113 protein-coding genes (1 of these 113 cut by a window edge) are annotated in these 110,370 nt (G+C 72.1%); 55 read left to right on the top strand and 58 right to left on the bottom strand.

The genetic code is table 11. The features are described from left to right. On the bottom strand, positions 1-10 hold the beginning of the coding sequence (locus AB0J69_RS06850) for a BTAD domain-containing putative transcriptional regulator (RefSeq protein ID WP_364113679.1). It extends 2,909 nt beyond the left edge of the window; 10 of the gene's 2,919 nt are visible here — the first part of the coding sequence; the start codon lies at positions 8-10; the stop codon falls past the left edge of the window. A 468-nt stretch (positions 11-478) separates the two neighbouring features. On the opposite strand from AB0J69_RS06850, the gene AB0J69_RS06845 reads away from it, so the two are divergent. The 4 genes from AB0J69_RS06845 (at position 479) to AB0J69_RS06830 (ending at position 5,017) form a co-directional block, all read left to right on the top strand. Then, entirely contained in the window at positions 479-1,762 is a 1,284-nt protein-coding gene (locus AB0J69_RS06845; protein WP_364113677.1) for a helix-turn-helix transcriptional regulator, read from the top strand. 61 nt (positions 1,763-1,823) lie between these two features. Beyond that, the gene (locus tag AB0J69_RS06840; protein WP_364113675.1) at positions 1,824-2,444 is read left to right on the top strand and encodes a copper resistance CopC family protein; all 621 of its coding nucleotides are present in this window, start codon (positions 1,824-1,826) and stop codon (positions 2,442-2,444) included. Continuing rightward, positions 2,441-4,417: a cytochrome c oxidase assembly protein gene (locus AB0J69_RS06835; RefSeq protein WP_364113673.1), complete on the top strand. Its 1,977-nt coding sequence runs from the start codon at positions 2,441-2,443 to the stop codon at positions 4,415-4,417. The genes AB0J69_RS06840 and AB0J69_RS06835 overlap by 4 nt, the downstream gene beginning before the upstream one ends. Before the next feature lie 210 nt (positions 4,418-4,627). Next, positions 4,628-5,017: an ATP-binding protein gene (locus tag AB0J69_RS06830; protein WP_364113671.1), complete on the top strand. Its 390-nt coding sequence runs from the start codon at positions 4,628-4,630 to the stop codon at positions 5,015-5,017. Positions 5,018-5,126: 109 nt separating this feature from the next. On the opposite strand, the gene map is transcribed toward AB0J69_RS06830, so the two are convergent. Continuing rightward, positions 5,127-5,975, bottom strand: coding sequence for a type I methionyl aminopeptidase (gene map / locus AB0J69_RS06825; RefSeq protein WP_364113669.1), 849 nt, complete (start codon positions 5,973-5,975; stop codon positions 5,127-5,129). 32 nt (positions 5,976-6,007) lie between these two features. On the opposite strand from map, the gene AB0J69_RS06820 reads away from it, so the two are divergent. After that, the gene (locus AB0J69_RS06820) at positions 6,008-6,184 is read left to right on the top strand and encodes a hypothetical protein (protein WP_364113667.1); all 177 of its coding nucleotides are present in this window, start codon (positions 6,008-6,010) and stop codon (positions 6,182-6,184) included. Positions 6,185-6,255: 71 nt separating this feature from the next. Here AB0J69_RS06820 and AB0J69_RS06815 read toward each other — a convergent pair whose 3' ends face one another. Both AB0J69_RS06815 and AB0J69_RS06810 read right to left on the bottom strand, forming a co-directional pair. Further along, positions 6,256-6,903, bottom strand: coding sequence for a cyclase family protein (locus AB0J69_RS06815; RefSeq protein ID WP_364113665.1), 648 nt, complete (start codon positions 6,901-6,903; stop codon positions 6,256-6,258). Next, the gene (locus tag AB0J69_RS06810; protein WP_364113663.1) at positions 6,900-7,154 is read right to left on the bottom strand and encodes a hypothetical protein; all 255 of its coding nucleotides are present in this window, start codon (positions 7,152-7,154) and stop codon (positions 6,900-6,902) included. The genes AB0J69_RS06815 and AB0J69_RS06810 overlap by 4 nt, the downstream gene beginning before the upstream one ends. 72 nt (positions 7,155-7,226) lie before the next feature. On the opposite strand from AB0J69_RS06810, the gene AB0J69_RS06805 reads away from it, so the two are divergent. Next, positions 7,227-8,174, top strand: a complete 948-nt coding sequence (locus tag AB0J69_RS06805; protein ID WP_364113661.1) for a LysR family transcriptional regulator — start codon at positions 7,227-7,229, stop codon at positions 8,172-8,174. Positions 8,175-8,193: 19 nt separating this feature from the next. Here the strand turns inward: AB0J69_RS06805 and AB0J69_RS06800 are convergent, their stop codons facing one another. Further along, positions 8,194-8,772 (bottom strand): hypothetical protein, encoded by a 579-nt coding sequence (locus tag AB0J69_RS06800; protein ID WP_364113659.1) that lies wholly within the window; start codon positions 8,770-8,772, stop codon positions 8,194-8,196. 169 nt (positions 8,773-8,941) lie between these two features. Between AB0J69_RS06800 and AB0J69_RS06795 the strand changes: the two genes are divergently transcribed. Continuing rightward, the gene (locus AB0J69_RS06795) at positions 8,942-10,084 is read left to right on the top strand and encodes a lipase family protein (RefSeq protein ID WP_364113657.1); all 1,143 of its coding nucleotides are present in this window, start codon (positions 8,942-8,944) and stop codon (positions 10,082-10,084) included. A gap of 51 nt (positions 10,085-10,135) precedes the next feature. After that, a complete protein-coding gene (gene npdG / locus AB0J69_RS06790) occupies positions 10,136-10,795 on the top strand; it encodes an NADPH-dependent F420 reductase (protein ID WP_364113871.1) in 660 nt (219 codons plus the stop codon). Positions 10,796-10,885: 90 nt separating this feature from the next. Here npdG and AB0J69_RS06785 read toward each other — a convergent pair whose 3' ends face one another. Continuing rightward, a complete protein-coding gene (locus AB0J69_RS06785; protein ID WP_364113655.1) occupies positions 10,886-11,572 on the bottom strand; it encodes an alpha/beta hydrolase in 687 nt (228 codons plus the stop codon). A 13-nt stretch (positions 11,573-11,585) separates the two neighbouring features. Continuing rightward, positions 11,586-13,007, bottom strand: a complete 1,422-nt coding sequence (locus tag AB0J69_RS06780; RefSeq protein ID WP_364113653.1) for a PLP-dependent aminotransferase family protein — start codon at positions 13,005-13,007, stop codon at positions 11,586-11,588. Positions 13,008-13,067: 60 nt separating this feature from the next. Here AB0J69_RS06780 and AB0J69_RS06775 point away from each other — a divergent pair, with 60 nt between their 5' ends. Both AB0J69_RS06775 and AB0J69_RS06770 read left to right on the top strand, forming a co-directional pair. Further along, the gene (locus AB0J69_RS06775) at positions 13,068-14,261 is read left to right on the top strand and encodes an aminotransferase class I/II-fold pyridoxal phosphate-dependent enzyme (RefSeq protein ID WP_364113651.1); all 1,194 of its coding nucleotides are present in this window, start codon (positions 13,068-13,070) and stop codon (positions 14,259-14,261) included. A gap of 24 nt (positions 14,262-14,285) precedes the next feature. Next, the gene (locus AB0J69_RS06770; RefSeq protein ID WP_364113649.1) at positions 14,286-15,224 is read left to right on the top strand and encodes a serine/threonine dehydratase; all 939 of its coding nucleotides are present in this window, start codon (positions 14,286-14,288) and stop codon (positions 15,222-15,224) included. Between the two features lie 20 nt (positions 15,225-15,244). Here AB0J69_RS06770 and panB read toward each other — a convergent pair whose 3' ends face one another. Beyond that, positions 15,245-16,075: a 3-methyl-2-oxobutanoate hydroxymethyltransferase gene (panB, locus tag AB0J69_RS06765; RefSeq protein ID WP_364113647.1), complete on the bottom strand. Its 831-nt coding sequence runs from the start codon at positions 16,073-16,075 to the stop codon at positions 15,245-15,247. 151 nt (positions 16,076-16,226) lie between these two features. Here panB and AB0J69_RS06760 point away from each other — a divergent pair, with 151 nt between their 5' ends. From AB0J69_RS06760 to AB0J69_RS06735, 6 genes are all read left to right on the top strand, one after another. Further along, positions 16,227-17,492, top strand: coding sequence for an MFS transporter (locus AB0J69_RS06760; RefSeq protein WP_364113645.1), 1,266 nt, complete (start codon positions 16,227-16,229; stop codon positions 17,490-17,492). Between the two features lie 425 nt (positions 17,493-17,917). Then, complete coding sequence (locus AB0J69_RS06755; RefSeq protein WP_364113643.1) at positions 17,918-19,471, top strand: MFS transporter; 1,554 nt, start codon at positions 17,918-17,920, stop codon at positions 19,469-19,471. A gap of 7 nt (positions 19,472-19,478) precedes the next feature. Continuing rightward, positions 19,479-20,084 carry a TetR/AcrR family transcriptional regulator gene (locus AB0J69_RS06750; RefSeq protein WP_364113641.1) on the top strand — a complete coding sequence of 202 codons (606 nt, stop codon included), beginning with the start codon at positions 19,479-19,481 and terminating at the stop codon, positions 20,082-20,084. A 181-nt stretch (positions 20,085-20,265) separates the two neighbouring features. Further along, complete coding sequence (locus AB0J69_RS06745; protein ID WP_364113639.1) at positions 20,266-22,371, top strand: right-handed parallel beta-helix repeat-containing protein; 2,106 nt, start codon at positions 20,266-20,268, stop codon at positions 22,369-22,371. Continuing rightward, a complete protein-coding gene (locus tag AB0J69_RS06740; protein WP_364113637.1) occupies positions 22,368-22,748 on the top strand; it encodes a hypothetical protein in 381 nt (126 codons plus the stop codon). Before AB0J69_RS06745 ends, AB0J69_RS06740 begins: the two co-directional genes overlap by 4 nt. Beyond that, positions 22,745-24,028 (top strand): hypothetical protein, encoded by a 1,284-nt coding sequence (locus AB0J69_RS06735; RefSeq protein WP_364113635.1) that lies wholly within the window; start codon positions 22,745-22,747, stop codon positions 24,026-24,028. Before AB0J69_RS06740 ends, AB0J69_RS06735 begins: the two co-directional genes overlap by 4 nt. Positions 24,029-24,035: 7 nt before the next feature. Here AB0J69_RS06735 and AB0J69_RS06730 read toward each other — a convergent pair whose 3' ends face one another. Beyond that, positions 24,036-24,818, bottom strand: coding sequence for an ABC transporter permease (locus AB0J69_RS06730; RefSeq protein WP_364113633.1), 783 nt, complete (start codon positions 24,816-24,818; stop codon positions 24,036-24,038). After that, on the bottom strand, positions 24,815-25,765 hold the full coding sequence (locus AB0J69_RS06725) for an ATP-binding cassette domain-containing protein (protein WP_364113631.1): 951 nt from the start codon (positions 25,763-25,765) through the stop codon (positions 24,815-24,817). The genes AB0J69_RS06730 and AB0J69_RS06725 overlap by 4 nt, the downstream gene beginning before the upstream one ends. 53 nt (positions 25,766-25,818) lie before the next feature. Here AB0J69_RS06725 and AB0J69_RS06720 point away from each other — a divergent pair, with 53 nt between their 5' ends. After that, on the top strand, positions 25,819-26,586 hold the full coding sequence (locus AB0J69_RS06720; RefSeq protein WP_364113629.1) for a TetR/AcrR family transcriptional regulator: 768 nt from the start codon (positions 25,819-25,821) through the stop codon (positions 26,584-26,586). Here the strand turns inward: AB0J69_RS06720 and AB0J69_RS06715 are convergent. Then, positions 26,560-27,708, bottom strand: a complete 1,149-nt coding sequence (locus AB0J69_RS06715; protein ID WP_364113627.1) for a hypothetical protein — start codon at positions 27,706-27,708, stop codon at positions 26,560-26,562. The genes AB0J69_RS06720 and AB0J69_RS06715 overlap by 27 nt on opposite strands. A 76-nt stretch (positions 27,709-27,784) precedes the next feature. On the opposite strand from AB0J69_RS06715, the gene AB0J69_RS06710 reads away from it, so the two are divergent. Continuing rightward, entirely contained in the window at positions 27,785-28,456 is a 672-nt protein-coding gene (locus AB0J69_RS06710; RefSeq protein WP_364113625.1) for a TetR/AcrR family transcriptional regulator, read from the top strand. Between the two features lie 116 nt (positions 28,457-28,572). Here AB0J69_RS06710 and AB0J69_RS06705 read toward each other — a convergent pair whose 3' ends face one another. Beyond that, complete coding sequence (locus AB0J69_RS06705) at positions 28,573-29,523, bottom strand: protein phosphatase 2C domain-containing protein (protein WP_364113623.1); 951 nt, start codon at positions 29,521-29,523, stop codon at positions 28,573-28,575. A 356-nt stretch (positions 29,524-29,879) separates the two neighbouring features. Between AB0J69_RS06705 and AB0J69_RS06700 the strand changes: the two genes are divergently transcribed. Continuing rightward, positions 29,880-30,926, top strand: coding sequence for a sigma-70 family RNA polymerase sigma factor (locus tag AB0J69_RS06700; protein ID WP_364113621.1), 1,047 nt, complete (start codon positions 29,880-29,882; stop codon positions 30,924-30,926). A gap of 36 nt (positions 30,927-30,962) precedes the next feature. Next, positions 30,963-31,769: a nuclear transport factor 2 family protein gene (locus AB0J69_RS06695; RefSeq protein ID WP_364113619.1), complete on the top strand. Its 807-nt coding sequence runs from the start codon at positions 30,963-30,965 to the stop codon at positions 31,767-31,769. 234 nt (positions 31,770-32,003) lie between these two features. On the opposite strand, the gene AB0J69_RS06690 is transcribed toward AB0J69_RS06695, so the two are convergent. Then, positions 32,004-32,366, bottom strand: coding sequence for a MerR family transcriptional regulator (locus AB0J69_RS06690; protein ID WP_364113617.1), 363 nt, complete (start codon positions 32,364-32,366; stop codon positions 32,004-32,006). A 61-nt stretch (positions 32,367-32,427) separates the two neighbouring features. On the opposite strand from AB0J69_RS06690, the gene AB0J69_RS06685 reads away from it, so the two are divergent. Then, positions 32,428-33,081 (top strand): SDR family NAD(P)-dependent oxidoreductase, encoded by a 654-nt coding sequence (locus tag AB0J69_RS06685; protein ID WP_364113615.1) that lies wholly within the window; start codon positions 32,428-32,430, stop codon positions 33,079-33,081. A 189-nt stretch (positions 33,082-33,270) separates the two neighbouring features. On the opposite strand, the gene AB0J69_RS06680 is transcribed toward AB0J69_RS06685, so the two are convergent. The 5 genes from AB0J69_RS06680 to AB0J69_RS06660 form a co-directional block, all read right to left on the bottom strand. Then, complete coding sequence (locus AB0J69_RS06680) at positions 33,271-33,984, bottom strand: GNAT family N-acetyltransferase (protein ID WP_364113613.1); 714 nt, start codon at positions 33,982-33,984, stop codon at positions 33,271-33,273. 325 nt (positions 33,985-34,309) lie between these two features. Next, the gene (locus AB0J69_RS06675; RefSeq protein ID WP_364113611.1) at positions 34,310-35,392 is read right to left on the bottom strand and encodes a DNA alkylation repair protein; all 1,083 of its coding nucleotides are present in this window, start codon (positions 35,390-35,392) and stop codon (positions 34,310-34,312) included. 261 nt (positions 35,393-35,653) lie between these two features. After that, positions 35,654-36,169, bottom strand: a complete 516-nt coding sequence (locus AB0J69_RS06670) for an SRPBCC family protein (RefSeq protein ID WP_364113609.1) — start codon at positions 36,167-36,169, stop codon at positions 35,654-35,656. Continuing rightward, the gene (locus tag AB0J69_RS06665) at positions 36,166-36,525 is read right to left on the bottom strand and encodes a metalloregulator ArsR/SmtB family transcription factor (RefSeq protein ID WP_364113607.1); all 360 of its coding nucleotides are present in this window, start codon (positions 36,523-36,525) and stop codon (positions 36,166-36,168) included. The genes AB0J69_RS06670 and AB0J69_RS06665 overlap by 4 nt, the downstream gene beginning before the upstream one ends. Before the next feature lie 14 nt (positions 36,526-36,539). Continuing rightward, a complete protein-coding gene (locus AB0J69_RS06660; RefSeq protein ID WP_364113605.1) occupies positions 36,540-37,463 on the bottom strand; it encodes a LysR family transcriptional regulator in 924 nt (307 codons plus the stop codon). A 90-nt stretch (positions 37,464-37,553) separates the two neighbouring features. On the opposite strand from AB0J69_RS06660, the gene AB0J69_RS06655 reads away from it, so the two are divergent. Further along, positions 37,554-37,904 (top strand): DoxX family protein, encoded by a 351-nt coding sequence (locus tag AB0J69_RS06655; RefSeq protein WP_364113603.1) that lies wholly within the window; start codon positions 37,554-37,556, stop codon positions 37,902-37,904. Between the two features lie 33 nt (positions 37,905-37,937). Here AB0J69_RS06655 and AB0J69_RS06650 read toward each other — a convergent pair whose 3' ends face one another. From AB0J69_RS06650 to AB0J69_RS06630, 5 genes are all read right to left on the bottom strand, one after another. Further along, positions 37,938-39,713, bottom strand: a complete 1,776-nt coding sequence (locus AB0J69_RS06650; protein WP_364113601.1) for an NAD+ synthase — start codon at positions 39,711-39,713, stop codon at positions 37,938-37,940. Between the two features lie 52 nt (positions 39,714-39,765). Further along, a complete protein-coding gene (locus tag AB0J69_RS06645) occupies positions 39,766-41,202 on the bottom strand; it encodes a BTAD domain-containing putative transcriptional regulator (protein ID WP_364113599.1) in 1,437 nt (478 codons plus the stop codon). 50 nt (positions 41,203-41,252) lie between these two features. Further along, positions 41,253-41,996 (bottom strand): sensor histidine kinase, encoded by a 744-nt coding sequence (locus tag AB0J69_RS06640; RefSeq protein WP_364113597.1) that lies wholly within the window; start codon positions 41,994-41,996, stop codon positions 41,253-41,255. Next, positions 41,912-43,102 (bottom strand): hypothetical protein, encoded by a 1,191-nt coding sequence (locus tag AB0J69_RS06635; RefSeq protein ID WP_364113595.1) that lies wholly within the window; start codon positions 43,100-43,102, stop codon positions 41,912-41,914. The genes AB0J69_RS06640 and AB0J69_RS06635 overlap by 85 nt, the downstream gene beginning before the upstream one ends. An 83-nt stretch (positions 43,103-43,185) precedes the next feature. Further along, entirely contained in the window at positions 43,186-44,427 is a 1,242-nt protein-coding gene (locus tag AB0J69_RS06630; protein ID WP_364113593.1) for an MFS transporter, read from the bottom strand. A 58-nt stretch (positions 44,428-44,485) separates the two neighbouring features. On the opposite strand from AB0J69_RS06630, the gene AB0J69_RS06625 reads away from it, so the two are divergent. Beyond that, positions 44,486-45,451, top strand: a complete 966-nt coding sequence (locus tag AB0J69_RS06625) for a DUF5937 family protein (RefSeq protein WP_364113591.1) — start codon at positions 44,486-44,488, stop codon at positions 45,449-45,451. A gap of 38 nt (positions 45,452-45,489) precedes the next feature. Here the strand turns inward: AB0J69_RS06625 and AB0J69_RS06620 are convergent, their stop codons facing one another. Both AB0J69_RS06620 and AB0J69_RS06615 read right to left on the bottom strand, forming a co-directional pair. After that, on the bottom strand, positions 45,490-46,488 hold the full coding sequence (locus AB0J69_RS06620; RefSeq protein ID WP_364113589.1) for a terpene synthase family protein: 999 nt from the start codon (positions 46,486-46,488) through the stop codon (positions 45,490-45,492). Positions 46,489-46,592: 104 nt separating this feature from the next. Then, positions 46,593-47,138 carry a hypothetical protein gene (locus AB0J69_RS06615; protein WP_364113587.1) on the bottom strand — a complete coding sequence of 182 codons (546 nt, stop codon included), beginning with the start codon at positions 47,136-47,138 and terminating at the stop codon, positions 46,593-46,595. A gap of 154 nt (positions 47,139-47,292) precedes the next feature. Between AB0J69_RS06615 and AB0J69_RS06610 the strand changes: the two genes are divergently transcribed. Further along, a complete protein-coding gene (locus AB0J69_RS06610; protein WP_364113585.1) occupies positions 47,293-48,654 on the top strand; it encodes a glutamine synthetase family protein in 1,362 nt (453 codons plus the stop codon). A gap of 50 nt (positions 48,655-48,704) precedes the next feature. On the opposite strand, the gene AB0J69_RS06605 is transcribed toward AB0J69_RS06610, so the two are convergent. From AB0J69_RS06605 to AB0J69_RS06595, 3 genes are all read right to left on the bottom strand, one after another. Continuing rightward, positions 48,705-49,049 carry a YciI family protein gene (locus tag AB0J69_RS06605; protein WP_364113583.1) on the bottom strand — a complete coding sequence of 115 codons (345 nt, stop codon included), beginning with the start codon at positions 49,047-49,049 and terminating at the stop codon, positions 48,705-48,707. Between the two features lie 22 nt (positions 49,050-49,071). Further along, entirely contained in the window at positions 49,072-49,671 is a 600-nt protein-coding gene (locus tag AB0J69_RS06600; protein WP_364113581.1) for an AAA family ATPase, read from the bottom strand. 148 nt (positions 49,672-49,819) lie between these two features. Next, a complete protein-coding gene (locus tag AB0J69_RS06595; protein ID WP_364113579.1) occupies positions 49,820-50,575 on the bottom strand; it encodes an ion channel in 756 nt (251 codons plus the stop codon). Between the two features lie 381 nt (positions 50,576-50,956). Here AB0J69_RS06595 and AB0J69_RS06590 point away from each other — a divergent pair, with 381 nt between their 5' ends. Then, on the top strand, positions 50,957-51,670 hold the full coding sequence (locus AB0J69_RS06590) for a hypothetical protein (protein WP_364113577.1): 714 nt from the start codon (positions 50,957-50,959) through the stop codon (positions 51,668-51,670). Positions 51,671-51,729: 59 nt separating this feature from the next. On the opposite strand, the gene AB0J69_RS06585 is transcribed toward AB0J69_RS06590, so the two are convergent. After that, positions 51,730-52,590: an alpha/beta hydrolase gene (locus AB0J69_RS06585; protein ID WP_364113575.1), complete on the bottom strand. Its 861-nt coding sequence runs from the start codon at positions 52,588-52,590 to the stop codon at positions 51,730-51,732. A 54-nt stretch (positions 52,591-52,644) separates the two neighbouring features. Here AB0J69_RS06585 and AB0J69_RS06580 point away from each other — a divergent pair, with 54 nt between their 5' ends. Next, positions 52,645-53,331, top strand: a complete 687-nt coding sequence (locus AB0J69_RS06580) for a type 1 glutamine amidotransferase (RefSeq protein ID WP_364113573.1) — start codon at positions 52,645-52,647, stop codon at positions 53,329-53,331. On the opposite strand, the gene AB0J69_RS06575 is transcribed toward AB0J69_RS06580, so the two are convergent. Further along, complete coding sequence (locus tag AB0J69_RS06575) at positions 53,306-53,563, bottom strand: hypothetical protein (protein WP_364113879.1); 258 nt, start codon at positions 53,561-53,563, stop codon at positions 53,306-53,308. The two genes, AB0J69_RS06580 and AB0J69_RS06575, sit on opposite strands and share 26 nt — an antisense overlap. Positions 53,564-54,001: 438 nt before the next feature. Here AB0J69_RS06575 and AB0J69_RS06570 point away from each other — a divergent pair, with 438 nt between their 5' ends. Both AB0J69_RS06570 and AB0J69_RS06565 read left to right on the top strand, forming a co-directional pair. Next, on the top strand, positions 54,002-56,923 hold the full coding sequence (locus tag AB0J69_RS06570) for a bifunctional [glutamine synthetase] adenylyltransferase/[glutamine synthetase]-adenylyl-L-tyrosine phosphorylase (protein WP_364113571.1): 2,922 nt from the start codon (positions 54,002-54,004) through the stop codon (positions 56,921-56,923). A gap of 99 nt (positions 56,924-57,022) precedes the next feature. Further along, positions 57,023-58,057, top strand: a complete 1,035-nt coding sequence (locus tag AB0J69_RS06565; protein ID WP_364113569.1) for a hypothetical protein — start codon at positions 57,023-57,025, stop codon at positions 58,055-58,057. 24 nt (positions 58,058-58,081) lie between these two features. Here AB0J69_RS06565 and AB0J69_RS06560 read toward each other — a convergent pair whose 3' ends face one another. Then, positions 58,082-58,636 carry a helix-turn-helix domain-containing protein gene (locus AB0J69_RS06560; RefSeq protein WP_364113567.1) on the bottom strand — a complete coding sequence of 185 codons (555 nt, stop codon included), beginning with the start codon at positions 58,634-58,636 and terminating at the stop codon, positions 58,082-58,084. Between the two features lie 84 nt (positions 58,637-58,720). Here AB0J69_RS06560 and AB0J69_RS06555 point away from each other — a divergent pair, with 84 nt between their 5' ends. Both AB0J69_RS06555 and AB0J69_RS06550 read left to right on the top strand, forming a co-directional pair. Continuing rightward, on the top strand, positions 58,721-59,161 hold the full coding sequence (locus AB0J69_RS06555) for a nuclear transport factor 2 family protein (RefSeq protein ID WP_364113565.1): 441 nt from the start codon (positions 58,721-58,723) through the stop codon (positions 59,159-59,161). Beyond that, positions 59,161-59,688 carry a GNAT family N-acetyltransferase gene (locus tag AB0J69_RS06550; protein WP_364113563.1) on the top strand — a complete coding sequence of 176 codons (528 nt, stop codon included), beginning with the start codon at positions 59,161-59,163 and terminating at the stop codon, positions 59,686-59,688. The genes AB0J69_RS06555 and AB0J69_RS06550 overlap by 1 nt, the downstream gene beginning before the upstream one ends. Positions 59,689-59,746: 58 nt before the next feature. Here the strand turns inward: AB0J69_RS06550 and AB0J69_RS06545 are convergent, their stop codons facing one another. Both AB0J69_RS06545 and AB0J69_RS06540 read right to left on the bottom strand, forming a co-directional pair. After that, entirely contained in the window at positions 59,747-60,640 is an 894-nt protein-coding gene (locus tag AB0J69_RS06545; protein ID WP_364113561.1) for a LysR family transcriptional regulator, read from the bottom strand. A gap of 51 nt (positions 60,641-60,691) precedes the next feature. Continuing rightward, positions 60,692-61,060: an Mth938-like domain-containing protein gene (locus tag AB0J69_RS06540; protein ID WP_364113559.1), complete on the bottom strand. Its 369-nt coding sequence runs from the start codon at positions 61,058-61,060 to the stop codon at positions 60,692-60,694. A 109-nt stretch (positions 61,061-61,169) separates the two neighbouring features. On the opposite strand from AB0J69_RS06540, the gene AB0J69_RS06535 reads away from it, so the two are divergent. Together AB0J69_RS06535 and AB0J69_RS06530 are read left to right on the top strand one after the other, a co-directional pair. Then, positions 61,170-62,471: an MFS transporter gene (locus AB0J69_RS06535; RefSeq protein WP_364113557.1), complete on the top strand. Its 1,302-nt coding sequence runs from the start codon at positions 61,170-61,172 to the stop codon at positions 62,469-62,471. A gap of 5 nt (positions 62,472-62,476) precedes the next feature. Further along, positions 62,477-63,178 (top strand): phenylalanine--tRNA ligase beta subunit-related protein, encoded by a 702-nt coding sequence (locus AB0J69_RS06530; protein ID WP_364113555.1) that lies wholly within the window; start codon positions 62,477-62,479, stop codon positions 63,176-63,178. Between the two features lie 82 nt (positions 63,179-63,260). Here the strand turns inward: AB0J69_RS06530 and glnA are convergent, their stop codons facing one another. Further along, positions 63,261-64,685 carry a type I glutamate--ammonia ligase gene (gene glnA / locus AB0J69_RS06525; protein WP_364113553.1) on the bottom strand — a complete coding sequence of 475 codons (1,425 nt, stop codon included), beginning with the start codon at positions 64,683-64,685 and terminating at the stop codon, positions 63,261-63,263. A gap of 126 nt (positions 64,686-64,811) precedes the next feature. Beyond that, the gene (locus tag AB0J69_RS06520; RefSeq protein ID WP_364113551.1) at positions 64,812-65,915 is read right to left on the bottom strand and encodes a hypothetical protein; all 1,104 of its coding nucleotides are present in this window, start codon (positions 65,913-65,915) and stop codon (positions 64,812-64,814) included. Positions 65,916-65,992: 77 nt separating this feature from the next. Here AB0J69_RS06520 and AB0J69_RS06515 point away from each other — a divergent pair, with 77 nt between their 5' ends. From AB0J69_RS06515 to AB0J69_RS06505, 3 genes are all read left to right on the top strand, one after another. Then, the gene (locus AB0J69_RS06515; protein ID WP_364113549.1) at positions 65,993-66,454 is read left to right on the top strand and encodes an RDD family protein; all 462 of its coding nucleotides are present in this window, start codon (positions 65,993-65,995) and stop codon (positions 66,452-66,454) included. Positions 66,455-66,516: 62 nt separating this feature from the next. After that, positions 66,517-67,137, top strand: a complete 621-nt coding sequence (locus AB0J69_RS06510; protein WP_364113547.1) for a TetR/AcrR family transcriptional regulator — start codon at positions 66,517-66,519, stop codon at positions 67,135-67,137. Beyond that, positions 67,134-68,072: a hypothetical protein gene (locus AB0J69_RS06505; protein WP_364113545.1), complete on the top strand. Its 939-nt coding sequence runs from the start codon at positions 67,134-67,136 to the stop codon at positions 68,070-68,072. Before AB0J69_RS06510 ends, AB0J69_RS06505 begins: the two co-directional genes overlap by 4 nt. On the opposite strand, the gene AB0J69_RS06500 is transcribed toward AB0J69_RS06505, so the two are convergent. From AB0J69_RS06500 to AB0J69_RS06435, 14 genes are all read right to left on the bottom strand, one after another. Continuing rightward, complete coding sequence (locus tag AB0J69_RS06500) at positions 68,053-68,817, bottom strand: class I SAM-dependent methyltransferase (RefSeq protein ID WP_364113543.1); 765 nt, start codon at positions 68,815-68,817, stop codon at positions 68,053-68,055. The two genes, AB0J69_RS06505 and AB0J69_RS06500, sit on opposite strands and share 20 nt — an antisense overlap. Beyond that, positions 68,817-69,497 carry a DUF4191 domain-containing protein gene (locus tag AB0J69_RS06495; protein ID WP_364113541.1) on the bottom strand — a complete coding sequence of 227 codons (681 nt, stop codon included), beginning with the start codon at positions 69,495-69,497 and terminating at the stop codon, positions 68,817-68,819. The genes AB0J69_RS06500 and AB0J69_RS06495 overlap by 1 nt, the downstream gene beginning before the upstream one ends. Positions 69,498-69,564: 67 nt before the next feature. Further along, positions 69,565-71,889: a glycoside hydrolase family 3 C-terminal domain-containing protein gene (locus AB0J69_RS06490; protein ID WP_364113539.1), complete on the bottom strand. Its 2,325-nt coding sequence runs from the start codon at positions 71,887-71,889 to the stop codon at positions 69,565-69,567. 65 nt (positions 71,890-71,954) lie between these two features. Next, complete coding sequence (locus AB0J69_RS06485) at positions 71,955-72,758, bottom strand: alpha/beta hydrolase (RefSeq protein ID WP_364113537.1); 804 nt, start codon at positions 72,756-72,758, stop codon at positions 71,955-71,957. Then, a complete protein-coding gene (locus AB0J69_RS06480) occupies positions 72,755-73,144 on the bottom strand; it encodes a VOC family protein (protein WP_364113535.1) in 390 nt (129 codons plus the stop codon). Before AB0J69_RS06480 ends, AB0J69_RS06485 begins: the two co-directional genes overlap by 4 nt. A gap of 104 nt (positions 73,145-73,248) precedes the next feature. Then, the gene (locus AB0J69_RS06475) at positions 73,249-74,205 is read right to left on the bottom strand and encodes a helix-turn-helix domain-containing protein (protein ID WP_364113533.1); all 957 of its coding nucleotides are present in this window, start codon (positions 74,203-74,205) and stop codon (positions 73,249-73,251) included. Positions 74,206-74,349: 144 nt separating this feature from the next. Continuing rightward, complete coding sequence (gene lipA / locus AB0J69_RS06470) at positions 74,350-75,279, bottom strand: lipoyl synthase (protein ID WP_364113531.1); 930 nt, start codon at positions 75,277-75,279, stop codon at positions 74,350-74,352. A 42-nt stretch (positions 75,280-75,321) separates the two neighbouring features. Further along, positions 75,322-76,305: a M48 family metallopeptidase gene (locus AB0J69_RS06465; protein WP_364113529.1), complete on the bottom strand. Its 984-nt coding sequence runs from the start codon at positions 76,303-76,305 to the stop codon at positions 75,322-75,324. Positions 76,306-76,387: 82 nt separating this feature from the next. Further along, a complete protein-coding gene (gene lipB / locus AB0J69_RS06460) occupies positions 76,388-77,083 on the bottom strand; it encodes a lipoyl(octanoyl) transferase LipB (RefSeq protein ID WP_364113527.1) in 696 nt (231 codons plus the stop codon). A 37-nt stretch (positions 77,084-77,120) separates the two neighbouring features. Further along, a complete protein-coding gene (locus AB0J69_RS06455; RefSeq protein WP_364113525.1) occupies positions 77,121-77,858 on the bottom strand; it encodes a peptidase E in 738 nt (245 codons plus the stop codon). A gap of 38 nt (positions 77,859-77,896) precedes the next feature. Further along, a complete protein-coding gene (locus AB0J69_RS06450) occupies positions 77,897-78,790 on the bottom strand; it encodes a TIGR01777 family oxidoreductase (protein WP_364113523.1) in 894 nt (297 codons plus the stop codon). A gap of 87 nt (positions 78,791-78,877) precedes the next feature. Further along, complete coding sequence (gene sucB, locus AB0J69_RS06445; protein ID WP_364113521.1) at positions 78,878-80,341, bottom strand: 2-oxoglutarate dehydrogenase, E2 component, dihydrolipoamide succinyltransferase; 1,464 nt, start codon at positions 80,339-80,341, stop codon at positions 78,878-78,880. Positions 80,342-80,379: 38 nt separating this feature from the next. Beyond that, positions 80,380-81,744: a dihydrolipoyl dehydrogenase gene (gene lpdA, locus AB0J69_RS06440; protein WP_364113519.1), complete on the bottom strand. Its 1,365-nt coding sequence runs from the start codon at positions 81,742-81,744 to the stop codon at positions 80,380-80,382. Positions 81,745-81,795: 51 nt separating this feature from the next. Continuing rightward, positions 81,796-83,256, bottom strand: a complete 1,461-nt coding sequence (locus tag AB0J69_RS06435; protein WP_364113517.1) for a leucyl aminopeptidase — start codon at positions 83,254-83,256, stop codon at positions 81,796-81,798. A gap of 105 nt (positions 83,257-83,361) precedes the next feature. Between AB0J69_RS06435 and AB0J69_RS06430 the strand changes: the two genes are divergently transcribed. Genes AB0J69_RS06430 through AB0J69_RS06420 form a run of 3 tightly spaced genes read left to right on the top strand, consistent with a single transcriptional unit; the run spans position 83,362 to position 85,582 of the window. Further along, positions 83,362-83,709 (top strand): GntR family transcriptional regulator, encoded by a 348-nt coding sequence (locus AB0J69_RS06430; RefSeq protein ID WP_364113515.1) that lies wholly within the window; start codon positions 83,362-83,364, stop codon positions 83,707-83,709. After that, positions 83,706-84,674 (top strand): hypothetical protein, encoded by a 969-nt coding sequence (locus AB0J69_RS06425; protein WP_364113513.1) that lies wholly within the window; start codon positions 83,706-83,708, stop codon positions 84,672-84,674. The genes AB0J69_RS06430 and AB0J69_RS06425 overlap by 4 nt, the downstream gene beginning before the upstream one ends. After that, positions 84,671-85,582, top strand: coding sequence for a CPBP family intramembrane glutamic endopeptidase (locus AB0J69_RS06420; protein WP_364113511.1), 912 nt, complete (start codon positions 84,671-84,673; stop codon positions 85,580-85,582). Before AB0J69_RS06425 ends, AB0J69_RS06420 begins: the two co-directional genes overlap by 4 nt. Before the next feature lie 46 nt (positions 85,583-85,628). On the opposite strand, the gene AB0J69_RS06415 is transcribed toward AB0J69_RS06420, so the two are convergent. Then, positions 85,629-86,567, bottom strand: coding sequence for an adenosylcobinamide-GDP ribazoletransferase (locus tag AB0J69_RS06415; RefSeq protein ID WP_364113509.1), 939 nt, complete (start codon positions 86,565-86,567; stop codon positions 85,629-85,631). 34 nt (positions 86,568-86,601) lie between these two features. On the opposite strand from AB0J69_RS06415, the gene AB0J69_RS06410 reads away from it, so the two are divergent. Further along, positions 86,602-87,402, top strand: a complete 801-nt coding sequence (locus tag AB0J69_RS06410) for an ATP-binding cassette domain-containing protein (RefSeq protein ID WP_364113507.1) — start codon at positions 86,602-86,604, stop codon at positions 87,400-87,402. Positions 87,403-87,475: 73 nt separating this feature from the next. Here the strand turns inward: AB0J69_RS06410 and AB0J69_RS06405 are convergent, their stop codons facing one another. Together AB0J69_RS06405 and AB0J69_RS06400 are read right to left on the bottom strand one after the other, a co-directional pair. Next, positions 87,476-88,582 (bottom strand): bifunctional adenosylcobinamide kinase/adenosylcobinamide-phosphate guanylyltransferase, encoded by a 1,107-nt coding sequence (locus AB0J69_RS06405; protein ID WP_364113505.1) that lies wholly within the window; start codon positions 88,580-88,582, stop codon positions 87,476-87,478. 561 nt (positions 88,583-89,143) lie between these two features. Further along, positions 89,144-89,842, bottom strand: coding sequence for an SCO2322 family protein (locus AB0J69_RS06400; protein ID WP_364113503.1), 699 nt, complete (start codon positions 89,840-89,842; stop codon positions 89,144-89,146). Between the two features lie 82 nt (positions 89,843-89,924). Here AB0J69_RS06400 and AB0J69_RS06395 point away from each other — a divergent pair, with 82 nt between their 5' ends. Continuing rightward, positions 89,925-90,131 (top strand): hypothetical protein, encoded by a 207-nt coding sequence (locus AB0J69_RS06395; RefSeq protein ID WP_138693754.1) that lies wholly within the window; start codon positions 89,925-89,927, stop codon positions 90,129-90,131. Positions 90,132-90,197: 66 nt separating this feature from the next. On the opposite strand, the gene AB0J69_RS06390 is transcribed toward AB0J69_RS06395, so the two are convergent. Next, the gene (locus AB0J69_RS06390; protein ID WP_364113501.1) at positions 90,198-91,196 is read right to left on the bottom strand and encodes an aldo/keto reductase family protein; all 999 of its coding nucleotides are present in this window, start codon (positions 91,194-91,196) and stop codon (positions 90,198-90,200) included. A 57-nt stretch (positions 91,197-91,253) separates the two neighbouring features. Between AB0J69_RS06390 and AB0J69_RS06385 the strand changes: the two genes are divergently transcribed. Beyond that, positions 91,254-92,228, top strand: coding sequence for an SMI1/KNR4 family protein (locus AB0J69_RS06385; RefSeq protein WP_364113499.1), 975 nt, complete (start codon positions 91,254-91,256; stop codon positions 92,226-92,228). Positions 92,229-92,259: 31 nt separating this feature from the next. On the opposite strand, the gene AB0J69_RS06380 is transcribed toward AB0J69_RS06385, so the two are convergent. Continuing rightward, positions 92,260-92,844 carry a DUF3043 domain-containing protein gene (locus tag AB0J69_RS06380; protein WP_364113497.1) on the bottom strand — a complete coding sequence of 195 codons (585 nt, stop codon included), beginning with the start codon at positions 92,842-92,844 and terminating at the stop codon, positions 92,260-92,262. 153 nt (positions 92,845-92,997) lie between these two features. Here AB0J69_RS06380 and AB0J69_RS06375 point away from each other — a divergent pair, with 153 nt between their 5' ends. From AB0J69_RS06375 to AB0J69_RS06340, 8 genes are all read left to right on the top strand, one after another. Continuing rightward, on the top strand, positions 92,998-93,816 hold the full coding sequence (locus tag AB0J69_RS06375) for a PspA/IM30 family protein (protein WP_364113495.1): 819 nt from the start codon (positions 92,998-93,000) through the stop codon (positions 93,814-93,816). Beyond that, positions 93,813-94,091, top strand: a complete 279-nt coding sequence (locus AB0J69_RS06370) for a hypothetical protein (RefSeq protein WP_132519798.1) — start codon at positions 93,813-93,815, stop codon at positions 94,089-94,091. Before AB0J69_RS06375 ends, AB0J69_RS06370 begins: the two co-directional genes overlap by 4 nt. A 4-nt stretch (positions 94,092-94,095) precedes the next feature. Beyond that, positions 94,096-94,995, top strand: coding sequence for a zinc metalloprotease HtpX (gene htpX / locus AB0J69_RS06365; RefSeq protein ID WP_364113493.1), 900 nt, complete (start codon positions 94,096-94,098; stop codon positions 94,993-94,995). Positions 94,996-94,997: 2 nt separating this feature from the next. Beyond that, on the top strand, positions 94,998-95,555 hold the full coding sequence (locus AB0J69_RS06360; RefSeq protein ID WP_364113491.1) for a hypothetical protein: 558 nt from the start codon (positions 94,998-95,000) through the stop codon (positions 95,553-95,555). A 47-nt stretch (positions 95,556-95,602) separates the two neighbouring features. Continuing rightward, the gene (locus AB0J69_RS06355; RefSeq protein ID WP_364113489.1) at positions 95,603-97,066 is read left to right on the top strand and encodes an alpha/beta fold hydrolase; all 1,464 of its coding nucleotides are present in this window, start codon (positions 95,603-95,605) and stop codon (positions 97,064-97,066) included. A gap of 64 nt (positions 97,067-97,130) precedes the next feature. Continuing rightward, positions 97,131-99,119: a serine/threonine-protein kinase gene (locus tag AB0J69_RS06350; RefSeq protein ID WP_364113487.1), complete on the top strand. Its 1,989-nt coding sequence runs from the start codon at positions 97,131-97,133 to the stop codon at positions 99,117-99,119. Between the two features lie 61 nt (positions 99,120-99,180). Further along, positions 99,181-99,783 (top strand): SIMPL domain-containing protein, encoded by a 603-nt coding sequence (locus AB0J69_RS06345; RefSeq protein WP_364113485.1) that lies wholly within the window; start codon positions 99,181-99,183, stop codon positions 99,781-99,783. A 396-nt stretch (positions 99,784-100,179) separates the two neighbouring features. After that, on the top strand, positions 100,180-101,043 hold the full coding sequence (locus AB0J69_RS06340) for an alpha/beta hydrolase (RefSeq protein ID WP_364113483.1): 864 nt from the start codon (positions 100,180-100,182) through the stop codon (positions 101,041-101,043). A 69-nt stretch (positions 101,044-101,112) separates the two neighbouring features. On the opposite strand, the gene nadA is transcribed toward AB0J69_RS06340, so the two are convergent. Further along, complete coding sequence (nadA, locus tag AB0J69_RS06335; protein WP_364113481.1) at positions 101,113-102,270, bottom strand: quinolinate synthase NadA; 1,158 nt, start codon at positions 102,268-102,270, stop codon at positions 101,113-101,115. A 169-nt stretch (positions 102,271-102,439) separates the two neighbouring features. On the opposite strand from nadA, the gene erpA reads away from it, so the two are divergent. Next, entirely contained in the window at positions 102,440-102,793 is a 354-nt protein-coding gene (erpA, locus tag AB0J69_RS06330; RefSeq protein WP_090930529.1) for an iron-sulfur cluster insertion protein ErpA, read from the top strand. A 107-nt stretch (positions 102,794-102,900) separates the two neighbouring features. Then, a complete protein-coding gene (locus AB0J69_RS06325; protein ID WP_364113479.1) occupies positions 102,901-103,887 on the top strand; it encodes a carbohydrate kinase family protein in 987 nt (328 codons plus the stop codon). Positions 103,888-103,959: 72 nt separating this feature from the next. On the opposite strand, the gene AB0J69_RS06320 is transcribed toward AB0J69_RS06325, so the two are convergent. From AB0J69_RS06320 to AB0J69_RS06310, 3 genes are all read right to left on the bottom strand, one after another. After that, positions 103,960-104,394, bottom strand: a complete 435-nt coding sequence (locus tag AB0J69_RS06320; RefSeq protein WP_364113477.1) for a CBS domain-containing protein — start codon at positions 104,392-104,394, stop codon at positions 103,960-103,962. An 85-nt stretch (positions 104,395-104,479) separates the two neighbouring features. Beyond that, positions 104,480-104,725: a sulfurtransferase TusA family protein gene (locus AB0J69_RS06315; RefSeq protein WP_043638353.1), complete on the bottom strand. Its 246-nt coding sequence runs from the start codon at positions 104,723-104,725 to the stop codon at positions 104,480-104,482. Beyond that, positions 104,722-105,864, bottom strand: a complete 1,143-nt coding sequence (locus tag AB0J69_RS06310) for an aminotransferase class V-fold PLP-dependent enzyme (protein WP_364113475.1) — start codon at positions 105,862-105,864, stop codon at positions 104,722-104,724. Before AB0J69_RS06310 ends, AB0J69_RS06315 begins: the two co-directional genes overlap by 4 nt. 322 nt (positions 105,865-106,186) lie before the next feature. Between AB0J69_RS06310 and AB0J69_RS06305 the strand changes: the two genes are divergently transcribed. The 4 genes from AB0J69_RS06305 to AB0J69_RS06290 all read left to right on the top strand — a co-directional run bounded on the left by AB0J69_RS06305 (position 106,187) and on the right by AB0J69_RS06290 (position 110,274). Further along, positions 106,187-106,849 (top strand): cytochrome c oxidase subunit II, encoded by a 663-nt coding sequence (locus AB0J69_RS06305; protein WP_364113473.1) that lies wholly within the window; start codon positions 106,187-106,189, stop codon positions 106,847-106,849. Continuing rightward, positions 106,846-108,510 carry a cytochrome c oxidase subunit I gene (gene ctaD / locus AB0J69_RS06300; protein WP_364113471.1) on the top strand — a complete coding sequence of 555 codons (1,665 nt, stop codon included), beginning with the start codon at positions 106,846-106,848 and terminating at the stop codon, positions 108,508-108,510. The genes AB0J69_RS06305 and ctaD overlap by 4 nt, the downstream gene beginning before the upstream one ends. Next, positions 108,510-108,923 (top strand): cytochrome c oxidase subunit 4, encoded by a 414-nt coding sequence (locus AB0J69_RS06295; protein WP_364113469.1) that lies wholly within the window; start codon positions 108,510-108,512, stop codon positions 108,921-108,923. The genes ctaD and AB0J69_RS06295 overlap by 1 nt, the downstream gene beginning before the upstream one ends. Before the next feature lie 142 nt (positions 108,924-109,065). Next, positions 109,066-110,274, top strand: a complete 1,209-nt coding sequence (locus AB0J69_RS06290; RefSeq protein WP_364113467.1) for an Ig-like domain-containing protein — start codon at positions 109,066-109,068, stop codon at positions 110,272-110,274. Positions 110,275-110,370 lie beyond the last annotated feature (96 nt).

The following is a 110,370-nucleotide window of genomic DNA, read 5'->3' as shown; positions in this document are numbered from 1 at the left end:
CCTCGCTCACGCCGCCCTCCGCTGCCGGTCCGAACCCGTTGTCAAGCAGGCAGCGTAATCGCTCTCCAGCGGTCGTCCAGGCAACGATGTGATGTAGATCGAATGTAGAGCCCCCGCGTTAGACTGGCGGCAGCGTGGGGACGGGGAGCAGACTTTTCGGGGGAAGAGGGGATGCATCGCGGTGCGGTGCCGGTCTCCGGTATGGGAGGCCCGGCCTGCCGGGGCACGGTGCGGTGTCGGCCGACGGCAGGCGGACGCATCCCCTCACCCGGACCTCATGTCAGCAGCAGGTGCTGTCGTCCATGCTCGCTTGGAGGGAAGACGTAGCGGCGCTTGCGGCCGTAGCATTACCTCCAACGGTCACCGCAACCGCTAGCGCGGCGACTAGAGCGGACAGGGCAAGACGCATTCGCATGGGGTTCTTCTCCCTCGCCTGTGTGGGGTTGCTCGGACATTATTTTCTCAGGGAGCGACGACTGTGACCACATCTGACCTGGTCGGACTCCGTATTAAGACGGTTCGGCGACAACGCGGCCTGTCACAGGCGCAGCTGGCGCACCCCGAGTTGTCGGACAGTTACGTCTCGTTGATCGAGAGTGGCAAGCGTACCCCGACCCCTGCGGTTCTGGAGCTGCTGGCCCAGAAACTGGACTGCTCGCTGTCCTATCTGATCAACGGCGTGACCGCCGAGCAGATGGAGGACATAGAGCTGGCCCTCGGCTATGCGCGGCTGGCGCTCGAGAACGGCGAGGTCCAGGAGGCCCGCACCCGCTTCGCCGAGCTGCTGGCGAACAACAACCTGACAGGGCTCACCGGCCTTCGTCAAGAAACCGAGTTCGGGCTGGCCCTGGCCACCGAGGCCTGCGGCGAGCTCGACGAGGCGATCTCCATCCTGCTCAGGCTGCGCGAGGAGGACCAGTCGCCCGAGCGTCGCATCGAGATCGCCATGGTGCTCTGCCGCTGCTACAAGGAGAGCGAGCGGATGACCGAGGCCGTCGAGGTGGGCGAGCAGATGCTGGCCGGCAACACCCGCCAGCCCTGGACCGACCAGCTCGTCGAGCTGGCCGCCACCCTCCTGGCGGCCTACGTGCTGCGCGGCGACCTGCTCCGGGCCCGCCAGTTCGCGGCCGAGCTGCTCAACGCGGCCGACGCGCTCGGCACCCCGCGCTCGATCGTGGCGGCCAACTGGAACGCCTCGACCGTCGCCTACGCCACCGGCCACAACGAGGAGGCGCTCTCCTTCGCCGAGCGCGCCATGGCGGTCCAGGTGGAGACCGGCCAGCCGCGCAGCATCGCGAGGCTGCGGATCACGCTCCTGCAGCGCCGGCTCAGGGCCCGCCCGGCCGAGGTGGAGTCCGTACGCGACGGGCTGCGCGCGGCGGTCGTCGAGCACGAGCAGACCTCGACCAGCCGGACCGACCGGGCCCGCAGCCACGTCGAGCTGGCCTTCGCCGAATACATGACCGGCAACTACGACAAGGCCGTCGAGCACGCCGTGACCGGCAGGAGCCTGGTGCCCGAGTTCGGTCACGTGCTCGGCGCCGAGGCCAACCTGCTGCTGGGCCGGATCTACGGCGCCGTCGGCCGCGAGGGCGAGGCGTCCGGGCACGTGGCGTCGGTGCGCGACTGGCTCACGCCGCTGCCGCACTCCCGCCGTCCCGCCGCCATGTGGTACGCCACAGCCGAGACCATGGAGCAGCTCGGCGACTCCGACGGGGCCGTGGAGGCCTACCAGCGGGCACTGGCCTGCGCCGGGCTGTAGGGCACCGGTTCGCGGAGCGAAGTCCGGACCGGGCGGCGGCGTCGGTAGCCTTGGGGATGCCATGAAGAGAACCCCACTCGCGGCCCTCACCGCGATTCTCGCCGCCGCCCTGCTCGTGTTCGGCTCCGCCGCGCCCGCGCTGGCCCACGACGCGCTCAAGAGCAGCTCCCCGGCCAAGGGCGCCAAGGTCAAGTCGCTGGAGGAGGTCAGGCTCGAGTTCACCGCCAAGGTGCGCATGCCGTTCGTCATCGTGCGCGGTGACGGTGACGCCGAGCACCAGCGCGGCAAGCCCGAGCTGGACGGCGCGGTGGTGACACAGGCCGTCGACGGGCCGCTGCCCGACGGGAAATACACGATCGCCTACCGGGTCGTGTCCTCCGACGGGCACCCGATCGAGGGGGAGATCCCGTTCCGGGTGGAGGGGGCGGAGCCACCGTCCCCCAGCCCCAGCGCCTCTGCCGCCGCTCCTGAGGCGCAGAGCAGCGCTCCGGCCGCCGAGACGGTCCCGAGCGCGAGCCCGCCGTCCCCCGCCGGGAGCCCGGCGGAAACTTCCGCCGCGGCGGCCGAGCAGGCCTCCGCCGCCCAGGACGTCTCCTTCCCGGTCTGGCTGATCATCGTGATCGGCGCCCTCGTCGGCATCGGCATCGGCTTCCTGCTCAGCGGCCGGAGAAAGAAGCCATGAGCCGGACGGCGCGCCTCGCGCTCGCGGCCACGGCGGCCGCGATCGTCGCCCTGGTCATCGGCATGATCGCCGGAGGCAGGGCGTTCCCCAGGATCATTCCCGGGCTGCCCGACTCCGGCGCGGTCGTCAGGTGGGGCCTGCCGCTGTCCAAGCTGCTCATGGACGCGGCCGGCGTGGTCACCGTCGGCCTGCTGCTGATGGCCGCCGCGCTGCTGCCCAATGACAAGGGCGTGCTCGGCAGGAGCGCGCTCGACTACGTCAAGGCCGCCTCGTGGGCGGCGCTGGTGTGGGCCGGGTCGGCGTTCCTCGCCATCGTGTTCGGCGCCGCCGAGTCCATCGGCAGGACCGTGCCCCAGATCCTCGAGCGCACCATCCTGACCAGCTACGCCACCCAGACCACGCAGGGCGTCGCGCTGACGCTCGTGGTGCTGTTCGGGGTGGCGATCGCGCTGTTCTCGCGCGGCGCCATCACCGCCGGGGCCGCCGCCGGGCTGCTGGTGTTCGCGCTGGTGACGCTGCTGCCCGCGCCGCTCACCGGGCACACCTCCTCCTCGCCCAACCACGACCTGGCCACCTCGTCGGTGTCGCTCCACCTGCTCGCGCTCGCCCTGTGGGTGGGCGGGCTCGGCGTCCTGGCGCTGCACGCGCTGCGCAAGCAGCCGCAGCTCGACGTGGCCGCGGCGCGGTTCTCCCGGATGGCGCTGTGGTGCTACGCCGGGGTGGGGCTGTCCGGCGTGTTCAGCCTGGTGGCCCGGCTGGGCGCGGTCTCCGACCTGTGGACCTCCGAATACGGCCTGCTCGCCGTGGTCAAGATCGTGGCGTTCGTGCTGCTCGGCTACGTGGGCTACTGGCACCGCCAGCGCACGCTCGTGGACCTCCAGGCCGGGAAGCCGCGGGCGTTCACCCGGCTGGCCGGCGGCGAGATGCTGCTGATGTTCGCCACCGTCGGCGTGGCCGTGGCGCTGTCGCGCACGCCGCCGCCCGAATACAGCGTCCCCGCCGACCGGGCCTTCGAGCTGCTCGGCTTCCCGCTCCCGCCCGAGCTCACGCTGGGCAACCTTGTCTCCCTGTGGTGGTTCGACCTGTTCTTCGCCGTGGTGGCGGGCGTGCTGGCCGGGCTCTACGGGGTCGGCGTGCTGCGGCTGCTCCGGCGCGGTGACAGCTGGTCATGGGGGCGCACCGCCTCCTGGTACGTGGGCGTGGCCGTGCTCGTGATCTCCACGCAGAGCGGCCTGGCGCGCTACGCCAAGGTCATGTTCGACGTGCACATGATCGAGCACATGACGCTGTCCATGATCGTGCCGATCTTCCTCGTCCTCGGCGGGCCCGTCACGCTGGCCCTGCGCGCGCTCAAGCCGGCGGCCAGGAGGGGCGACCGGGGGCCGCGGGAGTGGGTCACCACGATCCTGCACAGCCGGTTCACCAAGGTCGTCACGCATCCCGTGGTGGCCACGTCGATCTTCATCGCCTCGACGTACGCGCTCTACTTCACGCCGCTGTTCGAGTCGGCCATGAACGAGCACCTCGGGCACATCTGGATGACCCTGCACTTCCTGATCAGCGGGAGCCTGTTCTTCTGGATGATCATCGGGGTCGATCCCGGGCCCAACAAGCTCCCGTACGTGTGGCGGCTGCTGATGCTCTTCGTCACGATGCCGTTCCACGCCTTCTTCGGCATCGCGCTGATGATGATGGGCTCGGTGATCGCCTCGGGCTGGTACGAGCAGCTGGGGCGGACGTGGGGCGACAGCCTGCTGCAGACGCAGCAGGACGGCGGGGCCATCGCGTGGGGGTTCGGCGAGATCCCGACGCTCATCGTGCTGCTGGCCATCGCCGTGCAGTGGTACAAGGACGATGACAGGCAGGCCCGGCGCACTGACCGCCGGGTCGACCGGGCCGGCGCCGGAGACCCCGAGCTCGACTCCTACAACGCCTACCTCGCCCGTCTCAACCGTGCTGACAAGGGCGAGTAGCCGTTCGGCCATGGCCTGCTACCTTCCGACAACAAGTCTCTGGACCGCCAGGTAGCCTTTCTTTCAGGGGAGACGGGCATAACCCCATCAGCTAGCGTGCGCAGGCCTTGAGGGGGGATGCGCACCGCGAGGTTGGGAGCGCCGGAGTGGGGACCGGCGTGGGCCCGGGGTGCCAAGGAAGGCGAGAACCAATTGTCGGAAGAGACGCGGATGCGCGGGGGGCAGAGTCTGGCCGAGGCGCTCGAGAGCTATCTCGCCGAGTGGTCGGAGCGCACCGGAATCGCGGTCGAGACGTGGGCGCTGCCCACGACCGACGTGCCCTCGCGCGTCTCGGAAGGCGTCATGGCGGTCATGCGTGAGGCGCTGTCCAACGTGGAGCTGCACAGCAGGGCCCGGACCGTGTCCATCGCCGTGACGGCGGGCAGGACCGGGCTGCGCATGACCGTCAGCGACAACGGTCAGGGGTTTCCCGCGACGGGGGCCGGGCGGGGGATCGCCCGGATGCGGGCGGCTTTCGCGGAGATCGGCGGGAGCCTTTCGGTGAACAGCGTGCATGGTGAGGGCACGACGGTGACCGGGGTGGTGCCCCGGCACAAGTGACCGCCTCACCGTCCTGCTCGCCTCGCATCTTCGGCCTGGCCGGACGGGCATGGCGAGGGGCGGCCGGCGCGCGGTGCCGCACCTCGGGCCGTCCGTGGGCGCAGGGTGGTCAGGGGAGGGTGAGGATCTCGCTGCCGCTGTCCGTGACCACGATCGTGTGCTCGAACTGGGCCGTGCGCTTGCGGTCCTTGGTCACCGCCGTCCACTTGTCCGGCCAGATCTCGTACTCGATCGTGCCCAGTGTCAGCATCGGCTCGATCGTGAACGTCATCCCGGGCACCAGCTCCACCCGCAACGACGGGTCGTCGTAGTGGGGCACCATGAGGCCGGAGTGGAAGCTCGTGCCGATCCCGTGACCGGTGAAGTCGCGCACCACGCCGTAGCCGAAACGCTTGGCGTACGCCTCGATGACGCGGCCCACCACGTTGAGCTGGCGGCCGGGCGCGACCGCCCTGATGGCGCGCATCATCGCCTCGCGCGTGCGCTCCACCAGCAGCCGCGACTCCTCGTCCACCTCGCCCACCAGGTAGGTGGCGTCGGTGTCGCCGTGGACGCCGCCGATGAAGGCGGTGATGTCGACGTTGACGATGTCGCCGTCGCGCAGCACGGTGTCGTCGGGGATGCCGTGGCAGATGACCTCGTTGATCGAGGTGCACAGCGACTTCGGATAGCTCTTGTAGCCCAGCGTGCTCGGGTAGGCGTTGTGGTCGATGAGGAACTCGTGGCCGATCCGGTCGAGCTCGTCGGTCGTGACGCCCGGACGGACGTGCTTGCCGACCTCCTCGAGGGCCTGGGCGGCGATCCGGCCCGCGACCCGCATGCGCTCGATCGTCTCGGAGTTCTTCACGTCGGACTCGCCGGTCTTGGGGCGCTTCTTGCCGACGTACTCCGGCCGCTCGATGTGCGCGGGGACCTTTCGCATGGGCGAGACTCGCCCTGGCTGGAGCAGTGTCGTCATGAAAGACGAGTCTACGGGGCAGAATTGACCTCGTGAGCGAAGGCCAATGGTGGTTCTGTCTCAAGCACATGCGGGTCGAGCCCGACCAGGGCTGCCCCAACAAGGACCGGATGGGTCCCTACGCGTCGGAGCAGGAGGCTGCCGGGGCGCTGCAGCGCGCCGCCGACCGCAACAAGGCATGGGACGAGGCCGACCAGGACGACGAGTGACGGCCGAGTGACCGCCGGGGCGCGACGCGTAGGGCCTGAGGGTCAGGGCACGACCGCGTACGCGCTGGCGGTCAGGGCACGACCGCGTACGCCCTGACGGGGAACGTGCCCATGCCGGCGACCATCGGTGGCGCGGCGTGGAAGCGGAAGCCCTCGCCGGGCAGCGCCGCCAGGCCGGTCATGTGCTCCACCAGGGGGATCCCCGCCGCGAGCAGGATCGTGTGCGCGGGGCGTTCGCCGTGCGGCGGGGTGTCGTCGATGTTCAGGGAGTCGATCCCGACCAGCGCCGCGCCCTGCTCCGCCAGCCAGGCCGCCGATTCGGGGGCGAGGTAGGGGTGGTCGTGGAAGTACGCGTCCGTGCCGAAGTGGTGGTCCCACCCGGTGTGGATCAGCACGGCCCGTCCCCGTACGTCCAGCCCCCGGTCCACGTGCACCGCGCGGCCCTGCCCTTCGGCGCGCACGACCAGGCCGGGCAGGTCGGCGAGCTTCGACAGCGGCACCTGTGACAGGTCCGGGCCGTCGGCGTAGCGGTGGTGGGGCGTGTCCAGGTAGGTGCCGGTGTTGGCGGCCAGGAAGATCGTGCCGATGTGGAACTCCGTGCCCGGCGCGTACACCTCGCGGGAGTCCTCCCTGCTCAGGTGCACCCCCAGCCGGGGTCCCGGAACGCCGGGGTAGGTGATCATGCCGTCGGTGATGCGGTGGCTGAGCTCGACGATCACTTGGCCGCCACCCCCACCCGCGCGAGCTTGACCAGGGCGACGACGCCGATGGCGGCCCACACCAGGTTGAGCCCGGCCGACGGCCAGGCGGCGCTGTAGGCGCTGTTGACCATGAGACCGAGCGAGCCGGCGAGGTTGACGAGCTGGTACGCCACCCCGTCACCCGACAGGCGGGATGACGAGACGAGGGCGTAGCCGGCCAGCAGCAGGGCGGCGCCGATCCAGCCGGCGGCGGCGAGCAGGAGATCCATGGCCGATATTGTCGGGAGCTGCCGCGATTAGCACAAATAACGAAATCTGAAGTCCAGCGTAAGCTGACCTGCATGGACATCGACCCTCGGCGGCTGCGCGTCCTGCACGAGGTCGCCCGGCGCGGTGGTGTGATGCGGGCCGCCGAAGCGCTCTTCCTGACGCCCTCCGCCGTCTCCCAGCAGCTCGCCCAGCTCGAACGCGAGGTCGGGCTCGCGCTCATCGACCGCTCCCAGCGCAGCGTCTCGCTCACCCCGGCGGGGCGGGTGCTGGCGGGGTACGCCGAGCGGGTGGAGGAGGAGCTGATCGAGGCCAAGCGGGAGCTCACCCGGTTCACCGAGCGGCTGGCCGGGCCCGTGCGCATCGCCGCCTTCCCCACCGTGATCAAGCACGTGCTGGTGCCCGCGATGCGCGAGCTGGCCGTACGCCATCCCAAGATCACGCCGGTCATCCACGAGATCTACGGGCAGCCGGCGCTGCAGGAGTTACGGCTGGGGGCGGTGGACGTGCTCATCACCGAGCAGGACATGAGCCTGCCCGTCCCGTCGCAGCCGTCGCTGAACACCCGGCTCCTCTACGTGGACGAATACCGCATCGTGCTGCCCCCGGGCTGGCCCGACCCGCCGTCCACGGTCGCCGACCTCATGCGGCGGCCCTGGGTGGCCAGCGTGCCGAGCCAGGCGTGCGGGCAGGCGCTGGAGCGGCTGGCGGGGCTGCACGGGTTCGAGCCGCGCAAGGTGCACGTCATCACCGAGTTCGGGCCGACGCTGGCGCTGGTGGCGGCCGGGCACGGGGTGGCGATCGTGCCGGCACTGGCGCTGCTGGACGTGCCGGAGGGCGAGGTGCGGGTGAGCGACGTACGTGACGTGGGGGCGCGCCGGCTGGACGCCGTCACCCGGGTCAGCCGTACGCGGTCGGGGGAGCCGGACCCCGTGCAGGCCGTCGTGATCGGGGCCATCGAGGAGGCGACCGCGGCGCTGGAGGCGTCGCTGCGCGGACGTCTCGGAGAGCCGGTTCCCTGAACTGCCGCCGGGCGGGGCGCTAGTCGGCGATCTTGGGGCCGCTGACTTTCTCCAGGAGGCGGGCCAGGCGCTCGCGCAGGCCCGGGCGCTGCTCCACCTCGCCGGCCGCCGCGCTCACCAGGTGTTGCGCCCCGTCGAACGTCACCGGCCCGGCGCGCGGCACCGCGATCGCGTCGTGCGCCAGCCCGGCCAGCTCCGGGTCGCCGCCCTCGATCGCCAGGATGGTCGCCCCGGTGCGCCGCGCGTCGTCGACGCGTTCGAGCAGCGGGACCGGTGCCTGCTGCTCCGTCAGCACGAACAGCGTCTCCCCGCGGGCCGCCCGCTCCAGGCGGTCGAGCCCGACGGCCAGGTGGGCGGGCGCGCCGGCGGGCGGCGCCCAGCGCACCAGGGTGGGGGTGAGCTGGGGCAGGCCGGAGAGCCTGGCCTCGTCGCTCAGGTGCGCGGTCACGTGCCAGGGCTCGTCGTCGGGGGTGCCCACCACCAGCAGGCCGCCGGGCGAGCGGGTGGCGCGCAGGGCCAGGCCCAGCTCACGGGCGCGTTCGAGCCAGCCGGTCTCGGCCAGGAGTTCGCGCAGGAGGGCCACCGATCCTGAGTCCATGGCTCCATGGTGCCCGACGGGCATCCACGGGGTGGTTGATTCGCGAGTGATGTGTTGACACGAGGTGTGTTCACCGGTCATTTCGGGCCTTGACATTGAGTTACCCTCGGGTAACGATCGGCTCGCGGCGCCGCCGTCCCAAAGTGGTCCTCACGGAGAGGGGCGGCACATGACCTTACGTGTGCGCGTCAGCATGTCCATGATCCTGTTATCGATCATGTCGCTCACCCCGGCGCCGGCCCGCGCCGCGGCCCCCGGAGACGTGGTCTCCGCCCAGCCCACCACCGTCTACCTGCTGCCGGGCAAGCTGCTCGAGGTCCCGGTCAACGCCTGGCACCTCCGCTACACCTCCACCTCCGCCACCGGCTCGCCCAACACGGTCTCCGGCACCCTGCTCGTGCCGAAGTCCGGCTACCCGCTCGGTGCGCGCCCGATCATCGGGTACGCGTTCGGCACCCACGGACTCGGCGACCAGTGCGCCCCCTCGGTCAGCATGAGCCAGGGCCGGGAGGCCGAGCTGGCGCTGGTGAGCCTGTTCCTGCTCAAGGGGTTCGCGGTCGCGATGACCGACTACGAGGGGCTCGGCACGCCCGGTCAGCACACGTACATGGCCGGGATCTCGCAGGGGCACGCCGTGCTCGACGCGGTCAGGGCCGCCACCCGCGTGTCCGGGGCCGGCCTGTCCGACCGGGCGCCCGTCGGCGTCATGGGCTACTCCCAGGGTGGCGCGTCCGCCGGGTGGGCCGCCCAGCTCCAGCCCTCGTACGCGCCTGAGCTGCGGCTGCGCGGCGTGGCGGCCGGCGGGGTGCCGGCCGACCTGCACGCGGTCGCGATCCACCTGGACGGCAGCCCCGACTTCGGCCTGGGCGCGGCGGCCGGGGTGGGGCTCGACGCCGCCTACCCCGAGCTCGACCTCGAGGCCGACCTCAACGACCGGGGCCGGGCGCTGCTCGCCGACGCCGCCGACGACTGCGTGGGCGACCTCGGCAAGCTCGCCGGGCTCCGCTTCGCCGACCTGAGCCCGATCGACCTGCTCAACCAGCCCAAGTGGCTGGCGCGCCTGGCCGAGAACCGGCTGGGGGCCACGGCGCCGCGGGTGCCGATGTTCCTGTACCACGCGCGGGGCGACCAGATCATCCCGCTCGCGGTCGGGTCCACGCTGCGCTTGGAGTACTGCCGGGCCGGCGTGAACGTGCGCTGGGCCGCGCTGCCCGCGCCGGACCACGTCACGGGCGCCATCGAGGGCGGCCCGCTGGCCATCGAGTGGCTGGCGCTGCGGATCCTGGGGCTGCCCGCCTTCGGCAACTGTTAGAGGGGAACACCGGGCCCGCCCGGTCGCCGGACCGGGCGGGCCTGGCATGATCTGGCTATGACAGAGGTGAACGGGCTTTCCATCGGCATCCTCGGCGGCACCGGCGACCAGGGGAAGGGGCTGGCGCGGCGGTTCGCGCTGGCCGGGCATCCGGTGCTCATCGGGTCGCGCAGCGCCCAGCGCGCCCAGGAGGCGGCCGACTCCATCGAGGCGGGCGCGGCGGGTGACGAGAACGCCGCCGTGGCGGCGCGGGCCGACATCGTGATCGTGGCGGTGCCGTACGAAGGGCACAAGGCGTTGCTGGAGTCCCTGCGGGGCGAGCTGGCCGGGAAGATCGTGGTCGACTGCGTCAACCCGCTCGGCTTCGACAAGCAGGGGGCGTACGCGCTGCCGGTCGAGGAGGGCAGCGCCGCGCAGCAGGCCGCGGCCGTGCTGCCGGACAGCCGGGTGGTGGCGGCCTTCCACCACGTGTCGGCCGTGGTGCTGATGGATCCGGCGGTGGACAAGGTCGATCTGGACGTGCTGGTGCTGGGCGACGACCGCGAGGCCACCGACACGGTGCAGGCGCTGGCCGAGGTCATCCCGGGGGTGCGGGGGGTCTACGGCGGGCGGTTGCGCAACGCCCACCAGATCGAGGCGCTGACCGCCAACATCATCTCGGTGAACCGCCGCTACAAGGCGCACGCCGGGCTGCGCATCACCGACATCTGATCCGCGATCGCCCCGGTCGGGTGGTGGCGTACCGGGCCGGGGGCCGGGTGAAGGCGGGGGGCGATCTCCGCGGCCGGGTCGGCGCGGTGTTCACGACTTCCGGGAGAGCTTCAGCAGTGCGTCCGTGACGCCCTCGGGATCGACGATCTGGTGCAGGTGCATGCCGGGCACCCGGGTGACCGGCCAGCCCCGGCGGGCGGCCTCCTGGGCGACCCCGTCGTACGGCGGGCCGAACCACAGGCACGAGCACCTGACGGCGTCCCACCCGGCCGGCACGGGGATGGCCTGCGTGTAGTAGTCGAGCGGCAGCCGCGGCTGCTCGGCCGCCACCCGGATGCGCACGGCGGGATCGGGCAGCATGGCCACCACGTCCTCCTCGTCCCACCAGTCGGTCCAGCGCGGCAGCACCCCGTCGGGGCCGGCCAGGTCGTGCAGGAACGGCAGGAACCCCTCCTCGGCCGTCCTGACCAGGCCCTCGCGCGGCGGGATGTGCGCGTCGGCGAACACGCAGGCCACCACCCGCTCGCCCAGCCCCTCCTTGATCGCGGGCAGGAAGAACCCGGCGTTGCTGTGCGCGGCCAGCACGACCGGGGTGTCGGGGGTGGCGGCACGCACCGTCTCCACGATCCGCGGCCAGTAGGGCGCCCCGCCCGTCGCGACCCCGGTCAGGTCGGGCACCACCGCCGCGTGTCCCCGGCGCTCCAGCGACTCGGCCACGGGACCCCACGTCGAGGGCCCGACGGAGGGGCTGTGCACGAGTACGAACGTCGTCTGCATGTGACCCACCCTTTCAGACGACCAGAGTGTGACGGGAGACCGTGCGCCCCGCCCCGTCGAAGGAAGCCCAGGCCGAGGCCAGGTTGTTCACCGCTCGCGAAAGCTCCTCCTCCGGGAACAGGAAGTGCAGCCGCATGTGGTCGGCGTGCCCGCCCACCGGATCGAACGACCTGCCGGGCGGCACCGCGACCCCGTGCCTGAGCGCCACCTGGGCGAAGGAGTCGACGTCGCCGCGCGGGATGCGCACCCAGATGGTCTGCCCGCCGAGCGCGGGCTCGAACGTCCAGGACGGCAGGCGGGCCCGCAACTCGGCGCAGAGGTGGTCGTGCCGGGCGCGCAGCTTGCCGACCCGCCAGGCGCGTACCTCGTCCAGGCGGCGCAGCAGCGCGACGGCCGCGTACTGGCTGAAGATCTCGCCGCCGAGGTCGTGCACCGCGCGCAGCCGGGCCAGGCGCGAGGCCAGCGGCGCCGCCGCGCGGATCCAGCCGACCCGCAGCCCGCCCCAGACCAGCTTGCTCAGCGAGCCGACCGTGATCACCTGCTCGCCCCGCGCGAACGCGGCCAGCGGCGGCGGCGTCTCGCCCGAGAAGCACAGCTCGGCGCACACCTCGTCGTCGATCAGCGGCACGTCGTGCCTGACCGCCAGCTCGGCCAGCCGCCTGCGGGAGGGGTGGTCCATGACGGCGCCGTCCGGGTTGCGGGCCGTGGGGACGAAGTAGGCAAGAGCGGGACGCTCGCGCAGGTCCTCGATGCTCGCCGCGGATCGGACGACCGCCGCCGCGTGCCGGAACACCTCCAGCGAGCCCGGGTACGTCGGCGTCTGCGTCATCACCGTGTCGCCCGGCGACACCAGCAGCCCGGCGAGCAGGGTCAGCGCCCCCTGGGCGCCCGTCGTCACGACGATCTCCTCCGCCGCCGTCGGCACGCCCCGCCCCGTGTAGTACGCGGCCAGCGCGGCCCGCAGCGCCGGGTTCCCCGCCGGCTGGTAGCCCAGGTCGCGCACCCCGGCCAGGCGTTCCCCGGCCTCGGCGTACGCCTCGAACATCGCGGGCGGCGGGTCCTGCGGGGCGGCGCAGGTCAGCAGGGCCACGTCGTCCGGCGGGTGCAGGATGTGCTGCAGCAGCGGGTTGGCCGGCACGCCGTCGGCCGTCCTCGTGGCGGGCAGGTGAAGCTCGGCCACCCTGGTGCCGCTGCCCTGCCGGCGCACCACGCGGCTCTCCTGCTGGAGCAGGTCGTACGCGGCCACCACCGTGCCCCGGCCCACCGCCAGCCGTCTGGCCAGCACCCGGTCGGGCGGCAGCGGCTGGCCCGGTGGCAGCACCCCGTCGTCGATCAGCGCCCGCAACCGGGCGGCGAGCAGCAGGTACAGCGGCCCGCGCCCCGACGCCCACCGGCCCAGCAGATCGACGAGATCATCGAGATTGGCCCCATTCATGGACCAATTCTGGCGTATTGGCTCTGACGTTGGATCCCTTGGCGAGTGATCCTTGGTGGTATGAGCGACTTCCACCCCTCCCACCCAGAGTTGCGTCCTGAGACGAAGACCGTGCACGTGCCGCGGCCCACCATCGAGGGCAGCAGTCCGATCACCGTGCCCATCTACCAGACCTCGGGGTTCACCTTCGACGACCCCGCCGTGATGGCCGAGGCGATGGGGCGGCCGGACGGGGCGTTCGTGTACGGGCGCTACTCCAACCCGACCGTGCGCTCGCTGGAGCTGGCGGTGTCCGGGTTGGAGGGCGGCGCGGGCGCCATCGCCACGGGCTCGGGCATGGGCGCGATCAACACCGTGCTGCTCGGCCTGCTCAAGCCCGGCGACCACCTCGTGGCCCAGCGCTCCCTCTACGGGGGGACCGCCGCCATGATCAACGATCTGGTGGGCAGGTTCGGGATCAGCGTCACGTACGTGCCCGAGCACGACCCCGCCGCCCTGCGCGCCGCCGTCCGGCCGGAGACCAGGCTCGTCTACCTGGAGACGATCAGCAACCCGATGACGCTGGTGGCCGACCTGCCCGGGATGTGCGCGGTGGCCCGCGAGCTGGGGATCCTGTCCGTGGTGGACAACACCTTCGCCACGCCGCTGCTGTGCCGGCCGATCGAGCACGGGGCGGACATCGTCCTCCACTCCACCACCAAGTACCTGTCCGGGCACACCGACGTCGTGGGCGGGATCGCGGTCTTCGCCGAGGCCGCGCTCCACGAGAAGGTGTGGCACTTCGCGATCGAGCTGGGGGCCTCCGCCGACCCGTTCGCGGCCTGGCTGACCGTGCGCGGGCTGCAGACGCTCGCGCTGCGCATGGAACGCCACTGCTCCAACGCCCACCTCCTGGCCACCCGGCTCGCCGAGCACCCCGCCGTCACCGCCGTGCACTGGCCGGGGCTGGCCTCGCATCCCTCGTACGAGCTGGCGGGCAAGCTGCTGTCGGGGTTCGGCGGGGTGTTCTCGTTCGACCTGGCCGGCGGGCGGGCGGCGGGGGAGAAGTTCATGAGTTCCGTACGCGTCGCGCTGCTGGCCCCCTCCCTCGGCGGTGTCGAGACGCTCGTCCTGCACCCTGCCAGCACCTCGCACCGCGCGCTCAGCCCCGACGAGCTGCGGCGCAGCGGCATCGGGGAGGGCACGGTGCGCATCGCCGTCGGGATCGAGCATCCCGAGGACCTGTGGGCCGACGTGACCCAGGCACTGGCATAGCCTGGTCGGGACGACTGAGGGGGAATGTTGACCACAGTGACCCACGCGGACGTGCTGGCGGCGGCCGGACGGATCGACGGGCGCGTGCTGCGCACGCCCGTCCTCGAGGTCTCTCCCGGGCTCTGGTTCAAGCTGGAGCTGCTGCAGCACTCGGGGTCCTTCAAGGTACGCGGGGCGTTCAACCGCATCCTGTCCGCCGGCGCGCTGCCGAACACCGGGGTGATCGCGGCCAGCGGCGGCAACCACGGGCTGGCGGTGGCGTTCGCCGCCCGGGCGCTCGGGGTGCGGGCGGAGATCTTCGTGCCCGAGGTGACCAGCCCGGTGAAGGTGGCCGGGCTCCAGGCGCTGGGCGCGCACATCACGCAGGTCGGCGCCATCTACTCCGAGGCGGCCGAGGCCGCCGCCAAGAGGGCCGCCGAGACCGGGGCGCTTTCCGTGCACGCCTATGACCAGGCCGAGGTGGTGGCCGGGCAGGGGACGACCGGGCTGGAGCTCATGGAGCAGACCGGCGGGGTGGACACGGTGCTGGTGGCGGTCGGCGGTGGCGGCTTCGGGGCCGGGATCACGCTGGGCACGTCCGGAGCTTCCGCCGGTGCCGGGCCGCGGATCGTGGCCGTCGAGCCCGAGCGGATCCCGACCCTGCACGAGGCGCTCCGGGCGGGCCGGCCGGTGCCGGTGCAGGTCGGCGGCGTGGCGGCCGACGCCCTGGGCGCCACCAAGCTGGGTGAGCTGGCCTTCGAGGTCCTGTCCGGGCCTCGGGTGGAGAGCGTGCTCGTGACGGACGAGGCGATCGTGGCGGCCCGGCGTACGCTCTGGGAGCGGCACCGGGTGGCGGGCCGGCCCCCGGGCGCGGCCGCCAACGCGGGGCGGGTGTCGGGCGGCTACACGCCCGCGCCGGGAGAGCGGGTGGCCGTGGTGGTGTGCGGCTCCAACACCGACCCCGCCACACTGACCACCGGCTGACCGGCAGCCCGGCAGCCCGGTCAGCTGTAGGTGTGCTCCGGTGCGGGGAACGCCCCGGAGGTCACGTCGCCGGCGAAGGCGCGGACGGCGCGGTCCATGTCCCCGGCCAGGTCCGCGTACCGCTTGACGAACCGGGCCGGGCGCGGCGTGAGCCCCATCAGGTCCTGCCACACCAGCACCTGCGCGTCCGTCGACGCCCCGGCCCCGATGCCTATCGTCGGGATCGCCAGCGACGTCGTCACCCGCTGCGCCAGATCGGCCGGGACGCACTCCAGCACCACCGAGAACGCCCCGGCCCGCTCCAGGTCCTTGGCGTCCGACATGAGCTCGTCGCCCGACTGCCCCCGTCCCTGGACGCGGTAGCCGCCCAGCACGTTGACCGACTGGGGGGTCAGCCCGAGGTGGGCCATGACCGGGATGCCCGCCGAGACCAGCGCCTCGACCTGCGGCAGGACCCGGCGGCCGCCCTCCAGCTTGACCGCGTGGGCGCCCGCCTCCTTCATGAAGCGGGCCGCCGACTCCAGCGCCTGCCGGGGCGAGGACTGGTAGGAGCCGAACGGCAGGTCGGCGACCACGAGCGCGCGCGACGAGCCGCGTACGACGGCCGCCGTGAGGGGCAGGAGGTCGTCGACCGTGACGGGCAGGGTGGAGTCGTAGCCGTAGACGACCATGGCCGCCGAGTCGCCCACCAGCAGGACCGGGATGCCCGCCGCGTCGAAGACCCGAGCCGTCATCGCGTCGTAGGCGGTGAGCATCGGCCACCGCTCTCCGCGCTCCTTGGCGGCGGTGAGATCGCGTACGGTTACACGGCGTCCGGACACGCCGCCGTACAACGTGGTTGAAGAGGACATGGGTTAACCCTCCAGAAACGTCTCGAGGCGCCCCAGCGGCGTCCCCGGACTCCCTTTGATGATGTCATGCGTGATTCGCCGGGCCCAAGAAAACCTGTGGCCAAACTGTCGGTGCCTCTTGCCACAATCAACGCGGAGGTAACGAACGAAAATGGCTCTGGATCCTTACCGGCAACTGCTCAGGCTGCCTGGCGTTCCCACGTTGCTCCTGGTGGGGCTGCTCGCCCGGGTGCCGTCCACGGCGACCGGCATGGCGCTGACGCTGCACGTGGCCGAGGTGATGGGCCTCGATTACGCCCCCGCGGGGGTGGTCGCCATGGCCAGCACCATCGGCATGGCGATCGGCTCCCCCCTGTCGGGCAGGTTCGTCGACAAGCACGGCCTGCGTCCCGTGCTCACCGTCACCACCGTGGCGCAGGCGGCGTTCTGGGCGTGCGCGTGGGCGCTGCCGTTCCCGGCGCTGGTCGTGGCGGCGGCGCTGGCGGGGCTGCTGGCGCTGCCCGTCTTCAGCGTGACCAGGCAGTGCCTGGCCGCCATGGTGCCGGTTCCGCAGCGGCGCACCGGGTTCGCGCTCGACTCGATGCTGGTCGAGTTGTCGTACATGATGGGTCCCGCGCTCGCCGTGGCGGGCATCACGACGCTCGGCAGCGGCGTGACCATGACGGTCATCGGGGCCGGCATGTCGATGGCGGGCGTGGGGCTGATCGTGCTCAACCCGCCCACCCGCTCGGCCGAGGAGCTCGTGGAGCGGGCGGTGAAGGTGCCCAGGCGGCAGTGGATCACGCCGGCGTTCGTGGCGCTGCTCGGCACCGCGGCGGCGGCCACGTTCGTGCTCACCGCGACCGAGCTGTCGCTGGTCGCCACCATGACCGACGCGAAGCAGACCGCGTGGGTCGGCCTGGCCGTGGCCATCTGGTGCGTGTTCTCGCTCGTCGGCGGCTTCGTGTACGGCGGGCTGTCGCGAGGCCTGTCGCCCCTGGTCCTGATCGCCTCCATGGGTCTGCTGACCATCCCGGTGGCGCTGGTCGAGGGCGGCTGGCACTGGCTGATCCTCGCCCTCCTGCCCGCGGGCCTGCTCTGCGCGCCCTCGCTGTCGGCCACGGTCGACGTGCTCAGCCGGTGGGTGCCCAGCGGGGCGAGAGGCGAGGCCATGGGCTTCCACGGCACCGCGCTGCTGATCGGCGGCGCCGCCTCGGCCCCCATCGCCGGTGCCGTCATCGACGGGCACGGGCCGGAGTGGGCGTTCGCGGTGGCGGGGCTGATGGGCGTCGCCATGGTGGTGGTCGCCCTGCCGTTCTGGCGCCGCCGTCCGGCGGTCCCCGCGGCCTCGGTGGCGCCGGTGGTGCCTGAGCCGGTGGTGCCTGAGCCGGTGGTCGAGGTCGTGGAGCCTGCCGTGATCCCGTCGTCCCGGGAGTAAGCGGGGGCTTCTCCCGGTGCGTGCGGGGCGGGGTCGTGGCGACCGATGCCGACGACGCGGCCGCCCCGCGCGGCGAGGCCCCGGTGGCGGCCCGCTGGATGGATGAGGGGACGGCCTGCCCGGTGGGCGGGTCCCCGCGACAGCCGCACGCCCAGCGGGCTTGCGGTGCGGTGCTCGGTGCGCTCGCACGGGCGTTCGCGGGGGGCCGTCGCGCCCCCGCAGGGTGGTGCCGTGCGAGCGAGCGGTGCGGCCGGGTGGGGTGAGTCGGCGTGCCTCGGGCGGCTGAGCTGGGCTGACGGTGGAAGTCGGGCTGCGGTGGGGGAGAGTTAACCGAGGGTTTACGAAACGGGACCGTTGCGTATCGGAATAGCTTGCGATACGGTGACGTTGCGAAACTCAGACGTATCGAAATTAGGGATGTTTCCATGGACCCGAACTCAGGGCATCCACGCCGGTGGGGGATCCTCGGCGTGCTGGTGTTCAGCCTGCTGGCGGTCGTGCTCGACAACACGATCCTGAACGTGGCGATGAAGACCATCGCCGACAAGACCGTCGGATTGGGCGCCACTCAGAGCGAGCTGGAATGGGCGATCAACTCCTACACGCTGGTGTTCGCCGGGTTGCTGTTCACGTTCGGCGTGATCGGTGACCGAACAGGGCGAAAGCGCATGTTGTTCATCGGCATGGCGCTGTTCGGCCTGGCCTCGCTCGCCAGTGCCTACGCCCAGGATCCGATGCAACTGATCCTGGCCAGGGCGGCGATGGGCATCGGCGGCGCGGCCATCATGCCGGCCACGCTGGCGATCATCTCCAACGTCTTCCCGCCCGGTGAGCGTGGCAAGGCGATCGGCGTGTGGGCCGGTGGTGTGGGGCTCGCGGTGGCGATCGGCCCGATCACGGGCGGCCTGCTGATCGAGCACTTCTGGTGGGGCTCGGTCTTCCTGATCAACGTGCCGATCGTGATCATCGGCATGATCCTCATCGCCACCATCGTGCCCGAGTCGCGTGACCCCAAGCCGTCCAGGCTCGACCCGGTCGGCGTGGTGCTGTCGATCATCGGTCTGGTGGCCATCGTGTACGGCATCATCCGCGGCGGCGAGCTGGCCACCGTGGCCAGCGCCGAGGTGCTGGTGCCGACGCTGTTCGGCGTGGCGGTGCTGGGCGTGTTCGTGTGGTGGGAGCGGCGCATCGACCACCCGGTCTTCGACGTGCGCAACTTCTCCAACGTCCGCTTCAGCTCGGCCATCGGCATGATGGGCATCGTGTTCTTCGCGATGATGGGCGGGATGTTCTTCCTGACGTTCTACCTGCAGATCGTCCTGGGGTTCACGCCGATCCAGGCGGGCGCGCTGATGATCCCGTTCGCCGCCGCCCAGCTCATCTTCGCGCCGCTCAGCCAGCGGGTGAACGAGCGGTTCGGCGGCAAGCTGTCGGCGACGGTCAGCATGATCGTGGTGACGCTGGCGCTGGCCAGCTACGCGCTCATGGACCAGAACACGCCGATCGTGCTGATCGAGGTCATCTTCTTCCTCCAGGGCGCCGCGATGGCCAACATCATGCCGCCCGCGACCACCGCCATCATGGAGGCGCTGCCCAGGGAGAAGGCCGGTGTCGGCTCGGCCATGAGCAACACCGTCCGCCAGGTGGCCGGCGCGCTCGGCGTGGCCGTGCTCGGGTCGGTGCTGTCGTCCAGCTACCGCGGCGAGATCGCGCCCGCGCTGGCCGGGCTGCCGGCCGACGCGCAGCACGCGGCCGGTGAGTCGATCATGGCGACGATGGGCGTCGTGCAGTCGCTCGGCGACAGGGGGCAGGCGCTGGTGCAGCCGGCGTTCAACGCCTTCCTCGACGGCATGCACGTCACGGCGCTGGTGTCGGCGGTGATCGGGCTGCTCGGCATCGCGGTGGTGGCACGGTGGATGCCCGGCAAGGCACGCCCCGCCAAGCATGCGGCGGAACAGAAGGAACCAGCGGTAGTGTGAGGCCGCGATGACGATCCAGGATTCAGGGACTGCCCGCCCGGCGGGTCGTCCGCGCAGCGAGAAGGCCGAGAAGGCGATCATCGACGCGACGCTCGATCTGATCGGCGAGGGCATGGGGGTGTCCGAGCTGACCATCGAGGCCATCGCGTCGAAGGCGGGCGTCGGCAAGACGACGATCTACCGGCGCTGGTCCAACAAGGAGGACCTGATCGTCGACGCCCTCTCCACGCTCAAGGCGCCGCTGCCGGAGCTGTCCGGCACGTCCGTACGCGACGACCTGATCAGCCTGGTCGACGCGATGCGCCAGGAGTCGGGCGACCTCCGCAGCCGGTGCGTGATGAACATCGCGATGAGCGAGGCCGACCGCTATCCCCGGCTGATGGAGCGCTTCCTCAAGCGCGCCGTCGAGCCGCGCAGGGAGGCGATGCGCGCCGTGATCGAGCTCGGCATCGCCACCGGCGAGCTCAGGGCCGACCTGGACGTCGAGATGGGCATGGCCATGATCTCCGGGACCATGCTGTGGCACACCAAATGGGGTCCCGCCGGTGGGCTCGCGCCCGATCTGGCGGAACGGGTCGTGGACGCGGTCCTTCGCGGGATGACCGCCTCCTGACGGACGGTCCTCCTGGAATGTCTCGCGGACGATCCCTGCGGAACGTCTGACGCGCGGTTTTCCGGAACGCCCCACGAAGGCGCACCTGACGGTGCCTTCGTGGGGCGTTTCCGCGTGCTGGCCGGTCGTTCCGGCCTAGGCAGAACATGAGCCTTGTTCTACTCTCGCGACCATGCCCCCCATGCGAAAATTCGCGTTGATCGTCGTGCTCGCGTCGGGCCTGCTGTTACCCGGCGGCGCCGCCCTGGCCCACGAGGAGCGCCCGGTCACGTTCCCCGACGGCACGGGTACGGTGCCGGTGCTGCGGACGGGCGAGCCGGACCTGCTGGTCTGCAAGTCCGACAAAGCCGACTTCGAGCGTCGAATCGCTAATTTTCCGGCGGATCTCAAAGCCCGCAACCTTGACCTTTTCGCGAAATGTCAGGAAAAAGGGGTCCGGCACCTGCAAGAGGCCGTCGACCAGGTCGACCGGCCGGGCATGACCATCGCCCTCCTCCCCGGCCTCTACCGGGAGGAACCCAGCCAGCCCGCCCCCACCGGCGACTGCGCCAACCTCCCGGCCCGCCGGTCGGACTGGGGCTACCAGATCCTCAGCTACGAGCAGCAGCTCCAGTGCCCGCACAACCAGAACCTGGTCGCCATCCTCGGCAAGCGCGACCTCCAGATCGAGGGCACCGGCGCCGGCCCGCTGGACGTGGTCGTCGACGCCGAATACCGCAAACTCAACGCCATCCGCGCCGACCGTGCCAACGGTGTCTACTTCCGGAACCTGACCGCCCAGCGCACGACGTTCAACTCCCTGTACGTCCTGGAGACCGACGGCTTCGTCATCGACCGCGTACTGACCCGGTGGAACGACGAGTACGGCTTCCTCACCTTCGCCAGCGACCACGGCCTGTACACCGACTGCGAGGCGTACGGCAACGGCGACGGCGGCCTCTACCCCGGCAGCGCCTCCAACCTGAACGAGGGCCGGGGCCACGACGTCCCCCGCTACGCCATCGAGATCCGCCGGTGCAAGAGCCACGACAACGCGCTCGGCTACTCGGGCACCGCCGGCGACTCGCTCTGGGTGCACGACAACGAGTTCTACGACAACATGGTCGGCGCCACGATGGACAGCCTCTGGCCCTCCCACCCCGGCCTGCCGCAGAACCACGCCAGGTTCGAGAACAACAAGATCTACGACAACAACCGCGACTACTACCGGTACACCCGGGACGGCACCTGCGCCAAGCCCCCCGCCGAGCGCGGATACGAGCGGGGCGTGGTGTGCTCGCAGGTGGGCGTGCCGCCGGGGACGGGCGTGATCGTGGCGGGTGGCAACTACAACGTCTTCGCCGGCAACCAGGTCTGGGGGCATCGGCGGGCGGCGTTCCAGCTCTTCGGCGTGCCGGCGTTCATCAGGGGCGAGAACGACCTGGCCAAGCAGGCCGACACGTCGGACCACAACCGCTACGAGGGCAACGTGTTCGGCGTGGGCCCGGCGGGGGAGCGGCGGCCGAATGGGCTGGACGTGTGGTGGGACGGGCAGGGCACGGGCAACTGCTGGCAGGGGGACGTGGGCGCGTCCTCGCCCGCCGTGCTGCCGGTCTGCGCGGCGGCGGCGCCCGCGCTGTCGGGCGGGTCGAACCGGCTGCTGGCCGAGCCGGTCAAGCTCGTGAAGCTGTACCTGTGCGCCGACTTCAGCGCCTCCGAGGCGCGGCTGCCCGCCGGGTGCGACTGGTTCGGCGCGTCGGGACTGGGCAAGGTGGAGGCCCAGCTCGCCCTGGGCGGGTCGGCGGTGCTGGGGCTGCTGGCGGGGCTGTTCTGGTGGCGATCGCGGCGGGTCGCCCGGCAGTACGGCGGCGGTGGGGATGCGCCGTCGGGGAACGGGGTGGCGGCCGGGCCGGCGGCGATCGGCCTGCGCCGGCACCGGCTCGTCGTGGCCGGGACCGCGGCGGGGGTCGCCGGGCTGGCGCTCGACGTCGTGGCCGCGGCCCTTGGCAGCTCGGCGCAGGCGGGGGTGGCGTTGCTGCTCATGGGGGCGTGGTGGTTGTGCCTGGGGGCGGCGCTGCGGGCCGGGCGGCCGGTGTTCGGCTGGTTCACGATCGTGGTGGGCGTGCTGGCCTGCGCGGACGCGTTCGACCGGCTGGTGTACCTGATTCCGGTCATCCCGCTGGGACCGGGGTGGATCCGGGGGCTGGTCACCGGGTTCTGGGTGCTGTGCGCCGTCGTGGTGCTGGCGCCCGGGCGCGGCCGGGCCGCGGCGGAGGAGCGGCCCGCCGGGGCCGAGGTCTCCGCGTGAGAGGCGGCCTGGTCCCCGTGCTGGCGTGCGTGCTGGTGGCGGGGTGCGGGCCGCTGGCGCAGGGCCACCGCGACCCCGGCAACAGCCACGAGGTGGCGACGGCCGCGCCGAGCGGGCGGGCGGACGCGGAGATCACCATCGCGCGCGGCCGGGTCAGCCCGCCTCCCGGCTGGCTGGAGGTGGGCAAGGGACGCCAGGTCGGCATCACCGTCACCAGCGACGTGGCCGACGAGGTGCACGTCCACGGGTACGACATCACGGCCGAGCTGCGGCCCGGCGTGCCCGCGACCGTGCGGTTCACGGCGGACCTGACCGGGGTGTTCCAGGTGGAGACCCACGGGAGCAGGCTCGTCCTGACACAACTGGCGGTCCGATGACGGCGGGCACGGCCGGCTCGCCGGTGGCGGGCGTGCTCGCACCCGGCGGCGACCCCGGGCCGGTGGGCGTGCTCGCGCACGGTGTCGGCGAGCGCGCCGACCTGCCGATCCCGCTCTTCTACGCCTACGCGGGCGCGTTCGCGGCGCTCGTCGTGTCGTTCCTGGCCCTCGGCCTGCTCTGGGCCGACTCGCGCTTCCGCGGCGATCTGGCCGGCCGGGTGATCCCCGTACGCCTGCCCGCCCGCCCCGCCCGCGTCCTGGCCCTGCTGGCCGCCGTCCACACCCTCGGCTGGCTCGCGGTGGGCCCGGACACGGAGAACGCGGGGCCGTACCTGGTGTACGTGCTCTTCTGGGTCGGCCTGGTGCCGGCGTCGCTGCTGCTCGGGCCGGTGTGGCGGGCGCTGAACCCGTTCCGGCTGCTGCCGAACCGGCCGCGCCGCCCGTACCCGCCGGGGCTCGGCTACTGGCCCGCGGCCGCGGGCCTGCTCGCGTTCACGTGGATGGAGCTGGTCGCCCCCGAGCCCGCCGCGCCCCTCACCCTGCTGGCCTTCCTCACCCTGTACGGCGCCGCGCAGCTGGCCGGCACCCTCGTCTACGGCCACGCCTGGCTGGAGCGGGGCGACCCGTTCGAGGTGTACTCGACCCTGATCGGCCACCTGTCACCGCTCGGCCGGCGCGCCGACGGCAGGCGGGTGCTGCGCAACCCGTTCGACGGCCTCGACGCCGTCGAGCCCGCCCCCGGCCTGGTCGCCACGGTCTGCGTGCTGCTCGGCAGCACCGGCTACGACGGCTTCTCCTCGGCCCCCGCCTGGGTGGACGCCCTGCAGTCCGGGCCGCTCGGCCGCACCGGCCTGGGCACGCTCGGCCTGCTGGCGGCCGTGGCCGGGGTGGCCGTCCTGTACGCCGCCTGCCTCGGCGCGGCCGGCCTGATCGGCGGCACGAGAGGGCTGGCCGCCCGCTTCGCCCACTCGCTGCTGCCCATCGCCGTCGGATACCTGATCGCGCACTACTTCTCGCTGCTGGTCATCGAGGGCCGGCACACTGTCGCCCTGGCGCTCGGCCTGGACGCCGAGCCGGACCTGAACGCCGTCGCACCGGCGACGATCGCCACCGTGCAGGTGCTGGCCATCGTGCTCGGCCACGTCGCCGGCGTGGTGGCCGCCCACGACCGCTCGGTGCGCCTGCTGCCGCCCGCCCGCGCGGTCGCGGGGCAGATCCCGCTGTTCGTGCTGATGGTCTGCTACACGGTCGGCGGCCTGACCCTCCTCCTGGCCGCCTGACGCCCCGCTAGCCGCCTGACGCGGTCCTGCGGCGGAACAGCAGCGCCGCCACCGGCAGGGCGAGCACGACCGTGCCCGCCAGCCACGCCGTGGCCACCGCCCCCGACGAGCCCATGGGCAGGTCCAGCAGCAGCCCCCGCATCGTCTCGATGATCGGCGTGAGCGGCTGGTGGGTGGCGAACGCCCGCAGCACGCCCGGCATGGTTTCGGCGGGCACGATGCCGTCCGACACGTACGGCAGGAAGAGCACGAAGAAGCTGAAGGCCCCGGCCGCCTGGGACGACCTGACCAGCAGGCCCCAGACCGCCGCCAGCGCGGACATGGCCAGCACGTACCCGATCACCAGGGCCAGCACCAGCGCCCAGTCGGTGAGCGTGGCGTCGGGGCGGAAGCCCAGCAGGAGCGCGGCGGCCAGCGCGATGGCGGAGGACGCCACGTTGCGGATCACCGAGGCCACGACGTGCCCGGCCGGGACCACCCAGCCGCTGATGGGCAAGGTGCGGAAGCGGTCGATCATGCCTCCGGTCATGTCGTCGGAGATGGTCACGGCGGTCAGCGCGGCGCCGTACCCGCCGGACATGAGCAGCACGGCGGGCACGACGAAGTCGATGTAGTCGAGGCCGCTGGAGCCGGTCGTGATCGCGCCGCCGAACACGTACACGAAGAGGACCATGATCATCACGGGCAGGGCCGTGTTCACGATCAGGCCGTCCAGGACGCGCAGCTCGCGGCGCAGGTCGCGGACGACCAGGCGGCGCAGGTCGCCCGCGGCGGTGATGGGGGCGCTCATGCCGCGGCCGCCGTGAGCTCGAAGAAGACGTCGTCGAGGGTGGGCGTGCGCAGCGCCACGTGCTCGACGGCGATGCCCGCCCCGTGCAGCACCTCCAGCGTGCGGCGCAGGTGGTCGGGGTCCTGGACGGCCAGCGTGACCTCGCCGGCGCCGGCGTCGAGGTGCGCGCCGAAGCCGGTCAGGGCGGCGCCCGCGCGGGGCACGTCGGCGGCCCGTGCCAGGCGCAGCGCCAGGCGTTCGGAGCCGACCTGGCGCTTCAGCGCCGCGGGGGAGTCGTCGGCGACGACCCGGCCGCCGTTGATGACCACGACGCGGTCGGCGAGGTGGTCGGCCTCCTCCAGGTACTGCGTGGTGAGCAGGATGGTGGTGCCGGACCCGAGCAGCTCGCGGATCACCGACCACAGCTCGGCCCGGCTGCGCGGGTCGAGCCCGGTCGTGGGCTCGTCGAGGAACAGGATCGGCGGCGCCGACACCATGCTGGCCGCCAGGTCCAGGCGGCGCCGCATGCCGCCCGAGTACGTGCCGGCCCGCCGGTTCGCGGCGGCGGCGAGGTCGAAGCGCTCCAGCAGCTCCTCGGCCCGCTTCCGGGCGGGGCGGCGGCCCAGGTGGTAGAGGCCGGCGAACAGCTCCAGGTTCTCCCGCCCGGTCAGCAGGGCGTCCACGGTGGCCTGCTGCGCGGCCAGCCCGATGGCGCGGCGCACCGCCACGCCCTCCCGGGTCACGTCGTGCCCGGCCACCATGGCGGTGCCGCCGTCGGGGGCGAGCAGCGTGGTCAAGATCCGTACGGTCGTGGTCTTGCCCGAGCCGTTCGGGCCGAGCATGGCCAGCAGCGACCCGGTGGGCACGGTGAGGTCGATCCCGGCCAGCACCCGCGTGTCGCCGAAGGACTTGGTGAGTCCCCGGGCGACAATGGAATCTGTGAATGGCCTACTGTGTATGGCGTTCATAGTTTTAAGGTAATGCAGAATCCTAGGAGCGAGTCAAGCCGAGGAGGATTTCGATGGCGCAGGAACGGCGGCTTCCCCCCATGCTGCAGCGGATGTGGGGACGCGAGCCGGCGTCGCGCAGGGGGCCGCGGCCGCGGCTCGACCTGGCCACGATCACCGCCGCCGCCATCGAGATCGCCGACTCCGAGGGGCTGGCCGGGGTGTCGATGGGCAGCGTGGCCACGCGGGTGGGGGTCGCGGCGACGGCGCTGTACCGGTACGTCGGCAGCAAGGAGGACCTGCTGACGTCGATGGCCGACTACGTGGCGCCCCATCCGCCGGACCCGGGCGGCCTGCCCTGGCGTGACTACCTCGGCCTGTGGACCCGGGCCCAGCGCGACATCGTGCTCGGACACCCGTGGCTGCTGGTGATCACCCGGTTCGCCCCGCCCCTGGGCCCGCGGCGGCTGCTCTGGCTGGACCGCGCGCTGGCCGCGCTCGACGGCACGGGGCTCGACGACGGCGAGAAGATCAACGTGGCCAGCGCGCTGACCGGCTACGCGCTGACCGACGCGGCGCTCGTCCAGACCATGGGCACGGGGTTCGCCGAGTTCGACGAGAGCGGGATCGACAGCCCATTCGACTACGGCGAGGTGCTGGCCGAGGTGCTCGACCCCGAGACCTACCCCGCCCTCTCGGCGGCCGTGCGCGGGGGCGTCATGCACGGCGCCGACTCCTGGGCGGACGACACGGACTTCCGCTTCGGCCTCGACCTGCTGCTCGACGGCGTCGAGCAGCTGATCGCGCGGCGCGCGTCAGGGAGTCACGTCGGCGGGCAGTAGCTGCTCGGTGAGCAGGCGGCGGACCCGGTCCGGACCGGTCACCCAGGGCCGCAGCAGCTCCCATCCATGGAAATATCCGAATATGTACGGGCGCATTGCCGACGGCGTGAGCAGCCCGAGCGCGCCCGCGATCTCGCCGTCTCCGTAGAGCGACCACTTCCCCAGATACGCGGCGAGCTCCGCCTCCCCGCGCCCCTCCGCCGCCAGGAACGCCGCGTTGCCCCACACGCCCCACAACACGTTCTTGGCATGATGAACGGCCGCGAAGTCGCTCCCGTCCGGCCGGATCCCGGCCTCGGGCAGGACGTTCGCGTTCAGCCAGACCTGCGCCTCGTCCCCGGGGAACAGCAGTTCCTCGGCCAGCAGCCCGAGCCCCTCGCTGAGCACGAACGACGGCGAGAGCATGAACCGCACCCGCTGCCGCTCCCCGAGGTGCGCCTCCTTCAGCATCGACTCGGCGATGTGCCCCGGATGTCCCTCGTGGGAGACGAGATACAGCAGGTCGGCCAGGTTGAACGGGATCGCCTTGTTGATGTGGATCGTGGACTTCAGCCCGCCCTCGTAGGCGCCCGCCCCGTGGAACCCCACGCCCTCCACCAGCCGGCACTCCACCACCTCGCCGGGCGGCAGCGGGATGATGGCGCTCGTCCTGCGCCGCGTCTCGGCGACCGCCCTGTCCACCAGCTCGGGCAGCCGCTCGATCGGCTCCAGCGTGTGGGCCGCCTGCCAGGCCCGCAGCCGCTCGGCCAGCGAACCGGGCGTCCTCGGCAGGGCCCGGTCCAGCTCCGCGTGCGCCTGCTCGAACACCTCCTCCGGCACCCACCGCGGCTCCAGGCCCAGGCACTCCCTGCCGTACTCGGCGAGCGGCAGCCGCTCGCCGCCCAGATGGCCGGCCACGGCGCGCATCGCCCGTACGTGGGCGGCCAGGTAGGCGTCCGGAGCGCACTCCATGAGCCGCTCGGCCTCCTCCGCCAGGGCGGCGGGCTCGGCGGGCGGCTCGGCCGCGACCCGGTCGCTCCACTCCGCCGGGCCCCGGTAGATGAGCATCGTGCCGGACAGGCCGCCGGTCGCCAGGCGGTCGATCCGCAAGGCCAGCATCGCGTGGTCCCGTTCCCAGTCCATGAGAGTTCCTCCGTCCTTCGGGGCCGCCTAAGCTAGCCGTACGGTTTTCCGTACAGTGCACGGAAGGACGTCGGGGATGCCGGAGTCGATCTGGTTACGCGAGGACGCGAGTCCGCGCCGCCCGCGCTTGTCGCGTGAGCGCATCGTCGAGGCCGCCGTCGGCCTCCTCGACGCCGAGGGCGTGCCCGGGTTCTCCATGCGGGCCCTCGCCGCACGCCTGCGGGCCGGCACGATGTCGCTGTACGAGTACGTACGGAGCAAGGAAGACGTGCTGGACCTCGCGCTGGACGAGGTGATCGGCGAGATCGAGGAGCCGCGCGAGCCGGGCCCGTGGCGCGGCACCCTGGCCGGGCAGCTCACCCAGAGCCGGGCCGTCATGCGCCGCCACCCCTGGGTCCCCGCACTCACCGCGACCCGGCCCCTGCTCGGCCCGAACGCGCTGGCCCGCTCCCGCCTGTTCTACTCCGCCCTCGCCCGCGCCGGCCTGAGCGGCCCCGAGCTCACCGCCGCCGTCGGGACGCTGTCCTCCTACGTCAACGGCTTCGTCGCCTCCGAGAACATCTGGTGGGCCACCGTCCGCACCCCTGCGGCCGACGCCGAGATCCGGGCCCGGGTCGCGGGCCACCTGAACGAGCGGGAGGCCGAGCTCGCCCGGCACTCGCAGGTGGACGACGGGGACTTCGACCGCCAGTTCCTGCTCGGCCTCGACCTGATCCTCGACGGCATCGCAGCCCGCCTGCCCCCGTGAACCGGCCTGACCCGTGTCGTGATCGGGTCAGGGGCCGCATCGGTGTCGGCGTCTGGCTTCGGGATCGGGGCCTGGGTTTCGATCGGGCGCCGCATCGGCTGGGCCGTACATCTGTCTCAGGGATGGGAGCGTTGCGGCGCGCCCGCCGGCCGGAAGGGGATCAGCAGGGCGGTGATGTTGTCCTGGCCGCCTGCGGCGATGGCGTGCTCGACGAGTGCGCGCGCCGCCTTCAGGAGGTCGCCCGCCGGGGCGGCGTGGGCGCGCAGGGAGTCCGGGCCGGGGAGGTGGCGCCAGAGGCCGTCGGTGCACAGCAGCAGGCGGCCCGGGCCCGAGGGACGGTAGCCGCGGATGCGCGGCTCCGGTTCGCCGGCGTCCGCGCCCAGCCAGGCGGACAGCGCCTCGTGCTCGCCGGTGTCGTCCTCGGTCAACGCCATGCCGACGCCCTCGTCCGGCAGCCAGTACGCGCGACTGTCGCCGACCCAGCAGCTCCAGACGCCGTCCGGACCCGCGACGCCCGCAACGTACGTGCAGGCGGGCGCCCCGAGCTCCGCCGCCGCGAGCCAGGTGATCGCATTCGCGGGCGTGACCGCGTTGGTCGACCGGCGTGTGACCGGGTCGGTGGGGATGGTCACGTCGCTCATCCCGGGTGCGGCCGGGGCGGTTGGTGGGTGGGCCGTGCGGATCCCGGCCAGGGCGGCGACCGCTCGGCCCGCCATGAGTGCGCCCTCCGTCAGCGCCGTCTCCGGCAGGGCGTCCGCACGCAGGCGTGCGGCCGTCGTGGCCGCGCCCGATTCGGCGGCCACCTGGGCGGCGCGCTCGGAACGGGGGGACATGGAGACCCCGTCGCAGACCACGCCGACCGTCCATGCGCCCATTCTGGTCAGGGCCATCGCGTCCGCGTTGACCGCGCGGCGCAGGCCGCGATCGCTCACCCCGGCGGCGCCACCGGCCGCCGTGAGCTCCAGATGGGCGCGGAAGGCGGGTTGCGCGTGACCGCAGTCCCAGCAGCGGCCGTCGGGGGCCACGGCGCCGCCGCCGCACGAGACGCAATGTGTCATCTCCGTCATGGCACCACGATCGTCTCAGATCCGGCACCGCCTCTCCGTCGAGCGGGACGATGTCTCAGCGAAACGCCTCAGAAACCCCGAGACGCCTGATCGCCGTCCTGCGCCGCGACCCCGTCCGGCCCGGCGAACCCTTCGGAACGCTGCGACCCTGAGCGTGGTGCGGCTTGATCTCCCCCGGGAACGGCTGCCACCGGGGACGGCGTGGTGCTCGTCCGGCCTGAGCAGGCACTGCGAGGTCGGGCCGGGGGCGTGCGCCGCGGGGCCGGGCGGCGCGGCCTGGGCGGCGCGGCCTGGGCGGCGCGGCCTGGGCGGTGGGTGGCGCGGTAGCTTGGCACGCGACACGGATGGGGTGGGTGATGGGGCGGGCCTGGGCTGAGGAGGACGACGGCGCGGGGGTGGCGGAGTTGCTGGCCGCGGCGCGGGGCGGGGACGAGGAGGCGTTCGGGCGCCTGGTCGGGCCGTTGCGGGACGAGTTGCGGGCCCACTGCTACCGGATGCTGGGCTCCGTTCACGATGCCGAGGACGCCGTGCAGGAGACCCTGGACCGGGCGTGGCGGGGTCTGGCGCGGTTCGAGGACCGGGGGGCGATCCGGGCGTGGCTCTACAAGATCGCGACGAACCGGTCGCTGACCCTCATCGAGCGCCGGGGCCGCCGCGAGCTGCCCACCGATCTCAGCCCCGGTGGTGCGCCGGCCACCGAGGTGGCGTGGCTGGAGCCGTACCCGGATCGGCTGATGGGCTGGACGGCCGGACTCGAGCCCGAGGCGCGGGTGCTGGCGCGGGAGAGCGTGGAGCTGGCGTTCGTGGCGGCGCTGCAGCACCTGTCGGCCGTGCAGCGCGCCGTCCTGCTGCTGCGCGACGTCCTCGGGTACGCCGCCCGCGAGGTCGCCGACCTGCTCGACACCACGGTCGCGGCGGTCAACAGCGCCCTGCAGCGCGCCCGCAAGGAGGTGGCCGGGCTGCTCCCCGAGACCACCCAGCAGCAGACCCTGCGCGCGCTCGGCGAGGCGGCCCAGCGGGAGCTCGCCCGGCGCTACATGTCCGCCTGGGAGGCCGGGGACGTCGACGCCATCGTGGCCATGCTGGCCGAGGACGCGAAATACTCGATGCCGCCGCTGACCGCCTGGTACCGGGGCCGTGCCGGCATCCGGGGCTTCCTGCTGGCGGCGCCGCTGAAGCACCGGTGGCGGTTCCTGCCGGCGCGGGCGAACGGGCAGCTGGCGTTCGGGACGTACATGTGGGACGAGGAACGGGACGGCTACGTGCCCACCGGCCTGGACCTGATCGTCCTGCGCGGTACGGAGATCGCCGAGGTGGTCTCGTTCCTGACGGCGGATTTCGCGGAATTCGGGCTGCCGATTCTGCTGGGGCGCGATGAGTTTCCGGATCGGGGCGGGTTGTAGTCCCGACGGGATGATCCGATCCGGAGGGAACTCACCATGAACACCGATGAGCAGCAGATCCGTACCCTGATCGAGCGCTGGGCCGAGGCCGTGCACGCGTGCGACCTGGCCGGGGTCGTCGCCGGGCACGCCGACGACATCGTCATGTACGACGTGCCGCCGCCCCAGGAGGGGGTCCGGGGCATCGAGGCGTACCGGAAGACCTGGCCGCCGTTCTTGCAGTGGCAGGCGCAGGGGGCGTTGTTCGAGATCGAGTCGCTGGAGGTCACGGCGGGGGCCGACGTCGCCTTCGCGTACGCGCTGCTGCGCTGCGGCACCTCCGCTGATGACCTCTCACGACGGTTGCGGCTGACGTTCGGCCTGCGCAAGGAGGGCGGGCAGTGGGTCGTGGCCCACGAGCACCACTCCTTCCCGATCACGGACACGGGGGCGGCCGAGCAGGAGGTGCGGCAGGTGTACGAGCGGTGGTACGAGTGCACCGCCGCCCACGACCTCGACGGCATGATGGCGACCATCGCCGGCGACGTGGTGTCGTACGAGCAGGAGGCGCCCCTCCGGTACGTGGGCGTGGACGCGGTGCGCGACTTCTGCGCCCGCGGCCTCGACGCGGGCGGCGACGCCGGCGTCACCCTGGACGTTCCCGAGCTGAAGGTCATGGTCCGGGAGGATCTGGCGGTGGCGTGGGGGCTCGACCTGGTCCGCGTCGACGGGTCGGAGGAGAGCTGGTCGCGCGCGACGAGGGTGTTCCAGCGGCGGGACGGCGCGTGGCTGATGATCCACCAGCACCGGTCCGTCCCGCAGGACCCGGCCACCGGCCAGGCGAGAACCGACCTACGGCCCTGACCCCGGCCGATCTCCGGGCTGATCTCCGGGGCGCTTACCCGGCGGCGCGTGGCCGGCGTCCTCCCGGGGCGCACGAGGCTGTCCTCCGGTTGGACATGCTGGGACGTCCGCCCCAGAGGTCCCGATGGCCGTGTGGGGACGTCCGCCGCCAGAGGCCTGGTGGTCGCGGGGGACGTTCGCCGGAGATCCTCGTGGCCGCGTGGGCACGTCCAACGGTGGTGGGTTGGTCGGGTGTCAGCGCTGTTCCAGGATGGTGGCGAGCATCGTGTCGAGCGCCTGCTGCGAGACCTGGAGCTGCTCGATCGTCTCGGCGATGCGCCGGCGTTCCCGCCGCAGGTTGCTGACCATGCCGGGGCAGGCGGTCGGCACCATGCGCTCGCCGTCGTCGTGCACGCAGTGCAGCAGCCGCGCGATGACGGCGGTGGGCAGGCCGGCGGCGAGCATCGTACGGATGTGGCGCACGGCGGCCACGTCCGCGTCACCGTACTCGCGATAGCCGTTGGGCAGCCGCCGGGGCCGCAGCAACCCCTGCTCCTCGTAGTAGCGCAGCAGTCGCCTGCTCACCCCGGTCTCGTGGGCCAGATCACCGATTTTCATACGCTCCCTTGACCTTCACATCGATGTGACGCCCTACCGTCCGACTGTCACTCGCAACAACGTGAAGGAGCTGATGATGCCGGGAGCGGTGATCATCGGGGCGGGTCCGGGAATCGGCCGGTCCGTCGCCCGCCGGTTCGCGAAGGAGGGCCTGCCGGTGGCCCTCGTCTCGCGTACAGGCAACGACCTGGACCTGGAGGGGGCGCTCTCGTACCGGGCCGACTGCGCCGACGAGGACGAGCTGCGCGCCGCGCTCGACGCGGCGGCGGGCGAGCTGGGCACGCCGGACGTCGTGGTCTACAACGCCGCGATCATCCGCCCGGACTCGCCGTGGGCGGTGAGCGCGCGTGCGCAGCTCGACGCGTGGGCGGTCAACGTGGTGGGCGCGCTCGTCGCCGCCGCGCACGTGGCGCCCGCGATGGCGCGGCGCGGCAGCGGTACGTTCATCGTCACCGGCGGCATGCCGGAACCCAAGGCACGTTACGTCAGCCTCTCCCTCGGCAAGGCGGGCGTGCGGACGCTGGTGACGATGCTGGACGAGGAGTACGGGCCGTCCAGCGTCCACGTGGCCAGCGTCACCGTCGCCGGGCCGGTCGCGCCGGGCACGGACTTCGACCCGGACGACATCGCCGAGCACTACTGGCGGCTGCACACCCAGCCACGCGAACGATGGGAGCGGGAAATCCTCCACGCAGGCACCGCCCCCGCCCCCTGAGCAGTGCGCCCCGTGCGTCGGTCTGCCCCGTTCGTCAGTCGGGCCCGTGCATCGGTCTGCCCGGTGCGTCAGTCGGGCCCGTGAGCTCGCCGGCTCCTAAGCGTCCCCCAGACGCACGGGGGCGTGTGGCCTTCAAGGACAGGGCGCGCGAGGAAGCTGAGCGTCGTCGGTGTGGGCGGGGGCGGGTGTTCAGGTGGTGAGTTTCCAGAGCCAGCCGAGTGCGCGCAGCCCGAGGCGCTCGGCAACCCGCCGTGAGGAGCGGTTGTCCGCGCTCGTGCTGTAGAACAGCTGGAGGTCCGGTAGGAGGTCGGCCCAGGTGGCGGTGGTCGCGGCGGCGTATCCGCGGCCTCGGTACAGGGGGGACGTCCAGGTGCCCGCCTCGGCCCCGGCCGGGGTCAAGCGGGCCGTATGGCAGATCGCGGCCACCTGCCCGTCCTCGACGATCATCGCCCAGGGTGCGCCTTCGCCGCCGTCGCAGAGCGACTCCCACTCCCCGGGTGCCCAGTTGCCGGGCCGTAACGGGCGTACGAGCCGGACGTGCGCGGGCTCATCCGACCTGAGCACACGCACCGGTACGTCGAACCGCACCGGTGGCCTCACCAGGTAGCTCGGCCCGCCGGACACCGCCACTCGTTCCCCGCCCAGGAGTGCCCGGCAGCCCTCGAGCACGTCCGGCGGCGTGCCGAAGGGGGACGGGGTGCCTTCCGCGGTGAGGTCGAGCAGCCGCCCGGCGAGGGTGTCGGACACGGAGTCGGCCACGGCCGCGATCAGGCCGTCGGCCGCCACGCCGATCACCACGTCCTCCGGTCCGGGCAGGCGGCCACGGTCGTCGAGGCGCCAGATGACGCCCAGCTCTACCTGGAGCAGGTCGATGTCCCGGAGGGCCCGGGTTGCCTCTGTCACGTCTCCGCCTCCGCCTCGGTCAGGACTGATGACGCCGCCTCCCGCCTGCCATCACGCTTCCCCGCCTTCCAGAATCACGGTTTCGCCTCCCTGTGAGGACTCACGGCGTCGCCGCCTGGGGTTGCGGCGCCGTCTCGGGTCACGAGCCTCCCGAGTAAACAAGCCTCCCGGGTAACAAGCCTCCCGGGTCAGGAGCTTCCCGGGTCACGAGCCTCCCAGGTAACAAGCCGCCCGGGTCACGGAGCCTCACGGGGCACGGAGTCTCCCGGGGCACGGAGTCGCCGGGGGCACACGGCGTCGCCTCAACCACGGGGTCACCTCGCCGTCACGAAGCTGCCCCCTCGGGCACCAGGGTGAACGGGATGCTCGCGGCCACCCTGCCGTTGACGATCACATCGAGCTCCCTGGCGCCAGGCGGCTCGTCGCGGGTCGTGACCGGGCGGAAGGAATGGCTCTTGCGTACGGTGAACGTCTCCCCGACCCCGCCCGCCTCCCGCTGGCCCAGGTGGAACACGCGGCGCGAGCCCGCCCGCCGGATCGCGTATTTCAGCAGCACCGGCCCCGCCGCCCCCGCCGTCACCGTGACCGTGAAGGCCAGCTTGCCGCCCACCGCCACGACGTCGCACTCCAGGGCCAGCGCGTCGACCGAGCCGCTGCCCGGTGTGGCGCCCACCAGCGTCAGCGCCTCCGGATGGCCGGAGCGCAGCAGCCCGCGCACGGCGTGGCGCAGCACCTTCTCCACGTGTGAGCCGCCGGCGGAGCGCCACCGCGCCAGCAGCTCGACCACGACCTCGGGATGGTCTTTGGCCAGGTCGTTGACGTGGTTGGCGACCGAGCGGCGGACGTATTCGCTCGGGTCGTCGCGCAGCCGGTCGAGCAGGGGCAGCGTCGGGCCCGGCGCCATCAGCCAGCCCACCCGTCCGGCCCACGGCAGCCGGGGGCGCGAACCCTCGGAGGCCAGCCGGCGCAGGTGCTCGTCGGGTGACTCCGCCCAGCCGTACATGATCTTGAGGGCGTCGTCGCGGTGGCGCTCCAGGAAGGGGCGCACGGCGAACTCGCCCGTCGCGTACGGCGTGAGCACGGCCAGCGTGTCCATCGCCGCGTGCAGGTGGTCGAGCCCGTGCACGGCCGTGTGCTCGGTGGCCGGCCAGCCGCTCCACATGTCCAACGCCGCCGGCGAGGCGCACTCGCGCACCAGCTCGGCCGCCTGCGGGTAGGGCAGGGGCAGCGCGTCGTGCAGGGCCGCGGCGACGTGGGCGACGCGGGCCTTCAGCTCGAGCCCGTCGAGCCCGCCCAGGGCCTGCGCGGTGAAGCGGTCCCGCGGGAACGGCGCCCAGGCGGCGGCCAGCCCGTCGGCCAGCACCGACACGGACCGGGCGTTGATCATTTCTTTCAGGGGTTGGGCCACGCGCCAACTGTGCCAGCCGCCACCGACAATCTTCCGCCCGCTGATCTGGATGCCCGCCGGTCGGAACGCCACCGGTCGGGACGCCCGCCGGCTACGGTGCCTGCCCGGTCGCGATGCTCGCCTACGTCGCGGAGCGGGTGCCGGCGGGAGTGGGGCACGGGTGCCGGCGGGAGCGTGGCACGGGTGCCGGCCTGAGTGGAGCACGGGTGCGGGCGGGAGTGGGGCACGGATGCGTTCGTCGCATCCGCGCCGCCCGTTTCGTCATGCCCTGTCGGGGTCGTCCTGGGCGGTCAGGCCGGTGAAGTACGCCTTCATCGAGGGGTAGTAGTCGTCGAAGTCCGGCGTGGGGGAGCCGTCGCGGGAGGCCACGAGCAGGTCCAGGTAGTACTCCCAGCCGGGGCCGATCTCGCCGAGGCCGTCCTCTGTTTCGAGGTGCTGGACGAAGCGCAGCTCCGTCGTGCCGCCCGCCTCCGACAGCAGCAGCTCGAGGTGCCAGGCCCCGTGCTCGTCCAGCGACGACACCGCCAGCCGGCGCGGCGGGTCGCAGGCGTCGATGCGCATGTCGTACCAGGGCGTCTGCTCCTCGAAGAGCAGCTGCACCTTGATCGTTCGCCCGGGCCCCGCGTCGCCCTCCCAGGGCCCGAACCAGCGGGCCGTGCGCTCGGGCTCGGTGAGGCTGGCCCACACGTCCTCGGCGGGCGCGCGGAAGGTCCGGGTGAGGACGAGGTCGCTGCCCCCGTCCGTACGGAACAACCTGCCTGTGGGGATGAGACTCATGCGGTGCCTTCCTTCCTGCTGTCCGCGGCGGCGTCACGGCGCTCGCGGCGGGTCCGGTAGACCTCTGTTTCCAGCGCGTCGAGGCGGTGCTCCCACCCGGAGGGCCGGACGAACGGGGTGAGCCACGCGATGAGCTCGGTGAACGGCCCCGGGTCGAGCGTGTAGAAGCGCTGCCTGCCGACGAGCTCCGCGCGCACCAGCCCGCTCTGCCTGAGCACCCGCAGGTGACGGCTCACGGCGGGCCGGCTGATCGCGAAGCGCTCGGCGACCTCGCCGGCGGACAGCCGCCCGTTCCTGAGCAGCACCAGGATCTGCCGCCGCACCGGATCGGCGATCGCACCCGCCACCTCGTCCACCCGGAAAGTGTAACCTACTGGTTACGCGTTTCGCCAGAGGGGTCGGCGGAGATCCGGCTGTCGAGGCAGCAGCGGACGAAGTCCTGGACGATCGGGTCGGCGTCGTCGGCCGGGTCCCAGGCGACGCCGACCCGGGTCGGGCTGATGCCGCTCACCGGCCGGTACGTGACGCCGGGCCGCGCGTAGAAGCGGGCGGCGGACTCGGGCGCCAGGGCGACGCCGTACCCGTTGGCGATCGCGCTGAGCCATTCGTCCGGCTGGGCGGCCACGGCCCCGATGCGCACAGGACGGCCGTCGCGCTCGTCCGCGCCCACCCAGAAGTCCCGCCACGGGCCCGTCTCCTCCGGAGCCGCGACGAACGGCTCGTCCCACAGCTCGCTGAAGGGGATCAGGTCCCGCGTGGCGAGCGGGTGCGACGAGGGCAGGGCGATCCAGCGGGGCTCGCTGAACAGCACCTCCACCCGCAGGCCGTCCTGCCCGGGGAAGGGTACGCGGAGCAGGGCGACATCGACGTCCCCGTCGGCGAGTCCGGCGGTCGGGTTGGACCACGACGCCTGGCGCATGTCGGCCCGCCAGCCCGGCCGGCGGCGCGCGAACGCGGCCACGATCTCCTGGGTGGCCTCGTTGGCGGCGCTGGCCAGGAAGCCGACCCGCAGCACGCGGGCCGCGCGGTCGGCCGCGTGCCGGGTCTCGCGCAGTGCCCGGTTCCAGACGGCCAGCAGCTCGGGGGCCCGCTCGGCCAGCGCCCGGCCCGGCTCGGTGAGGGCCATCCCGGTCCGCGACCGGGTGAAGAGCAGCACCCCGAGCTGGGCCTCCAGCTGCTTGATCTGCTTGGTGAGAGCCGGTTGCGACACGTAAAGCCGCTGGGCGGCGCGGGTGAGCCCGCCTTCCTCCGCCACGGCGATGAAGTAGCGCAGCAACCGCGTGTCCACATCCATGCCATCAGGTTATAGATGCAGGTATTGGACGCCAGGGTGCCACTCGGTAAGGCTGGTGAGGGAACACCGGATCGAACGGAGGTCGTTCGTATGTTCACCGCGTATGTGGTGGTCACCGCCGTCACGATCGTGGCCAACGCCGCGGCGGCGATCGCCGACTTCGCGGGCGCGAGGGCCGTTCTCGCCAACGCGGGCCAGGTGGGCGTCGCACCGTCCTGGGTCCCGTGGCTGGGCGCGCTGAAGGCCGCCGGGGCGGCCGGGCTCGTGCTCGGTCTCCTGGGCGTCCGGATCCTGGGGCTCGCGGCCGCGACGGGGCTGGTGCTGTTCTTCCTGGGCGCGGTCGCCGTGCACGTCCGCGCCCGGGTGTTCGGCAACATCGTCTTCCCCGGAGGGTTCCTGGCGCTGGCGGGCGCGTCGCTCGCCCTCGCCGCCGCACACTGACCGCCCGGGGCCGCTGGAGCGGGGAGGGGCGGGTCAGGTGGTGGTCTCGCGCCAGCGGTTGGTGATGGGCAGGCGGCGGTCGCGGCCGAAGTTCTTCGGGGTGATCTTGGGGCCCGGGGGATACTGGCGCCGCTTGTACTCGGCCAGGTCCACCAGGCGGATCACCCGCGTCACCAGCGCTGGGTCATGGCCGGCCGCGATGAGCTCCTGCGAGCCCATGTCCTTCTCCACGTAGTCGTCCAGCAGCCGGTCCAGCACCTCGTACGGCGGCAGCGAGTCGGTGTCGCGCTGGTCCGGCCGCAGCTCGGCGCTCGGCTCCTTCACGATCGAGTTCTCCGGGATCGGCCGCTCGGCCTGGAGCAGGAACCCGGGGTCCGAGTGGGCGTTGCGCCACCGGGACAGCTCCCACACCATCGTCTTCGGCACGTCCTTGATCGGGGCGAAGCCGCCCGCCGAGTCGCCGTAGAGGGTGGAGTAGCCGGTGGCCAGCTCGCTCTTGTTGCCGGTCGTCAGCACCAGGTGGCCGTGCTCGTTGGACAGCCCCATGAGGATCATGCCGCGCACCCTGGCCTGGAGGTTCTCGGCGGCCAGGCCCGACAGCTCGATCTCCTTCTCGAACGCGTCGACGATGTCGGCGATCGGCGCCACCCGCGAGGAGACACCCTGCCGCCGCACCAGCTCCTCGGCGTCGGCCAGCGAGTGGTCGGAGGAGTAGCGGGAAGGCATGAGCACCACGTTGACGCGCGAGGGGCCGATGGCGTCGGAGGCGATCGTGGCGGTCAGGGCCGAGTCGATCCCGCCGGAAAGGCCCAGGATGACCGACTGGAAGCCGTTCTTGGCCACGTAGTCGCGCACCGCGAGCACCAGCGCCGAGTAGACCTCCCCGTGCAGGTCCAGCCGCTCCGCGATCGGGGCGGGCACGGGCGGGTAGGGCGCGACCGGGTCCTCCGACAGCACCAGGCGCTCGACCGTGATCGTGGAGCCGTCGCCCGCGTCGTACGGGTACGTGCCCGGCTCGGAGCCCGCGACCGGCAGGCCGTCCAGGTCCACGACCAGGAGCTCCTCCTTGAACTGGCCGGCCCGCGCCACCAGCTCGCCCGTGCCGTCCACCACGATCGAGTCGCCGTCGAAGACCAGCTCGTCCTGCCCGCCGACCTGGTTGACGTAGACGAGGGCGCACCCGGCCTCCCGGGCGCGCCGCGCGCACAGCTCCAGCCGTACGTCGTCCTTCTCCTTCTCGTACGGGGAGGCGTTCGGCACCACCAGCAGCCCGGCCCCCGCCTGCCCCACGACGGAGACGGGACCGCCCTCCTGCCAGAGGTCCTCGCACACCGCGATCGCCACGTCCACCCCGTGCAGCCGGAAGACCGGCAGCCGGTCACCGCGGACGAAATAGCGGTATTCGTCGAACACCCCGTAGTTCGGCAGGTGGTGCTTGGCCGTGCGGGTGACCACCTCGCCTCGGTAGAGCAGCGCGGCGGCGTCCAGCGGGGCGCCCTTCGGCTGCCCGACCCGCGGCGCCAGCCCGGCGCGGTCGACGTAGCCGACCACCACCGGCAGGTCGCCCAGGCCCTCCTGGACCAGCCTGCGCGCGACTTCCGCCAAAGTCCTGATGCTGGCGTCCACGAAGGACGTCCGCAGCACCAGGTCCTCGACCGGGTAGCCGGTGAGGAACATCTCGGTGAAGACCACCAGGTGAGCGTCGCGCTCGGCGGCGTCGCGGGTCCACGCGACCAGCTGGTCCGCGTTGGCGCTCAGGTCGCCTACGGTCGGGTTCGTCTGGGCCAGGGCAATGCGCAGTTGTGCCACGTGAACAGCCTAGTACGGGACGATTTTTATCGTCAAAGCGACGAAAAGCAGATCATTTCCCGCCGGGAGTGACCAGCCCCGACTCGTACGCGGCCATCACCAGCTGCGCCCGGTCGAACAGCCCGAGGTGCTCCAGCAGCGACTTGACCATGAGGCTCACCTCCTCCTCGGGCAGCGACAGCGTCTGCCCGATCTGGCGGTTGGTCAGGCCGCGCGCGACGAGCTTGAGCACGTCCAGCCGCTCGTCGGAGAGCCCGGCCAGCGCCGGGGGCGAGTCGGGGTCGGTACGCCCGGCGAACGCCGAGATCAGCCGCGTGGTGACCGCGGGGTCGATGAGCGCGTCCCCGGCAGCCGCGGCCCTGATCGCGGCCAGGAACTGCTCCGGGGGCGACGTCTTCAGCACGAACCCGCTGACCCCGGCCCGCAGTGCCGCGTACAGGTTCTCGTCGCTGCCGAACGTGGTCATCATCACGACCTTCGGCGGCCGTTCGCCGGCCAGGATCCGGCGGGCGGCGGCCAGCCCGTCCAGGCGCGGCATCTGGATGTCGAGCAGCACCACGTCCGGCCGGGTGTCGCGGACGCCCGCGATCGCCTCCTCGCCGTTGGCCGCCTCGCCCGCCAGGGCCACCCCGTCCTCGCTCGCCAGCATGGCCCGCAGCCCGGCGCGCACGAGGGCCTGGTCATCGGCCACCAGCACGCGCAGCACGCCCCGGTCGGCAGCCCCGGGCACGGGCGGGGGCGCGGGCTCCTCCAGGCGCTGGGCCAGCATGTCGCCCTCCAGGCGCCTGAGCCCGGCCGACAGGTCCAGTCCCAGCTCGTCGCGCCACACGGCGCGCGCCCTGCGCAGCGCCGCCAGCGCGTCGCCCTGGCGGCCCATCCGGTAGAGCGCGAGCGCCAGCAGCCGCCAGGCCTCCTCCCGCAGCGGGTACGCCGTCGCGTGCGCCTCCAGGTCCGCCACCAGCGACGTCGCCCGGCCCAGCGCGAGCCCGGCGTCGGCGCGCCGCTCGACGGCGATCAGCCGCAGCTCCTCCAGCCGGCCCGCCTCGGTCGCGGCCCAGCTCAGCTCCTCGAACTCGGCCAGCGCCGGCCCCCGCCACAGCCCGAGCGCGGTCTCCATGGCCGCCCACACCTGCGCCGGCCCGCCGTCGGACTTCACCAGGCTCTCGAAGTGCCAGGCGTCGACCTGATCGGTGCGGGCCCGCAGGGCGTACCCCGGCGGCGCGGAGACCAGCACGCCGGCCTCCTCGCGGGGCGCGCGGCCGGGTTCGAGCGCGCGGCGCAGGCGGGAGACGTAGCCCTGGATCGTGGACAGGGCCTGGGCGGGCGGGCTGCCCGGCCAGAGCTCGTCGATGAGCGTGTTCACGGGCACGGCGCGGCCGCCGGCGACGAGCAGGCGCGCGAGCACCGCCCGCTGCCGCTGGCCGCCGAGGTCGAGTGGGGCGCCGTCGGCCCAGGCTTGGAACGGTCCGAGCGCGGTGAAGGTCAGCATGTCAGGCGTAACTGTAGAGGGAAGAAGCAGCTCGGGTATATGGCGAAATTTCACAGCGGCAGCTCCGCCTCGACAAGGGTGCCCCCTCCTTCGGCCTCCCGTACCACGCAGGTGCCGCCCAGCTCGGCGGCGCGCTCGCGCATCGAGGTCAGCCCGACGCCCGCCCGCGCGTCCGGGGGGATCCCGGCGCCGTCGTCGGTGATGGTCACCCGCAGGCAGGTCTCGCGTTGCAGCGCGATCGCGATCCGGGTGGCGCCGGAGTGCTTGCGGGCGTTCGTGAGGGCCTCCTGGACGATCCGGTACGCGGCCACCTCGACCGCCGCGGGCAGCCCGCCGAGGTCGCCGCAGACCTCGACCGGCATGCCGGCCAGCTCCTCCACCGCCCCCGCCAGGCCCAGCTCGTCGAGGGCGGGCGGGCGCAGGCCGTACACGAGCTGCCTGATGTCGCCGCTCACCGCGTCCATGCCGGCCCGCAGGTCGGCCAGCAGCCGCTCGGCGCGCTCCGGCGCGTTGCGCATGGCCAGCCGCGCCGTGTTGATCGACATGGCCATGCCGGTCAGCGACTGGCCGAGCCCGTCGTGCAGGTCGCGGCGCAGCCGCCGCCGCTCCTCCTCGCGCGCGGTCAGGATCCGCTCGCGGGAGCGCTGGAGCGCGGCCGTCAGGCGCACGGCGTGCGCCGCGTCGGCGATGTACGGCGTGAGCGTCGCGATCACCCGCTCGTCGTGCGCCGCCGCGAACCTGCGCCGGTCCGTCGGCCCGACCAGCAGCAGCCCGACCGGCTCCCCGTGCCACACGGGATCATCCGGGCCGGCGCGTCCAGGGAGCCCGAGGTGGTCGTGGTGCCGTCGAGCTCGACCGCCACGCCGGTCACCGACAGGCCCTCGCGCAGCACGTCCAGCGTCGCCAGCAGCCCGTGCACGGGGTCGGCGTGCTGCAGCCGGTGCCGCAGCCGGCCGGCCAGCGCGGCGGGGACGCCGGTGCTGCCGTACAGGAGCCGGTCCACGCCGCGCTGCATGCCGCGGCGCATCGGCTGGAAGGCCGCCCCCGCGAACACCGCCGCCGCGATCCCCGCGACCCGGTCCACCTCGGCCAGGAACAGGCTGGAGGCGGTGCTCACCGCCACGTACACGCCGGTGGTCACGATCGCCAGCCCGGTGCCGATCAGCGCCCTGGTGATCAGCGTGTCGATGCCGAAGAGCCGGTAGCGCAGCACCGCCACCGCGATCGCCGCCGGGATCAACGGGATGAACAGCGTCGCCACCCACCAGACCGGGTCGCCCAGCATCCACGGGATCAGCAGCCCGGGCAGCGTCACCAGCAGCCACAGCAGCTGCCGCCGCTCGACCGCGTCCCCCCGCCTGAACCGCACCACGAGCGAGACGAACGCCAGCGCCATGGCTGCCGACACCATCAGGTGGGCCGGCTCCCGAAACGTTTTCTGCCCGCTCAGCACGGCGCCCCAGTCGAGCGCCATGCCCAGGACGGCCAGCACGATCACCCCGCGCCAGCGCCTGGACAGCAGCCGGCCGACCGGGTAGAGGAGCGGGAGCAGCACGCCGAGGGTGAGCTGCAGGACGTGCCACGAGAGGTTGACGACCGGCCAGCCGGCGGCGGGGTGGCCGTACACGAGGTGTACCAGGTTCGCGGACAGGATGTTGGCCGCGGCGCTCAGCCCGCCCGCGCACAGCAGCCAGCCGATCACCAGCCGCGGCCTGCTGTGGACGAGGATCGCGCCGAAGACCGGGAACGCGGTGCCCGCCATGTCCTCCGGCGCGAAGGGCAGCGGCGTCCACGAGGGTTGCGGCAGCTGGGCCGTCACCCAGATGTCGGTGAGCTCGAACACGACGGCGAGCGTGGCCATGCCGATCGCCACGCCTCGCGCCAGACCTGCGCGGCGCATCCCACCCGTCCTTCCCACCCCATGGCTGGGTGGAAATTATCGGGCGCCTGTCGCCGTCCGATCAAAATTTTCTCAACGCGGCGTCATGCCTGCTCAAGAGGGTCGGAGCGGCGCGCCGGATCGCGGCGTCTGATGGCGGGGCCGAGCAGGAGCATGCCGATCGCCGAGGCCGCCCCGACCGCGCCGATCGTGAACCACAGCGGCCGCGTGCCCAGCTCCAGCAGGGGCCCGCCGATCAGCGGCGCCAGCACCGCCGCCAGCGACCACGCGAACCCGAACAGCCCCGAGTAGCGCCCCCGCAGCTCGGCCGGGGCCAGCGCGGCCACGACGGCGCCGGGGATGCCCGCCGTGATGATCTCTCCCGCCGTCCACACCGCGATCGTGGCCGTCAGCCCGAGCGTGTTCGTGACGAACGCGGTCATCGCGAACCCGGCCCCCATCACGGCCAGCCCCAGCGCGAACGTACGGGCCGGGTCCCGGCGCCCCAGCCAGCCCGACACGAGCGGCTGCACGACGACGATCAGCACCCCGTTCAGCGCCATGGCCAGCCCGTACTCTCCGGGCGACAGCTTCACCACGCCGGTCATCGCCACCGGCAGCATGGTCATCGTCTGCGAGTAGACCAGCGCGTTGCCCAGCGCGACCAGCGTGAACCCGACCATGACCCGGTCGCGCAGCACCATCCCGAAACCGCCCGCGGACTGCCGGCCCGCCGGCCTGGTCTCGGGCACCGCCCGCCACACCAGCACGGCGAAGACCACGCTCGACAGCGCGTCGATCCAGAACAGCCAGACGAACCCGAGCCCGGCCAGCCACCCGCCGGCCGTCATGCCGACCGCGTAGCCGAGGTTGATCCCCCAGAACAGCAGCCCGTACGCCCGGGGCCGCTCCTCGGGCGAGACCAGGTCGGCGACCAGCGCGTTCGAGGCCGGCCGGTAGATGTCGATCACCAGGCCGAGCACGAACATCGAGGCCAGGATCGCCGGCAGCGAGGTGCTGTAGCCCAGCGCCAGCATGGCCGCGGCCGTGGCCAGCATGCCGCCGGACAGCGTGGCCCGCCGCCCGATCCGGTCCGTGAGCACGCCCGCGATGAACTGCGACAGCAGCGAGCCCGCCCCGAACGCGCCCATCACCAGGCCCGCGGTGCTGACCGACAGGCCGCGGCTCTGGGTCAGGTAGACGCCGGTGAACGGCATGACCATGGTGCCCAGGCGGTTCACCAGGGTGCCGCCCCACAGCGCCCAGAACGGGCGGGGCAGCCCGCCGACCTTCGACTGCAGGAAGGGTGGCAGGAAGGGTGGCTTCTCGACAGTTGTGCTCGACACGCGACAAGCGTGAGATCTCCGTTTTGTCGGCGCGAACGATTTAGCGCACACTAAAAGCATGTCTGTCACGTGGGTGCTGAGGCCGGAGGACGTGGCGCGCATCAGGTTCGCGTTCTCGCCGATGTGGGAGCTGGTGGCCAGCCTGCGCACCCTCCAGCAGCCGGCCAGGCAGTCGATCCACCTGCCCTGGATCAAGGCCGTACGCCCCCGGCTGGCCGGGCTCGACCTGGCCGAGGTGTTCGCCCTCGTGCCACCGGCCGGCTACCTGGCCGACTTCATCACCCCGCCGCCCGACACGCCCCTGCCCGACTTCGCCGCCGAGCTCGACCGGGTCAGGGGCACCGACCCCGGGCGGGCACGGCAGGAGGCCGCGCTGGTGCGGGGCACGGACCCGGCGGTGATCGAGCGGTTCATGGCCGACCCGGCGGCCGGCGTGGCCAGGGTCGCGGACGCGCTGGAGGCGTACTGGCGGGAGTGCTTCGCCGAGTTCTGGCCCCGCGTGTACGCGCTGCTCGAACGGGACGTGCTGCTCCGGTCGCGGCAGCTCGCCCAGGGCGGGGCGCGCGAGCTGTTCGCCGCCCTCGACCCCGCCGTGGTGTGGACCGGGGAGCGGCTGCTCATCGACCGGCCCTGGTGCGCTACAGGCGGGCTGCACGGCGACGGGCTCGTGCTCGTGCCGAGCGCGTTCTACTGGCCGGCCGTGGCCGTGATGTCGGCGCCGTACCAGTCGATGCTCGTCTACCCCGTGCGGGGCGTCGGCACGCTGTGGGAGCAGGGCCCGCCGCCCGCCCCCGGCGCGCTCGCCGCGCTGATCGGCAGGAGCCGGGCGCAGATCCTGCTCGCGCTCGCCGAGCCCGCCACCACCTCGGCGCTGGCCACCCGCATGGCGCTCACGCCCGGCGCGGTCAGCCAGCACCTGGGCGTGCTCAGCGGCGGCGGGCTCGCGGTGGGGATGCGGGTCGGCAAGCAGGTCGTCTACCGCCGCACCCCCGCCGGGGACATGCTCGCGGGCGCTCCGGCGTAGCGCCCGCGGCTCCGGCCGTCACGTCTCAGGCCCACCTTTCAGGCGTAGCGCTTGGACTCCAGCAGCCAGTCCAGGTGGGCGCGCGGCGCCGCCAGGTACGCGCAGGCGACCTTGCTGACGTCCCGGGCCGTCTTCGGCTCCAGGTCGTCCAGCGGCAGCCGCCTGGCGGCCTTGCGCATGTCCTGGCAGCGCCCGGCGATCCGCTCCAGCACCCAGGCCGTCGCCTCGCGCTCGCTCAGCCCGAGCTGGCGCATCGCCAGCACCACGAAGTTGTGCACGTCGCCGCGCTCCTTGGGCCGCGAGGCCACGTCGTTGCACCAGGCGGTCACGTCGCTGCAGGCGTTCACCAGCAGCTGCCAGGGCTCCGACTCGTGCACCCAGGCCGGCACCTCCACCCGCAGGCACGGCTCGACCAGGTCGTACAGGTAGGGCCCCACCGTGCCCCTGCGCAGCGCCGGGTACTCCTCCAGCGTCGGCATCCGCCCCGCCGCCCGGTTGTCGGCCTCGGTGCGGCAGGCGTCGTACTGGCTCTGCAGCCCGACCGCGAACCTGGCCCGCCACCGGTCGCTCATCCGCACGCTCGTCACCCGCCACAGGTCGGCGAAGGCCGCCTCCAGCGGGTGGCGCGCCGAGCCCTTGAGCATGCCGTGGAAGATGTCCAGCGGGCCCGACCGCTCGTCCAGCTCGTCGTCCAGGTGGAACAGCCAGGTCAGCCACTGCGCGAACAGCGCCGCCGCGGCCGCGTCGAACTCGGCGAACGCCCGCCCCGCCATGCGGTGGTAGCCGACGCCGGGATCGGCCCGCAGGCCGGTCCTCCTGGCCCAGTCGATGACCGCGGCCTCGATCGCGTAGACGGCCGGGTGCATCCGGCACGGCGCCGCCATCGCGGGCACCGTCTCGGTGAGCGGCAGCAGCGCCAGGGCGGCCGAGCCGCCCCTGCGCGGCAGCGGCAGCAGGGACGACAGGGCCGAGCGCAGGGCGGTGCGCACCGTGGCCAGCACGGTGGTCGTCGTGGTGCTGCTCGCAGCGCCTATCACTGGGCCTCTCACTGGGCCTTTCACCGGGTTTTTCGCTGGGCTCTTCATCGAGCTCTTCACTGGGGTCTTCACCGGCATCTTCACTGGGACCTTCACCGGGACCTTCACAGGGGTCCGAAAAGCCAGTTGCCCGCGGCGTTGGGGTCGTCGCTGCGGTAGAAGTCGGCGGCGGCCAGGACCAGCTCGTCCACGGTCAGCGCGCCCCTGCCCGCCCGGTCCAGCCGGTCGAACGCCTCGTCCACGTCGTCGTAGGCCACCCCGAACGCGCACAACATCGTCCGGAACTCGCCCGGCCCGATCTCCCCGTCGTCGTCGCCGTCGCACAGCTCCGCCACCGCCACCGTGGCCGGCCGGAACACCGGGTCGTAACGGTCGCCCTTGACGAACGCCGCCGTCATCCCCCTCCGGAAGTCCGGGCGCGCGATGCCGGAGTCGCCGTCGCGTTCGAGCGCCTCCGACAGGGTGGACCAGATGCCGTCGAAGCTGTCCACGAGACTCGCTCCGGTGACCGAGGTGGGGGACTCCCCGAAGCCCACCAGGATGCGGGCGCCCAGCCCCAGCAGGTCCTCACGCTCGACGACGCCGTTGCCGCTCGCGTCGATGTGGTCGAACGCCCGATCGAGCTTGTGATTGAGCAGGTCGATAGCCACCAATGCCTCCCCCGAGACTGACTGCGTGATCACAGTAAGTCGGGGCGGGCCCTTTGTCAGCGAGGCTCGCACCGGCACCCCCCGTAACGTGTGCGAAACACGGACACGGCATGCTGGTATTTAGCCTGTACTGTCTGTCTAACGAGGGGATGCTGTGGACCGCCAGCAGGAGTTCGTGCTCCGCACGCTCGAGGAACGCGACATCCGGTTCATCCGGCTGTGGTTCACTGACGTGCTCGGCTTCCTCAAGTCCGTGGCCATCGCGCCCGCAGAGCTCGAAGGGGCCTTCGCCGAAGGCATCGGGTTCGACGGTTCGGCGATCGAGGGCTTCGCCCGCGTCTACGAGTCGGACATGCTCGCCAAGCCCGACCCGGCCTCGTTCCAGATTCTGCCCTGGCGCAGCGAGACGCCGGGCGCGGCGCGCATCTTCTGCGACATCCTCATGCCCGACGGGTCGCCGTCCCACGCCGACCCGCGCTGGGTGCTCAAGCGCACGCTCGCCAAGTGCGCCGACATGGGCTTCACGTTCTACACCCACCCCGAGATCGAGTTCTTCCTGCTGAAGAACCGGCCCGAGCCCGGCGAGCGGCCCGAGCCGATCGACTCCGGCGGCTACTTCGACCACACCCCGCACAGCTCCGGCCACGACTTCCGCCGCCAGGCGATCATGATGCTGGAGTCGATGGGCATCTCGGTCGAGTTCAGCCACCACGAGGGCGCGCCCGGCCAGCAGGAGATCGACCTGCGCTACGCCGACGCGCTCACCACGGCCGACAACATCATGACCTTCCGCCTGGTCATGAAGGAGGTCGCGCTGGAGCAGGGCATCTGGGCCTCGTTCATGCCCAAGCCGTTCACCGAGCACCCGGGCTCCGGCATGCACACCCACATGTCGCTGTTCGAGGGCGACCGCAACGCCTTCTACGAGGCCGGCTCCGACTACCGGCTGTCCAAGATCGGGCGCTCGTTCATCGCCGGGCTGCTCAAGCACGCCGCCGAGATCACCGCCATCACCAACCAGTGGGTCAACTCCTACAAGCGGCTCTGGGGCGGCGCCGAGGCCATCGCCGGCCAGGGCGGCGAGGCGCCCTCCTACGTGTGCTGGGGCCACAACAACCGCTCCGCGCTGGTCCGGGTGCCGATGTACAAACCGCACAAGGGCGGCTCCACGCGCATCGAGTTCCGCTCGCTCGACTCGGCGTGCAACCCCTACCTGGCCTTCGCGCTGATCCTGGCGGCCGGGCTGAAGGGCATCGAGGAGAGCTACGAGCTGCCGGCCGCGGCCGAGGACAACGTCTGGACGCTGACCAGCGCCGAGCGGCGCGCCCTCGGCATCCAGCCGCTGCCCGGCTCGCTCAACGACGCCATCGAGGTCATGGAGCGCAGCGAGCTGGTGGCCGAGACGCTGGGCGAGCACGTCTTCGACTTCTTCCTGCGCAACAAGCGGTCGGAGTGGCGCGAATACCGGCGCCACGTCACCGAGTTCGAGCTCGGCCGCTACCTGCCCGTGCTCTGAGCCGTTCCGGCTGACAGGGGGCCTCGCCGCCGGCGAGGCCCCCTGTGCCGTCAGCCGTGGAACTCGCGGACCTCGATCGGGAGCAGGGCCACCGCCCTGGCCATCCTGCGGGCCCATTCGAGCGCGGCGTCCAGGTCGGGCGCCCGGATGATGGTGAAGCCGCCGATGTGCTCCTTGCCCTCGGTGTACGGGCCGTCGGTGGCCAGCACCTCGCCCTCGCGCAGCCGCACCACGGCGGCCTCCTCCGCCGGTCGCAGCGCGCCGGAGAAGACCCACGCGCCGGCCGCCTTCATCTCCTCCTCGAGGGCGTACAGGTCCCGCATGACGGGGTCCAGGATCTCCGGCCCCGGCGGCGGGCCGTCAGGCTGGAACATGGTGAGCACGTACTGCTTCATGAGCCTTCCTTCCGTGAGTCTCTCACCTCCTGAACGAACGGCGCGGGCCCGGATCGACACCCCGGGCGGGATCGAAAACGATGGCTTCGAGCAGGCCCGCCTCGGCGCGGTCCACGATGCGCGCGCCCATCGCCGGAGCCGGGTCGCCGCCCTTGACCCGCGTCAGGAGGCTCTCCCACCTGCGCTGGTGGCGCGCGAACGTCCTGGGCGCCACCACCCGGCCCCTGGCCAGCTGCCCGGCCAGCGCCGCGTCCGCCGGCGCGTCCAGCAGGAGCAGGTGGAAGCTCGCGTTGTGCCGGCGCGCCAGCCAGGCGAAGCCGCGCAGCACGTACGGGGCGCAGCCCCGGTTGTGCGCGACGACCGCATGCCCCTGGGTCAGGGCCTGCCGGATGCGGGTCACGTGGGTGACGAACACCACGGCGCGGCGCACCGGGTACGGGGCCCAGGTCAGCCTGCCCTGCCAGTGCCGCCTGGACTGCGACGAGTCGATCACCACGGCCGTCCCCGCGACGACGGGCAGGCTCTCCGCGCCGTGCAGGCCGTACAGGCGTTCGAGCAGGGTGGTCTTGCCCGCGCCCGGGAGCCCGGTCAGGATGACCAGGGACCCCGGCGGATAACGCAACCTCGCACCCTGCACAGGCCCACCCCCGCATGATCCGCCGTCTTGTCCCTGCTTGCGCAAGCATAGGCCGCGCTCTTACCAGCCTCTCCGAGGCCGGGCCAAGGTGCGCACCCCCGGACGGAAAGCGCATCCCTGAGGGCCGGCCGCGCTAAGGGGCCAGCCGTGCCGTCAGCTCTCCCACGGCCGTGCGCAGCGCGGCGAGCTCCGCCACGGCCTTGCGCAACTCGGTGAGCTCGGCGACGATCTCGGACAGTTCGGCCTCCGTACGGCGCTCCAGGGCCGCCGTGCGCTCGAACCGCTCGACGAACCAGGAGGCGATGGCCGCTGTGATGACGCCCAGCAGGGCGATCCCGGCGAGCATCAGCCCCGCGGCCACCAGCCGCCCTTCCGAGGTGACGGGGAAGCGGTCGCCGTACCCGACCGTCGTCATCGTGGTGAGCGACCACCACATGGCGTCGCCGATCGTCTTGATGTTCCCGTCCGGATTGCCGCGTTCCACGTCGAGGACGGCGATGCTGCCGACGACGGAGAGGAAGAGGGCGGTGCCGCTGACGTACACGACGGCGCGCAGGCGCAGCGGGAGCTGCACGCGCTCGGCGATGACGTGCAGCAGGAGCAGCGCGCGCAGCAGCCAGAGCGGGCGCAGGAGGGGGAGGAGGACGACCAGGAGGGCGGGGATGTTCCTGATGACGAAGCGCAGGCGGCGCGGGGCCAGGGCGACGCGGATGAGGTAATCGGCGGTGAACAGGGCCCATGTGACGACCTGGAGGTACCAGAACGCCTCGCGGGCGGGGGCGGACAGGCCGGGGACGACCACGGGGACTGCCCAGCCGAGTAAGAAGCCAAAGCCGATGAGGAGGAGCGCGAGGCTGGTGCGCCGCTCCCAGGAGGTCAGCCGGTCCATGCGGACAGTGTGCGGCACGGGCCCCGCCGTCCGGAGTGCCCCCCGTCACGTTCTGAATCAGGCGATTGGTCGCGAGGAGCGGGAGAACCCCGTTAAGGTACAGGCAGCGCCTTGATCGGCCTCACTCCCGGAGCGGTTCGGAGTGAGGCCGATTTTCGTTGCTTCTGACCCCCGAGTCACATCCGTGCGATGTCCGATGCGTAGCGTCGTCGTACCCGGGGTGGGGAAGTTTCGGGCCCCTTCGAGGCGTTGTGGAGTGGTACGGAGTGGCCGCCACAGGACCCCCAGCATCTTGGCAAACCGGGAGTCCAGTAAAATCGGCCTTCTCTTTATGATATTTCCGGACTTCTCGCCTTGTGTGGCGATATAGGAGGGTGTGGCATGACGACGGCTGCCCTGCAGACCGTGTTGACCGTTCCCGAGCGTTTCCGGGGGCCCGTGGGTGTCGCCAACGGCGGCTGGATCGCTGGGACCATGGCGGAGGCTCTGAACGGTGGTCGATCAGCCGTCGAGGTCACGCTGCACGCCCCTTCGCCTCTGGAGACGGAGCTGCGGCTGGAGCACATGGCCAACTCCGTGTCCCTCTTCCACGGCGACCAGCTGCTGGTCGAGGCCATCCCGGTGGCCGAGGACCTGGAGGGGCCGGGGTTCGTGCCGTTCAACGACGCGGCCCGCGCCGAGGCGGGGTTCGCCGGCCTGAAGGCCCACCCGTTCGCCGAGTGCTTCGCGTGCGGCCTGCGCGAGCCCGGTGACGGCCTGCGCATCTTCCCGGGCCCGGTGGAGGGCACGGACCTGGTGGCCGCGGGCTGGCGGGTGCCGTTCACCGTGGCCGGCGAGGACGGCGTGCCCGCCTCGATCGTGGGAGCGGTGCTCGACTGCATCACCGGCTGGGCCCACTTCGGCCCGGGCGAGAGCGCCCTGCTCGGCCGGCTGGCCGTGCAGATCCACGGCACGGTCGTCCCCGGCGGACGCTACTCCGTGGTGGCCCGCCCGACCGGCCGCGACGGCCGCAAGATGTACGGCCAGAGCGCCATCTACGAGGCGGACGGCACGCTCGTGGCCGCCGCCCGCGCCACCTGGATCGCTCCACGCTAGAACCGGTCACGCGCGAGGCCCCCGAGACCCTCGGGGGCCTTCGTCTTTCCGCCCGCCGGTCAGCCCGGCGAGGTGAGGCGGTCCACGACGGTGGCCACGCAGCGCTCGTCGAACAGGATCGTGTAGTGGTTGCAGTCCGGCACCACCTCGTCCCGCAGCCCGGGCAGCCGGGCGGCCCAGGGCCGGGCCAGGTCGTCGGGCAGCAGGCCGGTCTCCTGGTCGAGCAGCCCGCGCGGCGCCCTGAGCAGGAGCAGCGGCGAGGTGATCGCCTCCAGCGCGGCCGCGATCCGCGCCGGCTCCAGGCGCAGCCACCGCCCGTCCTCCAGCACCGCCTCCCCGACGGCTCGCGACCGCAGCGCGCCCTCGGGGCCGGTCAGGTCGTAGCGCACGTACGCCTCCACGTCGGCGTTCCAGCGGCCGGCGAAGGCCGGATGGGCCTGGAAGAACTCGACGTAGGCCTCGGCTGAGGGGTAGGTCTGCCGCAGCCGCGCCAGCGCCGGCCCCAGCGTGGCCTCCGTCGCCGCGTCCGCGTCCATGCCCTCGGGCAGCGGGGGCAGCGGGAGCCCGCCGTCCACCAGCACGACCCGGGCGAAGCCGCGCCGCGCGCCCACCAGGGCCGCCACGTACGCGCCCATCGAGTGCCCCGTCAGCACCGCGTCCGGCCCCGCCCCGACGTGCTCGGCCACGCGCAGCACGTCCTCGGCGTGCCGCGGCAGCCCGTACGGACCCGGCAGGGACGCGCTGTGCCCGCGCCCGCGCAGGTCCATCGCGACCATCGACCATCCCTCCGGCAGCCGCCGCCCCACCGCGCCCCAGGCCATCAGCGAGGCCGTGATCCCGTGCACTGCGATGATCTTGCGCGGCCCGGTCCCGAACGTGGCGATCCGCTGCCCGCCGACCTCATCGAATTCGACATCCATGGAGGGAGCTTAGGGGGAGCCGAAATGTGGGGAACAGGCCTGATAATTGCGTATATGCGCATTACCGTCATCGAACATGAGGCCGAGGCCGGGCTCGGCTACCTCGTCGGCTGGCTCGGGCTGACCTGCGAGGTCGTGCGTCCGTACCTGGGGGAGGAGGTCCCCGTACGGGCCGCGGACGGGCTGATCGTGCTGGGTGGCGCGGCGGCCGCATGGGAGGACGAGCGCAGCCCCTGGCAGCCCGCCACCCGCGACCTGCTGCGCCGGGCCGTCGATGACGCCACCCCCACGCTGGCCATCTGCCTGGGGGCGCAGCTGCTCACCATGGCCTGCGGCGGCACGGTCGAGCGCGGCGCGAACGGCCTGGAGGTGGGCGCCCGCGAGGTGACCGCGCTGCCCGCCGCCGCCACCGACCGGCTGCTGTCGGGCGTCGGGCGGGCCGTGGCCGTCCAGTACCACCAGGACGCCATGACGCGTCTGCCCGAGGGCGCCGTGCCGCTGATGACCGGCTCCCAGTACGCCAACCAGGCCTACCGGCTCGGCGAGGCCGCCTGGGCGGTGCAGTTCCACCCCGAGGCCACGCCGGAGATCTTCGCCTCGTGGACGGCGGACTCGGACCTCGACGCGGCCGAGGAGCTCAACGCCGAGGTCAAGGCCGCCGAACGGGATCTGGTCGCGACCTGGCGCCCGGTGGCGGAGGCGTTCGCCCACGTGGTCAGGAACGGCGCCCGCGCCTCCTGACGAGGGCGGGCGCGGCGCGGACGTGGTCAGAAGCGTTGCCCGCGTCTCCTGGCGTGGTCGGGCGCGTCGGGCGCCTCCTGACGAGGGCGTGTGCCAGTGCGTGCACGCCCGCCAGGACGAGCGGGAGCGCCACCAGCCCTGAACGCCCGGCGTGCACCGGCACCCCCGCCCGCCGCAGCCGCCGCCACGCCCACACCGCGTACGGGATCACGACGACGGGCGCGGTCACCACGCCCGGCGTGTAGCCCGATCGCCACGTTCACGTGCGCCTGCGGCACCTCCAGCCGCTCCCACGGCACGCCCGGGAAGCGCTCCTCCAGCCGGGGCCGGGCCGCCCGCGTCCACCGCGCCATGGTCACCAGCTCCTCGGCGTCATGCACCGCCCACGCACCCAGCAACCCCCACGCCACGGCGGTCGGCACCCGCCCAGGCGCCGCCGCCCCGCGCGCGCCCGCCACCGCCACCCCGCTGGAACCCGCTGCTGATGGGAGTTCGCCGCTCCGCGCACAGCCGCCGACGCCGCCACCCCACGCGTGCGCGCCATCATCCCCACCTTCCCGGCAGGCGCGCCCCGAAGGACGCACCTGCCAACCCGCGATCCCCGCAAAACGCAACGCAACGTTGCGTTTCATGCTACGGCGAAGCGGGCGAGAGCTGTCAAGATGGAGGGGTGCCCAGGATCGAATCCACCGCCGCGCGGCTCGCCAAGCTCGGCTTCGCCGACGGCGCCAGGGCCGCCCAGCTCGTCCGCCAGTCGGAGGCCGACCTCGACGACGTCCTGGAATCACTGGTGGACGTGGCCGATCCCGACCAGGCACTGGCCTCCCTGACCCGCCTGATCGAGCGCGAGCCCGCCGTGCTCGACGCCCTGCGCGCCGACGAGCACCTGAGGAGCGGGCTGCTGGCCGTGCTGGGTGTCAGCGCCGCCCTCGGCGAGCACCTCGTACGCCACCCCGGCCAGGTTGCGCTCCTGGCCCAGCCGCGCCTCGGCGGGGCAAGGGCCGAGCTGCTGCGCGCCGTCGGCGCCGAGCCGGACGAGAGCGAGCCGCTCGCCACGGCCCCCGACGCGCTGGTGGCGCTGCGCGTGGCCTACCGGGGCCGCCTGACACACCTCGCCGCCCGCGACCTCACCGGCCAGGCCACCCTGCAGGAGGTCACGGCCGAGCTGTCCGACCTGGCCGGCGCCGCGCTGGAGGCCGCGCTCGCCGTCGCCCGCACCGAGGTCGAGGCCGAGGAGGTCCGCTTCGCGGTCATCGGCATGGGCAAGTGCGGCGCCAGGGAGCTCAACTACATCAGCGACGTCGACGTGATCTTCGTGGCCGAGCCGCGGGAGGGCGCCGACGAGGCCAAGGCGCTGCGCGCGGCCACCCGGCTGGCCCAGGCCATGATGCGGGCCTGCACCGCCACCACCCCCGAGGGCTCGCTGTGGGAGGTGGACGCCGGGCTGCGTCCCGAGGGCCGATCCGGGCCGCTGGTGCGTACGCTGGCCAGCCACCTCACCTACTACCGGCGCTGGGCCAAGACATGGGAGTTCCAGGCGCTGCTCAAGGCCAGGCCCGTGGCGGGCGACCTGGAGCTGGGAGCCGCTTACGTCGAGGCCGTCAACGAGATGGTCTGGACGGCGGCCACCCGCGAGGACTTCGTCGAGGACGTGCAGGCCATGCGCCGCCGGGTCGAGGCGCACGTGCGCGCCGAGGGCGAGCGGCAGCTCAAGCTGGGGCCCGGCGGGCTGCGCGACATCGAGTTCGCGGTGCAGCTGCTGCAGCTCGTGCACGGCCGGCTCGATCCGCTGCTGCGCCGCCGGGCCACGCTGCCGGCGCTGGCCGCGCTGTCGCGGGGCGGCTACGTGGGGCGCGACGACTCGCGGGGGCTGGCGGAGGCGTACTCGTTCCTGCGGCAGGTCGAGCACCTGCTGCAGCTGCACCGGATGCGGCGCACCCACATCGTGCCCACCGACGAGGCCGACCTGCGCAGGCTGGGCCGGGCGCTGGGCATGCAGGCCGACCCGGTGGGGGAGTTCACGGCCCGGTGGCGGCGGCACGCGATGGAGGCGCGGCGGCTGCACGAGAAGCTGTTCTACCGCCCGCTGCTGCAGGCCGTGGCGCGGCTGCCCGAGTCGGAGGCGCGGCTGTCGACCACGGCCGCCGCCCACCGGCTCGAAGCGCTCGGCTACGTCGACCCCACCGGCGCGCTGCGCCACATCGCCAACCTCGCCACCGGGGTGTCCAGGCGGGCCGCCATCCAGCGCACGCTGCTGCCGGTGATGCTCGGCTGGTTCGCCGACACGCCCGACCCGGACGCGGCGCTGCTCGGGTTCCGGCAGGTCAGCGACAAGCTGGGCAGCACGCCGTGGTACCTGCGGCTGCTGCGCGACGAGACCGCCGTGGCCGCCAGGATGGCCCGCGTGCTCGGCACCAGCCGCTACGCCACCGGCCTGCTCATGCACGCCCCCGACGCGGTCGCCATGCTGGGCTCCGACGCCGAGCTGGCCGTACGCTCCCCGGAGTCGCTGCTCGGCGAGGCGTCCGCCGCGGTGTCCAGACACGCCGGCGATCCCGAAACCGCCGTCGCGGCCGTGCGGGCGCTGCGGCGCAAGGAGCTGTTCCGCACGGCGGTGGCCGACCTGTCCGGGCTCATCGACATCGAGGGCGTCGGGAGCGCGCTGTCGCAGCTCACGGACGTGACGCTGCAGGCCGCCCTCGACGCCGCGCTCAGCAGGGCCGCCGGCACCACCTCCTTCGCGATCATCGCCATGGGCCGGCTCGGCGGCATGGAGTGCTCCTATGCCAGCGACGCCGACGTCGTGTTCGTCCACTCGCCCCTGCCCGGGGTGGCGGAGCGCGAGGCCACCGACGCGGCCTTCGCCGTGGCCAACGAGCTGCGCCGGCTGCTGTCCCTGCCCGCCCCCGACCCGCCCCTGATCATCGACCCCGACCTGCGGCCCGAAGGCCGCCAGGGGCCCCTGGTGCGCACGCTGGCCTCCTACCGCGCCTACTACTCGCGCTGGTCGTCGCCGTGGGAGGCGCAGGCGCTGCTGCGGGCCAGGTTCTCGGCCGGGGACGCGGCACTGGGGGCGGAGTTCACGTCCATGGTCGACCAGCTGCGCTACCCGGCGGGCGGGCTGCGCGACGAAGCGGTCAGGGAGATCAGGCGGATCAAGGCCCGTATGGAGGCCGAACGGCTGCCGCGCGGCGCCGACCCCGCCCTGCACACCAAGCTCGGCCCCGGCGGGCTGTCCGACGTGGAATGGGTGGCGCAGCTCCTGCAGCTCCGCTTCGCCGGCACGCTGCCGTCCCTGCGCACCACCCGCACGCTGGACGCGCTGCGCGCGGCCGTGGCCGAGGGGCTGCTCGCCCCGGCCGACGAGGCGGTGCTGGCCGAGGCGTGGCGCTTCGCCTCGCGCATCCGGGACGCGCTCATGCTGGTGAAGGGGCGGCCGGGCGACAACGTGCCGCGCGACTCGGGCGAGCGCAAGCTGATCGCCCAGACGCTCGGCTACCCGCCGGACGGCTCCGAGGACTTCCTCGACGACTACCGGCGGGTGACGCGCCGGGCCCGGAAGGTGGTGGACCGCGTCTTCTACGGCGCCTGATCAACGGGCCTGATCATCGGGCCTGATCATCGGGCCTGATCGCTGGGTCTGATCCGTGCGTCATTGCGCTGCCACACGCCGTGGGTGTATCAATGCGCGGTGTTATCCGTTTATGTGGATCTGGCCCTCGGCCTGGTGGTGGCGTTCCTGCTGCTGTCGCTGCTGGTGAGCGGGCTCAACGAGGCTTTCGTACGCGTGCTGGCCATCCGCAGCAAGTTCCTGTGGGCCTATCTCAGGGACACCATGGACGGCGCCGACAAGAAGACCGGCTCCTGGTTGCCGGCCGGGGTGCTCGACGTGTTCCGGGTGCTGCCGTTCCTGCGCGACCCCCGTCCCCGGCACAACGACCTGCCCGCGCCCTCCGAGCCCGGCAGGATGCCGGAGCCCGAGACGCAGTCCGGCGACTCCATGATCAAACTGCTCTACGAGCGGGTCCGGGAGATCGACCACGCCAAGAGGGGAAAGACGAGCATCGCGAACATCCCGCCGGCGCGGTTCGCGATGGCGGTGATGGAGCTGGCGGCGGCGCAGGGCGGCGACGTCGAGCAGTTCCTGGCCAAGCTGCAGAAGATCGACAGCCCGCTGTACGGCCACCTCAAGGGCGTGTGGGAGACCGCGCAGCGCGACCTCGACCGGTTCCGGCAGGGCGTGGAGACCTGGTTCGACGGGGAGATGCAGCGGCTGTCCATGCTGTACAGGCGCTACGTCAAGTGGGTCGTCGCCGTGCTCGGCCTCGGGGTGACGCTGCTGTTCACCATGGACGGGCTGGAGTACGCCAAGACGCTGCTGCGCGACAACGCCTTCCGCGCCTCGGTGACGGCCGTGGCGGGGGCGGGGCCGGACGCGTACGACGAGCTCAAGGCGCGGTGCACCGGCGGCGATCCGGTGCCGTGCGTCACGGAGGTGCTCAGCCAGCCCGCCCTGGTCAAGATGATGGACCAGGCGCTGGTCAGCGTGTCGATCCCGGAGCAGGGCGACCCGAGCGTCCACTGGAACGGCGGCACGTGGTGGGATCGGATCAGCACGCCGAGCCACTGGCCGGGCTTCCTGCTGACGTACGTGGCGCTGCTGTTCGGGGCGCCGTTCTGGTGGGACGTGTTCCGGCGCATCACCGGGATCAGGTCGAGGCGCTGAGCGGCCCGCGTACGAAGGCGTTCCTCAGCCGCGTGCCCTGAGCCCCTCGAAGACGATCCGCAGCGTGCGGTCCCGCAGGTCCGGGGTCCAGCCGCCGAGCAGGGCGGCCTGGGAGGCGGCGGCGAGCAGGGCCATCACCTCGTCCGGCCGCACGTCCGCGCGAACCGCGCCGGCCTCCTGGGCGCGGCGCAGCAGCGCGCCTACCGGCTCCTCCAGCCGGCGCAGCGGCTTGTCCACGCGTACGTCCACCCCGCCGCCCGACAGCAGCGCGGCCACGGTCCTGCGGGCCGCCGCCTCCTCCACCACGTGCGTGAAGAAGGCGAACAGCGCGGTCTCCGGGGCACCCTCCCGGGCCTGTCTCGCGGCCTCCTCGGTCAGCCGGTCGAGCAGCGCCTTGACGATCGCGCCGAGCAGGTCGTTCTTGGTGGGGAAGTGCCGGAACACGGTCCCGATCGCCACCCCCGCCCGCGCGGCGACCTCCTCCGTCGAGGCGGAGGCGCCCCGCTCGGCGAAGACGGCCTCGGCGGCGGCCAGGATGCGCTCGCGGTTGCGCCGGGCGTCGGCGCGCAGCTGGGTCATCGGCTGGGCTCCCGTTGACAAGATGAGTGGCGACTCATTATTTTCCGATGGTGAGTGGAGGCTCATCTTAGACGGGAGCCAGCGATGAGCGCACGCGAGGTGTTCGACCGGCTGCGACGGGAGCTGACCGGCGACCCGGTGGCGGACGGGTTGGGGGCGGAGGGGTTGTGGGCGGAGGACGTCGTCGTGGAGACGCCGTTCGCGCCGCCCGGCGCGCCGCGCCGCTTCGAGGGGCGGCAGGCGTTCCTGGAGTACGCCCGCGCCGGCCGGGCCGCGCTGCCGTTCCGGCTGGAGATGGACGGCCTGGTCGTCCACGACACCGCCGACCCCGACGTGATCATCGTCGAGTACGAGCTGGGCGCCACCCTTCCCGGCACCGGGCAGCGCGTGTCAGCTCCGTTCGTCGGCGTGCTCAGGGCCCGCGGCGGCCAGATCGCGCACTGGCGCGAATACCAGGACCCGCTCGCCCTGGCCGCCGCGACCGGCCGCCTCCCCGATCTCGTCGCCGCACTATCGTTGGCCTGATGGAGACAGAGCGGCTGATCATGCGCCGGTGGCGCGACACCGACCGGACCCCCTTCGCCGAGCTGAACGCCGATCCGGAGGTGATGCGCCACTTCCCCAACAGGCTCACCCGCGAGCAGAGCGACGCCATGGTGGACCGGATCGAGCGGGACTTCGGGGTGTTCGGCTACGGGCTGTGGGCGCTGGAGGAGCGGGCGAGCGGGCGGTTCATCGGGTTCACGGGGCTGGTGCTGCAGACGTTCGACGCGCCGTTCCTGCCGGCGGTGGAGATCGGGTGGCGGCTGACGCGCTCGGCCTGGGGGCAGGGGTACGCGACGGAGGCGGCCCGGCGGGCCCTCGGCTACGGGTTCGAGGAGGCGGGCCTCGACGAGATCATCTCCATGACGGCCGTCGGCAACACGCGGTCCCGGGCGGTGATGGAGCGGCTCGGGATGACGCACGACGCGGCCGAGGACTTCGACCATCCGTGGGTGGCGCGGGACAGCCCGATCCGGCGCCACGTGGTCTACCGACTCAAGCGTCCGTAAGCCTGCCTCGAGCGTCCGTAGGCTCGCCGGGTCAGGCGGCCCGGTTAGTCCCCCCGGATCAGGCGCTCATCGCGTACAGGACGTCGCGCAGGCCGGGCTCCCGTCCGCGCAGCCAGACCAGGCGGAGGGCCAGCGTCGGCGCGGGGCAGGCGTCGTCCAGCGCCACCAGCGTCCCCGACGCCAGGTCGCCGTCCACCGCGAAGTCCGGCAGGAGCGACCTCCCGAGCCCCTGCCTGGCCCACTCCCGGGCGGTCGCGATGCTGGTCAGCTCCCGCCGCGGCACCTCCGCCCCGAACATCCGCTCCACCGCCATCCGGATCGAGCACTCCGGCGGCGACACCAGCAGCGTGCCGGCATCGGCTCCAGGACCCCCGTCCCGGCGCGGGCCCATGCCCGGCGTCACGACGCCTGGGGCCGCGACGCCTGGAGCCGCGACCAGCCGCAGCGTGACCTCGCCCACGTCGAGGAAGGCCAGCCCCGGCGGGGCCGCGAAGCCGAGCGTGCCGACCCGCATCCCGGAGTCGAGCAGCAGCGCCGCGTCCAGCCCGCCGCCGGCGACCTCGGCCAGCAGCTCCTTCCTGCCCAGCGTGCGCACGTCCACGTCCAGGTCGGGCCGGCGCTCCGCCAGGCGGCGCACCACGCCCGGCAGCCGGGTGGCGGCCAGCGTCTCGAGAGCGCCGACCGTGACCCGCCGCCGCTGCCCGGTGACGGCCCTGCGTACGTCCTCCGCGTGGTCCAGCAGCCCCTGCGCCCGCTCCAGCAGCGCATGTCCCTGCCCGGTCAGCACCATCCCCTGAGGGGTCCGCTCGAACAGCGCGACCCCGAGACCGCCTTCCAGCCGCCGCACCTGCTCGGAGACCGACGCCGGGGCGAGCCCGAGGTCGTTGGCGGCCCCCACCACGGTCCCGGCCCGCGCGACCGCCACGAACACCCGCACATGACGCAGCTCCACGCCCGCCAGCATACGGTTCCGCCACCATGCGCCTTCCGCGCGTGCCGCCGATCAGCAGGTGGAGTGGAACAGGCCGCCGACCGGGACGGTCCCGGCGAGCGAGTTGTACCGCTGGACGGCGGCGGTCGTCTCCTCCACGTACACCTCCACACCCTTCCCCTTCAGCAGCTCCAGCGTCTCGGGGCACGTCTCCAGGACCAGCTCCATGCCCCGGGACAGGACGATGGCCTGGCTGCCGTGGTCGAGCAGCTCCCGCACGTCCGCGGGCTGGATGCCGGGCCTGTGCCTGGTGCCGGTCTCGTTCCAGTCCCAGGGCCGCCCGCCGCCCGGGTAGAGCTTGAAGTCCTTGCCCTCGCCGAGGCCCTCGACCACCATCCGGCCCCAGGAGACGTGCGTGATCAGCGGGGATCGATGCTCCATGGCGCGAGACTACGTCGCGACGCGGGCGCAGGAGCCGACGGCTTTCCCGAATGCCCCGTCCGGATGCGCCTGTTGAGTGGACATATCGCGTTTCCGCAGGCTGAACCCCATGAAGCTTGCCGGTTTCTCCCTCGCCTACTTCCTCGTGCTCTTGGACACGACCGTGCTCACGATCGCCCTGCCGGACCTGCGCGCCTCGCTCGGCGGCTCCGTGGCCGGCCAGCAGTGGGCCGTGAACGCCTACACCGTCGCCTTCGCCGCCTCCCTGCTGACCGGGGGAGCGGTGGCCGACCGGTACGGGGCGGCCAGGGTGTTCAAGGCCGGGGTGGCGGCGTTCGGGGTGCTCTCGCTGCTGAGCGCGGCGGCCCCGCACCTCGGGGTGCTGGTCGCGCTGCGCGCCCTGCTCGGCGTGGCGGGCGCGCTGTGCCTGGGCGGCTCGCTCGGGCTGATCGCCGAGCTGTACCCGTCCCCGGCCGCCCGGGCGCGCGCGACGGGCGTGTGGGCCTCCGTCACCGGCACGGCCCTGGCGGCGGGCCCGCTGCTGGGCGGCCTGCTGGTGGACCTGTACGGCTGGCGCGCCGTCTTCCTGATCAACCCGCCCATCGCCCTCGTCAGCCTGCTGGCCGTGGCGCGGATCCGCTCGCCGCGCGGGACACGCCGGATCGACTGGTACGCGCAGGGCCTGATGTGCGCCTTCCTGGGCCTGCTGGCCGAGGCCCTGACGGACACTTCCCTCCCGGCCGCGGCCCTGTCCCTGATCGCCCTGGTGTCCCTGATCACCATCGAACGCCGCACCGCCACGCCGGCCCGCCTGAAGCCGCCCGCCGAACCCCACCGCGGCGCGGCCGTCCCCCCGGGCCTCCTCTCCGCCACCTGGCCCGAGCTCCTCGCCGGCGCCGTGGCGAACTTCGCCTTCTCCGGCGCCCTGTTCGTCCTGACCCTCCTCCTCCAGGACACCCGCCACCTCTCCCCGATGGCGACCGGCCTGGCCTTCCTCCCCCTCACCCTCCCCATGGTCGTCAACCCCGTGCTCACCGGCCGGATCGTCGCCCGACACGGCGCCCGCCCCCCGATCCTGGCCGGCCTGGCCCTGCTCGCGGCGGGCCTGGCCGGGGCCGCACTCGCCGGCGGCCTCCCGGTATGGCTGGCCGTGATGGGCTTCGGCCTGTCGTTCTGCTTCCCCGCCCTGATGGCGGGCACGATCGCCGGGGCGCCTCCCGGCACCGCCGGGACGGCCGGCGGCGTACTGAACGCCTCCCGCCAGGTCGGAGCGACCCTGGGCGTGGCCGTCCTCGGCGGCCTCACCCACGCCGACCCGCTCCTGACCGCGTCCATCCTCACGGCGGTGACCTGCGCCGCCTACGGCGCTATAGGCTTCCAGAGAAGATCCGTAAGCCGCCTCGCGGAGTGAGAGCCATGCGTTTCCAGCATTCGGACGACATCTGGAGAGACTTCCCCGAGCTCGTCCCGGCGGCGCTCTACGCTGAGGGCATCACGGCGGACGCCGTCCCGGACGCCCGGATCGCCGCCTACGGCGAGGTCGCCGCGGCCCGTCTCGCGACCGCCTCCGAGGGTGAGCTCCCGGAGATCCAGGCGTGGCGCCGCGCCTTCTCCCGGATGGGCCTCAAGCCGACCCAGTACAGATGCGCGTCGGAGTCCCTGCTGCGCCGCTTCAGGAAGGAGGGGGCGCTGCCCCGGCTCCACCCCCTGATCGACCTGTGCAACGCCGTCTCCATCGCGTACGCCGTCCCGATCGCGGTCTTCGACGTCTCCCGCATCGACGGCTGCCTGGAGGTCGGATATGCCGCGGGCGAGGAGACGTACCTCACCTTCTCCGGCGAGACGGAGCACCCGCCCGCCAAGGAAGTGATCTTCGCCGATGCGGCGGGCCAGGCGCACGCCCGCCGCTGGACCAACCGCCAGAGCGGCCTCTCGGCCGTACGCGACACGACGGCGAACGTCCTGATCGTCGCGGAGGCGCTGCACGACACGGCCAGGAAGGACATCGAGTCGCTCACGTCCGCGCTCGCCGCCGAGCTGAACTCCCTGTGGCCGATCACCCCGAAGCACGCGATCCTGACCCGGTCCGCCCCGACTTTCGAGTTCACGGGGGAGTGAGCCCGCACGGGGACATGATCGGGCGGACACGAGAACGGCCCGGGACCGGTGGAGCCGGATCCCGGGCCGTCACGCGTGAGGCCTAGCAGTCGTAGTACAGCTCGAACTCGTGCGGGTGCGGCCGCAGCCGGATCGGGTCGACCTCGTTCTCCCGCTTGTACGCGATCCACGTCTCGATCAGGTCAGGCGTGAAGACACCGCCCTCGAGCAGGTAGTCGTGGTCCGCCTCCAGCGCGTTGAGCACGTCGGTCAGCGAGCCCGGCACCTGCGGCACCTGGCGGGCCTCCTCCGGCGGCAGCTCGTAGAGGTCCTTGTCGACCGGCTCCGGCGGCTCGATCTTGTTGCGGATGCCGTCGATGCCGGCCATCAGCATCGCCGCGAACGCGAAGTACGGGTTGCACGACGGGTCCGGGACGCGGAACTCGATGCGCTTGGCCTTCGGGTTGGAGCCCGTGATCGGGATGCGCACGCAGGCCGAGCGGTTGCGCTGCGAGTAGACCAGGTTGACCGGGGCTTCGTAGCCGGGCACCAGGCGGTGGTAGGAGTTGACCGTCGGGTTGGTGAAGGCCAGCAGCGACGGCGCGTGCTTGAGCAGGCCGCCGATGTAGTAGCGGGCCGTGTCGGACAGGCCGGCGTAGCCGACCTCGTCGTAGAAGAGCGGCGAGCCGTCCTTCCACAGCGACTGGTGGCAGTGCATGCCGGAGCCGTTGTCACCGAAGATCGGCTTGGGCATGAACGTGACCGTGTGGCCGTACTCCATGGCCGTGCTCTTGATGATGTACTTGTACAGCATCAGGTTGTCGGCGGTCTTGAGCAGCGTGCCGAACTTGAAGTCGATCTCCGCCTGACCGGCCGTGCCGACCTCGTGGTGCTGCATCTCGACCTCGACGCCGCACTCGATGAGGTTGCGCACCATCTCCGAGCGCAGGTCGGTGAAGTGGTCCATCGGCGGGACCGGGAAGTAGCCGCCCTTGTAGCGCGGCTTGTAGCCCAGGTTGCCGCCCTCGGTCGCCTTGCCGGTGTTCCAGGCGCCCTCGATGGAGTCGATGTAGTAGTAGCCGGCGTTCTGCTTCGTCTCGAAGCGCACGTCGTCGAAGATGTAGAACTCGGCCTCGGGGCCGAAGTAGACCGTGTCGGCGATGCCCGTGCCCTTGAGGAATTCCTCCGCCTTGCGAGCCACGTTGCGCGGGTCGCGGCTGTAGGCCTCGCCGGTCAGCGGGTCGTGCACGAAGAAGTTCAGATTGAGCGTCTTGTGCTGGCGGAACGGGTCCACCACGGCGCTGGTCGGGTCGGGCAGCAGGAGCATGTCGGACTCGTGGATCGCTTGGAAGCCGCGGATCGACGAGCCGTCGAACATGAGTCCGTCGGTGAAGACGCTCGCGCTGAAGTTCTCAACCGGGAAGGTGAAGTGGTGCGTCGTCCCCGGCAGGTCGGTGAACCTGACATCGACGAACTGCACCCCTTCGTCACTGATGAACTTCAGGACGTCGTCGGCGGAGTTGAACACTCTCGAACCTCCCTGGGGACTGGCCATCATGCCGACGCTAGGGCTTGGCCGTTTCCGTATGGTGTCTCGATTGTTTCGCACGTGTTACGCAGCGTCAGTCTGGCGCAGCGGTGTGTCGAACGTTGTTCACGTTCCCTTCGAGGCGCCGCACTCACCCTTGAGCTCGGGTTCATCCAGCTCGTACGGGTCCGTCGGCGTCCCTTCCGCCCCCACCTTGTCGGGCACGGAGTCGTCGTAGAAGGGGTGGATGTACCCGTCCTCCACGTCACATCGGGCCGGGGTCACACTGCCGCCCCCATCCTGGATCCAGACGACCACCTCACCCCCTTCGCGGTACACCAGCACCGAGCCGCGCTCGTGCTTGACGAGCCGCGTCAGCGTCTCCGCCTGGCCGGGCCGCTGGATCGCGTAGACGACGATGTAGTTGGTCTCCAGCTTCGCGCCGGTGCGCCCGTCCTGCTTGAACGACGACAGCTTCGTCCTGCCGTGCACCTTGATCACGTCGCTGGCCAGCTCGGCCGTCTTGGGGGCGATGCTCGTCACCCATCCGCGGGTGGTCTGGTCGCCCTTGCGGGTCAGGCCCTTGCGGAACCAGGATCGCTCCTCGGGGGGGAGCAGCTCCATGAACGCCGCCGGCTTGCCTCCCAGGATCGTCTTGCGGTCGAGCAGGGCCGCCGTCAGCAGCTTGCGCGTCCGCTCGATCCCCTTGGCCACGTCCTTCTTCGACAGCCCGCCGACAGCCTTGGCCTCGGGCATGTCGAAACCGGCGGCGCCCTCGGCCCAGTCCTCGGCCTTGGAGCCCTCGAACGGCTTGGCGGCGTCGGGTGCCGTCGCCACCGGCTGCGTCTCCTCGGGTACGGGACCTGTGGCGGCCGAGGCCTCCGGCGGCAGGGAGGCCGCGGCGGTCGAGCTCTCCGGCGGCAGGGGGGCCGCGGCCACCGGCATGGTCTCCTCGGGCACCGGGCCGGCGGCGGCGAGCAGGTCGGGGCGGAGGGTGATGACGACCCCGGCGGCCGCGATCACCGAGGTGATCCCGGCCATGGCGAGCCAGGCCCGCCCGATCCGGCGCGGCGCCCGGGCCGGGCGGGCCTCGCGCGGGTGGCGGGACACGGCTTTCGGGGCCTGCCTGGCCCCCTTCTTCGCCGCCGCGCGCATCTTGCGCTGCTGGTCGGCGTCTATCTGCGCGACCAGCTCGTTGAAGCGCTGGTCAAGGTCATCCCCGTGTGGCATGGCGTACATGATGTCCGTCTTGTGACGCGGTTGGGTCACAATCGGGACCGGCCCTGGCAGCGGCTACCTTTGAGGGTATGAGCAGGAACGAGCCTCGATGGACGCAGACCTGGCTGGGTGGGGTGAGATCCGCCGGGGTCGATCTCGGATACCCGGGAGAGCGCCTGGGGCTGCCCGAGGAGGGCAGCGGTTCGATCGCCGGGTGGGGGCGCCGGATCGGCGCGCTCGTCATCGACTGGATGATCTGCACGTGGGTGGTCGTGCAGCTGCTGCTCCGGATGAACCCGGCGGAGTCGCCGTGGGCGCCGGTGGTCGTGTTCGCGCTGCAGTACCTGCTCCTGGTCGGGTTCATGGGCCAGACGTTCGGGCACCGGCTGATGGGCGTCCGGGTCGCCGCGATGGACGGCGGTGATCCGCGGCTGCTGCCCGTTCTGGTGCGTACGGCGCTGCTCGCCCTGGCCGTGCCCGCCCTGATCTGGGACCGCGACCATCGAGGGGTGCACGACCGCGCCTCCAACACGATGGTCGTCCGGATGTAGCTGAGCGGGTAAAAAACCGTACCGGGTTCAGAAACGTACCCGGTACGGTTTATGCTGTCCTCATGATGGCGGGGCTCAGGGAGCGCAAGAAGGAGCAGACCCGGCGGCGGATCTCCGAGGTGGCGCTGCGGCTGTTCGACGAGCGCGGCTACGACGCCGTGACCGTCAACGAGGTGGCCGAGGCGGCCGGGGTCGCCAAGGTCACGCTGTTCACCTACTTCCCGTCCAAGGAGTGCCTGGTCCTCGACGCCGTCAAGGACGACACGGCCGCGATCGTGGCCGGGCGCGAGGCCGGTCAGTCGCCGTTCGACGCCCTGCGCGAGCACTACCGGGGGATGGCCCGGCAGGGCACGGGCGAGGTGGACGTCGAGGGCATGATCACCAGGGTCCGGGTGATCTCGGCCAGTCCGGCCCTGCTCGCGGGCGTCCACCAGACGAACATGGGTCAGCGCTACGAGCTGGCCACCGCGCTCGCCGAGGCCATGCCGGGCCACGGCCTCGCGCCCCAGATCATGGCCGCGCAGGTCACCGCCGCCGTCACGACCCTGCAGGAGGTGTTCTTCCACCGGCTCTCCATGGGGGTGCCGCTGGAGGAGGCGGGACGGCTGCTGGGGGAGGAGGTCGAACTGGCCTTCGACCTCCTGGAACACGGCTTCTCATCGATAAAAGGGGAAAAATCGTGAAAAAGGGCATCAACTACGACACGGGATTCCTGCCGGTCGATGAGAGGTCGCGCAAGGTGTTCGACGCCGGCACCGTCGCCCGCGAGATGCGGGTCATCGCCGACGAGCTGCACTGCCGGGTCGTCCGGGTCTCGGGCGGAGACCCGGAGCGGCTGAGCGTGGCCGCCGAGCACGCCGCCGCGGCGGGCCTGGAGGTGTGGTTCGCGCCGTTCCCGGTGGACGTCCCGGCCGAGGAGACCCTCTCCCTGTACGCCGACTGCGCCGAGCGGGCCGAGGCCGTCCGCCGGACCGGCGCCGAGGTCGTCCTCGTCACCGGCTGCGAGACCAGCGCCTTCTGCCCCGGTTTCATCCCCGGCGACGCCTACATGGACCGCCTGACGCGGATGGCCACGGCCGACGTGGACTGGTGGACCTCGCTGGGGCCCGTGATGCGGCGCTTCAACGACTTCCTGGGCGAGGCGGCGGAGGTGGCCAGGGCCCGGTTCGGCGGCCGGATCACCTACGCCTCGGGGCCGTGGGAGGACGTCGACTGGACCCCGTTCGACCTGGTCGGCACGGACGCCTACCGGGCGGCGTACAACAAGGACACCTTCACCGAGGAGCTGCGCGCACACTTCAAGCACGGCAAGCCGGTCGCGGTCACCGAGTTCGGCACCTGCGCGTACACGGGGGCGGGGGAGCTGGGCGGCATGGCCTGGTCCGTGCCGGACGGCGCGGTGCGTGACGAGGGCGAGCAGGTCCGCTACCTCGAAGAGCTGGTCGACCTCTTCGAGCGGGAGGGCGTCGATACGGCGCTGTGGTTCACCTGGGCGACCTACAACCGGCCGGGTGGGGCCGACCTCGGGGCGTACGGCGTGGTCAGGATGCTCGACGAGAGGGCGTGGGAGCCCAAGGAGGTCTTCCACGCCATGGCGGCTAGATATTCGCGCAGCTGAAGATGGCCGTGCCGGGGAGGTGCCGGCCGCGCAGCGGGCTCCAGCCGCCCCACGCCCGCTCGTGCCCCTCGGGCCACTCGGGCTCCAGCAGCCCGGTGATCGTCAGGCCGGAGGCCGCCAGCAGGTTCACCCAGTCGGCCATCGTGTGGTGGTGCTCGACGTATGTGAGCTCGCCCCGCTCATCGCGCTCCTCGTACGGGGACCGGTCGAAGTAGGACCGGTCGGAGGTCAGCCCCCGCGGCCCCGGATCGTCGGGGAACGCCCACCGGATCGGATGGCTCACCGAGAACACGAACCGCCCGCCCGGCCGCAGCACCCTGCGCACCTCGCGGAAGACGGCCAGGGGGTCGGCCACGAACGGCAGCGCCCCGTACGCGGAGCAGGCCACGTCGAAGGAGCCGCCGGCGAACGGCAGCACCTCGGCGTCGGCCTGCACCACGGGAACGCGCAGGCCGGTCTCCAGGTCGATGCGCTGGGAGTGGCGGAGCTGGCGGTGCGAGATGTCGAACGCCACCACCTCCGCACCCCGCGTCACCAGCCACCGCGCGCACTGGGCGGCACCGCAGCCGATCTCGAGCACCCGCCGGCCGTCCACCTCGCCGAGCAGGCGCGCCTCGGACTCGTCCACGCCCTCGGGCCCCCACACGAACCCGCTGTCGCGCAGGAACCCGCCGTGCTCGACCTGGTAGTCGTCGGCGTTGCCGTCCCACCAGCCGCGGTTGGCCCGCGACGAAGCCGACAGCACTAGCGCATCTTGGGGCCGCGCGGGATGCGGGCGCCCTTGGGCATCGGGCCCTTGGGCATCGGCATGTTCCGCGGCAGCGAGCGCAGGCGGTCCTTGACCTCGTTGACCGAGGGCTTCTTCAGGTTGCGCGGCAGCTTCATGATGTGCCGCTGCAGCTTGCCGAGCGGCACCTGCCCCTCGCCGTCGCCGCACTGCACGTCGTAGATCTCGACGCCCAGCACCACCCGCGCGATCCGCTTCTTCTCGGCCGTCAGCATCTTCGCCACCCGGTTGCCCGGCCCCTCGGACACCAGCACGACGCCCGGGTAGCCGACCACGAGGTGGATCAGGTCCTGGTCACGGTTGACCGCGATGGCCGGGGTGACCTGCCAGTTGCCCCGCATGCCCTGCAGCACGGCCGCCGCCGCGCCGGTCTGGCCGTGCAGGATCGAGTATTGGGCCCGCTGCGCGAGCTGCCCGAACACCACCAGCCCGACGGTGAACGCGGCCAGCACGCCGATGAACACCGAATACCACAGGTAGTCCGTGACCAGGCCGATCACGACGACCACAGCCAGCGTGCCCACCGCCGAGAGGAAGACGATCGGCATTCCCTTGGGGTTGGCCTGCTTGATGATCTGCGCGATCATGCGGAGCTGCTTGATGCGCCCCGGCTTCTCTGGATCCTCGGACTTTGCCATGCTCAGAAGGATACAAACCAACTGGTGCAGTATGGAAAACGCGGCCCGGTCGTTTTTCCCGTTGTGACTACATCTTCACCGTTGCCGACAGCGGAAGATCGCTCGCGCTGCGGCCCGCCCGCACCGTGTGAACGCCCTCGACCGTACGCCAGCCGTCCTCCCAGACCTGGAAGGCCCGCTCCGGGAGGAACACGGTGGTGATCACGGTCTGCCCCGGATCGGCCTCGACCACGTCGAACCCGGCCAGCCGGCCCTCGACGTAGATCTGCACGACCTCCCGCCCCGGGCGCGCCCCGGTGTTGGTGACGGCCACGGACACACTGGTGCCCTCGGCCGCGATCGAGTCGTAGGACCACGTCGTGTACCCCAGCCCGTGCCCGAACCAGAACGCGGGCGACAATCCCTCGCACGCCGGATATCCGATGCGGACGCCCTCGTCGTAGGCCAGCTTCCCGTCCACCGGCGTCACGCACGTCACCGGCGCGTCCGCCAGCCGCCGGTGCCAGGTCGTGGGCAGCCGCCCGCCCGGCTCGGCGTCGCCGAACAGCACGTCGGCCAGCGCCGCCCCCGCCTCCTGCCCCGGGAACCAGGTGACCAGCACCGCCGCCACCTCCTCCAGCCAGGGCATCTCGACCGGCGAGCCCGCGTTGACCACGACCACCGTCCGCGGGTTGGCGGCGGCCACCGCCCGGATCAGCTCGTCCTGCCGGCCCGGCAGGACGAGGTCCGCCCGGTCGAAGCCCTCGCTCTCCACCTCAGGCGTGGTGGCGGCCACGACCACCGCCACGTCGCACTCGCCGGCCACGCGCACGGCCTCGGCCATCAGCTCGTCCTCGCCCGGACCGGGGTCGGCGTGGCCGAGGGTGAAGGACACGAAGGTCATGCCGGCGAACGTGCTCGCCGGATGGGTCAGGGTCAGCTCGTACGTCCCGCCCGCCGCCATCTCCACGCGCACCCGGCGCTCGGGCGGCGCCAGGAACGCCGCGGCCGGGTCGCCGACGTCCAGGCCGATGCTCTCGTCCAGGACGCTCTCGCCGTTCACGGTCAGGTCGAAGGCGCCCACGCCGGCGACCGACAGCTCGTGCGCGCCGGAGACCTCCGGCCGGTACGCCACCCGCAGCCGGACCGCCCTGAGCCGCGCGCCGTCCACGCCGGGCGGCAACTGCCCCATCCAGCGCGCCTCGCCGTCGGCCAGCGCCTGCTCGGACAGCACCGCGCCCGCCTCGTCCAGGAACAGCGCCGTGACGGGGCCGGGCAGCGGTGACAGGCGGATGCGCGGGTCGGTGCCCACGGCGTACCGGACCTCGGCCCGGCCGGCCAGCCCCTCGAGCGGCGAGACGACGCGCCCGGGGTAGACCTGCGCGCTGCCGCCGCCCATGACGCGCGCCTCCCGGGCGGCCGCCCCGATGAGCGCGATCGTGGCATCGGCCCGGAGCGGCAGGACGCCGTGGTTGGTGAGCAGGGTGAAGCCGCGGGTGGCGACCTCGCGGGCCAGCGCCACCCCGTCGACGGCCGCCATCTCCACGGGCCGTTCCCGCGCGCCGCGCAGGGCGCCGACCCGCTCGGCCAGGCGCAGGACGCGGCGTACGCGATCGTCCACGGCCGACTCCGGCACCCGCCCCTCCCGTACGGCCGCCTCCAGCCGGTCCCCCCACGGCCCCTTCGGCCCCGGCATGGCCACGTCCGTGCCGCCGAGGGCGGCCGCCTCGGTCGAGCGCACCGCCGTCCAGTCGGACACGACGCACCCGTCGAACCCCCACTCGCCCTTCAGCACCCCGTGCACCAGGTCCGCGTGCTCGGTCATGGTGGTGCCGTTCACCCCGTTGTAGGCGGTCATGAGACCCCACGCCCCGGCCGCCACCACCCGCTCGAACGGCCGCAGGTACAGCTCGCGCAGCGTCCTCTCCGCCACCAGGACGTCCACGGTGAACCGGTCGGTCTCGGAGTCGTTGGCCACGAAGTGCTTGGGCGTCGTGGCGACCCCGCCCTCCTGCACGCCCTCGACGTAGGCGGCGCCGATCTCGCCCGTCAGGTACGGGTCCTCGGAGAAGCACTCGAAGTGCCGCCCGCCGAGCGGCGAGCGGTGCAGGTTGAGCGTGGGCGCGAGCAGGACGTGCACGCCCTTGCGCCGCGCCTCCTGGGCCAGCAGCCGCCCGGCCCGCCGGACCAGGTCCACGTCCCAGGTGGCGGCCAGCGCCGTCGGGCTCGGCAGGGCGATCGAGGGGTCGCCTGGGCGCCACTGGCCGCCACGTACGCCGATGGGCCCGTCGCTCATCACGAGCGCGTCGAGCCCGATCTCGGGCAGCGGCGGCAGCGACCACATGTCGGCCCCCGTGAGCAGGCGGATCTTGGTGGGGAGGTCGAGCCGGGAGATCAGTTCGTCGAGGTCCACGCCCACAGTGTTCACCAGAAAACCGAGCGCTCGATAGGTTTGTGACCTTTGCGTAATGCAAAGCGTCACCCCGCCACGAAGAACTCCAGCAGCTCGGGAGCCAGCGCCTTCGGCGCCACGTTGTGCGCCTGGTCCTCCAGCACCCGCAGCACCGCGCCGGGCACCGCCGCGGCCACCGCCACGCCCGCCTTCGCCATCCACGCCGGGCTGTCGGCCCCGTTGAGCACCAGCGTCGGCTGCCCGATGGCGGCCAGCCGCGCCGCGGGCAGCTCCTCGCCGGCCCGCAGCACGGCCGCCTCGTAGACCAGCGTGTGCGCGACGGCCTCGGCCTGCTCCCAGGTCGGCTGGGCGCGCATCATGGCCACGGCCTCCGGCGGCACCCCGGCCGCCGCCATGAACCGCTCCACCACCTCCGCCCGCCGGCCCGCCGCGACCAGCGCGCCGAGCTCGGCCGTGAAGCCCGGGGAGAGCGCGGGCGCGCTCTCGTCCACGTGGTACGGCGGCTCCCACACGGCCAGCTTCGAGATCGCCGGGTTGACAGCGGCCGCCTCCAGCGCCAGCGCCGCCCCCGACGAGCCGCCGAACACCATCGCCGACCCGCCCGCCGCCTCCACGACGGCGGCCAGGTCCTCGATCTCCCGCTCCACCGCGTACGGCGGCGTGTCCCCGCTGCCGCCCCGGCCCCTGCGGTCGTAGTTGAACACCGTGAACCACCGGGCCAGGGCGCTCGCGATGGCGGCCATCATGGGCTGCCGCCGCTCCGCGAACGCGCCCTGGACCAGCACGACCGCCGGACCCTCGCCGCGCCGGTCGAAGGCGATGACGGTGCCGTCGGCCGACTTCACGGACTCCTCCGGATACGAGCTCATTGGGCCGGCTGCACCAGGCAAAGCGCCTCCCAGTGGTGCCCGTCGAGGTCGGCGAAGCCGCGCTGGTAGCGGAACCCGCCGTCCTCCTGCTTGACGCCCGCCGGCGTGGCCCCGGACGCCAGAGCCTTGTCCACCAGCTCGTCCACCTGCGCCGGGTTCTCCAGCCCCAGCACCAGGATCGCCTCGGTGCTCTTGCCGGCGTCGCCGATCTCCTTGGTGATGTACGAGGCGAACGCGTCCTCGGCCAGCAGCATGACCTGCGTCTGCTCGCTGATGACCACCGACGCCATGTTGTCGGCCATGCCGAACAGGGTGAAGCCGAGGTCGGTGAAGAACTGCTTCGACCGCTCGATGTCCTTGACCGGAAGATTGACGAAGAGCTGCATTTCCTGATCCCTTCTCACATTCGCTGACAACCATCAGTCTGCTGAGAAAGGGCCCGCCGGTCTTGGATCTGGACGCCAGGCGGATTGACGTTCAGCGCACAGTGTCAGCGCACCGTGTTGGCGCGGCGGTACTCGGCGGGCGGCATCCCGTACGCGCGCCGGAACAACCTGCTGAAATGCGCCGAGTCGGGCAGCCCCCACCGGGCCCCGACGACGCTGACGGACTCGGTGCCGCCCGCCAGCAGGTCCGTGCGGCACCGTTCGAGCCGCCGCTGCCTGATCCAGGCGGCCACCGACGTGTTCTCCGACTCGAACAGCCGGTGCAGGTAACGCACGGAGATGTGGTGCGCCGCCGCGATGGTCGCGGGGTCGAGGTCGAGCTCGCCCAGGTGCTGCTCGATGAAGGCGCGCACCTGCAGCAGCAGCGTACGTTGCCGCGCGTCGCCGGGCAGCGACCGCGTCAGCTCCAGGCGCTCGGCGACGGCCGCGCTGACCAGGTCGGTCACCACGGTCGACAACCTCGCGGCGCTGCCGGGACGGTAGGTCTCGTGGTCGAGGGCCACCCGGCGCAGCAGCGGCACGGCCAGCGCGGCGGCGCCCGTCTCGGCCCCGATGGGCAGCGCGGCGAGCGTCGCCACCGCGTCGATCGGCACGCTGAGCTGGTCGTGCGGGAGGCTGAACACCGCGAGCCGCACCGCCGAGTCATAAGCCAGCTCGTAGGGCCGGGTGAAGTCGTAGATCGCGAACTCGCCCCGGCTGAGCTGCGTCTGGCGGCCGTCCTGGGCCAGGCGCGGGCTGCCCGACAGGGCGAGCACCACCCGGTAGAGGTCGGGATTCTCGCGGCGGATCAGGCCCGAGGTGCGGTGCACGCTGTGCGGGGTGGAGGTGTCGATCCGGCCGACGCCCACGTCGCCGAGCTTGCCGAACTCGATCTCGCCGCGTAACGGCGCGTCGGGGTCGATGCGCAGGTCGAGGGGGCCGAGCGTGTCGCACACGATGCTGCGCCACGCCTCGTGGCGACGCTTCGCGGGTAAGTCACTGGTGCGGATCAGAACGGCCATGCCGGAGTTGCTCCCCCCATCGACAGCGCTGCCATGGTAGCCACGCCGCCCGGGCCCGCGCACCGGCCACAGCACCGGCCACAGCACCGGCCCGACACGGAGCAGCCCCGGGACGCCGGGCGTTCCGGGGCTGAAGTCTGCCGGTCAGGCGGTCTGGCGGGCCTCGATGGCCTGCTTGTAGAGCTTGCCGGCCCGGTAGGACGAGCGCACCAGCGGCCCGGACAGCACGCCGGCGAACCCGATGGCCTCGGCCTCGGCCTGCAGCTCGACGAACTCCTCCGGCTTCACCCACCGCTCCACCGGGTGGTGGCGCGGCGTCGGCCGCAGGTATTGGGTGATCGTCAGCAGGTCGGTGCCGGCCGCGTGCAGGTCGCGCATGGCCTCGACGATCTCCTCGCGGGTCTCGCCCATGCCCAGGATCAGGTTGGACTTGGTGACCAGCCCGGCCTCGCGGGCCATCGTGATCACGCCGAGCGAGCGCTCGTAGCGGAACGCCGGGCGGATACGCTTGAAGATCCGCGGCACCGTCTCGACGTTGTGCGCGAACACCTCGGGCTTGCTGGAGAAGACCTCCTCCAGCTGCTCGCGGTTGCCGTTGAAGTCGGGCACCAGCAGCTCGACGCCGCAGTCGGGGAGCACCGCGTGGATCTGGCGCGCGGTCTCGGCGTAGAGCCAGGCGCCGCCGTCGGGCAGGTCGTCGCGGGCCACGCCGGTCACGGTGGCGTATTTCAGGCCCATCTGCTGGACCGACTCGGCCACCCGGCGCGGCTCGTCGCGGTCGTATTCCTTGGGCTTGCCGGTGTCGATCTGGCAGAAGTCGCAGCGGCGCGTGCACTGGTCGCCGCCGATGAGGAAGGTCGCCTCGCGATCTTCCCAGCACTCGTAGATATTGGGGCAGCCCGCCTCTTCACAGACCGTGTGCAGGCCCTCCCGGCGCACGAGCGATTTCAGCTCGGTGTATTCGGGGCCCGTCCTCAGCTTGGTCTTGATCCACGGGGGCTTGCGCTCGATAGGGGTTTCGGCGTTACGCACCTCCAGGCGGAGGAGCTTGCGGCCTTCAGGAGCAACGGTCACGTTCTCAGCTTACGTCTCCTGGGGAAGCGGCCCGCTCCAGGGTCAGGAGATGAGCCCGAAACCCCGGATCGCCCGGGTGTAGTGGGCCTGCAACTCCTCGTCGATCCGCTCCGACTCGCGGGTGCCGAGCAGCTCGGAGTGCGGGGGCGAGGGGAGCACGCCGTCGTCGGTGAGCTGGAACCTGGCCAGCGCGTCGCGCCTGATCGACGAGACGCTCTCGCCGCGCAGCGCCGCCGCCTGCATCGGCGCCAGGTAGCCGCCCGCCGCCAGCTCCTCCAGCTCGGCCAGCTCCTCCGCCGTGGCCACCCGCTGCGCCAGCGCCCGCTGCCTGGCCAGGGTACGGCTCTCACCCGCCCGGGCCAGCCGGGTCAGCGCGTAGCGCAGCAACAGCACCGGGCCGCCCAGCACCCGCCCGACCAGGCGGCCGAAGGCGCCCGCCACCTCGTACGTGGTGCCCGGGTGGTCCATCGCCCCCAGGGACGAGGCCGCGATCTTGGTCTGCGCCTCCTCCCTGACCTTCAGGGGCGCCGCCGCTCCCAGCAGGGCGTCCCGCCAGGACTCCAGCGTGGCCAGCGCCTCGCTCACCACCCGCTCGGCGCCGGTCGGGAGCCGCGCGTACGCCGTGGCCAGCACCGCCACCCGCTGCTTGGGCGGCAGCGCCAGCCACAGCGGCAGGCCGACGACCAGGACGGGGGTGCGCGCCAGGCCGACCCGGTCGTAGTGGGTGTGCGGGTCCAGGTCGCCGACCGCGACCTTCCTGGGCCGCTTGACGCCGACCCGGTCGGCCACCCGGTCCGCGGCCCCGTACAGCTCGGGGGCCGAGGCGCGGTCGAGCACCTCGGCGTCGGCGGGTAACCGGCCCAGACTGGGCCGCAGCGCCCAGCCGATGGCCAGGCTCACGGCGCCGAAGAGCCACGACAGGATCGAGCCGGGGGCCCGGATGATGATCCACCCGCCCAGCACCACGAAGGCCAGCGTCAGCAGGTGGACCACGAGCGCGAGCACAAGAGCGGAAAGGCGCTTCACACGGGCGATCGTAAGCCCGGGATCTCCGCGATTCCGCTGCCGTTGGATGCCGATTCGATTACCGGCCCCGTCAACGGCCGCGTCAACGGCCGCGGAGCAGGTCCTCCTCGTGGAGCTCGAACGCCTCCTTGCCGAGCGCCTCCGCCAGCCGCTTCTCCGCGATCGGCATGACCTCCTCGACCACGATGCGGCGGCCCGTCTCCGCCGACAGCGACGAGACGCCCACGTCGGGGAAGCCGCACGGGGCGATGCGGTTGAACCAGCGCGGGTCGTTGGCGCAGTTGAGCGCGAAGCCGTGCATGGTCACGCCGCGCGATACGCGCAGGCCGACCGCGCCGAGCTGGCGGTCGGGCAGGCCGAGCGCCGGGTCACCGGCAGCCCACACGCCGCCGCGGCCGGACACCCGCCGGGCCGTGACGCCGAAGTCGGCGCACACCTGGATCATCGTCTCCTCGAGGCGGCAGGCGTATGCCACCACGTCGGTGACGGCCACGATCGGATAGGCGACGAGCTGCCCGGGGCCGTGCCAGGTCAGGCGCCCGCCCCGGTCGACGTCGATGACCGGGGTGCCGTCGGACGGCCGCTCGTGGGGGGCCGTGCGCTTGCCCGCCGTGTAGACGGGCGCGTGCTCGAGGACGAGGACGGTGTCGGTGAGCTCTCCGGCGGCCCGCTTGCCGTGCACCCAGCGCTGCAGCGACCAGGCCTGCTCGTAGGGAACGTCGACACCAAGGCGGACGATGGCGAGTGCGTGGGGATCGTCCCCGTGGATGGGGCGCATGAGCCTATTGTGCCGTTCCCTCACCCTTGAAGGGTAATCAGGGGGTCAGGAGACGTGGCTCGATCCTGAACTCCTTTACCCTTCCAGCACCCTCGCTCTCCAGCCGGTACGCGTGCGCGCCCGGCTCGACGCTCACCGCCTGGATGAACTCGGTGCCCACGTAGTGCAGCCCGACGCCCTCGTCGGCGGCGTAACCGCCGGGCAGCTCGCCGCCGGCCACCGACTCCTGCAGCAGCGGCCGGCGCTGCGGCTCGGAGTTGTAGTGCACCCCGCACGAGTAGGGCAGCAGCGCCATCCCCTCGGCCCACACCCGCAGGTCGGGCCCGAAGGAGTCGGTGTTGCCCCCCACATGCCAGCACAGCGCGCCCGCGCTCTGCCCGGACAGCACCACCCCGGACCGCCATGCCTCCTCGAACGCCTCGTCGAGCCCGTGCAGCCGCCACAACGCCATCAGGTTTGCCACGCTGCCGCCGCTGACGTAGATCATGTCCTGCTCGAGCATCCAGGCCCGCGGATCGGCGACGTTGGGCATCGGGAAGACCGTCAGATGGCTCAGCTCGACGTCCCAGCCCGCGAAGGCGCCGTACATCTTCAGCACCCAGTCGGACGAGTCGCCCATCGCCGTGGCCACCAGCCCCAGCTTCGGCCGGTCCTGCCCGGTGAGGTCGAGCCCGTAGCGCAGCAGGAGGCTGGCCTCGATGCTGTTGTGGCGCCTGCTGGGGCGGAACGATCCGCCTCCGATGGCGAGGATGTGCGACTGTCCTGACCGGCTCATGTCAAGATTCTCCCACCTGCTGAAGGACGGACGGCACCCTACAGTACGGCGCGCAGCGCCTCGTCGAGACTCGTATGGGCGAAGCGATAGCCGCCGGCGGTCAGCTTGGCGGGCTTGATGCGGTGGCCCGGCAGCAGCGTCTCGCGGGCCATCTCGCCGAGCCCGGCGGCCAGCGCGAACGCCGGCACGGGGATCGGCATCGTGCCCCTGCGCAGGGCCTTTCCGAGCGTCCTGGTGAACTCGGCGTTGGTGACGGGCGTGGGGGAGGTGAAATTGACCGCCCCCACGATGTCCCGATTTTTCAACACATGTAGGGCGGCGCCCACCCAGTCGTCCACGCTGATCCACGACCAGTACTGCTTCCCCGACCCGAGCGGCGCCCCCAGCCCGATCCGGAAGATCGGCAACATCCGGCCGAGCGCCCCGCCGCTCCGGGTCAGCACCAGCCCCGTACGCGACCGCACGGTCCTGATCCCCGCCTCCTCGGCCCGCTCCGCCTCGCCTTCCCACTGCTCGCACATGTCGGCCAGGAAGCCGCTGCCCTTGGCCTGGCTCTCGTCGATCACCCGGTCGCCGGTGTCGCCGTAGAAGTCGACCCCGGAGGCCGACAGGAACACCTCGGGCGGCTTGGAGAGCCCTCGCAGGGCGTCGACCAGCACCCGCGTGCCCTGGACCCGGCTGGTGACGAGCTCGCGCTTGTACGCCGGGGTCCAGCGCCGGTCCGCGATCGACGCCCCGGCCAGGTGCACGACCGCCTCGGCGCCCTCCAGCGGGGCCAGGTCCACGACCTGCTCCGCGGGCTGCCAGAACGCCTCGTCGGCCCCGCGCGGCGGGCGGCGTACGAGCCGGACGACCTCCCGCCCCTCGCCCCGCAGCGCCGCCACCAGCGCAGTCCCGAGCAACCCCGACGCACCCGTCACGATGATCGCCATGTACTCACACTACGCCGCCCCGCCCCCGGACAGGCGAAAGGCCGGGCGGCCCCGTCGAGGAGCCCCCCGGCCGATCAGCGATCCGCCTTACGCGAGACCGAGCTGGGCCTCGAACCGGCCCTCCTCCAGACGACGCTTGATCGTCGTCAGGAAGCGCGCCGCGTCGGCCCCGTCGACCAGCCGGTGGTCGTAGGTCAGCGCCAGGTAGACCATCGACCGCACCGCGATGACCTCGCCCTCAGGCGTGTCGATCACCACCGGCCGCTTCACGACGGCGCCCGTGCCGAGCATGCCGACCTGCGGCTGGTTGAGGATCGGCGTGTCGAACAGCGCGCCCCGGCTGCCCGTGTTGGTCAGCGTGAACGTGCCGCCGGTGATCTCGTCGGGCGTCACCTGGTTGTTGCGGGTGCGCTCGGCGAGGTCGGTGATCTTGCGGGCGAGACCGGCCAGGTTGAGGTCGCCGGCGTTCTTGACGACCGCCGCGAGCAGGCCGCGCTCGGTGTCGACCGCCATGCCGAGGTTCTCCACGTCGAAGTACGTGACCTCGTTGGTCTCGTTGTTGATCGTGGCGTTCAGCTTCGGGTGCTGCTTGAGCGCCTCGACCGTGGCCATCGCGAAGAACGGGGTGAAGGTCAGCTTCACGCCCTCGCGGCGCAGGAAGTCGTCCTTCGCCCGCGCCCGCAGCTGCGCGATCCTCGTCACGTCGACCTCGACGACCGAGGTGAGCTGCGCCGCCGTCTGCAGCGACTCGACCATGCGCTTGGCGATCGTCTGACGCAGGCGCGTCATCTTCTCCGTACGGCCGCGCAGCGTCGTGTCGACCTCCACCGGCTCGGGAGCCGCGGCGACCGGGGCGGCCTGCGCGGCGGGAGCCGGAGCGGCGGCCGGGGCGGCGGCGGGAGCCGGGGCCGCGGGCTGGGCCGCGACGGCCTTCTCGCGCTGCGCCTTGGCGGCCTCGAGGACGTCCTGCTTGCGGATCCGGCCGCCCACGCCGGTGCCGTTGATGCTGTCGAGGTCGACGCCGTGCTCGTTGGCGAGCTTGCGCACCAGCGGCGTCACGTAGGGGCTGTCACCCGAGGACGGCAGCGGCGTGGGCTCTGCGGCCGGGGTGGTGGCGATCGGCGACGGCTGCGCCGGGGGAGCGGCCTGCGGCGCGGGGGCCGGGGCAGGCGCGGGGGCCGGGGCGGGCTGCGCCGGAGCGGGCTGCGGGATCGAGGAGGCCGGGGGAGCCGGCGCGGGGGCGGGCTCGGGCTCCGGCTCGGGAGCCGGCGCGGGGGCCGCCTCCGGTGCCGGAGCGGCGGCGCCCGGCTGGGCGTTCTCGTCGATGATGGCGAGCTCGGCGCCGACCTCGACCGTCTCGTCCTCAGCCACGACGATCTTGGTGAGGACACCCGCGGACGGCGACGGGATCTCGGTGTCGACCTTGTCGGTCGACACCTCGAGGAGCGGCTCGTCGGCCTCGACGCGCTCGCCCTCCTTCTTCAGCCAACGGGTTACCGTGCCCTCGGTCACGCTCTCGCCGAGCTGGGGCATCTGTACGGAGACCGGCATCGTTATTCTTCTCTCGCGTTCTGATCTCGAGGGCTGGACTAGTTGTGTACGTGCAGCGGCTTGCCGGCCAGGGCCAGCATCGCCTCACCGACTGCCTCGGACTGCGTCGGGTGTGCGTGGATGAGCTGGGCGACCTCTGCGGGCAGCGCCTCCCAGTTGTAGATCAGCTGGCCTTCGGTGACGAGCTCCCCGATGCGCCTGCCCACCATGTGGACACCGACGACGGGGCCGTCCTTCTGGGCGATGACCTTCACGGCGCCCGAGGTGCCGAGGATCTGGCTCTTGGGGTTGCCCGCGAGGTCGTAGACCTGCTCGACGACCTCGATGCCGCGCTCGGCCGCCTGCGCCGAGGTGATCCCGACCGAGGCCACCTCGGGGTCGGAGTAGGTGATGCGCGGCACGCCGGCGTAGTCGATGGGCGGCGGGTTGAGACCGGCGATGTGCTCGGCCACCATGATGCCCTCCGCGAACCCGGCGTGCGCCAGCTGCAGGGTGGGGATCAGGTCGCCGATGGCGTAGACGCCGGGCACGGACGTGCGGCAGTGCTCGTCGACCACGACCGCGCCGCGCTCGATGGCGATGCCCTGCTCCTCGAAGCCCATGCCCGCCGACACCGCGCCGCGGCCGACCGCGACGAGCAGCAGCTCGGCGTCGAGGGTCTTGCCGTTGGCCAGCGTGACGACCACACCCGTCTCGGTGGTCTTGGCGCTGTCGAAGAAGACGCCGAGCTCGTATTTGATGCCGCGGCGGCGGAAGGCCCGCTCCAGCAGCTTGGAGCTGGACTCCTCCTCGGTCGGCAGCAGGTGCGGCAGCGCCTCGACGATCGTGACCTCCGCCCCGAAGGAGCGGTAGACGCTGGCCAGCTCGACGCCGATCACGCCGCCGCCGAGCACGATCACGGAGGTGGGCACGCGGTCCATCCTGAGCGTGTGCTCGCTGGTGATGACGCGCTCGCCGTCGATCTCCAGGCCGGGCAGCGACTTGGGGGCCGAGCCCGTGGCCAGGACGATGTTGCGGCCCTCGTAGACCTCGGAGCCGACCTGGATCCGGTTGGCGCCGACGAGGCGGCCCTCGCCCTCGACGATCGTCACGCCCGCGCCCTTCAGCAGGCCCTGCACGCCCTTCCAGGCGCGAGTGACGATCTTGTCCTTGAAGGCGTGGACGCCCTGGACGTCGATGCCCTCGAAACGCGCCTTGACGCCGAAGGACTCGCTCTCGCGGGTCTCGTCGGCGACCTCGGCGGAGTGCAGCAGGGCCTTCGTGGGGATGCATCCCCTGTGGAGGCAGGTGCCGCCGATCTTGTCCTTTTCGATCAGGGCGACCGACTTGCCCAGCTCAGCCGCCCGAAGCGCGCAGGCGTAACCGCCGCTGCCGCCCCCTAGGACGACGATGTCATAGGCCACAGGAGTGCTCCTTGTCGGGGTGTTCGTGATGCCGTCATCTTTTCATTTGTTTCAGATGCTCGCGTGCCGCTCTGCGAGTCCGATCAGGGTCCGGGTGATGGCGCCGGTGCCGCCCTTCGGGGTGTAACCGTACGGCTCGCCCTTGTTGAAGGCGGGCCCGGCCATGTCGATGTGGGCCCAGCGCACCCCGTCGGGCACGAACTCCTTCAGGAAGATTCCCGCCGCCAGCATGCCGCCCCAGCGCTCGGGGTGGAGGTTGGCGATGTCGGCGATCGGCGAGTCGAGACCCTTGCGCAGCTCCTCGGGAAGCGGCATGCCCCACGCGCTCTCGCCGGCGGCGCCGGCGGCCTCGACCACCAGCTCCCTGACGGCGTCGTCGTTGGCCATGATGCCGGCGGTGCGCCAGCCGAGCGCGACGATCTGGGCGCCCGTGAGGGTGGCGACGTCGACGATCACGTCGGGGCCGTCCTCGGCCGCGCGCGCGATGCCGTCCATGAGCACCAGGCGGCCCTCGGCGTCGGTGTCGAGCACCTCGACGGTCTTGCCGCTGTAGCTGTGGATGACGTCGGAGGGGCGCTGGGCGGTGCCGCTCGGCAGGTTCTCCGCCAGGCAGAGGTAGCCGACGGCGTTGACCGGCAGGCCGAGCCGGGCGATGCCGATCATCGCGCCGAGCACGGCGGCCGCGCCGCCCATGTCGGACTTCATCCAGTCCATGGCCGCCGCCGGCTTGAGCGACAGGCCGCCCGAGTCGAACGTGATGCCCTTGCCCACGAACGCGAGCGTCTTGCCGGCCTCCGGGTGGCTGTAGGCCAGGCGGACCAGGCGCGGCGGGTTGGCCGAGCCCTGGCCGACGCCGACGATGCCGCCGTAGCCGCCGTCCTTGAGCTGCTTGTCGTCCAGCACCTCGACGCTCAGCCCGGCCTTGCCGCCCACCTGCTCGGCCAGCTCGGCGAACTTGGCCGGCCACAGGTCGGAGGGAGGCGTGTTGACCAGGTCGCGGACCAGGGCGACCGACTCGGCCAGCACGCTCGCGCGCTCGGCCGCGTGCCCGGACTCGCCGGAGACCACCGTGAGCTCGGCGACCGGCGCCTTCTGCTCGCCGTTCGTGCGGTAACGGGAGAAGGCGTACGCCCCGAGCAGCCCGCCGAGCGCGACGGCCTCGGCCTGCTCGGCGGTGGCCGCGGGCAGGGCGAGCGCGGCGCGGGAGGTGCCGGCCAGGGAACGCACGGCGGCGCCGGCGGCGCGGCGCAGGCCCTCGAGGTCGGGGGAGTCGCCCAGGCCCACGGCGACCAGCAGCGGGGCCGCGATCGCGCCGAACGTCGGCAGCTTCACCAGCTCCCCGGCCTTGCCGGAGAACCCGACGGCGTCGAGCGAGCCGGCGAGCCTGCCGCCGAAGGCGGCTTCCAGGGACTCGGCGCCCGACGCGGGGGCGTTGCCCGGCCCGAAGCCGACAATCAACGCATCGGTGTCGATGGAGACTGGATCTGCTGAGTTCAGCCGCACAGTGGTCACGTAAACCGATGCTATCCACGGTTTCTGCGTACTCACAAACAGGGGTTCATCCTACCAATCATCGGTCAGCATTCTGGGATGAATGGTGCTATTGTCATTAGCACCATGCTGCTGACGCTCGATCTCAACGACGCCAGGCCCCTGCACGAGCAGGTGGCGGGCGCGATCCGCCGTGCCATCGGAGAGGGTGCGTACCGGCCGGGCGACCGCCTGCCGCCGGCCCGCGACCTGGCCGAGGCGCTGGGCATCAACCCCAACACCGTGCTGCGCGCGCTGCGTGACCTGCGAGACGAGGGGCTGCTGGAGTTCAGGCGCGGCCGCGGCGTCAGCGTGGCCGGCCGCGCCGACGGCCGCGCCCTGCTCGCCCAGCGGGCGCGCGAGCTGCTGGAGGAGGCCAAGAAGCACGGCTACAGCCGTGACGACCTCATCGCCATCCTGGAGGAACTGACATGAGAGCCCGTGTGGTCGCCGTCGCGTGGTGGCTGATCGTGGCCGGTGCGCTGGTCCTGGCCCCCTTGGGGCTGCGCGACCGGCTGCCCGATCCCATCGCCACCCACTGGGGGACGTCGGGCGCCGTGCCCGACGGGTCGAACTCCCTGACGGGACACGTGCTCGTCGCCGAGGTTCTCTGGGCCGTGCTGTGGCTGGTCTTCTTCGTGCTCGGCCTGCGCACGCAGGGGCGGCGGGTGCAGCGGATGACCTGCTGGGGCTGCCTGGTCGGGCTGGGCGTGCTGCTGCTCGGCACGACCGCCTCGACGCTGGCCGTCAACCTCGACGCCTCCGATTGGCGGGAGGCCCTGCTGCCGGGCTGGCACATCCCGGCGGTCCTCGCCGCCATGACCGCCACCGGGGCCCTGGCCGCGTACGCGGTCAGGGGCGCGCCCGACCAGCCGTCCGCCGGGAGCCAGGCGCCGCCCGTGTTCAGGCTCAGGCCGGGGCAGCGGGCGGTCTGGGTCAGCCGCGTCGTCAACCGGTGGCTGGCGGCCATCGCCTTGGCCGCACTGGCCGTCACCGCGGTGCTGGCCGTGCTCGCCCTCTCGGGGCTGCTCCCCTCGGGCGTGCCGGCCGCCGCCCTGTCCGCGTCCGTCATCGTGCTCGTGGTCGGGCTGGCGACCGCGTCCGCCACCGTCATGGTCGGCGACGATGCGGTCACGATCGGCTTCGGCCCGCTCGGCCGGCCGAGACGCATGATCCCGCTGTCCAGGATCGACGCGGCCTGGCGGGAGGAGCGCGTGCCGGGCGACGTCGGAGGTTGGGGCTTCCGCGGCGTGCCCGGGAACGCCACCATCATGCTGCGCGGCGGCGAATGCCTGGTCCTCCGCTACCGTACGGGCGGTCAGCTGGCGATCAGCGTCGACGACGCCGAGCGCGGCGCATCCCTCATCAACGCCCTCATCGCGGAGCGTGTCCAGCCATGAAAAGACCCCTGCTCGTCTTCATCGTCCTGGCCTTCGGGCTGTCCTGGGCGGCGGCGCTGCCCCTGTGGCTCGGCGGCGGGCTGAGCTCGCCGCTGACACAGGCGCTGGCCACGCTGATGATGTTCACGCCGGCCGTCGGCGTGCTCGGTGCGTGGGCCGTCTCGCGCACGCCGTTCCGCGAGTGGGCCAGGGAGACCGGCCTCACGCTCGGGGAGCGCAAGGGGCGCACCGGCCTGCTCGTCCTGACCGCCTGGCTCGGCGTGCCGCTGCTGGTGTTCGTGGCCATGGGGATCAGCGCCGCCCTGGGGCTGGTCTCGCTGGACCTCGACGGGCTCAGCCTCTACCGGGAGGCGATGGAGGCCCGCGGCGTGCAGGCGCCCGCTGACATGGGCACGGTGGCCCTCCTGCAGATCGTGATCGGCGTCGCGGCGGGACCCGTGCTGAACGGCATCCCGGCGCTGGGGGAGGAGTGGGGCTGGCGGGGGTGGCTGGTGCCGCGGCTCGTCGCCACCAACGGCGTGCTCGCCGGGCTGCTCATCTCCGGCTTCGTCTGGGGCCTCTGGCACGCCCCGCTCACCTTGCTCGGCTACAACTACCCGAGGCTCGGCTCCTGGGCGGCGCTGGCCTTCATCGGCTTCTGCGTACTGGCCGGCGTGCTGCTGGGGTGGCTGCGGCTGCGCACGGGCAGCGTGTGGCCCGCGGTGGTGGCGCACGCCTCGCTGAACGCCATCGCCTCGGTCGCGCTGCTGCTCGGCGACGCCTCCGACCCGCCGAACGAACTCCTGGCCGGGATCACCGGCGTGGTGGGGTGGCTGCTGCTGGCGGTGCTGGGCGCGGTCGTGCTCCGCTTCTACCCGGTACGCCCGCAGCAGCCCCGGCCGGCCGAGTCCGCCGAACCGGTGGCCTGATCGCCCGGCCGGGAGCCCGCGCACCCGGCCGCCGCGTCCGCGAGGCTCAGCCGAGGATCGCGGACACCACCAGCGTGGTGGCCGTGGCGGTCTCCACGAGCGCGCCGAGCACGTCCCCGGTGATCCCGCCGAGGCGGCGCCTGGCGTGCCGGAGCACCAGCAGCGCGGCGCCGAGCCCGGCCAGCAGCGCGACCGGCGCCACCAGGAGGCCCGTGAACCCCGCCGCTCCGCACTCGACGCTCGCCGACAGCATGCCCATCGGGTACTCGGACTCCATGTCGTAGTAGCGCAGGCCGGGCTCGTCCGCCTGCGGGCACGCGCCGGCGAGAAAGGGCTCGGCGTAGGTGACGGACAGCTCGCGGCCCCAGCCGGCAGAGCCGTCGCCGCCCCAGGCCCACAGACCCGCGCCGGGGGCGGAGAGCATGCCGATCACGGCGGCGGCGAGCAGCGCGGCCAGGGTGGCGAGCCAGGCGGTGGGACGGCGTACCGTGCCCGCGACCATCGCGCCCAGCCCGTCGGGGCGGGCGGCGGGCACGCCGGACCGGCAGGCCCACGTCAGCGCCAGCCGCCCCGCCACGCAGGCCGTCACGAGCGCCCAGAACCCCGCGTCGGCGAGCGCCACGACCTGCACGATCAGCGTGAGCACCAGCGTCATCACGCCGAACGGCCCGATGTCCGACTTTTTCATGATGTCGAGCGCCTGCGGCGGCGGCTTGCCGCTGCCCAGGCCGTCCGCGAGATCGGCCAGCCCGTCGAGATGCAGCCCCCGGGTCAGCAGGGCCAGCAGCCCGAGCGCCAGCACCGCTCCCAGCAGGGGCGGCGCGGGCAGCAGCAGCGGCAGCGCGGCGACCAGGCCGAGCGCCAGCCCGACGGCCGGGGCCAGCACCATCGCCTGCCCCGCCACCTGCCGATCCACTCGTTCGACGCGAACGGGAAAGGCGCAGAGCGTGCCCACAGCGAACCTCAGCCCGTCCATCAGTCGCATAACGGACGATCCTAGGGCCCACTAGTGTGGCGGGATGCACGTGGTTGAACTGGAAGGCGTAGGTGTCCGGGTTGTCGGCAAATCGCTGCTGGACGGCGTCGATTGGCAGGTGGACTACGGCGACCACTGGGTGATCCTCGGGCCCAACGGCGCGGGCAAGACGACCTTGCTGTCGCTGGCGGCCGCCGTTCGGCACCCCAGCGAAGGAGCGGTCAGGGTGCTCGGCCACCGGCTCGGCCGGGTCGACGTGCGGGAGCTGCGCCGCCACATCGGCCTGGTCGCCGACAGCCAGCACCTGATCGACGAGGAGCTGATGGAGGAGGAGGGCGCGACCGCGCACACCGTGGTGCTCACCGGGCACACGGGGACGAGCGCTCCGCTGTGGGACAAGTACGGCGACGCCGAGCGCGAGCGGGCCCACCGGCTGCTGGCCGACCTGGGCTGCAAGGACCTGGCGGACCGGAAGTTCCGCGTCTGCTCGCAGGGGGAGCGGGCCAGGATCCGGGTGGCCAGGGCGCTCATGGCGGACCCGGCGGTGCTGCTGCTCGACGAGCCGTTCGCGGGGCTCGACCTGCCCGCGCGCGAGGACCTCATCACCGCCGTCGAGGACCTCGCCACCACCAGGCCCGTGCTCACGACCGTGACGGTGACGCACCACGTGGAGGAGGTGCCCGCCACGACCACGCACGCCATGCTCATGCGCGACGCCAGGGTGCTGGCCGCCGGCCCGGTGGCGGACGTGCTCACCCCGGCCCGCCTGAGCGACTGCTTCGGCCGCGCCCTGAACGTGGACCGCGTGGAAGGCCGCTGGTACGCCAGAGCGGCCCGCCGGTAACCTCCGGTCACAGCTCCAGCAAGCGCCCGGTAACTTCCGATCACGGCTCCAGCAGGCGCCCGGTAACTTCCGGTCACAGCTCCAGCAGGCGCCCGGCGACCACCAGCGCCACATACTCCGACTCGGCGGCCAGCCGTTCGTTGAGCCGCCCGAGCGCGTCCCTGAACGCCCGCCCGCTCGCCGTGGCGGGCACCACGCCCATCCCCACCTCGTCGGACACCGCCACGATCGGCTGTGACGCCTGCCGCCACACTGCCACCAGCTCGTCGCAGCGTGCCGTGACGGGCGCGCGATCGCCCTCCCAGGCGCCGTGCTCGTCGAACACCGCCGCCAGCCAGGTCCCCAGCCCGTCGATCAGCAGCGGCGTGGTGGCCGTGCGGATCGTCCCGGCCAGGTCGGTCGTCTCGGCGGTGGCCCAGTGCGCGGGCCGCCGCTCCCGGTGCGCCCGCACCCGCGCCGCCCACTCGCCGTCGCCCGCGCCGCCGGGCCCGGTGGCCACGTAGGTCACGTGCGGTTCCGCCGCCAGCCGCAACTCCGCCTCGGCCGACTTCCCGGACCTGGACCCGCCCAGCAGCAGCACCCGTCCGCCCCGCTGCGCCTGCGGAAGCCGCGTCGCGCTCTCCTGCGGAAGCCGCGTCGCGCTCTCCCGCGGAAGCGGCGTCGTGCTCTCTTGCGGGAGCCGCGTCGTGCTCTCCTGCGGAACCTGTGGGGTCCGCTCCGTGCCGGTCTCCAGCTCCGTGCCGTCGGGGACGGCGAGGGCTCCCCAGAGCCGTAGCCGCCTGGCCAGCTCCTCCTCCGACCGGATCCGGTGATCCAGCCCCACGGCCACCACCAGGGTCGCGCCGTCCGCCAGCCCCGCCCGCCGCAGCTCCCCGAGTCGCTCCGGGCGGTCGAGCAGGTCGATGAGCACCACGTCGTACCTGGCGGGCCCGTCCGGCGGCACGGGCCGCCCCTGGAGCAGGCAGAGGAGCCGCGAGCCGTCCGGGCAAACCAGCCCCAGGCCGTCGGCGCAGGCACGGTACCCGCGCGGCAGGCCCACGAAGGGGAACGGGACCACGCCGTCCACGACGAGGCCGAACGGGCGGCGATGGCCGGGCGGCAGGCCGGCGCACGAGGCGCACCGGCAGCCGGGCTCCGGCCAGCCCGCGCCGCCCCCGGTACCGGTGAGAAGGACCTTCACCGCGCCGAGCGTACAAACCCGGCGCCGACCCACCCCACCCGGCCCTCCACCGCCCCCAGGCCCGCCCGGACGCGCCGGAGGCCCGCACGGCCCTATGTCGGTCCCCACCGCACAGGAGTGAGCCCCTCTACGGCCTCCGCGACGCCAGGCCGGCCCAGGCGCGCCGGCAGCCTGCGTCCAGGCCGAGGGTGGCCTGCGTCTTACGCGAGGGGCTCCCGGACGCGCGCTGGGCGGGCCGACGACTCCCAGAGCCGTGCGGACGGGTGGGCCCTTGAGCAGTCAGCCGCGCGGGTCCCATGGGGCGTCAGCCGCGCGGGCCAGTGGCGCCCATGAGGCGTCCGCTGTGCGGGCGGGTGGGCCCTTGGGCCGTCCGACGTGCGGGTCCCATGGGGCGCCGGCTGTGCGGGCCGGTAGCGCCCATGAATCGGCAGCCGGGCGGGCCGGTGACGCACGAGGTCGCGCGTCCGGCCGGGCGGGCCGGTGTTACCGGGAGGCCCGCTCGCCGCCTCACCACCCACGAGCCAGGCCGGCGCGGTGGGGCGTGGTACGTGGGGGAGGGGGTCAGCGGTTGGCTGGGGTGGTGGGGCGGGTGCGGCGGCGGGTGGCGATGACGGCGCCGGCGCCGAGCAGGGCCAGCGCGCCGGCCCCGCCCGCGATCAGCATGATCGGCGGCCCGCTCCCGGCGCCGCCCGGGGCCACGGCCGGGGCCGGGAGGTCCGTGCCGCCCTGCGGCTGGGCCGGGTAGCCGTCCACGGACACCACGCCGCCCTGGGCGTCCACGCGCACCCTGGCGGCCGACGCGAGCAGCTCGGCCGTGGTGGCGTTCTCGGCGCCCGCCACGCACTTCAGCACCCCCTGAGCGGGCGGCTGCTCCCCGGGGTACGGGTCGGCGTCCCCGTCGCCGAAGTCCACCGCCACCACCACCCGCTTGTGCCCGGAGGCCGCGGTTTCCTTGCCGCACACCGCCTCGAACGACGGCAGGTCCCCGCCCGGCGACTCGCCCGCCGCGCCGTCCGGCGCCACCGAGAAGCGCCAGCCGATGACCGAGCCGCCCTCCGGGGTGTCGCCCGGCGCGGTGGACAGCCACGCCGTCCCGTCGCTGCGCCACGCGCTCCACGACCGCGGGGCGTGCGGATCGGCCGCCCCGGGAGCCGGTTCGCCGGGTGCGATGGAGGGTGAGGCGAGGGCGGAATGGGGGAGAGAGAGGAAGGCGGCCGCCCCGAGGGCGACCCCAGCCGCAACACGACATGCGCGCAGCATCGATTGACCTCCAAGCTCGGGAGTAGGGTTCCAGTGCCTGCGGAGGGTGCGCCGGCGAACCCGCGGAAAAGGAGCGTATGGCATGACATGGCGGTGGCGTTATGAAAATGCAAATGGTGGTGAGGTAACAGATCGCCCTTTGCCGCGAGAGGTTTTTCCGAGCCAGGCCGACGCGGAGTCCTGGCTCGGGGAAAACTGGCGTGACCTGCTGGAATCCGGTGTTGAGCAGGTCGCTTTGCTAGATGAGGACCGCGTGGAATACGCGGGATTGTCATTGCGTCCGGAGTGAGTGCCGGATAACTGAAAAACCCCTTGAGCGCTGCTGCGGCTCAAGGGGTTTTTGTTGTTGATGGGGTTATGGGCGGGTGCTCGGGCTCACGGTCTTGGACGGGTCGCGCTCCACGACGGACCCGAGCACGTCGTCGATCCGCTTCATCACGTCGGCCTCGAGCTTGACGCCCGCCGCCTTCACGTTGTCGCGGACCTGCTCGGGCCGGGTGGCCCCGACGATGGCGCTGGAGACGTTCGGGTTCTGCAGCACCCAGGCGATCGCCAGCTGCGCCATGCTGAGCCCGAGGTCGGCGGCGATCGGCTTGAGCTCCTGCACGCGGGCGAGCACGTCGTCGTTCATGAACCGGGCGATCATGGCGCTGCCGCTCTTGTCGGTCGCCCGCGAGCCCTCCGGCGGCTGCTGGCCGGGCACGTACTTGCCGGTCAGCACCCCCTGGCCGATGGGCGACCAGACGATCTGGCCCACGCCCTCCTTCTCGCTCAGCGGGACGACCTCGGACTCGATCACGCGCCACAACATCGAGTACTGAGGCTGGTTCGACACGATCCGGTCGAAGCCCATCTCGTCGGCGATCTTCAGGGCGCGGGCGATCTGGTCGGCGTTCCACTCGCTGACGCCTACGTAGAGGACCTTGCCCTGGCGTACGAGGTCGTCGAAGGTCTTGAGGGTCTCCTCGAGCGGGGTCTCGTTGTCGAAGCGGTGCGCCTGGTAGAGGTCCACATAGTCGGTCTGCAGGCGGCGCAGCGAGGCGTTGATCGACTCGGTGATGTGCTTGCGGGACAGACCGCGGTCGTTCTTGCCGGGACCGGTCGGCCAGTAGACCTTGGTGAAGATCTCCAGCGACTCCCTGCGCACGCCCTTCAGCGCTCGGCCGAGCACCTCCTCGGCCTTCGTGCCTGCATAGACGTCAGCGGTGTCGAACGTGGTGATGCCCTCGTCGAGTGCCGCCTGCACACACTGCTTGGCGGCGTCCTCCTCGACCTGGGAGCCGTGGGTGAGCCAGTTGCCGTAGCTGATCTCACTGACCATGAGACCGCTACGACCGAGGTGTCGGAATTCCATGCATCCGACCTTAATCCCGGCGCATGGGGTGATCGGTTTCGGGATAGGGTGCGCGACGTGCTGAAGCTCGTACGGCTGGCGCTGACGGCGGCCATCCTGACCGCGATCGCGGTCCGGCTGCGCCGTCGCGCCCGCATGCCCGCCAGGCAGCCAACGCCCCGGGCGCCGGGCCCCCGTCCGGCCCGGTCCATGAGGATGGTCGTGGCCTGGGCGGTCATCGTCGTGCTCGTGGCGCTCACCCTGGTGGCCGCGCTGGTGCCCGCCCACGAGCGGGCCGCCGGGGCGGACCGGCAGGCCGGCGAGGTGCGGCAGGAGGCCCTGGCGGCGGTCGTCGAGCCCAGCGCTCCACCCGCGGCGCCGTCCCCGGTGCCGACTCCCGAGCCGACTCCGCCGCCGAGCGAGATCCCCGACCCGAGTTGCTCGCCCGCGCCGCGCCCGGTGACCGTTCGGCCGATCGACCCGCGGGTGAAGCGGGCCGTGGACCGGCAGTGGCGGCGCGTCGAGCGGTGGCTGAAGGCGAACGCGCCCCGCACGTACCGGACGCTGGCAGGGCCCGGCAAGGCGCGCACGATCGCCGTCGCCGAGTCGCAGATGGGTGTGGACTTCCCCGACGACCTGCGGGCCTCCCTGCTGCGCCACAACGGCTCGCGCGGGGAGCGGGCGTTCGGGTTCGGTTCGTGGCCCGACGGCGCGGTCAATCTCAGCACGCGCCGGATCAGGGACTCCTGGCGCGCGCTGTGCTCCTGGGAACGCACCGACCGCGGCCCCGACCCGACCGTCGAGTACTGGAACGGGCGGATGATCCCGTTCCTGTACTACCCGGGGCGCAGCTCGGACGTCATGGCCTACGCCGTGGTCGACTCCGTGGGAGGTGCCGTGGGCTGGGACGACTCGTCCAGCGGCATGGCACCCCGGATGCCGTCCTACTACGCGCTCATGCGGGCCGTGGCCGACGCGCTGGAGCACGGCACCCCGGTCGAGGGCCGGCGGCCCGTGGTGGAGCGCGGGGTGCTGCGCTGGGAGCGGTCGTGAGCGCGGTGGCGAGCCGGGCCGGCCGGAGAGGTCACCGCTTGGGCGGCACCGGCTTTCCGCCGGGCAGGACCGCGGGCGGCGGGAAGCGGAGCTTGCGGATCTGCAGCGCCCGCATCGCCGCGTAGAAGCCCACGCCCTTGACGCTCTCGCCGGGCAGCTTCTCGGCCACCAGCTTCTTCACCTTCCAGGCCACGTAGACCGAGGTGACGACCACGCCGATCATCATGATCGGCCAGCCGATCGTGACGACGTAGCCGAGCACCTGCGCCCGGATCGCCATCGGCCAGGGGATCCACGTGGCCAGCAGGATCAGTAGCGAGAACGGCAGGAAATACTGGCTCGGCAGCCGCCGCGAGTCGACCCAGTCACGCGCGAACTTGCGCGCGGGGCCCTTGTCACGAACGGGAAAATACCGCTCGTCACCTGCCAGCATGCCCTCGCGGGCACGCTGGCGCTCGGCGTTCTGCTTCGCCCGCATCTGCCGATAGGCCTCTTTACGGTCCTTCGGCGCGGAGACGTACTGGCGTCGTTTGCCTTCGGCATCCCGGCGCTTGGGTGTGGGACGACCTTTACCCTGGGGCTTAGGATCGTCAACGGGGACGGGGGTGTCGTCCACGGAGGTCTGGGAACGGCGTCGCAACACGACGTCAACCCTACCTGGACTGCAACTTAGTGACGCCCCCGTGCGTTATGCGTAGGGTAATCCCAAGGCGGCTGCGCTGCATTGGGATTGACACCAGCACGACCTAGAAGGGGACGGCCGACGCGCATGAGCGTGATGAAGAGACTTTCGATGATCTTCAAGTCCAAGGCCAACAAGGCCCTGGACAAGATGGAGGATCCGCGCGAGACCCTTGACTACTCCTATCAGCGGCAGCTCGAGCTGCTGCAGAAGGTGCGCAGGGGGGTGGCCGACGTCGCCACCTCGCGCAAGAGGGTGGAGCTCCAGATAACCGGCCTGGAGAATCAGGCCCGGCGCTATGAGGAGCAGGGCCGCAAGGCGCTGTCCGTAGGACGTGAGGATCTGGCCCGGGAGGCGCTCCAGCGCCGCTCGAACCTGCAGACGCAGATGGCCGACCTCAAGGTCCAGCACGACAACCTGCAGGCCGAGGAGGAGAAGCTGACCACGGCTTCCCAGCGGCTGCAGGCCAAGGTCGACTCCTTCCGCACGAAGAAGGAGACCATCAAGGCGACCTACACCGCCGCCGAGGCGCAGACGCGCATCAACGAGGCGTTCTCCGGCATCTCCGAGGAGATGGGCGACGTCGGCCTGGCGATCCAGCGCGCCGAGGACAAGACGGCGCAGATGCAGGCCCGTGCCGGCGCCATCGACGAGCTGCTGGCCAGCGGCGCGCTCGACGACTACAGCGGCACCCGTGGCGACGACATCCAGGCCGAGCTCGACCGCATGGGCGGCGGCATGGACGTCGAGCTGGAGCTGGCCAGGATGAAGGCCGAGCTGGGCCAGGGTCCGGCGCCGAAGGGCGCCATCGAGCAGGGCCAGCCGCAGCAGCAGGCCCAGCCGCAGGCTCAGCCGCAGCAGCAGGGGGGCACCCAGCAGCTGCGCCAGCCAGGGGAGGGCGCATGATTGTCAGGATCATGGGCGAGGGTCAGGTGGAGATCTCCGCCGACGACATCTCGGTCCTCAACGAGCTGGACACCGAGCTCGAGGCGGCCATCGACGCGGGCGACGAAAAGTCGTTCCGCGTCAAGCTGCACGCGTTGCTCGACAAGGTGCGCCACGTGGGCAAGGCGCTTCCCGACGACAGCCTTGAGCCGTCAGAGCTGATCCTTCCCCCCGCGGACGCCTCGATCGAGGAGGTCCGGGAGATGCTGGGCGACCAAGGCCTCATCCCGGGCTGAGCCCGTGAGCACGCGGTTCGCGTCCGACCGCGGCCTGACCAGCCGCATGGTCGTGACGATGTTCCTGCTCGGCCTCCTCTACGTGGTGTTCGTCGGCGTCCTGATCGCCCTGGGCGTGCGGGCGCTGACCGTGCTGGTGCTGGCAGGCGGCCTGCTGCTGGTGCAGTACTTCCTGTCCGACCGCATCGCGCTGTTCGCGATGCACGGGCGGGAGGTCTCCCCACAGGAGGCCCCTGAGCTGCACGGCCTGATCGACCGGTTGTGCGCCATGGCCGACATGCCCAAGCCACGGGTGGCGATCGCGGATTCCGACGTCCCCAACGCGTTCGCCACCGGCCGCAACCAGAAGCGGGCCGTCGTCTGCGTGACGACCGGCATCCTGCGCCGCCTGGAGCCACAGGAGCTCGAGGGCGTGATCGCCCACGAGCTCTCCCACGTCGCCCACCGCGACGTGGCCGTCATGACGATCGCCTCGTTCCTGGGGATCGTGGCGGGGCTGATGACCAGGTTCGCGCTCTACTCGGGGCTGGGCGGCCGCCGCAACGGCGGCCAGGGCGGCGTGCCGATCGGCGCGATCGTCCTGCTGGTCTCCGTCATCGTGTACGCCGTCAGCTTCCTGCTCACCCGCGCCCTGTCGCGCTACCGGGAGCTGGCCGCCGACCGGGCGGGTGCCCTGCTCACGCAGCGCCCCTCGGCCCTGGCCAGCGCGCTGACCAAGGTGACCGGTGACATGGCCAGGATCCCGACCCGCGACCTGCGCGAGGCGGAGCCGTTCAACGCCTTCTACTTCGCCCCGGCGCTGGCCGGGGGGCAGTCGCTGGCGAACCTGTTCTCCACCCATCCGTCGCTGGAGCGGCGGCTGGAGCAACTGGCGAACATCTCGCGGCAACTCGGAAGGGGCTGACGATGGGCTGGCTCGACGCGCTGCTCGGCCGGTCGAAGCCGGTGCAGCCCAACCTCGACGCGTTGTTCGCGCTGCCGTCGGCGGCCGTGACGCTGCAGGCCGCGACCGGGCTCGTCCCCACCGGTCTCGGCTCCGTGGCGTTCAGGGCCGCCGAGGGCGGCGCCTTCGCCACGCTCGAACGCGACGTCAAAGCGCTGCTCGGCGAGCGCGTGGAGGAGTCCGACGACGGCTACGGCTACACCTGGCTCCTGGTGCGCCGCTCGCCCGACGCGCTCAGCGACCTGGTCACCGAGCTGCACGCGGTCAACTCCTCGCTGGAGGGGGCCGGGTTCGGGCCCTCGCTGCTGTGCTCGCTGGTGTCCTTCACGGGGCCGAACGAAGGACGGCTGGCCGTGGTCTACCTGTACAAACGCGGCACCTTCTACCCGTTCGCTCCCATGCCCGGACAGAGGCGTGACAACGCGCTCGAACTGCAGGCTCGGGGCGCCTTGGAGGGCGAGCTGCCGCTGGAGAAGGATCTCAGCCGCTGGTTCCCCGTCTGGGGGGCTCCCGGGCTCTGACCGGGGAGCTCATAGGCGATGATCGCCCCTAGTGATCTAATGATCACGTGGAGCGAAGGTTGTTCGTGCTCGCCGCTTGCGCGTTCATCGTGGCGGCGGTTCTGGGCAGCGCCTGGATCACCGGCCAGTTCACCACGCCGGCGGTGGACAGGACCGACGGCTACGTCAGCGAGCTGGCCGCCCGTGACCAGCCGTGGACGCGCCTGTTCCGGGTCAGCGACGCGCTGTCGGGGCTGGCGTGCGCGCTCGGAGTGGCGCTCGTCCCCAGGGTGGCGCGCGAGTGGCCGGGCTGGCTGGCGCTGGCCGCGTTCGGGCTGCTGACCTTCGTGGCCGGGGTGTTCCCCCTGGACTGCGCCGCGCTCAGCGATCCGCTCTGCGCGCGGCGGGAGACGTCGTCCGGGCACGTGGTCCACGCGCTGGCAGGGGTGCTCGGCGCGGTGGCCGTGCTGGCCGCCATGGTGCTGCTCAGCGCCCGCTGGCGGTCGTGGGTGTCGTGGCTGTTCACCTGGCTCGGCCTGGCGGCCACGCTGCTCACCGCCGTCGCGCTGGCCGCCGGGCACGGGGTGGGCCTGGCTCATCGCGCCCAGCTCACGATGACCGCCGTCTGGCTGGTGTACGTGGCGCTCCACCTGCTCGTCTCCGACTGGGACGACCCGGACGCCGAGGCGGAGCCGAGGGTCGCGCCCGGCCGGATGGGCGGCGTGGGCGGCGCCAGGGTCCTGCCCGGGACGGCCGACCAGACGGCCGGCTACGGGAAACCGCACGTCGTCGTGGCGGGCGACGGGCCGGCGGTGCTGATCACGGCCGGGCACGGGGGCGCCTGGTTCCACTGGGACGCGGTGGCCGACCGGCTCGCCGGGAGCCGCCGCGTCATCCGCTTCGACCGCCCCGGGCTCGGCCTCAGCCCGCGCTCGCCCGCCCCGCCCACCCTGTACGCCGAGGTCGCCCGCCTGGCCGCGCTGTCCCCCTCGCATCCCGAGCAGGTCACCGTCGTCGCCCACGGCGTGGCCTGCTGGCACGCGGAGGCGTTCGCCCGGCTGCACCCGCTGTGCCTGGCCAAGCTCGTCCTCGTGGACCCGGCCTGCGCGGGCGGGCGCCGGCCGCTGCCGTTCGCCGGTGCCGCCGGCAGGTGGCTGCCCGCGCTGGGCGGCACGTGGGGGGCGACCTTCCTGGCCCGCCTGACCGGGCCGGCCGCGCACCGGCTGCTCACCGGGCTGCCGGACCCGTCGGGCGTCTACAGCATGGGCAAGGTGCCCGCCGCGATGGCGGGGGAGTGGCTGGCCCGCCGCGACATGGCCGCCGACCTGCACCGGCTGCGGGCCGAGAAGCCGTTCCCGGACGTGCCGGTCACCATGATCAGCGCGGGCCGGACCGGTGAGCGGGGGGACGGCTGCCTGGAGTGGCTGGCGGGCGAGCTCGGCGCCGAGCACGTACGCCTGCCCGGGGCCGGGCGCCGGATCCCGCTCCGGGCCCCGCAGGCCGTCGCCGACGCGGTCTCGGCCTTGGCGTAACGCGTGCGGAACCCCGCGCCACCCACCAGAATGGCGGGAAAGACGCCATATGTGGGGGTTTCCAATGCCGGACCTCGCGGCCCTCAGGCCAGGGGATCCCGCGACGGTGGGCACGTACCGGCCGGCCGGACGGCTCGGCGAGGGCGGACAGGGCATCGTCTACCTCGCCACCGCCCCGGACGGGACGAAAGTGGCGCTCAAGCTCCTGCGCGCCGACCTGGCCGGTGACGCCGAGGCGTCGGAGCGGTTCGTGCGCGAGGTGGCGATGGCCCGGCGGGTGGCGCCGTTCTGCACCGCCCAGGTCATCGAGACCGGTCTGTACGGCGGGCGCCCGTACATCGTGAGCGAGTACATCGACGGCCCCACCCTCGCCGACGTCGTACGCGAGCAGGGCCCCCGCTCGGGCGCCGCCCTGCACCGGCTGGCCATCGGCACCGTCACCGCGCTCGTCGCCATCCACCAGGCCGGCATCGTGCACCGCGACTTCAAGCCGTCGAACGTGCTGCTGGCCTCAGACGGCCCCCGGGTGATCGACTTCGGCATCGCCAGGGCGCTCGACCTCAGCTCGACACTCACCGGCGCCGTGATCGGCACGCCCTCGTACATGGCTCCGGAACAGCTCTCGGGAGCCGGCCCCGGGCCGAAGTCGGACATGTTCGCGTGGGCGGGCACGCTGCTGTTCGCCGCCTCGGGGCAGCCGCCGTACGGGCAGGACAGCATGCCGGCGGTGATCAACCGGATCCTGCACAGCGAGGCCGACACCGGCTCCGTGGCCGACCCGGCCCTGCGCGCGCTGGTCGCGGACTGCCTGGCCAAGGACCCCGCCCGGCGGCCGGCCGCGAGCGAGGCCCTCCTGCGCCTGCTCGGCCACGCCCCCGCCGACCGGCCGTCCGGCCTGCTCCAGGAAGGCAGCGCGGCGGCCGCCTCCCGGGAGGTGCGGCACGCGTACCCGCCGCCCCCGGTCCACCCGCCCCTCTTCCGCCCCGGCCCGCCCACCCGGCCCGCCCGGCGCGGGAACACCGGCTGGATCGTCGCCGCCGCCGTCGCGGGGGCGCTCACCCTCGCGGCCGCCAGCGCCTTCGTGGCCGTCCGCCTGAGCACCCGCCCCACCGCCTCCCCCACGCCGTCCGCCGCCGCCTCGGTCACCGCCTCCGCGTCCGCCACGCCCGGGGCGACGCGCTCGGTCACCCTGCCCGGCACGTCGGTACGGATCCAGGAGAGCGACACCGACCCCATCAGGCTCGCCTCCTACACCCTCGACGGCGGCAGGCGCCTCTACGTCAGGAAGCACGCCACCGGCGAGTTCGCTCCCGACACCCGCTTCTTCGAGTACGCCCTCGACCCCGGCACCAACCTGGCCCTCGGCACCGACGTGGACTACAGCGCCGGCTCCTTCGCCACCGTGTCCGTCGTCGACCACGTCACCGGCAGGAAGCGGGTCGTCGAGCTCAGTCCCAAGCCGATCTTCCCCACCACGCCCCGCTGGTCCCCGGACGGCAAGTACGGCCTGGTCACCCTCTTCAAGGGCACCGAGGGCAACACCGAGGACTACGGCTACGGCATCATCGACGTGACCTACGACAAGGGCCGCGTGTTCGAGATCAAGGAGCGGGGCGCCGGGCAGTGGCGCTTCTTCTGGGACGCCGGCGGCCGGGCGGTGGGCACCTGGGCCGGCGGCACGATGACGTTCTACGACCTCAACGGCAAGCTCCTGCGCACCCTGCCCGACGCGGGGTCGCCGGTGTGGGTCGAGGGGGACGACGTCTCGCCGTCGGGCGGCCGGTTCCTGGCCCACTGCACGCCGGAGGGCACCTCGCTGTGCGCCCGATCCACCTCCGGCGACGACGCCGGCGCCGTCACGATCCCCGTCGCCAGCAACCGGCTCATCGGGTGGTGGGACGACGACCACCTCGCGGTCTGGCGGGCCAAGGGCACCGGGTACGAGGCCGTCGTGGTCGACCTGGCCGGGCGGGTCCGCAGGGTGCTGGCGACCGCGCCCGGGAAGGCCGAGTTCGACCGGATGGGCTTCCGCTTCGGCAGGGCCTCCCCGTAGGTCCTTGCGGCGCGGGCGGCACGTTCTAGGATCAAGGGGAACCCACCGGAGGGGACGCGCCATGGACATCACCGTGATCGGCGAGGGCGCCGTCCTGGCCGAGCCCGACATCCTGCGGCTGCACGCGGGCGTCGAGGTCCGCCGGGCCTCCGCCGCGGAGTCGTTCGCCGCCGTACGGGCCGCCGCGGCCCGGCTCTCCCAGGTGCTCGGCCAGGCGGGGATCGAGCCGCGGGACGTGACCACGGTGGAGCTGTCCCTGGGGCCCGAGTACGAGGCCTATCCCAAGGTGGCCGCCTACCGCGCGGCGCAGGGGGTCGAGGTCGTGGTCCGCGACGTGAGCCAGGCCGACCGCGTCATCGACGCCGTGGCCGGGGTGGGGGAGGAGGCCAGGCTCAACGGCGTGGCCTTCGAGCTGTCGGACCAGGCGGCGGCCCTGGCCGAGGCCAGGGTCAGGGCGTTCAGGGACGCCGCGGCCAAGGCGGCCCAGTACGCCGAGCTGGCCGGGCGGCCGCTGGGACGGGTGGTGTCGGTGAACGAGGAGCACGGGTTCGGGCCGCCGGTGCCGATGCGCGCGAACCTGATGGCCGCCGAGTCCGGGGGCTCGGTCCAGCCCGGTCGGCAGGCGCTCACGGTCCGGGTGCGGCTGGGCTACGACTTCGCCTAGCCCGGCCCCCGCACGTTCGCTCCCCGCCGTCCCGCCCGCACGTCCCGCCCGCACGTTCGCTCCCCGCCGTCCCGCCCGCACGTCCCCTCGCTGCCGTCCGCAGGCACGCCCTCCCTGTCGTGCGCCCGAGCGCGCCACGCGACCCTCGCGGCGTCCCTTTCCTCCCCAAAGGATCCCCGCCGAAGTGAGAGGCGGCCGCTGGTTCGCGGACTGCGGGGCTGCGGGGCTGCGGGGCTGCGGGCTGCGGGGCGCGCGCTCGGGCGCGGAGAAGCGGTCGCGGGCGTGCCGGGTGCGCCCGGGGCCGGATGGGGCAGATGACAGGAGGCACGTGGCGCGGGGCGCGACCGCGGCGGGAGGGCTTGGCTTTGGTGATCAGCGGCGGCCAGACTGGTCTGCGTGGATGAGACGGTGGTGACCGAGGACGGCGTGCGGTTGTGGGCGTGCCGGGCCGGCCAGGGTGTTCCCGTGGTGTTCTGTCACGGAGGGCCGGGGCTGTGGGACACGCTGGATGACGTGGCCGCGCTGCTGGCCGGAGGCGCCGCCGTGCATCGGTGGGACCAGCGGGGGTGCGGGCGGTCGCAGCGGTGCGGGCCGTACTCCGTGGGCCGGTCGGTCGCCGACCTCGACGCGGTGCGGCGTCATTTCGGACTGGACGGCATGGTGCTGCTCGGCCACTCCTGGGGCGCCCAGCTCGCCCTGCGCTACGCGCTCGACCACCCCCGGCGCGTACGCGGCCTGGTGTACGTCGCCGGCACCGGCATCGACCCGGACGCCCCCTGGCACGACGACTACTCTCGAGACCTGCGCGCCAGGCTGGGCGATCACCTGGAGCGGTGGGCGGAGCTCAAGAATCGCGAGCGCACCCCCGCCGAGGACCGGGAGTTCTCCGTGCTGCAGTGGTCGGCGGACTTCATCGGCGACCGGGCGCTGGAACAGGCCGAGCGCATGGCCACCCCCTGGCTGGGCGTCAACTTCGCGTGCAACGCCGCGATCAACGCCGAGAACGCCCGCGAATGGGGCACCCCCGAGCTGCGGGCGCGGTGCGCGACGCTGGAGGTGCCCGTGCTGATCGTGGACGGCGACCGCGACATCCGGCCCCGCTGGGCGGTCGACTCGCTGGAGCGGGCCCTGCCGCGCGTGACCAGGGTGGTCCTGGCGGGCGCCGGGCACCTGCCCTGGACCGAGGACCCGGACGGCTTCCGTGAGGCCGTCAGCGCGTTCCTGGCGCAGGTCAGCCCCGCGACACAGCCGCGGGGCTGACCGGCCAGGGCTCAGGGCAGGGCTCGGGAGGGCTCAGGGCAGGGCTCCGGCCAGGGTTCAGGCCAGGGCTTAAGGCAGGGCCAGCATGCGGTCCAGGGCGACCTTGGCCCAGTGGGTGGTGTCCTCGTCCACCGTGATCTGGTTGACGACCTCGCCCAGCACCAGCGACTCCAGCGCCCACACCAGGTGCGGCAGGTCGATCCGGTTCATCGTCGAGCAGTAGCAGACCGTACGGTCGAGGAACGAGATGTTCTTGTCCGGGAAGGTCTGCGCCAGGCGCTTGACCAGGTTCAGCTCCGTGCCGATCGCCCAGCTCGAACCCGCGGGGGCCGCTTGCAGGGTCTTGATGATGTGCTCCGTGGAGCCCACGTGGTCGGCCTTGAGCACGACCTCGTGGCGGCACTCCGGGTGCACGAGGACGTTCACGCCCGGGATGCGCTCGCGTACGTCGTCCACGGACTCGGCGGTGAAGCGGCCGTGCACCGAGCAGTGGCCGCGCCACAGGATCATCCTGGCGCGCTCCAGCTCCTCCTGGGTCAGGCCGCCGTTGGGGCGGTGCGGGTTCCACACCACGCAGTCCTCCAGCGACATGCCCATCTCCAGCACCGCCGTGTTGCGGCCCAGGTGCTGGTCGGGCAGGAAGAGCACCTTCTGGCCCTGCTCGAACGCCCAGTCCAGGGCGCGGCGGGCGTTGGAGGAGGTGCAGACGGCGCCGCCGTTCCGGCCGCAGAACGCCTTGATGTCGGCGCTGGAGTTCATGTACGTGACCGGGATCACCTGATCGGCCAGCCCCGCGTCCTCCAGGGCCTCCCAGCACTCCTCGACCTGGTCGAACGTGGCCATGTCCGCCATCGAACACCCGGCCGCCAGGTCGGGAAGGACGACCTTCTGAGCGTCGCCGGTCAGGATGTCCGCGGACTCGGCCATGAAGTGCACGCCGCAGAAGACGATGAACTCCGCCTCCGGCCGCGCGGCCGCCTGCTGGGCGAGCTTGAACGAGTCGCCCGTCACGTCGGCGAACTGGATGACCTCGTCGCGCTGGTAGTGATGACCGAGCACGAACAGGCGGTCGCCGAGCGCCTCCTTGGCCTTGCGGGCACGTTCCACCAGGCCGGGGTCGGAGGCCGGCGGCAGCTCGCCGGGGCACTCGACCCCCTTCTCGCTGTGCGGATCGGCGTTCCGGCCGAGGACGAAGAGCGGCAGCCCAGTCTGGGTGGCCATGGCCATACCCCCTTATCGTCGTTGTGACGATACTCATCATGACACATGGGCGTACGTGATTATTCCGGGGGTTGTTCCAGGGGAGGCGACCCCGGGAATGTGTGGCATCGCGCTGGTGTTGGTAGCGTCATTAGTAGGACGTCGGAAACAGACAGCCGGGTTAGGGAGTCAGCAGATGACGGTTGAGAGCAGCGAGACCACGACGCAGGGCCTGATCCTGACTGACGCGGCCGCCGCGAAGGTCAAGAGCCTGCTGGAGCAGCAGGGCGAGGAGGGTCTGCAGCTGCGGGTCGCCGTGCAGCCGGGAGGTTGCTCCGGCCTGCGCTATCAGCTCTTCTTCGATGACCGGTCGATGGACGGCGACGTCGTGTCGGACTTCGGCGGCGTGAGTGTGGTCACCGACCGGATGAGCGCCCCTTACCTCATGGGTGCCTCGATCGACTTCGTCGACACGATCGAGAAGCAGGGCTTCACCATCGACAACCCCAACGCCACGGGCTCGTGCGCCTGTGGTGACTCGTTCAACTAGTCCGGGTCGCCGGTGGTCGCCAGGTCCCGCTCGCCTTTGTGCGTGCGGGACCTTCGCGTATCCTCGTGGGGCCCATTGGCCTGCTGACAACGAGGAAGAAGAACCCCGTGCGCATCGCCGTTACCGGCTCCATCGCGACAGACCACCTGATGACCTTCCCGGGAAGCTTCGGCGATCAGCTCATCGCCGAGCAGCTCGACCGGGTGTCACTGTCGTTCCTGGTCGATGACCTCCAGATCCGTCGCGGCGGCTGCGCCGCGAACATCGCCTTCGGGATGGGCTGCCTCGGCCTCAAGCCGATACTCGTGGGCGCGGTCGGCAACGACTTCGCCGACTATCGCTCGTGGCTGGAGCGCCACGGCGTGGACTGCGGCTCCGTGCACATCTCGGAGACCCAGCACACTGCCCGCTTCCTGTGCACCACTGACGAGCACCACAACCAGATCGCCTCGTTCTACACCGGCGCCATGGCCGAGGCGCGGCTCATCGAGCTGCAGCCCGTCGCCGACCGTGTGGGCGGGCTCGACCTGGTGCTGATCAGCCCCAACGACCCCGACGCGATGCTGCGCCACTCCGACGAGTGCCGCCAGCGCGGCATCCCCTTCGCCGCGGACATCTCCCAGCAGCTCGCCCGCATGGAGGACGAGCAGATCCGCCAGCTCGTCGACGGCGCCGCCTACCTGTTCTCGAACGACTACGAGAAGGGCCTGATCGAGCAGAAGACCGGCTGGTCCCACGAGGAGATCCTCGGCCGGGTCGGCGTCCGGATCACCACGCTCGGCCCCAAGGGCGCCGTCATCGACCGCCAGGGCGAGCCGTCCATCCAGGTCGCCCCCGCGCCCGAGCGGGGCAAGGCCGACCCCACCGGCGTCGGCGACGCCTTCCGCGCCGGCTTCCTGGCCGGTGTGGCCTGGGGCCTGCCGCTGGAGCGGTGCGGGCAGATCGGCAACCTCACCGCCACGCACGTGCTCGAGCGCGTGGGCGGCCAGGAGTACGAGCTCGGCCAGACGTCCTTCCTCGAGCGGTTCGGTGCCGCGTACGGCGCCGAGGCGGCCGCCGAGATCGCCGAGCACGTCCGCTGCTACCACCCCTGAGCCCTGAACGCGCCGCGTCCCCGGACCGTCCTGCTGGGCGGCCCGGGGACGCGGCGTGCCGGCGTCCGGAGCTCAGCGCATGGCGTAGACGCGGTGGACGAACTCGGCGAGCTGGTCGTCGGGCAGGTGCCTGGCCAGGTCGGCCTCGCTGATCATGCCGACGATGCGGCCCTCGTCCATCACCGGAAGCCGCTTGATCTGGTGCTCCTCCATGCGCGCCAGGGCGTCCTCCACAGTGGCGTCCGACGGCACCCATACCAGCCCGATCGCCAGGTCCCCGGCCGTCACCTGCGCCGGGTCGTGGCCGGCCGCGACACACTTGATCACGATGTCGCGGTCGGTGATGATGCCGGTCACGCGGTCGTCGGGCCCGCACACGGGCAGCGCTCCCACGTTGCTCCTGCGCATCATCTGCGCCGCCCGGTCGAGGGTCTCGTGCGCGCTGATGCACTCCGCCCCCGAGCTCATGACATCGCGGGCGGTTTCGTGCGGATGTCCGCTGATCATGGCTTTCCCCTGAGGTCGATGACTCGTACGGAAAGCCCCTACCCGGTGTGCGGAGCTGAATCGGAATTTTGGACGGGCCGGAAAATCAGTAGTTGCGCCTGACGTGGATCGCCCAGCCGCCCTCGGGCAGCTCGTACGACCCGACGTGGCGATGAGACTTCAGCCTGCACCACGCCGGCACGTCCGTATAGGCCGCCGGATCGTCGGCCAGCACGGCCACGACGGCGTTCAGGGGGACGTAGTTGATCTGCTCGGCGAGCATGATGATCGGGATCGGGCACTTCTTCCCGAGCGCGTCGATCGTCAAAGCCGGCTGAGTAACCTCGGTCATGCGACTCCTGCGTCCTGGCGGATGCGGCGGACCAGATCGGGCAGCACGGCGAGGAACCTGTCGACCTCGTCCGCGGCGGCGCCCATGGGCAGCGACACCCTGACATTCCCATGCGTCAGCACGCCCATCGCTTCCAGAACGTGCGATGGACGAAGCGTACTAGCGGTGCACGAACTTCCGGACGATACGGCGAATCCCGCCTTGTCGAGCTCGGTCAGCAGCGCCTCGCCGTCAACGTACAGGCACGAAAACGTCACGATGTGCGGCGCCCGGTCAACGGGGTCGCCGATGACCTCCACGTCGGGGACGAGCTTCGGGACCGTCTCCCTGATCCTGGCGACGAGCCCGGAAAGCCTCGCCTGCTCCCGCTCCGCCTCCGCGGCCATCGCGCGCAGGGCCGCGGCCGCCGCGACGACGCCCGGCACGTTCTCGAAGCCCGGCACCCGCCCCCGCTCCCGCTCGTCCTCCGGCAGGTAGGAGCGGAACCGGGTGCCCTTGCGCACCACCAGCACCCCCACACCGGCCGGTCCGCCCCATTTGTGGGCGCTGGCGGTCAGCACCGACCAGCCGGGCGGCACCGGCATCCGGCCGGCCGTCTGCGCCGCGTCCACCAGCAGCGGCACCCCGGCCGCCCGGCAGGCCGCGGCCGCCTCCGCGACCGGCTGCAGCGTGCCGACCTCGTGGTTGGCCGTCTGCAGGCACGCCAGCGCCGTGCCGGGCCGCGCGACCGCCTCGGCGAACCGATCGGGATCCACGCGCCCGGTCAGGCCCACGCCCACCGTCTCGACCGAGCCGCCCTCGCGCTCGTGCACCGCGCCCGCGTGCAGCACGCAGGAGTGCTCGACCGCGCTGGTCACCAGGTGGCGTCCCGCCCTGCGTCTGCCGTGTAGGGTGCCGAGCACGCCGAGATGCACGGCCTGCGTGCCCGAAGAGGTGAACGACACCTCGTCGGGGCGCGCGCCGAGCGCCTCGGCCACCTCCGTGCGGGCCTGTTCCAGCAGCAGGTGCGCGCGGCGGGCCTGGCCGTAGAGTCTCGCGGGATCGGCCCAGCCGGCGTCGACCGCCGCCAGCAGCGCCTCGCGTGCCTGGGGGTGGAGCGGCTCGCTCGAAGCCGCGTCGAAATACGCCACGAGACCCATCGTCCCACTTCCGGCGCCATCGAGGGGTCGCGCGGTAGGGCGAGGCCCCTGCACGCTAATGTGTCTGCTTGTCAGTCTGTGCTTGATACAGAAAACAGAAATACGAGCGCCCAAGGGAGAGACTCTTGGGCTTCATCTGTGGGGTAGGCGATCCGTGAGTCCGACTCGCCGTACGACGCGGCGTTCGTTGGCCCGGCGCAGGGTGCCGCGCGCCGCCGCTTTGGCGTTGCTGCTGGCCACTGCTACGGCGTGTGCTAATGACGTCCCCGAGGCCGACTGGTCTCGCGGCCTTCTTCCTGACCACATCACCGAGCAGGGTGGAGTGGTCCAGAGTCTGTGGAACGGGGCCTGGATCGCCGCACTCGCCACGGGCGCTGTCGTCATCGCCCTGATCCTCTGGGCGGCCGTGTTCCACCGCAAGCGCAGGGCCAAGGCCGAGCTCCCGCCGCAGGTGCGCTACAACCTGCCGATCGAGATGCTCTACACCTTGATCCCGCTCGTCATGGTGTCGGTGTTCTTCTACTTCACCGCCCGTGACAGCGAGGTGCTCTCCAAGGTGGAGGGCGACGCGACCGTCAAGGTCAAGGTCGAGGCGTTCCAGTGGAGCTGGCGCTTCACCACGACCACCGACGGGAAGACGTTGCAGCCCGTCGCCGGCACTCCGGTGAGCGACTACAAGCAGGGGCCCCAGCTGGTCCTGCCGGTGAACGAGAAGGTCGAGTTCGATCTGTCGACCGACGACGTCATCCACTCGTTCTGGGTGCCGGAGTTCCTGTTCAAGCGCGACGTCATCCCCGGCATCCCCGAGGGCAACCCGGGCCGCAAGTTCCAGATCACCACGCTGAACAAGCCGGGCACCTACGCCGGCCGCTGCGCCGAGCTGTGCGGTGTCGACCACAGCCGGATGCTGTTCTCCGTGAAACTCGTTTCACAGCAAGAGTTCGACCAGTACATCGCGACGCACCAGGCGGGGAGTGCCCAGTGACCGCCATCCAAGAGCCACTCAGGACCACGACGGTCCGGCCCGTCACCAAGGGCCAGATCATCGCCAAGTGGTTGTCCTCGACTGATCACAAGATCATCGGGCACATGTACCTGATCACGTCGTTCGCCTTCTTCCTGATCGGCGGCATCATGGCGCTGATCATGCGGGCCGAGCTGGCGCAGCCGGGGCTGCAGTTCACCAGCAACGAGCAGTTCAACCAGCTGTTCACCATGCACGGCACGATCATGCTGCTGATGTTCGCGACGCCGCTGTTCGCCGGCTTCGCCAACGAGCTGATGCCGCTGCAGATCGGCGCCCCCGACGTGGCCTTCCCCCGCCTGAACATGGTCAGCTACTGGCTCTACCTGTTCGGCAGCATCATCGCCGTGTCGGGCTTCTTCACCCCGGGCGGCGCGGCCTCGTTCGGCTGGTTCGCGTACACGCCGCTGTCCAACGCGATCAACTCGCCGGGCATCGGCGGCGACCTGTGGATCATGGGCTTGGCGCTGTCGGGCCTCGGTACGATCCTCGGCGCGGTCAACTTCATCACCACGATCATCTGCATGCGCGCTCCTGGCATGACCATGTTCCGCATGCCGATGTTCACCTGGAACATCCTGCTGACCAGCATGCTCGTGCTGATGGCCTTCCCCGTGCTGGCCGCCGCGCTGCTGGCCCTGGAGGCCGACCGCAAGCTGGGCACCCAGATCTTCGCCTCCGAGAACGGCGGCGCGCTGCTCTGGCAGCACCTGTTCTGGTTCTTCGGCCATCCAGAGGTCTACATCATCGCGCTGCCGTTCTTCGGGATCATCACCGAGATCATCCCGGTGTTCAGCCGCAAGCCGATCTTCGGTTACATCAGCCTCATCGGCGCCACGATCTCGATCGCCGGTCTGTCCATCACGGTCTGGGCGCACCACATGTTCCCGACCGGGCAGGTGCTGCTGCCGTTCTTCTCGTTCATGACGTTCCTCATCGCGGTGCCGACCGGCGTGAAGTTCTTCAACTGGATCGGCACGATGTGGCGCGGGCACCTGAGCTTCGAGTCGCCGATGTTGTTCTCGGTCGGCTTCCTGATCACCTTCCTGCTGGGCGGTCTGACGGGGGTCATCCTGGCCTCGCCGCCGCTCGACTTCCACATCAGCGACACCTACTTCGTCGTGGCCCACTTCCACTACGTGGTCTTCGGCACCGTCGTGTTCGCCATGTTCGCGGGCTTCTACTTCTGGTGGCCCAAGTTCACCGGCAAGATGCTCGACGACAAGCTGGGCAAGCTGCACTTCTGGCTGCTGTTCATCGGCTTCCACACCACGTTCCTCGTGCAGCACTGGCTCGGCATGGCGGGCTTCCCGCGCCGTTACGCCGACTACAGCGCGGCCGACGGCTTCACCGACCTCAACCTGCTCTCGTCGGTGGGCGCGTTCATCCTGGGCGCCTCGACGCTGCCGTTCTTCTACAACGTCTGGAAGACCTGGCGCAGCGCGCCCAAGGTCACCGTGGACGACCCGTGGGGCTACGGCGGCTCGCTCGAATGGGCGACCTCCTGCCCGCCGCCGCGGCACAACTTCACCTCGCTGCCGCGGATCCGGTCGGAGCGTCCCGCGTTCGACCTGCACTATCCGCATGTCTCCGCCAAGTCCGCCCAGGAGGTTGAGGCCTGATGAAGGTCCAGGGTTGGCTGTTCCTGCTGTGCGGCGTGTTCTTCGCCGGCGTCGACATCGCCTACTGGTTCTGGACCAAGGCGGCGACGGGCCAGGGTGAGCCGGTCGGCACCACGGCCATGGCCATCTCGGTCGGGTTCGCGTTCATGGTGGGCTACTACCTGATGTTCACGGCGCGGCGCATCGGCGCGCAGCCGGAGGACAACAAGCAGGCCGAGATCAGCGACGGCGCGGGCGAGATCGGGTTCTTCAGCCCGAGCAGCTGGTGGCCGCTGTTCCTGTGCCTGGCGGCGGCCTTCGCCTTCGCCGGGTTCGTGATCGGCTTCTGGATGTTCCTGATCGGCGTGTTCCTGATCATCATGGCCATGATCGGGTTCGTGTTCCAGTACTACCGGGGTCACTTCTCGCACTGAGCCCCACACCTGGAGCGGGCGCTCTCCCTCAGGGGAGACGCCCGCTTTTTGGTGTTCTTTACCAGTGCGCGGATGTGGTGATTCGATCACTCAGGGTAATAAAGGAGGCAGAAGTGGTTGGATCTTGGGCGAGGGAGTACTCGTGGGGCGCGGAGCGTATGGATCGGCCGGCCTGCTGGCCTTGGCGCTGCTGACGGCGTGCTCGGCGGCCGGCCCGGCCGAGGAGCCCAAGGGGGTCGCGATGGCGGGCGGGGCACGCAGCGCCCCTGTGGGGGTCTCTCCGGCGGACAAGGCCGCGAATGTGCCCACGGACCAGCCCGTGGTGGTTTCGGCCCATGGGGGCAAGCTGAGGAGCGTACAGGTGGACGGCGGCAAGTCGGGGCCGCTCAAAGGCGTCCTGAGCTCCGACGGCACCCGCTGGCGCAGCGTCGGCACCGCCCGGCCGAGCACCGACTACACCGTGACCGCCGTGTCCGTGGACGCCGCGGGCAAGCAGAATGAGACGCGCAGCACGTTCAGGACGGTCAAGGGCAAGCAGACGTTCGACATCAAGACCATCACCCCGAACAAGGACGACACCGGCCTCACCGTCGGGGTCGGCATGCCCGTCATGATCGCCTTCGACAAGCCGGTGACCGACCGGGTGGCCGTCGAGCGCAACCTCAGCATCCACAGCTCCAAGCCGGTGGAGGGGGCCTGGCACTGGTTCGACAGCCAGCACGTGGACTTCCGGCCGCAGAGGTACTGGCCGGCGCACACGAAGGTGCGCGTGGAGGCCAAGCTGGCGGGGGTGCGCGGAGGGCCGGGCATGTACGGCAAGCGGGACGTACGGCTCGACTTCAAGATCGGCCGCTCGCAGATCACCAAGGGCAGCACCAACGAGCACGTGCTGGTGGTCCGGCGGGACGGGAAGAAGATCCGCACCATGCCGATGAGCGCGGGGCAGGGCGGGCAGTGGAAGTACTACACGACCTCCGGCATCCATCTGGCCATGTCGCGCGAGCCCGTCACGGTGATGACCTCGCCGGGCATCGGGCCGGGCTCGCCCGGTTACTACCAGCTGACCGTGTACAACACCGTGCGGATCTCCAACAGCGGGGAGTACGTGCACAGCGCGCCGTGGTCGGTGGGGTCGCAGGGGAACTCGAACGTCAGCCATGGGTGCGTGAACATCAGCCCGGCCAACGCGGCGTGGTTCATCAAGCACACGTTGATCGGGGATCCGATCATCATCACGGGGTCGCCCCGGAAGCTGGAGCCCACGAACGGGTGGGGGCACTGGCAGGAGACCTGGAAGCAGTGGCTCAAGTGGAGCGCGCTCAAGGCCGGCCCGACCACAACCCTGCCCTGACCGGCGGCCTTGCCCTGTGCGGCGGCCTTGCCCTGTGCGGCGGCCTTGCCCTGTGCGGCGGCCTTGCCCTGTGCGGCGGCCTTGCCCTGTGCGGCG

Origin of the sequence: Nonomuraea sp. NPDC049709, from assembly GCF_040674815.1 — a bacterium.
GTDB lineage: Bacteria > Actinomycetota > Actinomycetes > Streptosporangiales > Streptosporangiaceae > Nonomuraea.
The sequence above is the reverse complement of the archived record's forward strand: the minus strand, read 5'-3'. Positions and strand labels throughout refer to the sequence as shown.

Coding starts and splice junctions, on each gene's coding strand:
- AB0J69_RS06370 (WP_132519798.1), top strand. CDS start 93,813: ATGATTGTCAGGATCATGGGCGAGGGTCAGGTGGAGATCTCCGCCGAC.
- AB0J69_RS06660 (WP_364113605.1), bottom strand. CDS start 37,463: ATGGATGTGGACACGCGGTTGCTGCGCTACTTCATCGCCGTGGCGGAG.
- AB0J69_RS06485 (WP_364113537.1), bottom strand. CDS start 72,758: ATGAGCTCGTATCCGGAGGAGTCCGTGAAGTCGGCCGACGGCACCGTC.
- AB0J69_RS06510 (WP_364113547.1), top strand. CDS start 66,517: ATGATGGCGGGGCTCAGGGAGCGCAAGAAGGAGCAGACCCGGCGGCGG.
- sucB (WP_364113521.1), bottom strand. CDS start 80,341: ATGCCGGTCTCCGTACAGATGCCCCAGCTCGGCGAGAGCGTGACCGAG.
- AB0J69_RS06480 (WP_364113535.1), bottom strand. CDS start 73,144: ATGCAGCTCTTCGTCAATCTTCCGGTCAAGGACATCGAGCGGTCGAAG.
- AB0J69_RS06810 (WP_364113663.1), bottom strand. CDS start 7,154: ATGGATCTCCTGCTCGCCGCCGCCGGCTGGATCGGCGCCGCCCTGCTG.
- AB0J69_RS06750 (WP_364113641.1), top strand. CDS start 19,479: ATGACGATCCAGGATTCAGGGACTGCCCGCCCGGCGGGTCGTCCGCGC.
- AB0J69_RS06695 (WP_364113619.1), top strand. CDS start 30,963: ATGAACACCGATGAGCAGCAGATCCGTACCCTGATCGAGCGCTGGGCC.
- AB0J69_RS06550 (WP_364113563.1), top strand. CDS start 59,161: ATGGAGACAGAGCGGCTGATCATGCGCCGGTGGCGCGACACCGACCGG.
- AB0J69_RS06520 (WP_364113551.1), bottom strand. CDS start 65,915: ATGCCACACGGGGATGACCTTGACCAGCGCTTCAACGAGCTGGTCGCG.
- map (WP_364113669.1), bottom strand. CDS start 5,975: ATGACGACACTGCTCCAGCCAGGGCGAGTCTCGCCCATGCGAAAGGTC.
- AB0J69_RS06585 (WP_364113575.1), bottom strand. CDS start 52,590: ATGGATGTCGAATTCGATGAGGTCGGCGGGCAGCGGATCGCCACGTTC.
- AB0J69_RS06560 (WP_364113567.1), bottom strand. CDS start 58,636: ATGACCCAGCTGCGCGCCGACGCCCGGCGCAACCGCGAGCGCATCCTG.
- AB0J69_RS06830 (WP_364113671.1), top strand. CDS start 4,628: ATGCGCGGGGGGCAGAGTCTGGCCGAGGCGCTCGAGAGCTATCTCGCC.
- AB0J69_RS06700 (WP_364113621.1), top strand. CDS start 29,880: ATGGGGCGGGCCTGGGCTGAGGAGGACGACGGCGCGGGGGTGGCGGAG.
- AB0J69_RS06775 (WP_364113651.1), top strand. CDS start 13,068: ATGAGCGACTTCCACCCCTCCCACCCAGAGTTGCGTCCTGAGACGAAG.
- AB0J69_RS06755 (WP_364113643.1), top strand. CDS start 17,918: ATGGACCCGAACTCAGGGCATCCACGCCGGTGGGGGATCCTCGGCGTG.
- AB0J69_RS06450 (WP_364113523.1), bottom strand. CDS start 78,790: ATGGCGATCATCGTGACGGGTGCGTCGGGGTTGCTCGGGACTGCGCTG.
- AB0J69_RS06645 (WP_364113599.1), bottom strand. CDS start 41,202: ATGCTGACCTTCACCGCGCTCGGACCGTTCCAAGCCTGGGCCGACGGC.
- AB0J69_RS06375 (WP_364113495.1), top strand. CDS start 92,998: ATGAGCGTGATGAAGAGACTTTCGATGATCTTCAAGTCCAAGGCCAAC.
- AB0J69_RS06475 (WP_364113533.1), bottom strand. CDS start 74,205: ATGGCCGTTCTGATCCGCACCAGTGACTTACCCGCGAAGCGTCGCCAC.
- AB0J69_RS06555 (WP_364113565.1), top strand. CDS start 58,721: ATGAGCGCACGCGAGGTGTTCGACCGGCTGCGACGGGAGCTGACCGGC.
- AB0J69_RS06540 (WP_364113559.1), bottom strand. CDS start 61,060: ATGGAGCATCGATCCCCGCTGATCACGCACGTCTCCTGGGGCCGGATG.
- AB0J69_RS06730 (WP_364113633.1), bottom strand. CDS start 24,818: ATGAGCGCCCCCATCACCGCCGCGGGCGACCTGCGCCGCCTGGTCGTC.
- AB0J69_RS06395 (WP_138693754.1), top strand. CDS start 89,925: ATGACATGGCGGTGGCGTTATGAAAATGCAAATGGTGGTGAGGTAACA.
- AB0J69_RS06425 (WP_364113513.1), top strand. CDS start 83,706: ATGAGAGCCCGTGTGGTCGCCGTCGCGTGGTGGCTGATCGTGGCCGGT.
- AB0J69_RS06580 (WP_364113573.1), top strand. CDS start 52,645: ATGCGCATTACCGTCATCGAACATGAGGCCGAGGCCGGGCTCGGCTAC.
- AB0J69_RS06410 (WP_364113507.1), top strand. CDS start 86,602: ATGCACGTGGTTGAACTGGAAGGCGTAGGTGTCCGGGTTGTCGGCAAA.
- AB0J69_RS06835 (WP_364113673.1), top strand. CDS start 2,441: ATGAGCCGGACGGCGCGCCTCGCGCTCGCGGCCACGGCGGCCGCGATC.
- erpA (WP_090930529.1), top strand. CDS start 102,440: ATGACGGTTGAGAGCAGCGAGACCACGACGCAGGGCCTGATCCTGACT.
- AB0J69_RS06690 (WP_364113617.1), bottom strand. CDS start 32,366: ATGAAAATCGGTGATCTGGCCCACGAGACCGGGGTGAGCAGGCGACTG.
- AB0J69_RS06495 (WP_364113541.1), bottom strand. CDS start 69,497: ATGGCAAAGTCCGAGGATCCAGAGAAGCCGGGGCGCATCAAGCAGCTC.
- AB0J69_RS06515 (WP_364113549.1), top strand. CDS start 65,993: ATGAGCAGGAACGAGCCTCGATGGACGCAGACCTGGCTGGGTGGGGTG.
- AB0J69_RS06655 (WP_364113603.1), top strand. CDS start 37,554: ATGTTCACCGCGTATGTGGTGGTCACCGCCGTCACGATCGTGGCCAAC.
- AB0J69_RS06670 (WP_364113609.1), bottom strand. CDS start 36,169: ATGAGTCTCATCCCCACAGGCAGGTTGTTCCGTACGGACGGGGGCAGC.
- AB0J69_RS06345 (WP_364113485.1), top strand. CDS start 99,181: ATGGACATCACCGTGATCGGCGAGGGCGCCGTCCTGGCCGAGCCCGAC.
- AB0J69_RS06360 (WP_364113491.1), top strand. CDS start 94,998: ATGGGCTGGCTCGACGCGCTGCTCGGCCGGTCGAAGCCGGTGCAGCCC.
- AB0J69_RS06430 (WP_364113515.1), top strand. CDS start 83,362: ATGCTGCTGACGCTCGATCTCAACGACGCCAGGCCCCTGCACGAGCAG.
- AB0J69_RS06315 (WP_043638353.1), bottom strand. CDS start 104,725: ATGACCGAGGTTACTCAGCCGGCTTTGACGATCGACGCGCTCGGGAAG.
- AB0J69_RS06595 (WP_364113579.1), bottom strand. CDS start 50,575: ATGGACCGGCTGACCTCCTGGGAGCGGCGCACCAGCCTCGCGCTCCTC.
- AB0J69_RS06415 (WP_364113509.1), bottom strand. CDS start 86,567: ATGCGACTGATGGACGGGCTGAGGTTCGCTGTGGGCACGCTCTGCGCC.
- panB (WP_364113647.1), bottom strand. CDS start 16,075: ATGTCCTCTTCAACCACGTTGTACGGCGGCGTGTCCGGACGCCGTGTA.
- AB0J69_RS06605 (WP_364113583.1), bottom strand. CDS start 49,049: ATGAAGCAGTACGTGCTCACCATGTTCCAGCCTGACGGCCCGCCGCCG.
- AB0J69_RS06760 (WP_364113645.1), top strand. CDS start 16,227: ATGGCTCTGGATCCTTACCGGCAACTGCTCAGGCTGCCTGGCGTTCCC.
- AB0J69_RS06535 (WP_364113557.1), top strand. CDS start 61,170: ATGAAGCTTGCCGGTTTCTCCCTCGCCTACTTCCTCGTGCTCTTGGAC.
- nadA (WP_364113481.1), bottom strand. CDS start 102,270: ATGGCCATGGCCACCCAGACTGGGCTGCCGCTCTTCGTCCTCGGCCGG.
- AB0J69_RS06420 (WP_364113511.1), top strand. CDS start 84,671: ATGAAAAGACCCCTGCTCGTCTTCATCGTCCTGGCCTTCGGGCTGTCC.
- AB0J69_RS06800 (WP_364113659.1), bottom strand. CDS start 8,772: ATGGACTCAGGATCGGTGGCCCTCCTGCGCGAACTCCTGGCCGAGACC.
- AB0J69_RS06735 (WP_364113635.1), top strand. CDS start 22,745: ATGACGGCGGGCACGGCCGGCTCGCCGGTGGCGGGCGTGCTCGCACCC.
- AB0J69_RS06770 (WP_364113649.1), top strand. CDS start 14,286: ATGTTGACCACAGTGACCCACGCGGACGTGCTGGCGGCGGCCGGACGG.
- AB0J69_RS06785 (WP_364113655.1), bottom strand. CDS start 11,572: ATGCAGACGACGTTCGTACTCGTGCACAGCCCCTCCGTCGGGCCCTCG.
- AB0J69_RS06715 (WP_364113627.1), bottom strand. CDS start 27,708: ATGGACTGGGAACGGGACCACGCGATGCTGGCCTTGCGGATCGACCGC.
- AB0J69_RS06720 (WP_364113629.1), top strand. CDS start 25,819: ATGGCGCAGGAACGGCGGCTTCCCCCCATGCTGCAGCGGATGTGGGGA.
- AB0J69_RS06745 (WP_364113639.1), top strand. CDS start 20,266: ATGCGAAAATTCGCGTTGATCGTCGTGCTCGCGTCGGGCCTGCTGTTA.
- AB0J69_RS06400 (WP_364113503.1), bottom strand. CDS start 89,842: ATGCTGCGCGCATGTCGTGTTGCGGCTGGGGTCGCCCTCGGGGCGGCC.
- AB0J69_RS06295 (WP_364113469.1), top strand. CDS start 108,510: ATGAAGGTCCAGGGTTGGCTGTTCCTGCTGTGCGGCGTGTTCTTCGCC.
- AB0J69_RS06805 (WP_364113661.1), top strand. CDS start 7,227: ATGGACATCGACCCTCGGCGGCTGCGCGTCCTGCACGAGGTCGCCCGG.
- AB0J69_RS06350 (WP_364113487.1), top strand. CDS start 97,131: ATGCCGGACCTCGCGGCCCTCAGGCCAGGGGATCCCGCGACGGTGGGC.
- AB0J69_RS06705 (WP_364113623.1), bottom strand. CDS start 29,523: ATGACGGAGATGACACATTGCGTCTCGTGCGGCGGCGGCGCCGTGGCC.
- AB0J69_RS06780 (WP_364113653.1), bottom strand. CDS start 13,007: ATGAATGGGGCCAATCTCGATGATCTCGTCGATCTGCTGGGCCGGTGG.
- lipB (WP_364113527.1), bottom strand. CDS start 77,083: ATGCGCCCCATCCACGGGGACGATCCCCACGCACTCGCCATCGTCCGC.
- AB0J69_RS06840 (WP_364113675.1), top strand. CDS start 1,824: ATGAAGAGAACCCCACTCGCGGCCCTCACCGCGATTCTCGCCGCCGCC.
- AB0J69_RS06590 (WP_364113577.1), top strand. CDS start 50,957: ATGACGACGGCTGCCCTGCAGACCGTGTTGACCGTTCCCGAGCGTTTC.
- AB0J69_RS06625 (WP_364113591.1), top strand. CDS start 44,486: ATGTCTGTCACGTGGGTGCTGAGGCCGGAGGACGTGGCGCGCATCAGG.
- AB0J69_RS06795 (WP_364113657.1), top strand. CDS start 8,942: ATGACCTTACGTGTGCGCGTCAGCATGTCCATGATCCTGTTATCGATC.
- AB0J69_RS06530 (WP_364113555.1), top strand. CDS start 62,477: ATGCGTTTCCAGCATTCGGACGACATCTGGAGAGACTTCCCCGAGCTC.
- AB0J69_RS06320 (WP_364113477.1), bottom strand. CDS start 104,394: ATGATCAGCGGACATCCGCACGAAACCGCCCGCGATGTCATGAGCTCG.
- AB0J69_RS06390 (WP_364113501.1), bottom strand. CDS start 91,196: ATGGAATTCCGACACCTCGGTCGTAGCGGTCTCATGGTCAGTGAGATC.
- AB0J69_RS06455 (WP_364113525.1), bottom strand. CDS start 77,858: ATGAGCCGGTCAGGACAGTCGCACATCCTCGCCATCGGAGGCGGATCG.
- AB0J69_RS06310 (WP_364113475.1), bottom strand. CDS start 105,864: ATGGGTCTCGTGGCGTATTTCGACGCGGCTTCGAGCGAGCCGCTCCAC.
- AB0J69_RS06725 (WP_364113631.1), bottom strand. CDS start 25,765: ATGAACGCCATACACAGTAGGCCATTCACAGATTCCATTGTCGCCCGG.
- AB0J69_RS06710 (WP_364113625.1), top strand. CDS start 27,785: ATGCCGGAGTCGATCTGGTTACGCGAGGACGCGAGTCCGCGCCGCCCG.
- AB0J69_RS06635 (WP_364113595.1), bottom strand. CDS start 43,102: ATGCGCCGCGCAGGTCTGGCGCGAGGCGTGGCGATCGGCATGGCCACG.